The organism is Pseudomonas sp. FP2335, from assembly GCF_030687535.1.
Taxonomy (GTDB): Bacteria; Pseudomonadota; Gammaproteobacteria; order Pseudomonadales; family Pseudomonadaceae; genus Aquipseudomonas.
The window spans coordinates 1,227,724-1,343,066 of sequence record NZ_CP117437.1 but is presented as its reverse complement, the minus strand read 5'-3'; the positions used below and the strand labels follow the sequence as shown (position 1 = coordinate 1,343,066).

The window sequence follows — 115,343 nt, the reverse complement described above, 5'->3', positions numbered from 1 at the left end:
GCTTGCCAGCGTTCTCGGTCAGGTAAGCCGCAACGCCTTCTGGCGAAGCGTTCATGCCTTTGTCGCCTTTTTTCCAGTTGGCAGGGCAGACTTCGCCGTGCTCTTCGTGGAATTGCAGGGCGTCGACCAGGCGGATCAGTTCTTCCATGTTACGGCCCAGCGGCAGGTCGTTGATGATCTGGGAGCGCACAACGCCCTTGTCATCGATCAGGAACGCGCCACGGAAAGCCACGCCGCCTTCGGACTCAACGTCGTAGGCCTTGGCGATGTCGTGCTTCATGTCGGCAGCCATGGTGTATTTGACTTTGCCGATGCCGCCATCATTGATGGCAGTGTTGCGCCAGGCGTTGTGGGTGAAATGGGAGTCGATGGAAACGGCAACCACTTCAACGTTACGCGCCTTGAAATCGTCCATGCGGTGGTCCAGAGCGATCAGCTCCGACGGGCAGACGAAGGTGAAGTCCAGCGGGTAGAAGAACACCAGGCCGTATTTGCCTTTGATGGCTTCAGACAGTTTGAAACTGTCTACGATTTCGCCATTGCCGAGGACGGCAGGTACATCGAAATCCGGGGCTTGTTTGCCGACGAGTACGCTCATTGGGTATCTCCTGATGTGAGGGTGACGATTGAAGTAAAAGGACCGGCCCAGTCTGGCGCCTGTAGGCGACAACCCTGTGACGCAGTCACGCTTCGTGAAGACTGACCATCATACACTGAAAAAACCGTTCGTCAGCGCAGGGGCAATACGCGCAAATACCCTACGAATCTACTTTGACAATCATTCTCGTTAACATTAAGATCCATCGCACTCAAGCCTTAAACCCGCGACGGTTCTCCCTTATGTATGTGTGCCTCTGTACTGGCGTCACCGACGGACAAATCCGCGAAGCAATCTACGAAGGTTGCTGCAGCTACAAGGAAGTGCGTGAAACAACCGGCGTTGCCAGCCAGTGCGGTAAATGTGCTTGCCTGGCCAAGCAAGTGGTACGGGAAACCCTGACGCAGCTGCAGACAGCCCAGGCTGCGCTCCCCTATTCAGCAGAATTTACACACGCTTAAATCGGCGTGTTTTAAAGAACCGGACTTAGTGTCCGGTTTTTTTATGCCCGCAATTCAATAAGTTAGCGCTAAGACGCGGAACACAAACATTCTTATTCCGATTAATTTTCATTTATTATTCAATAACTTAGGTTTGACACTAAGGTTTTCGCCGCTCAAACTCCGGCCTATATACAGCTATTACAGGGCAGGACCCCAGTCATGAAAGGCGACATCTCAGTCATCCAGCAACTCAACAAAATCCTTGCCAATGAACTGGTCGCGATCAATCAGTACTTCCTGCATGCACGCATGTTTGACGATTGGGGCCTGGAAAAGCTGGGCAAGCGTGAATACAAAGAATCGATCAAAGCCATGAAGGACGCCGACGCGCTGATCAAGCGCATCCTGTTCCTCGAAGGCCTGCCGAACGTGCAGGACCTGGGCAAGCTGAGCATCGGCGAGCACACCCAGGAAATGATCAACAGCGACCTGAAATTCGAGCAAAAGAGCCACAGCGACCTCAAGGCCGCCATCGCTCACTGCGAAACCAAAGGCGACTTCGGCAGCCGTGAGCTGCTGGAAGATATTCTGGAAGACCAGGAAGAACACATCGACTGGCTGGAAACCCAACTGGGCCTGATCGACAAAGTCAGCCTGGAAAACTACCTGCAATCGCAGATGGGCGAATAAGCCCTCGGCACGCAGGTATAAAAAAGCCCCGCTCTCTCACGAGAAGCGGGGCTTTTCATTGCAAGCGAATCAAGCGTCAGTCTTGGCCGCCGCGTTTGCCGCCGCTTCCTTGATCAGCGCTTGCAGCGAACCATCAGCCGCCATCTCAACGATGATGTCGCTACCGCCGACCAACTCACCGGCAACCCACAGTTGTGGGAACGTAGGCCAGTTGGCGTACTTGGGCAGGTTGGCACGGATTTCAGGGTTCTGCAGGATGTCCACGTAAGCGAATTTCTCGCCGCACGCCATGATCGCCTGGGAAGCCTTCGCGGAGAAACCGCACTGAGGAGCGTTTGGCGCGCCCTTCATGTAAAGCAGAATGGTGTTGTTGGCAATCTGCTCTTTGATCGTTTCGATGATATCCATGGAACACCTCGGCTGGAACTTTGCGACTCACAGGTCGGCACGGTGGCGCATTGTAACGCAAAATTCCAGCGCAGTGCTCAGGCGGCTGCGACCTGAACCGGAACGCCGTTGAGCGCAGCGTTGCCCGACAACTCGTCCAAATGCCGCTCGTCGGTCAAGTCGTTCGCACTCGCCCCCGGCTGCCCACTGGCAATGCTCATCTGCACACCCGGACGGCCATGCCCCCAACCGTGGGGCAAGCTGACTACACCGGGCATCATATCCAGGCTGGCCAGTACTTCCACTTCGATCATGCCGATGCGCGAACTCACTCGCACGCGCTGACCATCGCTCAATTGCCGACTGGCCAGATCGTCCGGGTGCATCAACAACTGATGACGGGGCTTGCCCTTCACCAAGCGGTGATAGTTATGCATCCAGGAGTTGTTGCTGCGCACGTGGCGACGACCGATCAACAACAACTCATCCGCCACAGGCAGCGGCTGCGCGGCAAAGCGCGCCAGATCGGCAAGGATCACCGCCGGTGCCGCCTGCACTTTGCCATCCGCCGTTTTCAAGCGCGCAACCAGATTGGCCTTGAGCGGCCCCAAGTCGACGCCATGGGGATGTTCCGCCAGCATCGCCACCGACAACTTGTGGCTCGACGCATCACCGTAAACCCCGGCACGCAACCCGAAGTCGATCATCTGCGCCGGCGCCATGGTCGGCTTCAGCACTGCACCGGTCTGCGCGGCAAACGCCTCTGCCAGACCTACGAAGATCTCCCAGTCATGCAGCGCCCCCGCCGGCTTGGGCAAGATCGCACGGTTGAAGCGGGTGACGTTACGCACCGCGAACATATTGAAGGTGGTGTCGTAGTGATCGTTCTCCAGTGCCGATGTAGACGGCAGGATCAAGTCGGCATATCGCGTGGTCTCGTTGATATAGAGATCGATGCTGACCATGAACTCCAGCCCATCCAGCGCCTGTTCCAACTGGCGGCCGTTGGGTGTCGACAACACCGGATTGCCGGCCACCGTGACCAATGCGCGGATTTGCCCTTCGCCCTCGGTAAGCATTTCCTCAGCCAGGGCCGACACCGGCAACTCGCCGCCATATTCCGGACGCCCGGACACCCGGCTCTGCCAGCGATTGAAATGCCCACCGCCTGTCGACGCCACCAGATCCACCGCCGGCGTGGTGCACACGGCGCCACCGGCACGGTCCAGGTTGCCAGTGACCAGGTTGATCAGTTGCACCAGCCAATGACACAAAGTGCCGAACGCCTGGGTGGAGACGCCCATGCGCCCGTAACACACCGCCCTGTCCGCCGCCGCAAAGTCCCGCGCGAGCTGGCGAATCTGCGCGGCCGGCACTGCACATTGGCGACTCATGGCCTCGGCGGTAAACCCGACGATTGCCTGGCGCACATCGTCCAGGCCAGCGACCGGCAGGTGACTGTCGCGAGTCAGGTTTTCACTGAACAAGGTGTTGAGCACCCCAAATAACAACGCCGCATCTCCGCCGGGGCGCACGAACAGGTGCTGATCGGCCATCGCCGCTGTCTCACTGCGCCGTGGGTCGACCACCACCACTTTACCGCCACGGGCCTGGATGGCCTTGAGGCGCTTCTCTACATCGGGCACGGTCATGATGCTGCCGTTGGATGCCAATGGGTTGCCGCCGAGGATCAGCATGAAATCGGTGTGATCGATGTCCGGAATTGGCAGCAACAGGCCATGACCGTACATCAGGTGACTGGTGAGGTGGTGGGGCAACTGGTCCACCGAGGTCGCCGAGAAGCGGTTGCGCGTCTTCAACTGGCCCAGGAAGTAGTTGCTATGGGTCATCAACCCATAGTTATGCACGCTGGGGTTGCCCTGGTACACCGCCACCGCATTCTGGCCGTGCCGGGCCTGGATACCCGCCAGGCGCTCGGCTACAAGGGCGAAGGCGTCTTCCCACGGGATTGGCTGCCATTCGCTGCCCACCCGCAACATAGGCTGGTGCAGGCGGTCCGGGTCATTCTGGATGTCCTGCAGTGCCACCGCCTTGGGGCAGATATGCCCGCGGCTGAACGTATCCAGCGCATCACCCTTGATCGAGGTGATCGCCAGGCTGCCGTCGTCGGCCTCGGTGGTTTCCAGGGTCAGGCCGCAGATGGCTTCACACAGATGGCAGGCACGGTGGTGGAGAGTCTTGGTCATGGCCAGTCTCTTTATAGGGGCTTTGACTCAACTATGAGCCGCCACATGCAGGGGCGCCACCAACGTTCGCGGTGTGAATCGACGGGCATCAGGCCCGGCCATGGCTAAGAGTGAGCAAATGTTTCAGAAGCCCGCAAAGCATCGCTGAAACCGACGCAACCGGGCCCAAGCCCGCCGCCGCGCATTGCAAAAGGTTGCGGCGCCAGTGTACAAATGGCCCGCTGCCGTATGGAATTCGTCTTCAAAAGCGCTCTCGCGCCCTTCTTGAACACCCCTAAAAACGTAGCCCTATTGGTAAGACGCGACATTTAATGTCAATATCGCGCCTTCCCCTATTTCGTCGCCCCGTGCGGCTTTCGCCGCAGGTCTCGCCCGTTGTCACAATAAACAAGGCTTTGAGTATCTGCGGTCTGTTGCAAAAAGGTAGTTAATGATGAGCGCAAGGCACTTTCTCTCTCTGATGGATTGCACGCCCGAAGAGCTGGTCAGCGTGATCCGTCGAGGCATTGAGCTTAAAGACCTGCGTAACCGCGGCGTACTGTTCGAGCCTTTGAAAAACCGCGTTCTCGGGATGATCTTCGAGAAATCGTCGACCCGCACCCGCCTGTCCTTCGAAGCCGGCATGATCCAGCTGGGTGGCCAAGCCATCTTCCTGTCACCGCGCGACACCCAACTGGGCCGTGGCGAGCCGATCAGCGATTGCGCGATCGTCATGTCGCGCATGCTTGATGCGGTGATGATCCGTACCTTCGCCCATAGCACCCTCACCGAATTCGCCGCCAACTCCCGCGTGCCCGTGATCAACGGCCTGTCCGACGACCTGCACCCGTGCCAGTTGCTGGCCGACATGCAAACCTTCCTTGAGCATCGCGGTTCGATCCAGGGCAAGACCGTGGCCTGGATCGGCGACGGCAACAACATGTGCAACAGCTATATAGAAGCGGCGATCCAGTTCGACTTCCAACTGCGCGTTGCCTGCCCGGAAGGCTACGAGCCTGACGCACGCTTCCTCGCACAGGCAGGTGAGCGCGTCACCGTCGTTCGTGACCCACGGGATGCCGTGATCGGCGCTCACCTGGTCAGCACCGACGTCTGGACCTCCATGGGCCAGGAAGACGAAACCGCCAAGCGCCTCGCGCTGTTCGCGCCGTTCCAGGTCACCCGTGCCCTGCTCGACCTGGCCGCGCCGGACGTGTTGTTCATGCACTGCCTGCCAGCCCACCGTGGCGAAGAAATCAGCCTCGACCTGCTTGACGATTCGCGCTCCGTCGCCTGGGACCAGGCCGAAAACCGCCTGCACGCGCAGAAAGCCCTGCTCGAATTCCTCGTCCCGCCTTCGTACCATCACGCATGAGCCATCCACTCCTGCTGAACCTGCGCAATCTGGCATGCGGCTATCAAGATCAACGGGTGGTGCAGAACCTCAACCTGCACCTCAATGCCGGTGACATCGGCTGCCTGCTGGGCTCCTCGGGCTGCGGCAAGACCACCACCCTGCGGGCGATAGCCGGTTTCGAGCCGGTGCACGAAGGTGAAATCAGCCTGGCCGGCGAAGTGATCTCCAGCGCCGGTTTCACCCTGGCGCCGGAGAAACGTCGTATCGGTATGGTGTTCCAGGACTACGCACTGTTTCCCCACCTCAGCGTGGCGGACAACATCGCGTTCGGCATCCGCAAGCACCCGAAAAAAGACCACGTGGTCGCCGAACTGCTGGAACTGGTCAACCTGAAGAACCTCGGCAAACGCTTCCCCCACGAGCTGTCCGGCGGCCAGCAGCAACGCGTTGCCCTCGCCCGCGCACTGGCGCCGGAGCCGCAACTGCTGCTGCTCGACGAACCCTTCTCCAACCTCGACGGCGAACTGCGGCGCAAGCTCAGCCATGAGGTGCGTGACATCCTCAAGGTCCGGGGCACCAGTGCGATTCTGGTCACCCACGACCAGGAAGAAGCGTTCGCCGTGAGCGACCAGGTCGGTGTATTCAAGGAAGGCCGCCTGGAGCAATGGGATACCCCCTACAACCTCTATCACGAGCCGCAGACCCCGTACGTCGCCAGTTTTATCGGCCAGGGGTATTTTATCCGCGGCCAATTGAGCACGCCGGAGTCGGTCAGCACCGAACTGGGTGAACTGCGCGGCAATCGCGCCTACACCTGGCCAACGGGTGGCGCGGTGGATGTTCTGCTGCGTCCGGATGACCTCGTGTATGCGCCGGACAGCGCGTTGAAAGCGCGCATCGTCGGCAAGACGTTTCTCGGTGCGTCGACCTTGTACCGACTGCAACTGCCGACGGGCGCGCAGCTGGAGTCGATCTTCCCGAGCCATGCGGACCATCAGATCGGCGCGGATGTAGGGATTCGGGTGGCGGCGGAACATCTGGTGCTGTTCCAGGCTTCGGGCAGCGTTGCGGCGCAGATTCCCCAATCCGAATCAGGCGTAAGACGCTACAGCCCGGCCACCTGAAGACACCGGCTCAAAAAAAGTGGGAGCGGGCTTGCTCGCGAATGCGGCTTATCAGTGATGACTGTATCGACTGAAACTCTGCATTCGCGAGCAAGCCCGCTCCCACATTTTGATCCAGGTACACCCCAGCGTAGGTTTACGCCCGGCCAATCGGCGCGAATTTGGCCTGGGTGTGCTCCGCCAGCACCGCCGCCGACAGTTCCACTTCAAGCCCCCGCCTCCCCGCACTGACAAAAATCGTCGCAAACGGCTGCGCCGTTTCATCGATAAACGTGCGTAAACGCTTCTTCTGCCCCAACGGGCTGATCCCCCCCAGCAGGTACCCGGTAGAGCGCTGCGCTGCCGCCGGGTCGGCCATTTCGACTTTTTTCACCCCCGCCGCCTGCGCCAGGGCCTTCAGGTCCAGACTTCCGACGACCGGCACCACCGCCACCAACAATTCACCCTTCTCGCTGCTGGCCAGCAAGGTCTTGAACACCTGCGCCGGATCAAGTCCCAACTTTTCCGCGGCTTCCAGGCCATAGGAAGCGGCCTTGGGGTCATGTTCATAACTGTGGATGTGATGTTCGGCGCGAACTTTTTTCAACAGGTCCAATGCAGGGGTCATGCTGGCTCCAAGCGTGGCAAACAGATCGCCAATTCTAGGCCAACCCCACGTAAAACGCTCTACTGCGCGCACTTTGGCAAACACACACAACGTTACAAGCATGATCATTCACCAGCTCAATAGTTTGAAAGTGACCAATGGTTCACTTTCGACCTTTGACAGCAGTGATTCTTGTCTATATTTTTTCGTTTCCGAATACTGTAGGAATAGACCTGCAACATTCGAGCAGTAAGCCGTGTCCGGGATGGGGATCCTTGCCACGGTGAAAATCGCGCAACGCCCCGTTGAGGTCGTGCGCCAGACAAGAACAACAACTGAGGTTTTCCATGACAACTGCTCTTCAACAGCCTTCACTTTCGAGCCAATGCATGGCCGAATTCCTGGGCACTGCGCTTCTGATCTTCTTCGGTACAGGGTGTGTCGCTGCGCTCAAGGTCGCGGGTGCCAGCTTTGGTTTGTGGGAAATCAGCATTATCTGGGGGATCGGCGTCAGCATGGCGATCTATCTGAGCGCCGGTATTTCCGGGGCTCACCTCAACCCGGCGGTGAGTATCGCCCTGTGTATTTTCGCCGATTTCGAAAAGCGCAAACTGCCCTTCTACATCCTCGCCCAGATCGCCGGCGCCTTTTGCGCCGCGGCCTTGGTGTACACGCTCTACAGCAACCTGTTTTTCGATTACGAACAAACCCACCATATGGTGCGCGGCTCACAAGCCAGCCTGGAATTGGCCTCGGTGTTCTCCACCTACCCCCATGCGCTGCTGAGCACCGCCCAGGCGTTCCTGGTGGAAATGGTCATCACCGCGATCCTGATGGGCGTGATCATGGCCTTGACCGATGACAACAACGGCCTGCCACGCGGCCCGCTGGCCCCACTGCTGATCGGCCTGTTGATTGCGGTGATCGGCAGCGCCATGGGCCCACTGACCGGTTTCGCGATGAACCCGGCGCGGGATCTGGGGCCCAAGCTGATGACCTTTTTCGCTGGCTGGGGTGAAATAGCCTTCACCGGCGGCCGCGACATTCCTTATTTCCTGGTGCCGATTTTCGGCCCGATCGTGGGTGCATGCCTCGGCGCCGCGGCCTATCGCGGGCTGATTGCCCGCCATCTGCCGAGCGCCGCACCTGCTGCAGTTGAAGAAACACCTGACACGGCTGTCAACGGCAAGACCCGTATTTCCTGATAGCGCCAGCCTGGACCCACCTGCCCTTTTTGCGGCCCAGGCTGATTACCGATCTTCTTATTTTCCAAGGCATTCGACATGACCGACATTCAGAATAAGAACTACATCATCGCCCTTGACCAAGGCACCACCAGTTCGCGGGCGATCATCTTCGATCGTGACGCCAACGTGGTCTGCACCGCCCAGCGCGAATTCGCCCAGCACTACCCGCAAGCGGGCTGGGTCGAGCATGACCCGATGGAAATCTTCGCCACCCAGAGCGCGGTGATGGTCGAAGCCCTGGCCCAGGCTGGCCTGCACCATGATCAGGTCGCCGCGATCGGCATCACCAACCAGCGTGAAACCACCGTGGTGTGGGACAAGGTGACCGGCCGCCCGATCTACAACGCGATCGTCTGGCAATGCCGCCGCAGCACCGAGATCTGCCAGCAACTCAAGCGCGACGGCCACGAGCAGTACATCAGCGACACCACCGGCCTGGTCACCGACCCGTACTTCTCCGGCACCAAGCTCAAGTGGATCCTCGACAACGTCGAAGGCAGCCGCGAGCGCGCGCGCAACGGCGAACTGCTGTTCGGTACCGTCGACAGCTGGCTGATCTGGAAATTTACCGGCGGCAAGACCCACGTCACCGACTACACCAACGCCTCGCGCACCATGCTCTTCAACATCCACACCCTGGAGTGGGATGCGAAGATGCTGGAGATCCTCGACATTCCGCGGGAAATGCTGCCGGAAGTTAAGTCGTCGTCGGAAATCTACGGCCGCACCAAAAGCGGCATCGCCATCGGCGGTATCGCCGGTGACCAGCAAGCCGCACTGTTCGGCCAGATGTGCGTCGAAGCCGGCCAGGCCAAGAACACCTACGGCACGGGTTGCTTCCTGCTGATGAACACCGGCGACAAGGCGGTCAAATCCAAGCACGGCATGCTCACCACCATCGCTTGCGGTCCGCGTGGCGAAGTGGCCTACGCCCTCGAAGGCGCAGTCTTCAACGGCGGTTCCACCGTGCAGTGGCTGCGTGATGAGCTGAAAATCATCAATGACGCCCACGACACCGAATACTTCGCCGGCAAGGTCAAGGACAGCAACGGCGTGTATCTGGTGCCTGCGTTCACCGGCCTGGGCGCGCCGTACTGGGACCCGTACGCCCGTGGCGCACTGTTCGGCCTGACCCGTGGCGTACGCGTGGATCACATCATTCGTGCGGCCCTGGAGTCGATTGCCTACCAGACGCGCGATGTACTCGACGCCATGCAACAGGACTCGGGCGAACGCCTCAAGGCCCTGCGCGTGGACGGCGGCGCGGTTGCCAACAACTTCCTGATGCAATTCCAGGCCGACATCCTCGGTACCCAGGTCGAGCGCCCGCAAATGCGCGAAACCACCGCACTCGGTGCGGCCTACCTGGCTGGCTTGGCGTGTGGCTTCTGGGGCAGCCTGGACGAGTTGCGCGGCAAGGCGGTGATCGAGCGCGAATTCGAACCGCAATTGGAAGAAAAGGAAAAAGAAAAGCTCTACGCCGGCTGGCAAAAAGCGGTCAGCCGCACCCGTGACTGGGAGCCCCACGAAGGCGCTGAATAAGCCAACATCCGGTTGTAACTGGCAGGGAGCAGATTCCTGCGTCATCATGGGCCACTTTTGTATGGCAGCCCAAAGGACGCCCAATGAATCTGCCTCCCCGCCAACAACAAATCCTCGAACTGGTCCGCGAACGCGGCTACGTCAGCATCGAGGAAATGGCGCAGCTATTCGTCGTCACCCCGCAAACCATCCGCCGCGATATCAACCAGCTGGCGGACGCCAATCTGCTGCGCCGCTACCACGGCGGCGCGGCCTATGACTCCAGTGTCGAAAACACCGCATACGCCATGCGGGCCGACCAGATGCGCGACGAGAAACAGCGCATCGGCGAAGCCATCGCCGCGCAGATCCCCGATCACGCCTCGTTGTTCATCAATATCGGCACCACCACCGAATCCATCGCCCGTGCGCTGCTCAACCACAGCCACCTGAAAATCATCACCAACAACCTCAACGTCGCCAGCATGCTCAGCGCGAAGGACGACTTCGATGTGCTGCTGACCGGCGGTAATGTGCGCCGTGACGGTGGCGTGGTGGGTCAGGCCAGTGTGGATTTCATCAACCAGTTCAAGGTGGATTTCGCCTTGGTGGGCATCAGCGGCATCGATGAAGACGGCAGCCTGCTGGACTTTGACTATCAGGAAGTACGGGTTTCCCAGGCGATCATCGCCAATGCGCGTCAGGTGATCCTGGCGGCGGACTCCAGCAAATTCGGGCGCAATGCCATGATTCGCCTGGGGCCAATCAGCCTGGTGGATTGTTTGGTCACCGATCAGCAGCCGGTGCCGGCGTTGGTGCAATTGTTGAATGACCATAAGGTGCGGCTGGAAGTCGTTTAAAACCTTCGACTTCTCCGGCGCCTGCGCCGCCACCTTCGCGAGCAAGCCCGCTCCCACACTTGACCGAGTTCCAGCATAGGAATGCGGTCGAATGTGGGAGCGGGCTTGCTCGCGAAGGCGATCTATCCAACACCGACCTCCCCAAGCCTGCATCTGGCTCATGTTCACAATTTTTCCCTCTCCAGCCCGTCGATGAATTTTTTCAATCGAAGTCGGGTGGCTGTGGGCGCGTTTATCAGCTACCATTTTCGCAAATGAACATTAATGTTCGAATTCCAAGATAAAAATCGCGAGGCCAGCCGATGAACCCTTCCACCTTGCCTGCCCCACCGCTTGCCGAAGTCTATGACGTGGCCGTTATCGGCGGCGGGATCAATGGCGTCGGTATTGCAGCAGACGCAGCCGGGCGCGGTTTGTCGGTATTCCTTTGCGAAAAGGACGACCTGGCCAGCCACACCTCTTCCGCCAGCAGCAAGCTGATCCACGGCGGCCTGCGCTACCTCGAACATTACGAATTCCGCCTGGTGCGCGAAGCCCTCGCCGAACGTGAAGTGCTGCTGGCCAAGGCGCCGCATATCGTCAAGCAAATGCGCTTCGTGCTGCCGCACCGCCCACACCTGCGTCCGGCCTGGATGATTCGCGCGGGCCTGTTCCTCTACGATCACCTCGGCAAGCGTGAAAAGCTGGCAGGTTCGAAAAGCCTCAAGTTCGGCCCGGACAGCCCGCTGAAAAGCGAAATCACCAAAGGCTTCGAATACTCCGACTGCTGGGTCGATGACGCCCGCCTCGTAGTCCTCAACGCCATGGCCGCCCGCGAAAAAGGCGCGCACATCCACACCCAGACCCGTTGCATCAGCGCACACCGCAGCAACGGCATGTGGGAAATGAACATGGAACGCGCCGATGGCAGCCTGTTCTCGATCCGTGCCCGTGCACTGGTGAACGCAGCCGGCCCATGGGTCGCCAAGTTCATCAAGGATGACCTGAAGCTGGATTCGCCCTACGGCATCCGCCTGATCCAGGGCAGCCACCTGATCGTGCCGAAACTCTACGAAGGCGCCCACGCGCACATCCTGCAGAACGAAGACCAGCGCATCGTCTTCACCATTCCGTACCTCAACCACCTGACCATCATCGGCACCACCGACCGCGAATACACCGGCGACCCGGCTGCAGTTGCGATCACCGAAGGTGAAACCGACTACATGCTCAAGGTGGTCAACGCCCACTTCAAGCAACAGCTGAGCCGCGATGACATCGTCCACACCTACTCCGGTGTGCGCCCGCTGTGCAACGACGAGTCGGACAACCCGTCGGCCATCACCCGCGACTACACCCTGGCGTTGTCCGGCGGCACAGGCGAGGCGCCGATCCTGTCGGTGTTCGGTGGCAAGCTGACCACCTACCGCAAGCTCGCCGAATCGGCGATGGCGCAACTGGCCCCGTACTTCACCCAGATGCGTCCGAGCTGGACCGCCAAGGCCAGCCTGCCCGGCGGCGAAGACATGACCACGCCAGAAGCGCTGGCCGAAGCGATTCGCCAGAAGTTCGAATGGGTACCGAGCGAAATCGCACGTCGCTGGTCCACCACCTACGGCAGCCGCACCTGGCGCCTGCTGGAAGGCGTACAGTCGCTGGCCGACCTGGGCGAACACCTGGGTGGTGGCCTGTACACCCGCGAAGTCGACTACCTGTGCACCGAAGAATGGGCGACCCAATCCCAGGACGTATTGTGGCGTCGCACCAAGCTTGGCCTGTTCACCACACCGGAAGAACAAGCCAACGTGCAACGTTACCTGTCCAAGGTTGAGCACAATCGCGGCAAGATCGAAGCGGCCTGACCGCTCAGTCTCGCAAAAGCCCCTGTGCCGTGAGGTCCAGGGGCTTTTTTATGCCTGCCTTGCCATTCGGTTTTCCGAACGCCAACCCCATGGCTATTCGGTTTGCCGGACCAAACGTAAGAAAGTTCGCTACCAACAAAACTTAATCATCATATAAATCAACTGCTTAACCTTTAAGTACTGGTCTGGCACGACTCATGCTCTACACTCCATGACGATTGCCTGAGACGCCTCAGGAGCCGTTACGGGCATTCGCTGTACAAGAGAGCCGTCTAGCCGGCTTCATAAAAAAAACAAATGTCGAGGAAGTATTGATGCGCATCGTTCCCCATATCCTGGGCGCAGCTATCGCTGCTGCTCTGATCAGCACTCCAGTATTCGCCGCCGAACTCACCGGCACGCTGAAAAAAATCAACGACTCCGGCACCATCACCCTCGGGCACCGCGACAGTTCCATTCCGTTTTCCTACATCGCGGATGGTTCGGGCAAGCCAGTGGGCTACTCCCACGACATTCAGTTGGCCATCGTCGAAGCCCTGAAGAAAGACCTCAACAAACCCGATCTGCAGGCCAAATACAACCTGGTCACATCGCAGACCCGTATTCCATTGGTTCAGAACGGCACCGTCGATATCGAGTGCGGTTCCACCACCAACAACGCCGAACGCGCCCAGCAAGTTGACTTCACCATCAACATGTTTGAAATCGGCACCCGCCTGCTGGTCAAGAAAGACAAGGACGGCAAACCGTCCTACAGCGACTTTGCCGACCTGAAAGGCAAGAACGTCGTGACCACCGCCGGCACCACGTCCGAGCGCATCATCAAGGCGATGAACGCCGACAAGCAGATGGGCATGAACATCATCTCCGCCAAAGACCACGGCGAATCCTTCCAGATGCTGGAAAGCGGCCGTGCCGTAGCGTTCATGATGGACGACGCACTGCTGGCCGGTGAAGAAGCCAAGGCCAAGAAGCCGGACGACTGGGTCATCACCGGTACTCCGCAGTCTTTCGAAGCCTACGCGTGCATGGTGCGTAAAGACGACCCAGCCTTCAAAAAGGCCGTGGATGACGCCATCGTCGGCCTGTACAAGTCCGGCGAAATCAACAAGATCTACGCCAAGTGGTTCGAAAGCCCGATCCCACCAAAAGGCCTGAACCTCAACTTCCCGATGAGCGACAAGGTCAAGGAACTGATCAAGAACCCGACCGACAAGCCGGCTCCGGAAGTAAAGATCTAAAACCTGACTAACCTTATCTCCTGAGGGAGCCAACCCTCCCTCAGGCGTCTGTTACTACCTGCTGGCTTTTATTTGGAACACTCGACCTGGCGGTTTTCGAGCCGATCTTGTGTGCCTGGCGTTCACCGCCGGGCGGGAATGGATTTTCCCCAAGCGGGTGCTTGTACATCGATCGACTTCGAGGGGAGACCCTAATGAATTACAACTGGGACTGGGGCGTGTTCTTCAAGTCCACCGGCGTGGGCGGCGAGACTTATCTCGACTGGTACATCGCCGGCTTGGGCTGGACCATCGCCATCGCTGTCGTGGCATGGATTATCGCCTTGCTGCTGGGCTCCATTCTGGGGGTCATGCGCACCGTGCCAAACCGCATCGTATCGGGCATCGCGACCTGCTACGTGGAACTGTTTCGTAACGTGCCGCTGCTGGTGCAGCTGTTCATCTGGTACTTCCTGATCCCCGACCTGCTGCCGCAAAACCTGCAGGACTGGTACAAGCAAGACCTCAACCCGACCACCTCGGCCTACCTGAGCGTCGTGGTGTGCCTGGGCCTGTTCACCGCAGCGCGGGTGTGCGAGCAAGTGCGGACCGGTATCCAGGCGCTGCCACGCGGCCAGGAATCCGCCGCGCGCGCCATGGGCTTCAAGCTGCCGCAGATCTACTGGAACGTGCTGCTGCCCCAGGCCTACCGGATCATCATTCCACCGCTCACCTCGGAATTCCTCAACGTCTTCAAGAACTCCTCCGTGGCGTCCTTGATCGGCCTGATGGAACTGCTGGCGCAAACCAAGCAGACCGCCGAGTTCTCGGCCAACCTGTTTGAAGCCTTCACCCTGGCTACGCTGATCTACTTCACCCTGAACATGAGCCTGATGCTGCTCATGCGCATGGTCGAGAAGAAAGTCGCGGTGCCCGGCCTGATCTCCGTGGGGGGTAAATAATGGAACTCGATTTCAGCGGCATCATCCCCGCCATCCCTGGCCTGTGGAACGGCATGGTCATGACCTTGAAGTTGATGGTCATGGGCGTGGTCGGCGGCATCGCCCTTGGTACGGTCCTGGCGTTGATGCGCCTGTCGTCCAGCAAGCTGCTGTCGCGCCTGGCCGGCGCTTATGTGAACTACTTCCGTTCGATCCCGTTGCTGTTGGTGATCACCTGGTTCTACCTGGCGGTGCCGTTCGTGCTGCGCTGGATCACCGGCGAAGACACCCCGATCGGCGCGTTCACCTCCTGCGTCGTGGCCTTCATGATGTTCGAAGCCGCGTACTTCTGTGAAATCGTGCGGGCCGGCGTGCAGTCGATCCCCAAGGGTCAGATGGGTGCGGCGCAAGCGATGGGCATGACCTATGGCCAGACCATGCGCCTGATCATCCTGCCCCAGGCGTTCCGCAAGATGACCCCGTTGCTGCTGCAACAGTCGATCATCCTGTTCCAGGACACTTCGCTGGTCTACACCGTGGGCCTGGTGGACTTCCTCAACTCCGCCCGCTCCAACGGCGACATCATCGGCCGCTCCAATGAGTTCCTGATCTTCGCCGGTGTCGTCTACTTCATCATCAGCTTTTCCGCCTCGCTGCTGGTCAAGCGTCTGCAAAAAAGGTTTGCCGTATGATCTCTATCAAGAACATCAACAAGTGGTATGGCGACTTCCAGGTGCTGACCGATTGCAGCACCGAGGTTAAAAAAGGCGAAGTGATCGTGGTGTGCGGGCCATCCGGCTCGGGCAAATCCACCCTGATCAAGTGCGTCAACGCGCTGGAACCGTTCCAGAAGGGCGACATCATCGTGGACGGCACCTCCATCGCCGACCCGAAGACCGACCTGCCGAAGCTGCGTTCGCGAGTGGGCATGGTGTTCCAGCACTTCGAGCTGTTCCCGCACCTGACCATCACCGAAAACCTGACCATCGCGCAGATCAAGGTGCTGGGCCGCAGCAAGGAAGAAGCCACCAAGAAAGGCCTGCAGCTGCTTGAGCGCGTCGGCCTGTCGGCACACGCCCACAAGCACCCAGGCCAACTCTCCGGCGGCCAGCAGCAACGTGTGGCGATTGCCCGCGCGCTGGCCATGGACCCGATCGTCATGCTGTTCGACGAACCGACCTCGGCCCTCGACCCGGAAATGGTCAACGAAGTACTCGACGTGATGGTGCAACTGGCCCAGGAAGGCATGACCATGATGTGCGTGACCCACGAAATGGGCTTCGCCCGCAAAGTGGCCGACCGCGTGATCTTCATGGACGCCGGCAAGATCATCGAAGACTGCCAGAAAGAAGAGTTCTTCGGCGATATCAGCGCCCGCTCCGAACGCGCGCAGCACTTCCTTGAGAAAATCCTGCAACACTAAAACCAACGCCGCGCGGGCTTTTTGTAGTGAGCGGGCTTGCCCCGCGCTGGGGGGCGAAGCCGCCCTAACCCAGTCACCGTATTTCTCCAGATAGAACTAGGGTGCCTGGTTTTGGGGCGGCTTCGCCCCCCAGCGCGGGGCAAGCCCGCTCACTACAGAAGCCTGCTCGCACTGCTGGTTGACCCAAGGCATCTGTGATGAAATGCGACCCCAATCAATATCGCGCCGCGCCGCCATCACTTGCCGTGAAGCCTCGTCTGATTCGCCAACTGTTCCTGCCGCCACTGATCATCATCCTGATGGTCGGCCTGGGTTATATCGGCTTCTGGGTCAGTGACTACTACGGCATCCGCACCCTCAGCGACACCGGCGAGCGCCAGTTGGAGCTGCATGCCCGTACCGTCGAAAGCGAACTGAGCAAATACACCTACCTGCCCAGCCTCCTGGAGCTGGAGTCCAGCGTCTCCAAGCTGCTGGCCGACCCGAACCAGGAAACCCGCAAGACCGTCAACGATTACCTCGAAGGCCTGAACCGACGCAGTCGCAGCCGGGCCATCTATGTGATGGACACCACCGGCCGTGTGCTGGCCACCAGTAACTGGCGCGATGCCGACAGTTACCAGGGTGAAGACCTGTCCTTCCGCGCCTATTTCCAGAACGCCGTGCGTGGCCAGCCCGGGCGCTTCTACGGCATCGGCAGCACCAACGGCGAACCCGGCTACTACCTGGCCCACGGCCTGGAAGAGCACGGCAAGATCATCGGCGTGGCCGTGGTCAAGGTGCGCCTCGAAGCCCTCGAAGAACGCTGGCAACGCGCGCGGCTCGAAGCCTTCGTGAGCGACGAGAACGGCATCATCATTCTCTCCAGCGACCCGGCCCGCCGCCTCAAGGCCGTGCGTCCGTTGAGCGATGACACCAAGGACCGCCTGGCCCACAGCCTGCAATATTACTGGGCCACGCTCAACGAGCTGGAACCCCTGGCCCGCGAGCGCCTGAACGAAAGCGCCGAGAAGCTCACCTTCCCGGCCAACAGTGAAGTGGTCAACGACGAGCAGGAAGTCAGCTACCTGGCGCAGACCCGGCCGCTCAACGACACCCCGTGGAACTTCACCCTGCTCACCCCGCTCAACGACCTGCGCCGCGCCGCGATCAACCAGGGCATCCTGGTAGCCGTCGCCTTTGGCCTGGTGGCATTCCTGCTGATTGCCTGGAACGAGCGGCGCAAGGTCATCGCCACCCGCCTCGCCGCCCGCGAAGCCTTGCAGCAAGCCAATAGCCAGCTGGAACGAAGGATCGCCGAACGCACCGCCGACCTGCGCGCCAGCAACGAACGCCTCAAAGGCCAGATCCGCGAACGACGCCAGGCCGAAGAGACTTTGCGCCGCGCCCAGGATGAACTGGTGCAGGCCGGCAAACTGGCGGCCATCGGCCAGATGTCCACCAGCATCGCCCACGAACTGAACCAACCGTTGGCCGCGCTGCGCACCTTGTCCGGCAACACTGTGCGCTTCCTCGAACGCGGCGCCCTGGACACCGCCAGCGCCAACCTGCAAACCATCAACGAACTGATCGACCGCATGGGCCGCATCACCGCCAGCCTGCGATCGTTTGCCCGACGCGGCGACGATCAGGGCGAAGCCAGCCTGAACAAGGCGGTGGACGCCGCGTTCCAGGTGCTCGGCCCACGCCTGGACAGCCTGCCGCTGACCGTGCACCGCGATTTTGCCCACGCCCAATTGCAGATCGACCAGACACGCCTGGAGCAGATCCTGGTCAACCTGATCGGCAACGCCGTCGACGCCATGCAAGCCCAGCCGGCCCCCGAACTGTGGCTGGAAGGCAGCAGCAGCGAGGGCAAATACCGCCTGCATGTGCGTGACAACGGCCACGGCATCGACCCCGAGGCCCGCAAGCATCTGTTCGAACCGTTCTTCACCACCAAACCCGGCGAGCAAGGCCTGGGCCTGGGCTTGACCCTGTCCGCCAGCCTCGCCGCGGCCACCGGCGGCAATCTTGCCGTGGAGCATCCGGTGGGTGGTGGTACTGCCTTTGTCCTGTGCCTGCCGCTGGTGGGTGCTCAAACAGCTGAGTCGACATGAATACCAACCCCGCAGACCTCACCGTCCTGATTGTCGAAGACGATCCCCATGTACTGCTCGGCTGCCAGCAGGCCCTGTCGCTGGAAGACATTCCCAGCATCGGCGTGGGCAGTGCCGAAGAAGCGCTCAAGCGCATCGACGAGAACTTTGCCGGTATCGTCATCAGCGACATTCGCCTGCCGGGCATCGACGGCCTGGAGTTGCTCACGCGCCTCAAGGCCCTGGATAAAAGCCTGCCGGTGGTGCTGATCACCGGGCATGGCGACATCTCCATGGCCGTCGGTGCGATGCGCAACGGTGCCTACGATTTCATGGAGAAACCCTTCTCCCCGGAACGCCTGGTCGACGTCGCCCGCCGAGCCCTGGAGCAACGCGGGCTGGCGCGGGAAGTCTGGGCGTTGCGCCGCCAGTTGGCCGAGCGCGACTCCCTCGAAGGCCGCATCATCGGCCGCTCGCCGGCCATGCAGAACCTGCGCGAGCTGATCGCCAACGTTGCCGACACCTCGGCCAACGTGCTGATCGAAGGCGAGACCGGCACCGGCAAGGAACTGGTCGCCCGCTGCCTGCATGATTTCAGCCGCCGTCATGATCACCAGTTCGTCGCCCTCAACTGCGGCGGCCTGCCGGAGAACCTGTTCGAAAGCGAGATTTTCGGCCACGAGGCCAACGCGTTTACCGGCGCCGGCAAGCGCCGTATCGGCAAGATCGAACACGCCCACCAGGGCACGCTGTTCCTCGATGAAGTGGAAAGCATGCCGATCAACCTGCAAATCAAACTGCTGCGGGTGTTGCAGGAACGCACCCTCGAACGCCTGGGTTCAAACCAGAGCGTGGCAGTGGATTGCCGGGTGATCGCCGCGACCAAGTCCGACCTCGATGAACTGAGCCGCGCCAGCCAGTTCCGCAGCGACCTGTACTACCGCCTCAACGTGGTCACCCTGGAACTGCCGCCCCTGCGCGAACGTCGCGAAGACATCCTGCAATTGTTCGAACACTTCCTGCAGCAGTCGTCCCTGCGCTTCGACCGCGCGGTGCCGGAGCTGGACAACCAGACCCTGTCGAGCCTGATGAGCCACGACTGGCCGGGCAACGTGCGCGAACTGCGCAACGTCGCCGAACGCTTCGCCCTCGGCCTGCCCGCCTTCAAGAAAAGCGGCGTGGCCGGCAGCGGCCAGGGCCTGGCCTTTACCGAAGCGGTGGAAGCCTTCGAACGCAACCTGCTCAGCGACGCCCTGCAACGCAGTGGCGGCAACCTGACGCAAGCCAGCCAGGAACTGGGGATGGCCAAGACCACCCTGTTCGACAAGGTCAAAAAATACGGGTTGAGCCACTGATGGACCTGTTCCTCAAAGCCGCCCTTGGCGCGGCAGTCGTGTTGATCCTGGCCGCGCTGGCCAAGACCAGGAACTACTACATCGCCGGCCTGGTGCCGCTGTTCCCGACCTTTGCGCTGATCGCCCACTACATCGTCGGCAAAGGCCGCTCGGTGGAAGATTTGAAGACCACGATCCTGTTCGGGATGTGGTCGATCATTCCGTACTTTGTGTATTTGGCGACGTTGTATGTGATGGTGGATCGGTTGCGGCTTGAAGCCTCGTTGGCCGTCGCGGCAGTTGCCTGGCTGATGGCCGCGACTGTGCTGGTCACTGTCTGGGTACGCCTGCACACCTGACACAACTCGGTTAAAAATGTGGGAGCGGGCTTGCTCGCGAAAGCGGTGTGTCAGTCAAAGATATTCCAACTGAACCACCGCATTCGCGAGCAAGCCCGCTCCCACATTTGGATCAGTGACTGACAGAAAGATCAGCGCACGATCTTGTCGACCTGGATGCCCAGCTTTTTCAGGCGATACCAGAAGCTCCTCTCCGAAATCCCGATCCGCTGTGCCGCCGCAGCCTGCACCCCATGACTCTCCTGCAACGCCGCCAGGATGTAGGCCTTCTCCACCTCCGCGAGCGCTGCATCCAGATCCTGCGGCACCCCCGGCCCGTCACTGAGAATCGCCGTCACGTCGCCCTCGCTCGGCTTCGACGCAAACAGATACCCCGGCAGGTCGATGTCTTCGATCACCGGCGTGGCCGCCACAATCGTCGCGCGCTCCACGCAGTTTTGCAGTTCACGGATATTGCCCGGCCAGTGATACGCCGCCATCGCCTGCAACGCCTCCGGGCTGAAGCCGGTGATGCGCTTGCCGGCCGTGGCACTCAGGGTGTGGGCAAAGTGCCGGGCCAGGGGCGCGATGTCTTCCACGCGTTCGCGCAAGGCAGGCAAGGGAATCGGGAACACGTTGAGGCGGTAGTACAAGTCTTCGCGAAACTCCTTGTTGGCCACCGCCTCCAGCAGGTTCTTGTTGGTGGCGGCGATTACCCGCACGTCTACCTTGCGCTCTCGGGGGTCGCCTACCGGCTCGATCACCCGCTCCTGCAACGCGCGCAGGATCTTGGCCTGCAACGCCAGCGGCATGTCGCCCACTTCATCAAGAAACAGCGTGCCCTTATCGGCCTGCTGAAAGCGTCCGATCCGGTCCGACACCGCGCCGGTAAACGCGCCTTTGCGATGGCCGAACATTTCGCTTTCCAGCAGCCCCTCGGGGATCGCCGCGCAGTTGACCGCCACGAACGGCTTGTCGGCGCGGCTGCCATGCTTGTGGATAGCCCGCGCGACCATTTCCTTGCCAGTGCCGCTCTCGCCGGTGAGCAGGATCGTCGCGGTGCTGTCACGCACCGCGTCCACCGCCTGCAACACGCTACGAAACGCCGGGCTGTCGCCGACCAGGCTGTCGAACTGGGCGTGTTCATCCAGCTCGGCGCGCAGGCGCGCGTTGTCACGCAGGATGTCGCGAAACTGCAAGGCCTTGGCCACCGTGATGTCCAGCTCATCAATATCGAAGGGTTTGGCGATGTAGTCGTAGGCGCCGTTGCGCATCGATTGCACGGCGTTTTTCACGGTGCTGTAGGCCGTCATCACGATCACCGGCACCTGGGGATAACGCACCTTGATCTCGGCCAGCAGCGCCGGGCCGTCCATGCCGGGCATGCGCCAGTCGCTGATCACCAGGTCGATGTCTTCCTGCTCCAGCACCTTGAGCGCGTGCAGGCCGTTACCGGCAATGAAGACCTGGATGTCGTTCTGGCCCAGGGCCGATGCCAGCAGATCGCAGAGTTTGGGTTCGTCGTCGACCACCAGAATGCTATACGTCATGGTTGTCCTCGTCGTCTTGGTCAATCGCTGGAATATACAGGCTGAAGGTGGCGCCGGCATCGACCTCGCTGACGCATTCGATGCTGCCGTCGTGGCTTTCCATGATTGAGTAGACCTTGGCCAGCCCCAGGCCCGTGCCCGACGCCTTGGTGGTGACGAAAGGCGTGAAAATGCGCTCGATCATCTCGGGCGCAATGCCTTGGCCACTGTCGGCGATGCTGATTTGCGTGGTGCCGTCTCCAAGTGTGCGAATACCGACGGTCAACCGCCCACCTTCGGGCATCGCGTCGATGGCATTGAGGATCAGGTTGAGGCAGGCCTGCTTGAGCTGCTTGGCATCGGCATAAATCGTCGCGCCCGGCGCCTGATCATCGAGCTGCACATCGATCTTGTGGCTGGCCAGTTCCGGCGCGCAAAAGCCGAGGATTTCATCCACCAGCGGGCGGGCCGCCTGCAACACGCGCAACGGCGGGTTGGGTTTGGCGAAGTCGAGAAACTCGGTGATCAGTTCGTTGATCCGGCTGACTTCGCTGACCACATATTCCAGATGACGCTTGTCCGTTTCCGCCAGGTCAGCGCGCCGGTGCAGCAGTTGGGTCGCAGTCTTGATAATGCCCAACGGGTTGCGGATTTCGTGGGCCAGGCCCATGGCGACTTCACCCAGGGCATGCAGGCGATCACGCCGGCGCAGTTGCGCTTCCAGGTGATGCAACTCGCCCAGGCGCTCGGTCATGTGGTTGAAGGTGCTGCTCAACTGGGCCAGTTCGTCGCCACCGCTGACCGCCACGCGGTGTTGGTAGTTACCGCAGATCACCGCACTCACCCCCTCGGACAGGTCACGCAACGGCTGGGTCAGGCGCCGTGACACCAACACCCCGGCGCCCAGAGACAACGCCGAACTGACCAGGAAGATCAGCACGAACAGATTGCTCTGGTTCACCAGCCCCACCAGGCTGGTGTGGCGCAGCAGGCCGCTGAAGATAACGCCTTGCAGCTCACCGGCATCATTGAAGATCGGCCAGTACAAGCCACTGTAGTTGTTGGTGAATTGCTCGCTGGGCTGGCGCGTGCTGCGCATTGCCGCTTCGACGTCCCTGGGGATGCGCGAGGGATGATCCTGGAAACGCTGGGTCGAGAAAATCTCCGAGAAGCCCTTGGGGTTGGCCAGGTACAGGCGCAGGTCGAGGGAATGCACTTCGGCCACGCTGGTGAGGAAACTGCTGTCCAGATAGGTGGCCACCAGCAGCAGGTAATCGACGCCGTCCTTGTTGGTCTCGAACGTCGAGACCACGATGCCGGTATCGACACCCGACACACTCACGGTTTGCAGCACCGCATTGCCGGTCAGGTTGATCTGTTTGACGATGTCATCGGGCGCGGTGCTGAACATGATTTTGTGGTCGCTGACGCGAATCAGCGCCACCACGTCGATGTCCGTTGCGTCGGCAATATCCGCGGTCAGCCGGTCGTGTTTGGCGGCTTGCTTGCCCGACGGCGGACTGGCGTAGCGCAGGAACAGTTTGGCCATGCGCGCGTTGTCATGAACGATGTCGCCGATCTCGTCCTTGACGATACGGGTCGACTCTTGCAGCCAGATCCGCACGTTGCTGTCGAAAATCTGCGACAAGGTGGTGGCGGCCAACTCCGCCGCGATCATGGTGGGGATCACACTGACCAGCCAAAACGCCAACACCAGCTTGCGCTGGACGCTCCAGCGTGAAATGGCAAAGGGGCGGGCTTTCTGGCGGGTCTTGGTGATCATCAGGTTTCGCTTATCGCAGCAGCCATGGCAGGGTCGGAACGATCCGGTCGAATAAACAGTTTTACTAGCTTGAGCAGGCCGTTGACCAGCCGGTTGCGGTGCCGGAAAAACACGCTGTTGCCCTGGAACTCGCAGCCCAGGCGCAGCTTACTGGCATACCCGGCCTGTCCGCACTCGTAGACGGCAATCTTGTGTTCAATACAGTAGTCGACATTGGTCAGCCAACTGCGGAAGTACAGGTTGTAGTCACGGCTGAATTCAACGTCATGCCCGAAGAACTTGTCCACCAGGCGGTGCTCGTCCAGCAGGATCAGGTTGAACGCCACCAGGTGGTCATCCACCCAGTAAAGAACACACACCGCGCGCTCCCCAAGGCGTTCCAGCACACCGGTGAAGTAGCCAGCGGGCAGGCGCTCGAACTGCAAGTCGGCGCGGGTGAGCGTAGCTTCGTACAGGCGCATGATCTCGGGTAGCACATCGTCGATATTGCGTCGCCACTCGACCCGCGGCCCCGGTGCACGCAGTTTGCGGCGCAGGTCCTTGCGCGTGGATTTACCCAGGGAACCGAGGTAGGCGTCCACCGAGCCATAGGGCAGCGGCAACACGCCCGTGGGCAAGCTCGGCATGCTTTGGAAGCCGGCGGCGCGGCAGCTGTCGGACCAGTGCGGATCGTTGCTTGGCGCGTCCTTGACCGCTACGAGGCCGATGCCGAACTCATCGGCGTCCTGGCGTGCGGCGGCGAGCAGATGCTTGAGCAACAGCGGGCGGCGCGATTCAGGCACGCTGCTGGCGAAGCCGACGTCGCAGCGCTCGGCTACCGGGGAACCGAGGGCATACAAGCCCAACTGCAAAAGACCCGGCCACAGTCGGTCCAGGCGTTCGGTCAAACGCTTGCCGGCGCCCGACACCGTGGTGTCGAGGCGGTAATGGGTGATGAACGCGGCGGCCACGGCCACCAGCGTTCCATCTTCGTACACCGCGAGGTACCGCCATTGGAAATCCGCGATGGCGGCGCTTTCCACGGCGACGTAATAGTCCCAGTCCTCCAGAGCACCGGGAAAACAGTCATTCCAGGCACTGCGCTGGAGGGCCCGGATGCTGGGGAAGGCTTGGGCGGTAATCACATTTTTCCCTTATTGCTATGGCCAACACCATTCAACTGTGTGCAGCTTTTTGTGGGAGCGGGCTTGCCCGCGATAGCAGTGGATCAGTCAACACCGCCATCGCAGGCAAGCCAGCTCCCACATTGACCTGACCTGGCTTGAGCCTAGCGTGCTGGTCGACGAACTCGGCGCTCAGCTCGATCACCCGGCGGTATTGCAGGTCGACGGTGATCATGTGGTAGCAGTTGTCCAGCAGGATCTTGGTCACCGGCCCGCCCAGATGGCGCTCGACATAATCCGCGTTCCAGCGGCTGGTGATGTCGTCCTCGATGGAATGCAACACCAGCGCCGGCACGTTGATCTCGGGCATGCGTTTCTTGACCACTGCGTTCATCCGGTGCAACTCGCGCACGGTGATGCCCTCCATGGTCAACAAGCCCGCCTCGCTGCTCTCGCCCTCCTTCATCTGCCGCTCAACGATGGCCCGCAGGCGTTCGTTCTTGATGCCATAGGGCGGCTTCTCTTCGAAGCGGCAGATGTGCACGCCGAACGGGATTTTCATCAGCAACGGGGTAAGGAACGCCAGCTTGTTGATGCTCCAGCCGTCGTACCTCAAGGTGGTCGAATACATCAGCAACCCGCTCACTTGCCCCGGATGCTCGGCGGCCACGTACATCGACATCACCGCGCCCATGGACAAGCCACCGACGAACACCTGGGCGTGGCGTTGCTTGACCTGGGCGAAGGTCTTGCGCACGCCGTCGTACCAGTCCAGCCAGCCGGTGGCCTGCAAGTCGCTGTTATCGCCGCAATGCCCGGCCAGGGTGGGCACGTACACCGTGCAATTGCCCGCCTTGGCCAGGCCCTTGGCGACTTGGCGCAATTCCGTCGGCGTGCCGGTCAGGCCGTGGATCAACAAGATCCCGACCGGACCTGCACCGAGAACGAAACCGGCAGTACCTTCACCGAGGTCGATCTCAGGCGTATTCACCGTTTGGTCGCTCGCACCAGCAGTTGCTCCAGCAGCTTCAGGCCCAAGTCGATTTCCGGGTAGCTGATTTCCAGGGACGGCGCCAGGGTGATCACGTTTTTGTAGTAACCGCCCACGTCGAGGATCAGCCCGAGTTTCTGGCCGTCCACGATCATGTCGCCTTTCATGCCTTCTTCGACCATGTAGTCCAGGGTCGCCTTGTCCGGCGTGAAACCATCCGGGCCGCAGATCTCGCAGCGCAGGGCCAGGCCCAGGCCGTCGACGTCGCCGATGATCGGGAAGCGTTTCTGCAAGTCCTGCAGGCCTTCGAGGAAGTATTTGCCCTTGGCCATGACCATCGCGCCGTAGTCGACTTCGTTGGTCATCTTGAACATTTCCAGGCCTACCGCCGTGCCCAACGGGTTGGAGGCGAAGGTGGAGTGGGTCGAACCTGGCGGGAAGATCTTCGGGTTGATCAACTCTTCACGGGCCCAGATACCGCCCAGTGGGTTGAGGCCGTTGGTCAGCGCCTTGCCGAACACGATCACGTCCGGTTGCACGTCGAAGTGTTCGATCGACCACAGTTTGCCGGTGCGATAGAAGCCCATCTGAATCTCGTCGGAGACCATCAGGATGCCGTGCTGGTCCAGCACGTGCTTCAACTCACGGTAGAAGTTCATCGGCGGGATCACGTAGCCGCCGGTGCCCTGGATCGGCTCGACGTAAAACGCGGCGTATTCGCTGGAACCGACTTTCGGGTCCCACACGCCGTTGTATTCAGTCTCGAACAGGCGTGCGAATTGCTGCACGCAGTGGCTGCCGTATTCCTCCTTGGTCATGCCTTTAGGGCCACGGAAGTGATACGGGAACGGAATGAACTGCGCACGCTCGCCGAAGTGGCCGTAGCGGCGACGGTAGCGGTAGCTGGAGGTGATCGACGAGGCGCCGAGGGTACGCCCGTGGTAGCCGCCTTCGAAGGCGAACATCAGGCTCTTGCCGTTGGTGGCGTTACGCACCACTTTCAACGAGTCTTCGATGGACTGCGAACCGCCGACGTTGAAGTGCACACGACCGTCGAGGCCGAATTTCTTCTTGGCGTCGACCGCGATCATTTCCGACAGCTCGATCTTGCCCTTGTGCAGGTACTGGCTGGCGATTTGCGGCAGGGTGTCGATCTGCTGTTTCAGCGCGTTGTTCAGGCGCGGGTTGGCGTAGCCGAAGTTGACCGCCGAGTACCACATTTGCAGGTCGAGGTAGGCTTGGTCTTCGGTGTCCCACACGTAGGAGCCTTCGCAACGGCTGAAAATACGCGGCGGCTCGATGTAGTGGACGGTGTCGCCGTAGGAGCAATACTTGGCTTCTTTATCCAGAAGGATCTGGTCTTCGGCGGTAGCGATGCGGATATCAGACATGGTGGAAGAGTTCCTGGTTGTCGGCAGCAGTAAAGGAGGTGGCGTTGGCGGCGTTGCCCTGGGGCAGTCGGGCCAGCAAGGCGCTGACTTCGGCGAAGGTGTCGAAGCGCGCGTGGGGAATGTTGTGGGTGACGCAGTAGTCGGCGAGGCTGCCCTTGGCAAAGACGAAGTCGGCGGTGGAGGCCACGCACATGTCGGACTTGCCGTCGCCGATCACCAGCACGCGTTTGTTGCGCGGCGTGGATTTGCACTTGCAGTTGCCGGAGGCGGCGCGGCAGGCGTCGCTGGAATACGGGAAGTCGATGCGCCAGCTGTTCTGGTCGACCTGGCGCAGGCGGTTGGCGAGGATCGGCAACAAGGTCACGTAGTTGCGCGACAGGATGCGCGCGATGCCTTGTTCGATGCCGTCACTGACCACTTCGATGGACGCGCCCAGGCCGATGACCTGATCGACGAAGTCGGGGAAGTCCGGGTCAATCTCAACGCTGTCGAAGTACGCCAGCAGTTCCGTCGGGGTGGCCTTGATCAACGCCAGTTGGCGGCTCAGGCATTCGCGTGAACCGATATGCCCGTCCAGCCATTGCTGTTCGATGGTTTCCCACTCGGGCCCGGCGAAGCGTTGGAGGACGTTGTCGATAACATCGGTGGGGGTGATGGTCCCATCGAAGTCGCACACGATATGCCAGTCGATCATCTGTGTTTACCTTGGAAGAGCGCGCTGTATGCGCTTGCACCAGGGCTAGAGCAGGGACTGTGCCAACCGCACAAAGCCCAGCGGGGCTGGGGCTTTGCACGCTGCGTGATGGCATTTGTGTCAGCTGAGCTACAATTTTTGTAGCTTGCTACAAACAAGATCAGTGCTTGCGTCAGGGCGGCGCTTCGCGCGTTCATGCGCGCATATCCCCAGAAGGAAACGCTTCCATGCACAAGGTCAGTTCTGCTGTAGTCGCCGGTTTATTGGGGCTGTGGGGCTTTTGCAACGCGGCCCAGGCCGAGCCCATCACCGGCGAAGTCGGCGCGGGTCTTACCTATCAACCCCACGACCCGACCGGCAGCCGCTACGAAACCCGTCCCGTGCCCTACCTGGACCTGGACTGGGGCAATGTCAGCCTGAGCACCGAAGACGGCTTGAGCTGGAGCGCGCTGAAGACCCACGGGATCACCGCCGGCCCATACATCAATTACTTGCAGGGGCGCACCTCGAACGGCGAGCTGCAAGGCTTGCGCAACGTCTCGGACATGGCTGAAGCAGGCGGTTTCATCCAATACGCCCCGGCCGATTTCTGGCGCGTATACGCCCAACTGGGGCGGGCCGTTGGCGGCGGGCACGACCAAAGCGGCGTGCTGGGTAAAGTCGGCGGCGAACTGGGCTACCCGCTGGGCGGCGGCATTATCGGCAGCAGCAGCCTGATGGCGCACTTTGCCGACGCGCGCCAGACCCAGACCTTTTTCGGCGTCGACGCCAATGAGTCTGCGGCCTCGGGCTTTCGCCCGTACAACGCCAGCGGCGGCTTCCAGAATGTAACGCTGAGCCAGAGCTTCGAGTTTCCGCTGGCGCCCAACTGGTCCTTGCTGACCAGTGCCAGCTGGGTACACCTGGTGGGTTCGGCGGCAGACAGCAGCATCGTCAAGGAAACCGGGGATGTGAACCAAGGCCAGGTGCAGACGGCGATCAGCTACAAATTCAACTGATTCAACTGGAACAACATGTGGGAGCTGGCTTGCCTGCTCCCACATGGGCCTGCATTTCATAGCAGGTTGTTCAGTTTTCTTCGCCTTCGGCCAACAAGGCGATCCCGCCGATAATCACCGCCACGCCCACCCAGTGCAGCGCGCTGATATGCTCCCCCAGCCCCAGCCACGAACCGAGCAATACCACCACAAACACCAGTGAACTCAGCGGAAACGCCAGGGACAGGCTGCTGCGCCGCAGGATCAGCATCCACACGAAAAACGCGCCGATGTAGCAGGCAATCGCCGCCAGGATTGCGGGGTTGCGCGCCACCTCACCCAGCCACAGCCAGTTGAAGTCCATCTGCCCCAACTGGTCGCCGGCCACCTTGGTAAACAACTGTCCGGCGCTCTCGGTGCAGATCAGCAACGCCCACAACACCACCGTGCCAAAGCGCCCGTGTAGCCATGCGTGCGTACTCATACCTGCCCTCCTCCAATCGCCACCAACATCACGCCCAAGGTGATCACCCATGTCCCCGCCCAACGGCGACGGCTGACGGTCTCACCCAGCACCACTTTGCCCACCAGCACCACCCCGCAATACGCCAGCGCGGCGGCGGGGAACAGCAGGCTCAAGGGCGCACGGGACAAGGCTTCGAGCCAGACAAAAAACTCAATCGCATAGGCGCCGATCCCCGCCCACAACAACGGCGCATTGAATACCTGGCCCCAGAACGCGTTCAGGCGAAAGCCGCCTTCCAACTCGGGCAAACGGTCCAGGCCGAGCTTGAAACACAGCTGGCCGATCACATCCAGCACGATGGAAAACGCCACCAGTAACACCACGGTCAACGTCACGGGAACAACTCCTCAAACAGGTCGATCAGGGCCGCATTGGTGGCCGCATTGCGTTGCAGATCCTCGGGGCTCCAGCGCTCGGGTGGCGGCTGGTCGGACTTGGCTTCCCAGCGCTTGAACGCGTTGCTGAATGCAGGCTGGGCGAACTCGCCGCACACGTCGATGCCAATGATCCGCTTGCGCGCCGCCAAGGCGCGCAGGGCCTGGAGCAAGTGGCTCAGGCGCATGCCGCCCTGATCCCAATTGGTGGCGGCGTCTTCGCTGGCGAGCACGTCTTTGTCGATGGTGATCCAGATCGCCTCGGTGGGCAGGCTGTCGATCATCTGGTCGAGAAACTCAGCCCAGTCCAGCTCGGCCAAATTGCGCCAGTGCAGGTGGTTTTCCTGCTGCCGGTGCCCGGCGCCATCGCCGACCCGGCCCCAGACTTTCGAGGGTGGATGCTGCCAGGGAAACAGCTGCAATTGCCCGCGTTTGAGCGCCCCGAGGTTGCCACCGCGCAGTTGCGGGTTATGCAGGTCGTCGCTGCAGGGGCCGAGGGTGACGATGCGTTTGATCGCCGGCATTTTCAGCGCGCGATTGACCCACGAGCCACAGTGGCGCTTGGGCGCAAAGCGCACCCAGTCGGGGTGGTTATCGAAGTGGATCAGGCTGACAGGCTCTTTCAAGTCGGCGAGAAACGCCGGTGTGAGGTGGTGATAGTCGCCGGAGCCGACAAACAGGATGTCCGGCCGCGCATCCACCGGCCGGGGCCGCTGGGCCAGGCGTTGGGCGAAAGACTTCCAGGTTTTTTCGGTGGACCACAGGCGCAGCTTGGGGCCCAGGTCCAGCAGGTCGATGCGCGTGGCCTGACCGCTGGCCAGGCGCAGGGCAATCGGTGCCTGGCCGGTGAGGCTGTGGTCGAGATCAAGAATATTCAAGGCAGAGGTGCCCCCTTTATGGCTTCAGGGGGTCAATGCAAGGGCCGGGCCAGCGGGTCTCTTGTGAACAATGAGTAACCCATGTGGGAGCGGGCTTGTGTGGGAGCGGGCTTGCTCGCGAACGCGGTGGATCAGCAACAGGTTTAGTGACTGGCACTCCGCTTTCGCGAGCAAGCCCGCCCCCACATTTTTAGTTGCGGGATTCGTTGATGATCTGGCGAATCGCGCCGACAAACGCTTCAGCCGGTTGCCCACCGCTCACCGCGTACTGGTCGTTGAACACAATGGTCGGCACCGACGTCACGCCACGCGACACCCACAGTTCCTCTTGCTCACGCACCTCGGCGGCATATTCGTCAGACGCCAGAATCTCAGCCGCGCGCTTGAGGTCCAGCCCGACGCTTTCGGCGATGATCGCCAGGGTCGCGTGGTCGGAAGGGTCCTGGCCGTCGCTGAAGTACGCCTTGAACAGCGCTTCCTTGAGGTTGTACTGCAAACCTTCGAGGCCGGCCCAATGCAGCAGGCGGTGAGCATCAAAGGTGTTGTAGATGCGGCTCTGGCCGTCGGTGCGAAAGGCAAAGCCCAGCGCGGCGCCCAGGTCGCGGATGCGCTCGCGGTTGGCCTGGGATTGCTCGGCAGTGGAGCCGTATTTTTCGCTGATGTGCTCGACGATGTTTTGCCCTTCGGCGGGCATGTTGGGGTTCAGTTCGAACGGCTGGAAATGGATCTCGGCCTGCACGTCGGCGCCGAGCTGGTCGAGGGCTTCGGTCAGGCCGCGCAGGCCGATGATGCACCAGGGGCAGGACACGTCGCTGACGAAATCGATTTTCAGGGGAGTACTCATGGTGGGCAACCTCGTAGGCAAAAACGCGCCAGAAAGGTTGCACGATACACCAATGTCACAACACCTTCGAAGGCTCGCCCAGGTCAATCCGCGCCAGGTGTGCCGCGTCTTGGCGATGGGCTTGCAGGTACGGCAACACCGCCGTCAGCAGCGGCGCCTTGAACGCTTCCTGGAAACGGTGGGCCATGCCGGGAATCAACCTCAATTCGCTGCCCTGGATATGCGCCGCCAAGTGCACGCCGTGCATCACCGGCAACAGCGGGTCGGCGGTTCCGTGGACGACCAGGGTCGGCACGCGCAGTTGGTTGAGTAGCGGCACGCGGCTCGGTTCGGCAAGGATCGCCATGATCTGGCGCTTCACGCCATCGGGGTTGAACGCGCGGTCGTAGGACAGCGCCGCCTGGTGCAACAGGGCCTGGCGATCATCCTTCACATTCGGGCTGCCCAGTGCGGCGAGCAAGTCGGCCTGCTGCTCTAGCGCCACTTCACGGTTGGGCGCGCTGCGTCGCGACAACAATTGCACCAACGCCGCATTCGGCGCCGGCAGGCCTTCGGCGCCGGAGCTGGTCATGATCAGCGTGAGGCTTTCGACTCGCTGCGGCGCCATGGCCGCCAGGTGCTGGGCGATCATGCCGCCCATGCTCGCGCCCAGCACGTGGAATTGCTGGATCTGCAACGCGTCCATCAGGCCAATGGCGTCATCGGCCATATCGGTCAGTGTGTAAGGCGCCGCCACCGGCAGGCCGAGTTTGTAGCGCAGCACTTCGAAGGTCAGGTTGGCGCTGGCCGGGGCCTGGCGCCAGGAGGACAGGCCGACGTCACGGTTGTCGTAGCGGATCACCCGAAAACCCTGTTGGCACAGGGCGACGACCACTTCATCCGGCCAGTGGATCAACTGCCCGCCCAGGCCCATCACCAGCAACAAGGCCGGGTCGGACGCACGACCGATGCTCTGGTAGGCGATGCTTACCTGAGCCAGGTCGACCGATTGGGTCGGGACATTGACGTCACATCGAGAAGCCGCAAAAGACGGCAGGCCGAACAAGAAAGCGGCCAGTAAAAGCAACACGCGCATGAAAAACACCGAAACGCAGAACCCCAGTAGAGCGCGAGTCTGATGAAGTTTGTTCAAGCGCGCTGCCACAGTTGCGTGACAGTTTGATGAAGAGTGCCCAGCGGTCATAGTCGACAGGCCTTGCAACATGAGACAAACTCACGCTATTCCGATTCGTCACAAATTATCTTCATGGAGAGCCCGTGCTCGAAATCCGCCACCTCAAGACCCTGCACGCCCTGCGCGAAGCCGACAGCCTGGTGGAAGCCGCCGAACGTCTGCACCTGACGCAATCGGCGCTGTCCCACCAGTTCAAGGAGCTGGAAGAACGCCTGGGCATGCCGCTGTTCGTGCGCAAGACCAAGCCGCTGCGCTTCACCAGCGCCGGCCTGCGCCTGCTGCAATTGGCCGACGCCACCCTGCCGCTGCTGCGCGGCGCCGAGCGTGATATTGCGCGTTTGGCCGGTGGCACCGCCGGACGCTTGCACATGGCGATCGAATGCCACAGTTGCTTCCAGTGGCTGATGCCGACCATCGACCAGTTCCGCGACGCGTGGCCGGAGGTCGAGCTGGACCTGGCCTCCGGCTTTGCCTTCGCACCACTGCCGGCCTTGGCCCGTGGCGACCTGGATCTGGTGGTGACGTCCGACCCGCTGGAACTGCCAGGCATCACCTATGTACCGTTGTTCACCTACGAAGCCATGCTGGCGGTGGCGAACCAGCATGCGTTGGCGAGCAAATCCTATATCGTCCCCGAAGACCTGCTGACCGAAACCCTGATCACCTATCCGGTGGAGCGCGACCGCCTGGACATCTTCACCCGCTTCCTCGAACCCGCCGACGTCGAACCGGCCCAGGTGCGCACCTCGGAGCTGACGGTGATGATGATGCAACTGGTGGCCAGCGGCCGTGGTGTGTGCGGCATGCCCCATTGGGCGCTGCATGAATACAGCTCGCGCGGGTATGTGAAAGCCAAGCGCCTGGGCGAGAAAGGCTTGTTTGCGACGCTGTATGCGGGGATTCGTGCGGACATGCTGGATGCGCCGTATATGCGCGATTTCCTGCTGACGGCCAAGGACACGTCGTTTTCGACATTGGATGGGGTCAGCGCCGTCCGCTGATACTGAAAACTCTGATGATCAAAATGTGGGAGCGGGCTTGCTCGCGAATGCGGTGGTTCAGTCGAATTATCTGTACCTGACACACCGCTTTCGCGAGCAAGCCCGCTCCCACATTGGATAGGGTTTCCACAGTTGGATTTCAGTCGGTCTTCAGTTCGCGCCACATGTGGATTTTGTCGAAGTATTCGACGCCCACCCTCACCGCCAACGGTTCCAGGCCGTATTGGATGAAACCGCAACGCTGGTACAGCGCAAACGCCGCGTCATTGCCGGCGGTTACGGTCAGTTGGATCACCTTCAGGCGCGGCTGCCTGCGCGCCTCATCCAGTGCCGCCTCGACCAGTTGACGGCCCACACCCTGGCGCTGATGGCGGGCATTCACATACATGCCAAACAACGTCACCTTGTGCCACGCCTTCTCCCGAGGCTCGAACGCCAGGCCGACAATACCGACCAGTTCATCCCCTTCAAAAGCACCGAGCAATCGATCCAACGGGCTGTCCAGACGCTTCTCCCACCAGCTCAACGGCATCGCCGCACGCTCGGCCACGCTGGAGGTGAAGGCCTGGGGATAGACGCCATACGCCTCCAGCATCAATGCCCGATACGCCTGCGCGTCACGGGCGGCCAGCGTGCGGATGATCATGCGCTGCGGCGCTGCTCAAGCATCAGGCGCACGGCCAGGGCCGCCAGCACGAAGCCCATGAAGTAACGCTGCACCGCCAGCCAGGTCGGGTTGTTGATAAACCAACTGGCAATACTCGCGGCAAAAATCGCGATCAGCGCATTGACCATAAAACTCACGCTGATCTGGGTGAAACCGAGCATCAGGCTCTGGGTGAACACCGAACCGTGCTCCGGGGTGATGAATTGCGGAAACACCGAGAGGTAGAACACCGCGATCTTCGGGTTCAACGCGCTGGTGAGAAAGCCCATGGTCACCAACTTGCGCGGGGAGTCCGCCGGCAGTTGCTGGGCTTCGAAGGGCGAGCGCGCGCCGGGCTTGACCGCCTGCCAGGCCAACCACAGCAGGTACAGCGCGCCGGCCCATTTGAGCACTTCATACGCCATTGGCACGGCGAGAAACACCGCAGTCAAACCCGCCGCCGCAGCGAACAGGTGCACAAAGAAACCCGCGACCACCCCCAACAACGACACCAGGCCGGCCTTGCGCCCCTGGCAGATCGAACGGGAGATCAGGTAGATCATGTTCGGACCAGGGGTCAACACCATCAGCAGGCAGGCAGCGGCGAAAATCAGCAACTCGTTGAGTGGGATCACGGTTCAGTCCTTTGAGCCTGTGTGTCAGGCGGTGGTGGTCAGCGATGCGCGATAAAACGGCAGGATCAGGTCACGTGTCAAGGGTGCCAAAACCAGGCCGCCATCGCCGGCCGGGTCGATCCAACGCACTTCTTCAATTTCGGCGGCGGGGTTCACCGGCACGTCGATGCAAACCTTGTACAACTGCGCCTCGACGGTATAACCAGGCTCATTGGCGGCGGGTGCCGAAAAGTGCCCGAGGTATACGGCGGCGTTGGGGTCGATACGCAGGTTGAGTTCTTCGTGCAGTTCACGGGCCAGGGCTTCGGCAGGTTGCTCACCGGCGTCGATCTTGCCGCCCGGTTGCATGAACGCCTGAGTACCGCGCTTGCGCACCAGCAGGGTTTGGCCGTCGCTGCCGATCAGGAGGGCGGCGGCGATGCGGATGGTGGACGGCATGGGAGGGTTTCCTTGGGGCAAAGGGTGCAAGAATCACATGTGCGCATGAAACACAGCAATCAATGTGGGAGGGGCGGTGCGACGACTCGACCAGGCCCCTCGCGGATTTTTTACTGGAGTGCGCCTGAAGCGCCTGGGTCTTCCTTGATGAAGACGCTGTACTTGGCGCCTTCCATCGCCTCGAACGCAATCAGCTTGTCCACCAGCGGCAGGTTCAGCACCTTGCCGGCGTTGAGCAGCAGCATGCCGTTGTCGGCGTTGAGGTTGCGCGCCAGCACCATGCCGTCGGCCAGTTCGCGGGTGGTCAGCACTTTGATCGACGGATCACCGAGGGTCACATCGCTGAGGAACTTGGCGCAGGCCTGGGAGAACGCTTCCACCAGCTCCGGGTCATAGAGTCGCCCGGTGTATTTCTGGATGTACAACAGCGCCTCGCCACTGTTCATCTGCCGTTCAAGGATCAGGCCCTTCTGCAACTCGATGAAGTCCACCGCCAGTTTCAACAGGCGCGAGCCGAACGGGATCGCCTCGCCCTTGAGGTGGTCGGGAAACCCGCTGCCATCCCAGCGCTCCTGGTGGTGGCGAATGATCCGCGCCGCGTCCTTCATCGGTTCCAGGGTCATCAACAGCGATTCACTCTGGGTCGGATAGGCACGGTACTGTTCGCGGTCGGTGCTGTGCAGTTTGTCGGACGGGGCGACCAGCATGTTGTCGTTCCAGCTCAGCTTGCCGATGTTGTAGAGCGCGGCGGCCATGGTCAGGTCGCGGGTGCTGGCTTCGTCCATGCATTGGGACGCGCAGTACACGCGCACCAGTTCGATCAACGGGCGGTTGGTCTGCTTGTCCTTGGGCAGGCGCAGGTTGGCCAGCAGCGAGAACACTTCGGTGCCGGTCACATAGCTGCGCTTGAGTTCGTCGTAGGCCAGGTCGAGCATGTCGGCGGTTTGCTGCAACTCGCTGGTACGCGCGGCCACGCGTTTTTCCAGGGTGGCGTTGAGCGTCTTGAGCTGATCGTTCTGCTCCAGGGTCAGGCGCTCCAGGCGCTGATGTTCCAGGGCCTGCTGCAGGATCAGCTTGAGCTCGTCGTCATTCCAAGGTTTGCCGATATAACGGTGGATCTGCCCTTCGTTGATCGCCTTGATGATCGTCGGCAGGTCGGCGTAGCCGGTCAGCAGGATACGGCTGGTGGCCGGGTAAAGCTCGTGGACCTTGGCCAGCAGCGTGGCGCCGTCCATGTTCGGCATGCGCGCATCGCTCATCACCAGGTCGATGGGTTGCGCCGCCATGATCTCCAGCGCCTGGGCACCGCTGCCGGCGAGCACCACGTCATAGGGCTGGCCCCGCAGCAGGCGACGCAGGCTGTTGAGGATCGACTCTTCGTCGTCGACCAGCAAGATCGTAGGGTTCACAGCGAGTTGATCATCCATGGATACTGCGCCTTCAAATTAAACAGAATTGATCTAAATTGAACCATTGAGCCCGGAGGTACTGCGTCGTAGAAAAGCCTGGCCTATAAACGCCGGATGCCTCAGGGTAACAACCGGGGTTGATTTGACGCCAACTGGCCGTTGATTTCAAGGGAACTCGACTACGCTGTCAGAGCCGGTGTGCGCTTCGCTCAGCAGTGGAATCAGGGAAGGAATCGTTATGTTGTCGTACCTTACGCAGTTACGGAGCGCGTCATGAATCCGGGCTCAGGACGGGCAAACCGTCGCATTCTGATCGTCGATGACACCGCATCGATCCACCAGGACTTTCGCAAGATCCTCTGTGCCCATCCCGATGATGAACCGACCCTGGACGGCCTCGAAGAGGCGCTGTTCGGCACGGTCGCCCCGGTGCGCCAGGCGTTTGAGCTCGACTCCGCCTACCAGGGGCAAGAGGCCCTGGCCCTGGTGAACAAGGCCCTCGCGGCGAACGCCCCTTATGCCATGGTGTTTATCGACATGCGCATGCCGCCAGGCTGGGATGGCCTGCAAACCATCGAACAGCTGTGGAATGTCGACCCCAACTTGCAGATCGCACTGTGCACCGCGTACTCCGACTATTCCTTCGAAGCCATCGAGGCGCGGTTGAAGTACAACGACCAGCTACTGATCCTGAAAAAACCCTTCGACCACCTGGAAATCCGCCAGATGGCCAGCGCCCTGACCTGGAAATGGCAGCTCGCCCAAGATGTCGCGCTCAAGGTCATCGGCCTGGAACGCACCATTGAAGAACGTGTGCAGGAACTGCTGAAAGTCTCGCACCTGCTGCAATACGACGCGCTCACCGAGTTGCCCAACAGCACGCTGCTGGGTGACCGCCTGAGTCAGTCCATTGCCCTGAGCCGGCGGCATGACAAACAGTTGGCGGTGATGTTTGTCGGGCTCGACCGCTTCAAACGCATCAATAATGCGTTGGGCTACCCGGTCGGCGACGAGGTACTCCAGCAGGTCAGCCAGGGCCTGGTGGCGACGGTGCGCGATTCGGACTCGGTGTTCCGCTACGGCTCCGACGAGTTCGTCATCGTCCTCAACGACATCCAGCACCCCCAGCAAACCCAGCATGTGGCACATAAGATCCTCAAGGCCATCGGCGCCACCCGCCACGTCGCCGGGCACGACCTGAGCGTCACCGCCAGCCTGGGCATCAGCATTTACCCCAACGACAGCGGCAATGCCGTGGAGTTGATCAAGCACGCTGAAACCGCCATGCACACCAGCAAGGAGCGTGGCCCCAACGACTTCAGCTTCTATACCGAGGACATGAACCTGCGCGCCCAACGCCAGCAGAACATGGAAAGCGCGATTCGCCAGGCGCTGGACCGCGATGAGTTCGTGCTGCATTACCAGCCCAAGCTGGACCTCAAGTCCGGGCAGATCGTCGGGGCGGAGGCGCTGATCCGCTGGTATCAACCGCGCTCAGGCTGGGTCAACCCGGCCGAGTTCATTCCGGTGGCCGAAGACAGCGGCCTGATCGTGCGCGTGACCCTCTGGGTGTTGCAGCAAGCCTGTGAACAGACACAAGCCTGGCGGGCGATGGGCCTGGCGCCGTTGACCATCTCGGTGAATGTCTCGGCCATTGACCTGCGCCAGCGCGACTTTGTCGACAACCTGGCCGCCATCCTCAAGCAGACCGGCCTGCCACCCGCACAGCTGGAACTGGAAATCACCGAAAGCGTGTTGATGCAGAACGTCGAGGAAACCGTCACCCAGCTGGAATCCATCAAGGTCATGGGCGTGCGCCTGGCCCTGGATGATTTCGGCACCGGTTACTCCAGCCTGAGTTACCTGCGGCGCTTTCCCATCGATGTGTTGAAAATCGACCAATCCTTTGTGCGCGGCATGGGTACAAACAGCCAGGACGCGCAGTTGATCAGCGCTATCATCGGCATGGGCAAGAGCCTGGACCTGAACATCATTGCCGAAGGGGTGGAAACCTTCGAGCAACTGACCTTCCTGCGCAATCAGCACTGCGAGGAAGGTCAGGGATTCTTGTTCAGCAAGGCCGTGCCATCGAAGGATTTCACCCAGATGCTGCAAGTGGGTTCCGCGACGCTGATGCCCAACCAATAAACAGCCCTATGCTTGCAAGGAGTGCTCGCTTGAGCCAAACCCCAACCTACCGTCTCATGCTCCTGCTGTGGGTGAGCCTGCCGCTGGCGGCCGCGCCGCTGGACGAAGCGCTCAAGCCGTTGCCTGCGGTGCCGGCGCTGGACCCGGCCAAAGTCGAGCTGGGTCGTCGGCTGTTCAACGAAACGCGCTTGTCGGTCAACAACACGCTGTCCTGCGCCAGCTGCCACCGCCTGGAAATCGGCGGGGGCGACGACAAACCCTTCTCCCTGGGCTTTGATGGCAAGCCGGTGCAGATCAATACCCCGTCCGTGTTCAACGCCAGCCTGAACTTCAAGCAGTTCTGGAATGGCCGGGTAGACACGCTGGAAGCGCAGGTCGAACAGGTGGTCATCAGCCCGGTGGAAATGGGCAGCGACTGGAAGACCGTGGTGCAGAACCTCACCGACCTGCCCCTCTACCAAAAAGCCTTCAGCCAGGCGTACCCCGATGGCGTCACCGCCGCCAATGTGCAAAACGCCCTGGCCACCTACGAACGCACGCTGCTCACGCCCAACTCGCGCTTTGACCAGTACCTGCTGGGCAACACCGAGATCCTGACCCTGCAGGAAAAATACGGCTACCAGCGCTTCAAGGATTACGGTTGCATCGCCTGCCACCAGGGCGTGAACATCGGCGGCAACATGTTCCAGAAATTCGGCGTGATGGGCGACTACTTCAAGGCGCGCGGCAACCCGGTCGAAGCGGACCTGGGACGCTACCTGCTGACCAAGGACGAAGAAGACCGGCACGTGTTCAAGGTGCCGAGCCTGCGCAACGTCGCGATCACCGCGCCGTACTTCCACGACGCTTCGGCCAAGACCCTGGAGAACGCGGTGGACGTGATGTTCAAGTACCAGTTGGGGCGTAACCCGACCCAGGAAGACAAGGACCTGATTGTCCAGTTTCTCAAGACCCTTACCGGCGACTGGGCGGGCAAACCTCTATGACTCTGTCTTCGCGCCGTACCAGCCAGGTGCTGTTGACCCTGGTCACCCTGCTCCTGGCCTCGACGCTGGTGTTTCTGTACCTCAAGTCGACCCGCGACCAGACCGCCAGCTACACCGAGTCACGCGACCTGATCCGCCAGCTCCAGCAACTCAACGCGCAATGGGACAGCGAAGTGCTCAAGGCACGGATCGCCATCACCCACAACTACGACCCGCTGGTCACGCCGCTCACCGACATGACCCGCTTGTGGGCCAACCTGAACGATCGCGACACCTACCACAGCCCCCAAGACCTGCCGCGCTGGCAAGCCACCAAAGCGGCGTACCAGGCCGCGATCCAGGAAAAAGCCCGGCTGGTGGACCAGTTCAAGTCGCACAACGCAGTGCTGCGTAATTCCCTGGCGTTTTTGCCGACTGCCGAAGATGACATCCAGGCCCAGTTCAATCGCTATGACGATCAAGACCGCCTGCAACTGCAAAGCGTGGCAACCGACACCTATGACCTGTTGCTCAGCAGCCTGGAGTTCGCCCAGGTCACCAGCGATGATCGGGCCGCCGATATTCTGGTGGGCCTGGGCAAACTGGAGGTCAACAAGGAACGCCTGCCCACGGAGTTCCAGGCACCGGTCGAAATTCTCAGCAATCACATTTCGCTGATCCTGCGCGAGCAACCTGTGGTCAACAACCTGCTCGAACGGATCGCTAACGTGCCCGTGGCCGAGCGCCTGGATGACCTGACCACCCACCTCAATCAGGACCAGCAAGCCGCCGACCTCATCGACCACCAATACCACCGCTACCTGCTGATCTTCTCGACCTTGCTGGTGGTGGTGCTGCTCTACCTGGCCGTGCGCCTGCTGCGCAGCTTTGCCGAGATCAACCGGGTCAACCGCGCCTTGCAGGCGGCGAACGAAACCCTGGAACAACGGGTGGAAAGGCGCACCCAGCAGCTCAAGGATGCGCAAACCGAACTGCTCGACAGCGCGCGCCAGGCCGGTATGGCCGAGATCGCGACCAACGTGCTGCACAACGTCGGCAACGTGCTCAACAGCGTGAACATCTCCGCCGACCTGGTCACGCGCAAACTGCGCAGCAGCAAGGCGCTGGGCCTGGGCAAGGCGATGCAGTTGATCAACGAACACCAGGCAGACCTGGGCACCTTTCTCACCCAGGATGAAAAGGGCAAGCTGCTGCCCGGCTACCTGAACCAGTTGGTGGACGCCATCGCCCAGGAACAACACGGCATGGCCGAAGAACTGGCGCAACTGAGCAAAAGCGTCGACCACATCAAGGACATCGTCTCGACCCAGCAATCCTATGCCGGCGCATCCGCCCTGCTGGAGCCGGTGCACATCAGCGCCTTGATGGAGGACGCCCTGCGCATGAACGCCGGTGCCCTGAGCCGGCACCACGTCACGGTGGTCAAGGACTTTGCCCAGGTGCCGGAGATTCTCGCGGACAAACACCGCTTGCTGCTGATCATGGTCAACCTGATCAGCAACGCCAAATACGCCATGAGCAACCTCTCCAACCGCCCGCGGCAGATGACCCTCAGCGTGCAGCCGCTGGGCGACGGCAACCTGCAGATCAGCGTGAAGGACGACGGTGAAGGCATCCCGCCGGAAAACATGGCGCGGATCTTCACCCACGGCTTTACTACCCGCAAGGAAGGCCACGGCTTCGGCCTGCACAGCTGCGCCCTGGCGGCCGTAGAGATGAAAGGCCAGCTCAGCGCCCACAGCGACGGGCCTGGCCTGGGCGCGGTATTTACCTTGACGATTCCCCTAACCCTGGCCGGACATCCCGAATGAACCAACCGCCCAACCGGCGCATCCTGTTGATCGATGACACGCCGTCGATTCATGACGACTTCCGCAAGATCCTGATGCCCACCACCGAGTCGAACCAGGCGCTGGACGACATGGAGTCCGCCCTGTTTGGCGGTCCGGAAAAACCCCAGGCCCAGGCATTCGAGCTGCACTCGGCGTACGGCGGCGAAGAGGGCCTGGGGTTGCTGACCACCGCCATGGCCGAGCAACGCCCCTACGCCCTGGCCTTTGTCGACATGCGCATGCCCCAGGGCTGGGACGGCGCCAAGACCATCGAGGAGCTGTGGAAAGTCGCCCCCGACCTGCAAGTGGTGGTGTGTACCGCGTACTCCGACTACTCCTGGGAAGAACTGCTGGAACGTCTGCACGCCCATGATCGCTTGCTGATCCTGAAGAAACCCTTCGACAACATCGAAGTGCAGCAGATGGCCAACACCCTCTCCAACAAGTGGGACATGGCCCGCCGCGCCGCCCTGCAAACCTCGCACCTGGAGCTCTTGGTGGAGCAGCGCACGCAGGCGCTGCAAGTGGAAATCGAAGAACGCAAACACCTGGAAAGCCAGTTGGTGCAGTCGGAAAAACTCGCATCCCTGGGCCAACTGGCGGCGGGTGTGGCCCATGAAATCAATAACCCGGTGGGGTTTATCTCCTCCAACCTCAGCACCCTCGACGGCTACTTCGAGCAACTGCAACAGATGCTGGATGCCTATCGCCAGGCCGAAGCGCTGCTGCCCGCCGGCGAGCAGCGCGACCGGCTCATGGCACTGGCCAAGACCCTGGAACTGGATTTTCTGCGGGAAGACATTCCGATCCTGATCCGCGAATCCAAGGACGGTATCGGGCGCGTGGTACAGATCGTCAAGGACCTGAAGAACTTCTCACGGGTGGACACCGACCAGACCTGGCAGTGGGCCAACCTGCAACAAGGCATCGACTCCACGCTGAACATCGTCGCCAGCGAACTCAAGTACAAGGCCGATGTGGTGAAGCAATACTCACCCCTGCCGGAAATCGAATGCCTGGCTTCGCAGCTCAATCAAGTGGTGATGAACCTGGTGGTCAACGCGGCACAGGCCATGGGCCCGGAACGCGGCACCATCACTATCAGCAATGGCGTGGAAGGCGAAAACGTCTGGCTGGAAGTGGCCGACAACGGCTGTGGGATTGCCCCGGAGACGGTGCAGAAAATCTTCGATCCGTTCTTTACCACCAAACCAGTGGGCGAAGGCACGGGCTTGGGTTTGTCGCTGTCGTACGGCATCGTCAAGAAACATGGTGGCGATATTTCTGTCAGCAGCGAGCCGGGTAAGGGGACGAAATTTCGGGTGGTGATACCGATTCGGCAGACGGCGGCGTAGGGCACGCCGCCGAATATTGCTCACTCCTGGGCTTGTTTCGCACTCGACCCAAACGCCGCAAAACGCTTGTTGAACCCGGCGATCCGGCCTTCGGCCTGGGTTTTACGCTGCTGGCCGGTATAGATCGGGTGCGAGGCGCTGGACACGTCCAGCGGGATGTAGGGGTAGGTGTTGCCGTCGCTGTGTTTGTGGGTACGGTCGCTGTCGGCGGTGGAGCCGATCAGGAAGAACACGTCGGCGGCCGTGTCGTGGAACAGTACAGTGCGGTAGTCGGGGTGGATTCCAGCTTTCATGGGGCCTCCGGGGCGTCTGGGTGCATTTCAAGTGTTATACAGTAACGCAAATCATGCAGCCAAACGAGAACCGATTGCAATAAGAATAGGCCTGCCACTTCTATGCAGAATAAACCCTTAGGTTGTCTGGGGTTTCGTTACGGGCGCAGAATGGCGGATCGACCTTAGAGTCCGAACCAAGGGAACCGTATGAGCCTGTCCTTGCTAAGCCGTTACGCCTTCTTTGCCGTGTGCGTCATTTTTACCCTCGCCAGCCTCCCGTTTATCCAGCATGAATGGCTGTGGCCCATCACCGTGGTCACCGGCGTCCTCAGCCTGATCGGCATTTTCGACCTGCTGCAAAGCCCCCACGCGGTGCGCCGCAATTATCCGATCCTGGGCAATATCCGTTATCTGGTCGAAGCCATCCGCCCGGAAATCCGCCAATACCTGCTCGAATCCGACAGCGACGCCCTACCCTTCTCCCGGGCCCAGCGTTCACTGGTGTACTCGCGCGCCAAGAACGAAACCGCTGACAAACCCTTCGGCACCCTGATCGACGTGTACCAGTCGGGCTTCGAATTTATCGGCCACTCCATGCGCCCTGCGCCGCTGAGCGACCCCAGCGCGTTTCGCGTGATGGTCGGGGGGCCGCAATGCACGCAGCCGTATTCGGCGTCGGTGTTCAATATCTCGGCGATGAGTTTTGGTTCGTTGAGCGCCAACGCAATCCGCGCGTTGAATCAAGGCGCCAAGCTCGGCAACTTCGCCCACGACACCGGCGAAGGCAGCATCAGCCCCTATCACCGCGAAAACGGCGGCGACCTGACCTGGGAACTGGGCAGCGGCTACTTCGGCTGCCGCACCAGCGATGGCCGCTTCGACCCGGAACGCTTCGCCGTGCAGGCGCAGAACCCGCAAGTGCGCATGATCGAAATCAAGATGAGCCAGGGCGCCAAACCCGGCCACGGCGGCATCCTGCCCAAGCACAAGGTCACCCAGGAAATCGCCGAGACCCGCGGCATCCAGATGGGCGAAGACTGCATCTCGCCGTCGCGCCACAGTGCGTTTTCCACGCCTATCGAATTGATGCAGTTCATCGCCCAACTGCGTGAACTGTCGGGCGGCAAGCCGGTGGGCTTCAAGTTCTGCCTGGGCCACCCGTGGGAATTCATGGGCATTGCCAAGGCCATGCTCGAAACCGGCATCCTCCCGGACTTTATCGTGGTCGACGGCAAGGAAGGCGGCACCGGCGCCGCGCCGGTGGAGTTCACCGACCACATCGGCGTGCCGCTGCGTGAAGGCCTGCTGTTTGTGCATAACACCCTGGTGGGCCTGAACCTGCGCGACAAGATCAAGCTCGGCGCCAGCGGCAAGATCGTCAGCGCGTTCGACATCGCCAGCGTCCTGGCCATCGGCGCCGACTGGGCCAACTCGGCACGCGGCTTTATGTTTGCCATCGGCTGCATCCAGTCGCAGTCGTGCCACACCAATAAATGCCCGACCGGTGTCGCCACGCAAGACCCGCTGCGCCAACGCGCACTGGTAGTGCCGGACAAGGCCCAGCGCGTGTTCAACTTCCACCGCAACACCCTCAAGGCGCTGGCCGAAATGCTCGCCGCCGCGGGCCTGGATCATCCGTCGCAACTGTCGGCCAAGCACCTCGTGCGACGCATGTCGGCGACCGAGATCAAGCTGTTCTCGCAACTGCATGTGTTCCTCAAGCCCGGCGAACTGCTCACTGGCGAAGTGAACGGCGAGTTCTATTCGCGCATGTGGCAGATGGCGCGGGCGGACAGTTTTGAACCCCATGAAGTGGTTGCCGCCTGAGGACGCACATTGTGTTGAAAGTCATCGCCGAAGATTTCATCAAACCCGAACACGTGGAAACAGTCCGTGGGTGGTACGCCGAACTGGTGGAAAAAACCCGTCAGGAACCGCTGTGCATCGCCTACGATCTGTTCATCGATCAAAAGGACCCCGGGCACTTTGTCTTTATCGAGCAATGGCCTGACCAGGCCGCGCTCGACATCCATTGCCAGACCGAACACTTCACCCGGCTGGTGCCACAGATCAATGCGTATCAGGCCAAGCCGTGCCGAGTGTTGTTGATGGACGCGTTTTAAACCCACACCTGCCCCCTGCTGAACCGGACCACCGACGGCATCGTTGAAACAAGGAGATTCACATGCCGTTACTGGACTTTTCTGCCATCGCGGAACAACTGCCCGCCCCTTGGAAATCCACGCGCCTGGGCCAGGTCGGCCCGGCGCGGATCAAGGTCTTGCGCATGGATCAGCAGGCGTATGAGCAAGAGACTCACGACTACAACGAAGGGTTGCTGGTGATCGATGGCTGCTTGCGACTGGCGATTACCGGCGAGGAAGTCGAGGTCGGGCCAGGCCAGATGTACCTGGTGGACGCCTATGTCGCTCATGGGGTACTGGAAGGAAGCCACGGTACGCTGGTGATTATTGACCTGTAGCTCAGTCCCTATGTCCAATCACCTCTGGCGGCGTTTGAAGATCCCCATCAACAGGCGCCACCGGCGTACTCAAGCCCGCGACGTACGGCAATATTGAGACATTCAGTAATACCCGACCTTTGCAATTGCTTACAAATACCGCCAACCTGCCCGCCCGACGTGCGGCGCATGACATTGCCCACGTCCACCTGTCCTTATTAAACCTATTGTTCAAGAGCCCGTAGCCATGCCTAACGGACGCGACCCGCGCATCGATTTCTTTCGGGGCCTGGCGTTGATCTTCATTTTCTGGGATCACGTCCCCCACAATCCTCTCGGCCAGATCACCCTGCGCAACTTCGGCTTCAGCGATGCCGCAGAAGTGTTTGTATTCCTCGCCGGTTTTGCCGCCGTGCTCGCCTACGGCAAGATCATGCAGCGCGACGGCTACTGGATGGCTTGCCTGAAGATCCTGCGCCGGGCGTGGGTGCTGTATGTGGTGCATATCTTCCTGCTGGCCCTGTTGATGGGCATCGTGTTTTTCGCCAACAGCCATGTGGAAACCCGCGACCTGGTCTCGGAGATGGGCCTGACGCACTTCGTCACGCACCCGCAACAAGCCCTCACCGATGAACTGCTGCTGCGCTTCAAACCCAACCTGATGGACCCGTTGCCGTTGTACATCGTGCTGCTGGCCGGCCTGCCGCTGGTGTTGCCGATACTGGTGCGCAAGCCCTCCGTGGTGGTCGCCGTATCGCTGACGATCTACCTGCTGGCACCGTGGATGGGCTGGAACCTACGGGCGATTGCCGATGGCGTGTGGTACTTCAACCCGGTCACCTGGCAACTGTTGTTTGTGCTCGGTGGCGCGGCGGCGATACACAGCCAGCGACCAAGACCCGTCGAGACGCGCCCACTGTTGCGTCAGCCGCTGTTCGTCAGCGCGGCGCTCTACGTATTGCTCGCGGGGATACTCACCCTGTCGTGGCGCTGGCCCGAGGTGCACGATGCGTGGATGCCGTCACGCCTGAGTGACCTGCTCTACCCCATCAGCAAGACCGATCTGTCGCCGCTGCGCCTGGTGCACTTCCTGGCGTTGGCCTATGTCACGGCCAAGCTGCTGCCCGGCGCAGGCTGGACGCAAAACCGCCTGGCGGGCGAGGTCTGCCGCATGGGCCGCTACTCCCTGGAAGTGTTTTGCCTGGGGGTGGTGCTGGCGCCCTTGGCGGACATGGTCAACGCCATGGCCAACGATGCGCTGGCCGTGCAACTGGCCACGGCCATCGTCGGCGCGTTGCTGATGGCGGGGCTGGCCGCGTGGTTGGAATTCAACAAGCGCCTGGATCAACGCAAAGTCGCGCTACATAGCTAGCGCCCGGCACCCATAGGTGGGTGCTTCCATTTGCCTTCCACTCAACCCGTGAAAGGAAATGGCCCATGCCTACCCACCAACTGCTCAACGGCTTGTCGGGCAACCTGCAATCCAGCGAATCCTGGGCTCGCCAACAAGCTCTGGAGCTGATCCGCGAAACCCTGGCGCGAACGATGGGCAGCCTGACGCTGGCGCAACAGCGCGACTACGTCAGGCTGCAACGCGAAGCCCACCAGGCCCTGAAAGCGGTGGACCGCGAAAACACCGCGATCATCCAGGCCTTCAAGACCCAAGGGCTGGCCCAACTGAGCAGCAGGCTAGGCGGCCTGGACCCGCAAGCCATCCACCTGCACACCCGCTACCTGCAAGAGCTGCAACCACCGCTGCCGTGGGAACCCAGGTCCAGCCAGCCGCTGTCACGCCAGCGTCGCTTTCGCCGCGCCTACGATGAATGGAAATACCGCGCCCACGTCTCCACGCTGTCGCTGTGGGATGCGGCCTGCCTCAATTTTGACTTCGCCACCGCTGAGCGTCAGGCATCAGGGCACAGTTTTGTCGACGCGTCCTACCTCAGCGGCGCCGAAGGCCTGAAGCTGAGCGTCAGCGAGTTCATCACGATTGCCCGTGAACTGGACTTCGGCGGCCAGTTGGCGCAGCGCCTGCAACGGGCACTGGGCCCCGGCGGCGATCTGTACGCCACGCTGCAGGCCAGCGCCAAGGCCTGCCTGCGTTTCGAAGCCCTGGAGGCCTATCGCAATCGCGCCATCACCGGCGTGACCCGCGAGCACTATGACAGCCTGAGCGCCGCCATCGACGGTAGCGGCCCGGCATTGAAATTCGACACCCTGGGCATGAGCACCGGCATCACCGTGTTGCCCGCCGTCCCCTTCGTACCGTCAGGGCAAACCGTCCCGGTGCCCCTGCTGGTGATTCATGTGGGCAGTCGCGCGGTGCTGTCGTATTTCCCGTTCCGCCCCGGCGGTGCCCTGCGCTACCACACCGATACCCGTCAGGCGGCGGATGACTTCCTGCAACAGCTCAAGGACAGCCACGCCCAGGGCGACCTGGGCTGGTTCGCCCGGCAACTGCCGATGACCGAAATGCACGGGTTCAAGCGATTGCTCAAGGAGGCATCACGCCCCGTGGGCCTGAGCCCGACCGCCGGGTTCCTGTACGACACGTTTCACTGTCTGTTCCCACCGCACACCCTCGATAGCCTGCGCTTTACACCAGACCCCAAACATGGCCGCGAAGAAACCCTGGTACAGGCCTGCACATACCGCGAAGTGCAACGCTATCAAGCCAACCTGTCGACCCTCGCCACCCGTCGCTCGGAACGCGACCTGCAGGCCTTGATTGACGGCGCGGCCGCCATCGCCCAGGAAGTCCTCGAACTGTTGCTCACCCCCGTGCCCGGCGGTGTAACGGGCCTGAACCGGGTCATGCAGGTGGCAGTGTTCGGCAGCCTGGCCTACAGCATGATCGTGGGGATCAACGAAGCCGCGAGGGGGGAAGCCAATGAATTCGCGTCGGCCCTGGCCGACACCGCCGACCTGGCCATCAATGGCCTGTTGATCACCACCGCCGGCCGCGTGCATCGCCAGCGTATCGAGAGTTTGCTGCACCGGCTGGGCAACCCGCGAAAAATGCTCAAGGCCGACGGTACGCATGTGCTCTGGAAGCCGGACATCGGCCCCTACGCAATTCTCGACCAGCACCTGCTCGACGGCCAGGTCGCCAACCCCCAAGGCGTCTTCCCGGTCCACGGCAAGCAGTACGCCTGGCTGCAACAAAACGGCCAGCGCCGTGTGGTGGAGGTCAGTTACGACGCCAAGCTGATGCGCTTCGTGCTCAAGCAGGAAAACGACAGGCAGTTTGCCCCACCGATTCTGTTCAACCCCGCGCAACAGGCCTGGACCCTGGACCTGCACAACGCCCATACCCTCTCGGACATCCAACTGGCCGAGCGCATGCTGCCCAACGGCTCCACCGCCGTACCCCGGGTCGACATGGAAACAATGCTGCGCAGCACCGCCACCGACCGCGCAACCCTCGATAGTGTATGGAGTGGCCAGCCCGCACCGATCAACCTCACCGAAGGCGTAAGGCGCCTGCAGGCCGACCAGATCATCGAGCAGTTGATCAAGGACTTCCACCTTCGCGGCCACATGCCGCCCCACGCCGACGCTGCCGTATTGAGCCTGTTGACCCAGGTGCCCGGCTGGCCTGCCGACGTCAGCATCAACGTGCACGACCGGCAAGGCACCCTGCTCGAAAGCTATGCCGCCAACGACAACGGGCTTTCCCACACCATCGACCTGATGCGCCGCGATGATGGCACCTACGGCCTGCTGGCGGACCCCGCGACCAGCGTGCCCACCCGCGAGCAACTGTTCGAACTGATCCTCACCCAACAACCAGCCCATTCACGCTTGGGCAAGGAAGGCAGCCCGCACCTGACGCTGGCCCAGCGCATTGCCCGGGTGCGCCTGCAAATCAGCCAACTGGCACAGGCACACCGCATGACGCTTTTCGAGGCCATGACGCGCTATGACGGCTATGCCCGCGCTGAGTTGGCCGCCGATGAAAGCGCCCGGCAATTCTTGCCGATCAAGGTCGCTCCGCCCTTGGTGGAAGTGACCCCCGTGCTGAAAAAACTGCGCCGGCTCTACCCACCCCTGACCTCGGCCAACCTGCAACAGTTACTGCTGATCACGCCCTTGAGCAGCCGCGAGCAAGCGCAATTCCTGCACGATGCAAGCCTGCCCGCCTCGGTGCGGGAACACCTTGAACACCATCGCACCGCCCTGCGTATCGACGCCGTGATAGACGGCCTCTACCATCGCCGCGCCTTCAACCCCGACACCGACCAATGGGCCCGCGAGTTCACCGCGAGCCTGTTGCTCAATACCTTCGAGCGCCACTTCGTGGTCACCGACATGAGCCGCGGCACACCGTCCAATCGCTACGTTTCAAGCGGGCCCGACGACACCACTGTCGAGCTGTTGCACTACGGCCAGGGCCGCTACGAGGCCTACGACATGCGCAACGCCGGGCCGATTCCGGTGACACCCGGGGTCGACAGTTTCTACCTGGCCGTCGCCTCGGTGCTGCAACCGGGTGAACACCTGCAACTGGGGATGAAGAGCGCCAGTGATGCCCAGGGCCTGCGCAAAACCCTCGGTGATCTCATGAGCGCCCAGCGCAGCCCTGGAGGCCAGGTCAGCCTGCTGGATCAGTCCCTGGGCCAATACGAACAACGCGTCGTGCTGCCCCATGACCTCAAGCCCGACGCTGAAGGCATCTACGAATGGAACGGCCAGCAACTGCTGCCGCTCTATGGCTCGCTGTACCCGATTTTTTTCGACAAACGCCTGCGCAAATGGCGGCTCAGGCATCCGGAAAAAGTCGGGGTCGATACCCCCCGCCTGGAGCACAACCGCCGGGGCGCCTGGCGATTGTCGAATGAAAACCCGATGACATGGGATGACCACCGTCTGTTCTACCGCCTGGGGGCGAGCAACTTTCATGTCGACCAGGCCACCGCTGCGCGGATCATGCGCGTCACCGACACCCCAGCGCGGGCCTTGCGCGAAGTGCACAGCGCCGGCCTGCCGCCGCCACCGTTGCTGCAAGACACCAGCAAGCGGTTTCGCATCGAGCGGGAAATCCTGCAGTTCATCAATGCCATGACCGTCTACTCGGCCACCCGCAATGCGCGGCCGTCCCTGCAATTGCTGCTGGTCACCAGCTTACCGGCGTGGCCCGCCAGCCATGCGCTGCAGATCGTGGATGAGCAGGGTCAGGTAATCCGTCGCTATCCGGCCAGAAGCTCACCCGAAGCCAAGGCCATCCGCCTCACCGAAGCCGAAAGCCGTGGTCTGGAACCGCTGAATAACATTGCGCTGAACGATGACGTCAGCCGTGCGCTGCTGGGTACCTTGCCCGCCACCCAGGAGGAGCGTCTGTTCAAGCTGTCCAAACGCATCGCCGACCACGCGTGGCGCGAACGCGCGCAATTGTTCGACATCCTCTACGCCCAGAGCGAGCATGCCACGACACTGATCGAACGGCGCCTGCACGCCCACTTCCCGCACCTGCCTACCAGCGCGATCACCGCGATACTTGAACAAGCCACGCCCAAGGAACTCAAGCACTTGCAACAGCAGGACCAGGTCGGCCTGCGCCTGGCGGAACAGGCGCGGCTCACCGCCGACGATATGCGCCTTAACCGGGCGTACGAAGGCCTGTTCCTGGACACCCTGGCCAACCCCGACAGTGACAGGATCATCCTGCACGTGCTCAAGGATTTGCCCGGCTGGCCCCTGAGCCTGCGCGTGGACGTACGCCAAGCCAGCCTCTCCGGCCCGTTGCTAGGCAGTGGCGGGCATGCCAGCGCTGTCGACCGCCGCACGCTGGTCAAGATCGATGGCACCTACCAGGCCTATGGCCGCGAGGGACAACTGCTCAACGACCCCAGCGACAGCAGTGGCCTGATCAATAGCGTGGCCTCGCTGCTGACCGACACCGAACGCAGCAACCTGGGCCTGGACGACAGCGGTGACACAGCGCCGCTGCGCGAACGCATCGCCGACTTGGCCCTGGGCCAGCGCGTGGCAATCAAATCGCTGCTGGGCCTGGCGCATATCCCGCCGTGGTTGCAACCGCCGATGCCGGTGCACAGCACATTCCTGGCCTACCCGTTTTCCCTGCGCAGCCTCTGGCCTTTCAGCGGCCGCCAGCCAGTGGACCTGGTCAGCAAGGTCAAGGAACTCTACCCCAGCTTCAGCACGGCGGCGGCCAACGAATTGATTGACGGCCTGGGCATCAGCGAACCGGCGGCGCTGATTGAGCTGGAGCGGCGCAAAGCCGAGTACCAGACCCTGGAGTTCGAGCTCAACCGCTGGATCGAAACGCCCCAGGCCATCGACGACCCCGAGACCGACCCGCTGGGTTGGAACTATGGCCTACGCCGCAGCCTGGCCGAACGAATATTGCGCGCCTGGCGCCGGGAAACCCGCTCGGCCTATGAAAATGAATCAGGCCTTTTCGACACGCACCAACTGGTGTTGCGCCTGGACGGCAACGACCTGCCCGACCCGGCCTTCATCCTGAGCAACCGCGCATTCGAACACATTGAATACCTCAGGATCGACGGTGACATGCTCCCCACCATCGGGAACGCATTCCTCAGCAAGTTCACCGGCCTTACCCACCTGAAACTCGATTGCCTGCTCGGTGAACTTCCCCCCGCACTCGCCCAGATGACCCAACTGCAACAGTTGGATCTGAGCGACAACATGATTGCACTGACGGTTGAGTCCCGCCAGCACCTGGCCGGGCTCACACGCCTGGACGGGCTGTTCCTGGATGGCAACCCCCTGGGCCTGACGCCCGATGTCAGCCGGATGACCCGCCTGCGGGTGCTGTCTCTGCGCCAGACCAACATCGACCAGTGGCCCATCGGGGCCGAGAGCCGCAGCAGCCTGCGTAGCCTGCTGCTTCAGGAAAACCGCATCACCACTATTCCCGACGCGGTGTTTTCAGATGTGCGCATGGGCCCCACCAACCGCAACACCATCCTGCATGACAATCCATTGAGCGATGCCACGCTCGACAGGCTACGCAACTACCGCAACCGAACCGGCATCGTGCTGGGCGGCGCGCTGCCGGGCGTCCTGCATCAACAGGCGCAGGCCATTGACGTCAACCGATGGCTGACCGGCGTGCCCAGCGCCCAACACGCGCAACGTCAAACCCTGTGGCAACAGTTGCGCCAGCATGAAGATGCCAATCCGGACGACACCTTCCGGGTCCTGCGGGACCTCACGCAGTCGTATGCTTATCGGCGCAACCAGGCCACCCAGCAAGCACTCACCCGCCGTGTGTGGAACCTGCTCGACGCCATGGGCCAATCCACCGACCTGCGCAACCGGGTATTTCTCAATACCTACGTGGCCGGCACCTGCGGCGACGGCGCCATACTGGCGTTTATCAATATGGAAATTGAGCACCTGGTGCACCAGGCACGCAACCAGGCCGGCAGTGAGCAGGCCGACCGCCAATTGCTGGGCCTGGCCAGGAGCCTGTTCTACCTGCGTCGGGTGGACCAGTTGGCCGAGGCGCATATCGAGCGCCTGCGTGCAGCGGGGGTGGACCCGGACGATGCCGAGATCAAGCTCTACTACCGGCTCAAGTTGCGCGATGCGTTCGACCTGCCGATCAGACGTGAAGAGATGCTCTACGCGGTCGAAGAATGGGTGAGCGAAGACGACGTGATCCAGGCCCGGCAAACCCTGGAGGCACTCGGTCGGACCCAGGCGGCGCAGGAGTCGTTATTGATGGAGGACTTCTGGATCGAGTACCTGGCCCGCAGCTACCCGGAGCCCTTCTCGACCATCGACAATGTGGTGCGCCACCAGCTCAATGCGCTGAACCAGGAGATCAGCGACCGGCGTTCGGACGCGTACCTGGACCGACGCCAATCCCTGGTGGAGCTGGAAATTGCCGAGCGCAATCGCCTGGTGCGCCAGTTGACCGAAGCGGCGCAACTGGCACAAAAGGCGCACTGAAGCTTACGCCGAGCGCGGGGCGGCTTGGACGTTGGCGACCGGCTGCAACTTGAACACGTAGAACAGCACGGTCAGCAACACCAGAAACGCCGGCCCCACGTACAGCGCCACGCGGGTATCCGGGAAGTACGCCATCAGGCCCACCACCAGTACCAGGAAAGCCAGGGCCAGGTACGAACTGACCGGGTACAGCCACATGCGGTACTTGAGCCCTGCCTGCTCGGCCGGGCTCAGGCCTTTGCGGAACTTGAGCTGGGCCAGCAGGATCATCAGCCAGGTCCAGATCGCGCCGAAGGTGGCGATGGAGGTCACCCACACGAACACCTGGTCCGGCACCAGGTAGTTGAGCAACACGCCCAGCAGCAAGGCAAAGATCGACAACAGCAAGGCCTTGCGCGGCACACCGTTGCTGGAAGTCGTGCCGAACGTGGCCGGTGCCTGGCCGTTCTGCGCCAGGCTGTAGAGCATGCGCCCGGTACTGAAGATGCCGCCGTTGCAGGAGGACAGCGCGGCGGTGATCACCACAAAGTTGATGATGCCCGCCGCGGTCTTGATGCCCAACCGCTCGAACGTCATCACGAACGGGCTGCCCTGGGTACCGATTTCATTCCACGGGTAGATCGACAGGATCACGAACAATGCACCGACGTAGAACAGCAGGATGCGCCAGAACACCGAGCCGATGGCGCTGGGAATCGTCTTCTGCGGGTTGCGGGCTTCGCCGGCGGTGAGGCCGATCATCTCTACGCCCAGGTAGGCGAACATCACCATTTGCAGGGACATCAGCACGCCCTGCACGCCGTTGGGCATGAAGCCGCCGTGGGCCCACAGGTTGGAAATGCCCAGCGCCACGCCGTCGTTGCCAAAGCCGAAGGCGATGATGCCAACACCGCCGATCACCATGGCGATGATCGTGACGATCTTGATCAGGGCGAACCAGAACTCGAATTCACCGAACGCCTTCACGGCGATCAGGTTGATCGTGCCCATGCTGATCAAGGCGGCCAGGGCCCAGATCCAGCGTGGCGTGTCAGGGAACCACACACCCATGTACACCGCCACGGCGGTGATCTCGGCAACGCACGTCACCAGCCACAGGAACCAGTAGTTCCAACCTGTGAGAAAGCCCGCCAGCGGACCGAGATAATCTTGCGCGTAACGGCTGAACGAGCCGGCGACGGGGTTGTGCACGGCCATCTCGCCGAGGGCGCGCATGATCACCAGGATCGCCAGGCCGCCGATGATGTACGACAGCATGATCGCCGGGCCGGCCATTTCAATGGCCTTGGCCGAGCCTAGGAACAGGCCGACGCCGATGCAGGCACCGAGGGCCATCAGGCGAATGTGTCGTTCACCGAGTTCGCGTTTGAGCGGGCCGCCTTGAGCGGTCTCGCCATGGGGCAGTGGGTTGCCGACGGGCATAGGGGTACAACCTCATCTTGTTATTGGAGTGCCCGCCGTGGAGCGATCGCAGCGGGGCGTGCAGTATAAAAAGCCAGGGTTAGGGTCTTTCACTATAAAAACCGCTCAATTTAGTTAAAGAACCCGCAAAAATGTAACTTTACAGGAGCATATAACCTACCCGCAGCGACCAAACGTCGCAGCGCTCGCACAGAAACTTCCGACAAACAAAGCACAATTCCCTCACAACAAGCCCCCAGCGACTAAGCTTCCAGCAAGTCCGATCAATCTGCGTGCAGGATCAATCGACTATGGGCGCACTGTGGCAAACCGACTCGACCAAGGCTGCGAAAGTACACGGCAGTTCGGACCCAGCGCCTTCATCAAAAACCAGACCCAGGCCGCGCTACGCTTGGCGTTTGTTCTGGCTGATCGTACTGATGGGCTTGATTGCCCTGGGCGTGGCCGCCACCAAGGAGATGCGTACCTCGCGCCTGCAAGCCCAGGAACTCAGCCGCCTGGCGCGCAACCTCACCTATCAGGTCGAGCCCGGCGCCAGCGATGCCATCGACTACCCGGGTGCCGGGCCATTCGACCGGCGCCTGGGCTACAGCGACCTCGACACCTTCCTGCCGCGCCTGCTCAAGCGCGGCTACGTGATCCAGGCGCAGTCGCGTTTTTCCCCGGCGTTGATGGACTACAGCGCCAAGGGCCTGTTCGTGCCCTACGCGGAAAAAATCCAGGCAGGGCTGTCGATCACCGACTGTCGCGGCGCGCCGCTGTACACCTACAACTACCCGCAACAGCTCTACGCCAGCTTTGCCGCGATCCCACCGCTGGTGACCAACAGCCTGCTGTTTATCGAAAACCGTGACCTGCTCGACCCCGCCCAACCCCTGGCCAACCCCGCCGTGGACTGGCCGCGTTTCGCCAAGGCCGCGTGGTCGCAAGTCGCCAAGCTGCTGCACCTGCCGGGCCAAAGTGCCGGCGGCAGTACATTGGCGACCCAACTGGAAAAATACCGCCACTCGCCGGATGGCCTGACGGTGTCCGGCGGCGAAAAACTGCGGCAGATGTTTTCCGCCGCCGTACGCGCCTACCACGATGGGCCCGAGACCCTGGCGGCGCGGCAGAACATCCTGCGCGACTACCTCAACAGCGTGCCGCTGTCGGCGGTGCCGGGACACGGTGAAGTGCACGGCATGGCCGAGGGTTTGCGGGTGTGGTACGGCGCCGACTTCAACCAGGTCAACCAGGCGCTGTGGGGCCCGGTGAATGCCGAGCAAGGCCTGGCGCTGCGCGAGGTGCTGTCATTGATCATCGCCCAGCGTCGGCCATCTCATTACTTGACCAAGGGCCGTGACGAACTGGCGCAACTCACCGATAGCCACCTGCGCCTGCTGGCCCAGAGCGGCGTGATCGAACCCGCGCTGCTCAAAGCGGCACTGGCAAGCAAGGTCAGCTACCGCGACTGGGTGCAACAACCCACGGTACAACCGATCGAAACAGACAAGGGCATCAGCGTGGCGCGCAGCCGCCTCGCCGCCCTGCTCGACCGGCCGCTGTACGACCTGGACCGCCTGGACCTCTCGGCCACCAGCACCCTGCAAGCGCAATTGCAGGGCCAGGTCAGCGGCTACCTCAAGCACCTCGCCGACCCCGAGTTCGCACGCCAGATCGGTCTGCTCGGCGAGCGCTTGCTGACCGCCACCAGCACCGCCCAGGTGCGCTACAGCTTCACCCTGTTCGAACTGACCCCGGACGGCTCGCGGGTGCGCGTACAAACCGACAACACCGACCAACCCTTCGACATCAACGAAGGCAGCAAGCTGGAGCTGGGTTCCACCGCCAAGCTGCGGGTGCTCACCACCTACCTGCAAATCATCAGCGAGTTGCACGCCAAATACGCGGCCCAGGCCCCGGCCGAGCTGAAAAAAGCCAATGTGGATGAACAGGACCGCCTGAGCCGCTGGGCCGTCGACTACCTGATCCAGGCGCCGGACAAATCCCTCGCCCGGATGCTCGACGCCGCCCTCGACCGCACCTACTCGGCCAACCCCGGCGAGCGCTTCTTCACCGGCGGCGGCCTGCACACCTTCCATAACTTCCGCAGCCAGGACAACGGCCGCACCCCGACCCTGCGCGACGCCCTGCGCGAGTCGATCAACCTGCCGTTCATTCGCCTGATGCGCGATGTGGTGCGCTACGTCACCTATTCCGGCGAGAACAACAGCGCCGAGTTGCTCAAGGACGACAACGACCCGCGCCGCCAGGAATACCTCGCCGGTTTCGCCGACCGCGAAGGCACCACCTTCCTGCTCAAGTTCTGGAAGAAGTATCAGAAGAAGGACACCCAGGCGCGCCTCGACACCTTCCTCGACAGCCTGCACCCCACGCCGATCCGCCTGGCTGCCGTGCATCGCTACCTGCTGCCCAACGCCAGCCAGGAGAGCTTCAACCTGTTCGTGCGCTCACATATGTCGGGCGTCCAGAGCCCGCTCAAACTCACCGACGAACGCCTGGAAAAGCTCTACCAAGACTACGGCCCCGGCGCCTACGACCTGCCCGACCAAGGCTATATCGCCAAGGTCCATCCGCTGGACCTGTGGCTGCTGGGCTACCTGCTCAACCATCCCGACGCGACCTTCAGCGACGCCGTCAAGGCCAGCCAGTTCGAACGCCAGGAGGTCTACAGTTGGCTGTTCAAGAGCCGCCACCAAAGCGCGCGGGATAGCCGCATCCGCACCATGCTGGAGATCGAGGCGTTCCTGGATATTCATCAGCGCTGGAAAGCCGTGGGGTATCCCTTCGACCACCTGGTGCCGTCGCTGGCCACCGCCATCGGCAGCTCCGGCGACCGCCCGGCGGCGTTGGCGGAACTGATGGGCATCATCCTCAATGACGGCGTGCGCCCCAGAGTGCTACGCATCGACACCCTGCACTTCGCCGCCGGGACACCGTACGAAACCCAGGTGGTCAACGACCCGGCGCCCGGCAGGCAGGTGATCCCGGTGGAAGTGGCCAGGGCGTTGCGCGGCGCCTTGTCCCAGGTGGTGGACGCCGGCACCGCCAAGCGTGTCGCCGGCAGTTTCAAGCTGGCCGACGGCACGCCGCTGGCCATGGGCGGCAAGACCGGCACCGGCGACAACCGTATCGAGGCGATTGGTGCCGGTGGGCGCATCCTCAGTTCCAAATCCATCAACCGCACCGCGACCTTTGTGTTCTACCTGGGCGAGCACCACTTCGGCACGCTGACCGCGTTTGTGCCCGGCCAGTCCGCCGAGCACTTCACCTTCACGTCGGCGTTGCCGGTGCAGGTACTCAAGGGCATGGCGCCGATCCTGTTGCCGTATCTGCAACCTGACGGCCATACCCAGTGCGTGCCCTCAGTCGACGCTGAAAAACAGCTGGCGAGCCAAGGCTAGCCCGATCTGCGCACGCCGGATCTCGAGGGTTTGCTGCACTCGCCCGGTCTGCCCGGTGCGCATGCGCGCGAAGGCCTCGGCTTCGACTGCGGCCTGTGCCTGGCGGCCCAGGCGTTCCTGTTCCGGACTCTTGAGGTGAGCAGCGGTGAAGTGATCATCCGGGCCTTCACTGCGCCCGTAGTGAAAGTGCGCGAAGCACAACGGCTTGCCGGTGTGGACATCATTCACGGCATACACCTGCAAAAAATCATCGCCCTTGAGCTTTACCCGGGCGCCTTGGCGATGAACGCGCACTTCGTTGTGGCTATGCAAAAAAGCCACGTCGGTTTGGGTCAGCGTTTTATTGCGCGTGGCGCGCAAGCGTGCGCTCAGCCCTGCCGCTTCAAGCTTTGCCACCGCTGCCCGCAAGCTCGCCTCGGCCGTCCGCGCATTGGCCTGCTGCACCGCCGCCAGCCGCGCGTTGTCCAGGCCGCGCAGTTTTCGGCCAATGGCCTCGGCCGCCCATGAACGGCTGCGGGCCTGAGCGTCCAGTAGTTCTTGCAGGGATGCCGCGTCATTGGCCTTGTCGACCATCGCTTCAACATGAGCGATGGCTTTATCGGTTTCTCCCAGCAACAGGTTGGCCTTTTTCAACAGGCTATTGAGTTCGGGATCGGGCCGCGCGGGTGGTGTGACGTTTTCCAGGTCCCAGACGCCGTCCTCGGCCTCGGTGAATGAACCGATGACGCTGCCGGCCGCATCCAGCATCTGAGCGGTATCTACGCCTGTGGGTTCTGGGCTCATACGCGCTACATACAGGTCGTGATTGCGGGTGCGGATGATCTTGTTGCGCCGTTTGCCCGAGGTTTCAGATGGGGCTTTGAACACCTCTTGCGCCTGCGGCTGCAGCAACCCCGCCAGTTGTTGTTCCACGTTACGGTGCAGGGTGGCCAACAACTCTTGAAGCTGCTGCAGGTACGCGAGGTTGAACCTGTCCGGCTCCATGGCACGCCAGAATTCAATGCGATCATCGGTCTGCGCAAACACATGGTCGATGCTGTCGAGCAATTCAACGCGTTCAGCCTCGCTGCTGTGCACCTGCGACAACTCGGCTAGGGAGCGGCTGGCCCAGCGGGCACGGTCGACTGTGGTGCTCATGTTCTCGAAAAGATCATCTTCGAAGGGCAGGCCCGGCACGTCGATGGCCAGGCCCCATAACGTGGTGAGCTGCAAGGACTGCAGGTCGAGGACCGACGGGCGCACCGGCATCAATGCTGCCAGCGCCCGGGCCTTGTCGCGGCCGAGTCGGGGCACTTGGCGAAGCTCGTCGAGGTAGCGCTGTTCCAGGATGCGCCAACGAATCACCTTGTCGTGGATGACTGCCAGCTCACGCAGGCCCTGGTTCAGTTCGGCATGGGTCTGTTCGTCGCCGGCCTCCAGCAATGGTCGCAATTGCAGGTTGCGCAGATGCATGCGTGTGCGGCTGTCGGCATCCAACAACTGTATCGTCAGAATGATCGACTCCAGTATCTGGCTCAGTTCCTCTTCGTAGCGCGGCCGCGGCCCGTGGTCGCGCAAGCGCCTGAGCAGTTGCAACTCGTCCTGGCAAAGCTCCAGTTTTTCTTCCAAGGCCTTGAAGTAGCGGGCCTGGGCCTGAGTGCGCTGTTGCTCGGTGACTTCATCGGCGGGCTTGTTGGCCAACGTGCGGGCGAGTTCCATGGCGCCCTGGGCGCGAGCGCGTTTCTGTGTGGCCTGACGGTATTGGTTTTCAAGAACCTGGCGGTTGTCGACAGGCTCGATAGCGCCATCTCCGGCGCCACCGAGCAGGCGCAATTGCAGGTCAACCTCCCAGCGCCCTTGCCCCACGGCTTTGAGCCACGGCCCCCGGTGCATGCCATCCGCACTGATCACCCGCACGCGTCCATGTTCCATGCGCACGCGGAATTTATGCCCTTGCACCAGTGCATGCCAACGCGGTGGGGTGCGGTGTGTGTCGCGCACCAGTCCTTGCCAGGGCCCGCTGGTTTCAGCGCCTTCCAAGGCCACGGGCCAGGGCGCTGGAAAGCTGTGCAGGCTGAACCGTTGCAGGCGTGCCCACATCTCTGGCGTGAGGGTGTCGCGGGCATTGGCCCAGCCCGACGGCGCGAGGAACTGCGCAGGGGGCGCGATCCGTACAGGCGGCAGGGGCGTCGGTTCCGCAAGGGCCAACGGCGCAAATACCGGGTGCTCTACCTCCAGGTGGCGCCGCGCGTCATGGGGTGTGGCCTGGTGCGCCACGACCACCATCAGGTTGGCCAGCAGATCGATCAGTGCGGCATTTTTGGCCTGCTCGTCGGTGCCCTGCAAGGCGACGATGTCCTGCCGGGCGCTGTCGACCAACTGCACCAGCCACCCCACCAGCATCAGCGGCCCGGTGAGCAGGGGTTGCAGGGTGCCGAACAACAACCAGCCGACCTGCTTGAGGCTGGCCCAGCGCTGTTCGGCGTTCGACACCGTCTGACGCTCAGCCAGGCTTGCCAAGGCTTGAGCCATGGCCGTGAACAGGTGATCAGTGGGGTCGCCGACAAGCACTGACTTGCTCAGCTGTGCCGGTGCCGGTTGTTCATAACGCGTGAACTCATCGCCCTGCAGAAAATGCTGAGTGCGCGGCTCGTCAAACCCACCATTGGCGTAGACCGCCTGACGCTGGGGCGCCAGCCAGGTCAGCACGCTGTCTTGCAGCGCACCGGGTTGCCGGATCGCCTCGAACAAGGCATTCAGCGATGGGAACTCCTGTAGCGGCGGCTCGAACAAAGGCCGATAGAGCAAGTGGGGGCCGGCCTCGCCTTGCCGAGGGCCAATGATGAACATATTGGCCACTTCATCCGCCGTCGCCCCAGCGACGGCCTTGAACGCCAAGGGCCAGAATGCGTCGGACGTCGCACTGGGTTGCAGCGCAGCCCGCAAGCGGCGAAAACCTGCCTGGGTCAGCCCATGCTCACCCTTGATTTGCCATTCCAGGGCCTGCATCGGCAGCTGCACGCGCAATTGCACGCTGAACAATTGACGTCGATTGGGGTTACCAATCAATTGCTGTTTGAGCAATGCCGGATACCGCTGTCCGATGTCGGCCTCGGTCACGCAACGCTGGAGCAGCTCATAGCTCAACCAGGCGGGCGCAGGCTCGCCCTTGAGGCGAATCGCTTTGACGGTGTGGGCAAAGCCCACCAGGTTCTCGAGGGCCCACTCCGTCAGGCTGACGTGGAAGCGCTCCACCTGCCCGGCGATAAAACCTCCCGGCACCGGCACTGCGGCGGCAATCACCCGCTCAAAGGTCAAGCGAATATCGGCGGGGCTCAGCGCCGTGGCGCGTGCGTCCTTTCGCAAACAGGCTTGCAAGCGCTCGTTGGCATAGCCCTGCAACGAGGGGATACCGTCGAGAAAATGCCGCGCACCGCTGTGCTGGCGGGCGAGCACCAATGCTTGCAGCAATTGCGCGTAGGCGATGCACTGATCGGGCGTGGCATGGACCAGCCATAACGGCAGTTGCTCGCGCAACGTCTGCTGACGCGGACTGAGGGCCGCTACAAACCAGCGGCGGCTGTCGGTGATCATGCCCAGTAGCGCCTGATAATCCTCGACGGAGCGCGGCACCCGCGGGTCAAGCAACGCAATCTCTTGCAACTGCAACGCCAGGTAACTGGCCGCCAGCGCGTCGAAGGGATCGCCCTGCACCTCGACGGCGAACCATTGCCCGCCCGCGCCTGCAAGCAACGGGCTGGCGTAGGCCGGCAACAGCGCTGGCAGGCTGTCCGGAGTGTCCAGGCGCTGCACACCGCAGGCCGGGCTGAACAAGAACGTCTGCGTGGCAGTTTGCAGCAGGAGCAGCGCCAGCATCTGCACCGACGCCCCGCGGCGCAGGTGCAGCGTTTGTACCCTCAGTGCCGGGCCATGGGCCGACCACTCCCGATTGGGACGGCGGCCATGCAACGCCGACCTGGGAAAGACCCGGGCGAAGCACTCCGCGCTCATGCCCGGCGGCGGGGGCGAGTCGTAGAGCAACGCCAGCAACTCATCGGCCAGGTGGCCCCAACGCGTCATGTGCAACGGCAGCGGCTCGTTCCACCACGCTTGCAGACGCCGTGAAAAAAACCCCAGCAGGCGCGCCCCGCAGCGGTTGATCAGGCCTTCCAGCTCCGCCAGGCTTGGGCCGCCCGGCGCATAGGTTTCCCGGACTCGCTGCACCACATGCTGGTAGCCCTCGGCCAACAACGTGGGCCGCGCGGCTGCCAGACGCGCCATCACCAAGTCGGGCAAGGAACGATACGGGCCGTCGGGTGTGGCCAGGTAAATCAAACGCGCAGAATAATTGCGTCCCGCACAGTACTGGTCCAGGTAGGCCTGGGCACAGTCTGCGGCGACGGTTGTCAACGAGGGAGGGTCGTCGAACAGGTTCAGCACCTGTTCGATATGCACCTGGCGCATGGCCGCCGGGGGTGTCGAAGTGAGAGTCATCGGGGTTTCTCTATCGAGGGTAAACGCCAGACCCTACTCGCGCGCGCACTGCGACTCGCACTACACAAATACCGCCCCGTCGCCTGTCGCTCAAGCCGTTAATACCCAAACAACGACTTGCTCTCCAGGTATTCTTCAAACCCCCACTCACCCCATTCCCGGCCATTACCCGACTGCTTGTAGCCGCCAAACGGCGCGGCCTGGTCGGCCCGGGCACCATTGAGATGGACCATGCCGGTGCGCAGTTGCCGCGCAACCCTGCGGCTGCGTTCGAGGCTGGTCGAAGTGACGTAACCTGACAAGCCATAAGGGCTGTCGTTCGCGATGGCTATCGCCTCGGCTTCGCTGTCGTACGGCATGATCGCCAGGACCGGGCCGAAGATTTCTTCACGCGCCACGAGCATGTCCGGGGTGACGTCGGCAAATACCGTAGGTTGCACGTAGTACCCGCGCTCAATCCCCCGTGGTCGTCCCAGCCCTCCGGCGATCAATCGCGAACCCTCGGCGATGGCCTGAACGATCATGGCCTGAACCCGCTCAAACTGCAGGGCGTTCGCCACAGGGCCGATGGCGCAGGTCGGCTGGCTGTCGTCGAAACACACCTGCGCCAGCACTTCCTGGACGATATCAATCACGGCCTGTTGCTGCGCGCGCGGTACTAGCAGGCGCGTCGGCGCATTGCACGACTGGCCACTGTTACGGATGCACGCCTGTAACCCGTGACGCACCGCGCTAGGCAGATAGGCGTCGTCGAGCAGAATATTCGCGGATTTGCCGCCCAGCTCCTGGGACACACGCTTGACTGTATCGGCCGCCGCCTTGGCCACTGCGATGCCGGCGCGGGTCGAGCCGGTAAACGACACCATATCCACCTCGGCATGGCTGGCCAGCGCAGCGCCAACCACCGGCCCACTACCGTTGACCAGGTTGAACACCCCCTTCGGCACCCCGGCCTCATGCAGGATTTGCGCGACGATATGGGCCGACAACGGCGCACACTCACTTGGCTTGAGTACGACGGTGCAGCCCACCGCCAGGGCGGGTGCGAGCTTGCAGGTGAGTTGATTGAGTGGCCAGTTCCAGGGGGTGATCAGGGCGCACACGCCGATAGGCTCACGCACCACTAGCGTCTGGCCCACGCGGCGTTCGAAGCGATAATCGCGTAGCACTTCCAGCGCCTGCACCAGATGGCCCAGGCCTGCCGGCACATGCGCACTGCGGGCCAGGGACAGCGGCGCGCCCATTTCCAGGTGAACCGCTTCGACCAGCGCTTCGCTGTGGAGTTTGTAGGCCTGGATAATGCGTTGCAGCAGGTCGACACGCGCCTCAAGCGAACTTGCTGCGAACCCGGCAAACGCTTGCCTGGCCGCGCCGACTGCGCGGTCCACATCGTGGCTGTCGCCAAGGCTGATGCGCGCAACCACCTGCTCGGTGGACGGATTTACCACGGGCTCAATGGCCGTGCCGTGAGGCTTGACCCAGGCACCGTCAATGTAGAACTCAAACAGATCCGACATACCTTGGACTCCCTTCAGGCGACGTGTTTCAGGGCACTGGCCAGGGTGTCGAACACCTGGGCGATCTCCTGCGGGCTGATCACCAGCGGCGGCGAAATCACAATGGTGTCGCCCGAGCCGCGTACCAGCACGCCGTTGTCGAAGCACCACTGCGCAACCTCGCTGCCACGCGCACCGGGGAAACCAGGGCGCGGCTCGAGTTCGACCGCGCAGAGCAAACCGATCGCGCGTACGTCCAGCACCGGGCCGATGCCCTGCAGCGCGAGTGCGGTCGACTGCCACAGCCCACTCACCGCGCTGACGTGCTGGTTGATGCCCAGTTCACGATGCACCTCGAGGGTGGCCAACCCGGCCGCACACGCCAGTGGATGGGCTGAATAGGTGTAGCCGTGCATCAGTTCGATGACATTCTGCGGCCCGGCCATGAACGCTTCATACACCGCTCCACTGACCAGCACGCCGCCCATGGGCACGGCGCCGTTGGTCAGGCCCTTGGCGGTGGTGATCAGGTCCGGCAGTACGCCGAAGGCTTGCGCGGCAAAGGGAGCGCCGACGCGACCAAAGCCCGTGATGACCTCGTCGAAAATCAACAGCACGCCGTGCCGTGTGCAAATCTCGCGCAAGCGTTGCAGGTAGCCTTGGGGCGGCGGATAAACCCCACCGGAGCCGGTCACCGGCTCGACAATCACCGCGGCCACGGTGCTCGGGTCCTGGATGTCCAGCAGTTGTGTCAGCGCATCAGCGTAACTGGCGCCCTGCTGCGGCTGCCCGACGCTGAAACGCATGCCCGCGTCATACGGCAATGGCAGGTGCGAGACCTCCCCCAGCAGTGGGCCAAAGTCACGTTTCTGGCGGCCGATACCGGATACCGACAGCCCACCGAAACCCATGCCATGGTAGCCCTTGGCACGCCCGATAAACTTGGTACGGCGGCAATCACCACGCGCCTGGTGATACGCCCGCGCGATCTTCAGCGCGGTATCCACCGCTTCAGAGCCGGAGTTGGTGAAGAACACCTGCTCCATACCAGCGGGGCTGACGTCGATCAAGCGCTCGGCCATTTCCAGGGCCTGGGGGTGGCTCATCTTGAACGACGAGACAAAGTCCAGGCGCCCCGCCGCTTCGCGAATGGCTTCGACGATTTTCGGCTGGCCATGCCCGGCATTCACGCACCATAGCCCCGCCATTGCGTCGAGTACGCGGCGCCCATCGGTGGTGGTGTAGTGCATACCCTCGGCGCTGGCGAACATCATCGGTTGTTGCTGGAACTGGCGCATCGGCGTAAATGGCGCCCAGAACGCGCCCCGCGCGGAAACTGAAGGGTTGGAAAGATCGGTCATGGCGACTCCTGCAAAGCGATGGTTGGATGGCCGGTCAGCGTCGGGCGCTGCAATGGGCCTGCGTTTACGTTGACGCTGCGGTCCACGTACAAGGTGCCGTGTTCGAGACGGCAGGTGACCCGATCACAAAACGCCGTCTCGACAAACTGCCAGGTCATGCTCAACACCCCGTCTTCGGTCCAGCGCGCCTGCGCCACCACCGGGGTGAGTTGCGGCTGGTATTGGTGATGCAGATAGTGGCCGGTCATGCTGGTCTGGGTTTCGATGCCGGCGCTCAGCCCGGCACGGATGCAATGGGTGCCACGGGGGTCGGTGAGGTAAAAGTCACAATGCTCGGGCCCGAACTCCAGGCGCACTTGGCTGACTTGGTCTTCGTTGGCCTGCATGACAAACGTACCGCTGAATTGAGCCTGGCGCGGCGAGCTCGCGGCGCCAGACATGATCGGCCGCTGTTGACGCGCCAGCAGCGCCGCCAGCCCGGCATCCAACGAGCCTTCGCTGGGTACGTCCAGCGCGGGCAAAAGATGCTCCCAGAGCAAGCTGTGCAAGCGCCGCTCGCCCAGGGCAAGCCCCGCGGTAAACGCAATCACAGTGTTATGGCGAGGTAACACAATGCACTGCTGGCCAAACACGCCGGAGGCGTAATACCCACCGTGCAGGGTCATCCACCACTGGAAGCCGTAGCCTTCGCGGCGCGTGACAGAGGCGTCGCTGGACTCGTCGCGGCTCAGGTAGCGCTTGCCATCGAAGGCGCCCATCCATACATCATCGACGTGCCCACGGGTCGCTTGGGCCACCCATTCCCGGGACAACAATTGCTGCCCCTGCCAATGGCCGTGTTGCAAGTGCAATACGCCGAACTTGAGCAAGTCTTCGGTGCGGCAACTGAGGCCATTGCCACCGGTGTTGAAACCGTCAGGTGCCAGGTCCCACTCGATGGGGCCCATGCCCATGGGTTGGAAAATACGTGCGTTGCACAGCTCGAACGCCGTCTGACCACTGACCACGCTGACAATCGCCGAGAGCATGAAGCTCGACGCACTGCTATAGATAAACCGGTGCCCTGGCGGGTCTTCGACCGGCTCGTTGAGGAACAACCGCACCCAACTGTCACTGCGCCCACGCCAGGCGCCACCCGAGATGCCCTGGCGATGGCCGGTGCGCATTGTCAGCAAATCCCGCACGGTCATGGCCGCCAGGTTGGCGCTGATGGATGCCGGGCAATCGGCGGCAAAAAAATCCACCACCTTGGCATCCAACGACAGCGCGCCGTCATCCACCAGCAGCCCGACGGCCATGGACACCCAGCTTTTGGTCGCCGAATGCTGGACGTGCAGGCGTGCGGCGCAATAAGGCGCCCAAAACGCTTCAGCTACCACCGCGCCATCGCGGTACAGCATAAAGCTGTGCAACTCCAGGTCCGCAGCGTTCACCGCTTCGATGAAATCACTTACGCCACGCGCCGATACGCGTTGTTGACTGGGCGATGCCCGCCGCAACGGCAAACTCGTCATCTGATCTATCCCCTCATTTCCACTGCTTGTGCGTGCAACAGGCTGTGCCTGTTGCACGCCATTCCCGCTACCAGAGCGCCACGGTGTAGCCCAGGATCACTCTGTTTTCGTTGGTGTCACGGGCGAAGTTGCTCGTGGCGCTGGCGTTCTGCCAACGCAGCGAGACATCCTTGAACGTGCCGCTCTGCACCACATAGCCGAGGCTCACGTCCCTCTCCCATTCGCGTCCTTCGCCGTTAAAGCCAATGACCTTGGCGTTGTCACCCTTGGCATACCGCGTCGAGAACAGCAGGCCCGGAATGCCCAGCGAGGCGAAGTCATAGTCATAGCGGGCATGCCACACGCGCTCGCCGGTCTGGGAGAAGTTGGCCAGTTGATACTCGGTGAACAGGTAGGTGTTGGTGCCGTCCACATAGGTGAACGGCGTCGAACCGTACTGTTCCTGGTAACCGCCGCTGAGGTTGTGGCCGTAGAGGCCATAGCCGATGCGCGTGCTCAACGCCCGGTTGTCCACCTTGCCGGCCAGGGCCGCAGCGTCTTCACTGGCGCTGAAGTAGCGGACATCGGTCTTGAACGTGCCCGGGCCCCACTTGAAGCTGTTTTTCAAGCCCAGGTAATGCTGTTGGTACAGGCTTTCCAGTTGCGCGAACTGGTAGGTCACGACGGTCGTTGGCGTGAGTGCGTACTCGCCACCGGCGTAGCGAAATTCATCGCTTTTCGCGCTGCTTTTGTAAGCGCCGTACTGGCTGGTAAGCCCCATATCTTCGTAATGGGTTGAGTCGCGCTGCTTGACCTGGTCCAGTTGGCCGGCGGTCAGTGTCAGCTTGTCGATGTCCTTGGAGGTCAGTGCAGTACCGCTGAAGCTCTGCGGGAACAGGCGGCTCAGGTTCGGCTGCAGCGTCGGCAGGTCAGGCACCATGTAACCCACGCGCAACTCGCTTTTGCCCAGGCGCGCCTTGCCGGTGAGGCCCAGTTTTGAGTAGTTGTCATGGGCTCGGCGGGCGTAGCTGGGGGAGCCTGGCTCGGCCGTGCTGGAGCGTGCCAGCAGCCCGGTACCGGAGTTGTCAGGGCTGGAATCGAGCTTGATACCCAACATACCCACAGCGTCCAGGCCAAAGCCCACGGTACCGTCGGTAAAGCCCGACTCGAGCTTGAGGATAAAACCCTGCGCCCACTCGGCACGCTTGTTCTGCCCGCTGGACTCGCGGTAGTCGCGGTTGAAGTAGTAGTTCTTCAACTCCAGCGCCGCTTTGCTGTCGGCGACGAAGTCGGCCTGGGCAAACAAGGGCATGAAACCGGCGCCCATGACGCTGGCACTGGCGACAACTTTGTTGATGCGGTTATTCATGTGTAGGTTCCTGGCAGACAGGTTGAATGGGGTTGTTTTTGTTTTCTTCAGCCATGGCTTCGCCCGCTTCGCAAATCGTCGATTTGCGAAGGGTTGGGTTTCAATGCCGTGGCCTGGGGTGCAGCAGTACCTAAATCACACTGGCACGGAGGCGGTAACTGCCGTCCGCACGTTTCTCCAAGGGGCTGGCCGCGGCGAGTAGCCGACGGGTGTAAGGGTGTTGTGGGGCGTCGAAAATCGTGTCACGCGGGCCCATTTCGACCACTTCGCCCTGGTTCATCACCGCGACACGGTGGGCGATGCGTTCCACCGCCGAGAGATCGTGGGAAATGAACAGGCAGGCAAAGCCGTATTGGCGCTGCAAGCGCTCGAACAGTTCGAGGATCTGCTTCTGGATGGTCATGTCCAGTGCCGAGATCGGCTCGTCGGCAATCACCAGTTTGGGCCGGCGCACCAACGCCCGGCCAATCGCCACGCGCTGGCGCTGGCCACCGGAGAGCTGATGGGCAAAGCGCTCGCGAAACTGTTCGGGCAAGCCCACATCAACCAGCGTGTCGGTGACCCGCTGACGCTTTTGCGCGGCCGTCAGGGCTGGTTCATGGCGCAGCGGCTCGGCGAGGATCTGCCCGACGGTCATGCGCGGGTCGAGGGACGAATACGGATCCTGGAAGATCATCTGGCATTGCAGGCGATGTGCCCGGTTGGCGGCTTTGAGGATGTCCACTCCCTGGAACAGGATCGCCCCGGCACACGGGTTGACCAACCCGACGACCGCGCGCCCGAGGGTGGTCTTGCCCGAACCGCTGCCACCAACCAGGGCCAGGGTCTCGCCCGGCGCGATACTCAGGTTCACCGAGTGCACCACGCGCTTGGGCACGCTGCGCCCCCAGAAACTGCGCGGCCCCGGGTGTTCGATACACACATCCCGGACCTGCAACAACGCGCTGTCGGCCGCCGGCACTGGCACCAGTTCCCCGCGCCGTGGCAGCGCTTCAAGCAGTTGCCGGGTGTATTCGGCCTTGGGGGCAAAGAGGATGTCTTCGATACGACCCTGCTCTACTGCCTTGCCCGAGCGCATCACCACGACTTTGTGGGCGTAACGCGCCACCAGGGACAGGTCGTGACTGATAAACAGAATCGCGGTGCCCTGCTCGCGGGTCAGTTCCAGCATCAACTCGATCACGTCCAGTTGCGCCAGGCAATCCAGGGCCGTGGTGGGTTCGTCGGCAATCAGCAGTGCCGGGCGCAGCAGCATCACCGAGGCCAGCATGATCCGTTGGCGCATGCCACCGGAGAACTGGTGCGGATAGGATGCCAGGCACTTTTCGGCGTCCTTGATGCCGATGCGTTGCAGCATGGCGATGCAGCGCTCATGGATCGTCGCCGCATCCAGCGTGGTATGCAGTTTGAGTGCCTCGCTCATCTGCCGGCCGATGGTCAGCGCGGGGTTGAGCGAGACCATCGGTTCCTGGAACACCATGCCGATGCGTGCACCCCGCACTTCACGCATGGCCTTGGCATTGCTGCTGTCCAGCGCCTGCCCCTGGAAGATGATGCGCCCACCGCACACCTGCATCGGTGCTGGCAGCAAGCCAATGGCAGCTCGCGCGGCCATGGTCTTGCCGCTGCCCGACTCGCCCACCAGTGCGACGATTTCGCCGGGGGCCATGGTGAAGCTGAAGTCATCAACGGCCAGCGGACCGTCCACGCCGACGCGAATCTGTAGATTTTCAACGGCCAGTAAAGGCACTGGAACGCTCATGCTCATTTCCTCATGCGCGGGTCGAGACGATCACGCAAGGCATCGCCGAACAGATTGATAGCCAGCAGCGTCAGGCTGATAAAGATGCCCGGGAAGATCCCCAGCCAAGGCGCCGTCGAGATATAAGTGCGGCTTGCCGAGAGCATGCTGCCCCAGGTCGCGGCCGGCGGTGGAACCCCAAGGCCGAGGAAACTCAGCGCACTCTCCGAGAGCAACGCCCAGCCAAACATGCTGGTGGCCAACACACACAGCGGCGCCAGACAGTTGGGGGTGATGTGACGGAACATGGTGTACAGCTCGGAGTTGCCGATCACCCGCGAAGCCTCGATGAACTCCAACTCACGCAGCGACAGCACGCTGCCACGTACCACCCGCACCACCGAAGGGGTGTAGGCGATACCCAGGGCGAGCACGATGCCGTACTGGCTGGCGCCGACAATGGCCATGATGCCCAGGGCCATAAGGATGCCGGGGAATGCCAGCAACGCATCGTTGAGCATCATCAGCAGCCGGTCGGTCCAGCCGCGCAGGTAACCGGCGAGCATGCCGATCAGCGTGCCGCAGATCACCGCCACGCTGACCGAGAGCAGGCTGATCCACAGGCTGGTGCGCGCACCGATGATCAGCCGGCTGAACACATCGCGGCCAAATTCGTCGGTGCCCAGCCAATGCAAGGCGCTCGGTGCGTGCAGGCGTGAGAGCAGGTCCAATTTGAGCGGGTCGTAAGGTGTCCACACCACGCCGAGCAATGCCAGCAACACCAGTGCCGCGAGCAGGCTGCCGCCGATCAGGGCGTTCAGCGGCGGGTAACGCCGGCGCCGCCGAGGCGTGATCGCCGCCACGGGGGGCAAGGCAGGAGTCTTGAGGTTCATAGCTTCACCCTTGGATCGAACAGCGGATACAGCAGATCCACCAGCAGGTTGACCAACACGTAGATACAGGTGACCAGCAGCAGGCAACCCTGCAACACCGGGTAGTCGCGGGAGAAAATCGCATCGACCATCAACCGGCCGATACCTGGCAGGGTGAACACCGTTTCCAGCACCGCAATGCCGCCGAGCAAGTTGCCAAGGATCAGGCCAATCAAGGTCCAGGTCGGCGCAAACGCGTTGCGCAAGGCGTGCCTGCACAGCACCGCACCTTCCGACAACCCCTTGGCCCTGGCATGGGCGATGTACTCCAGGCGCAGCACCTCAATGGTGCTGGCCCGTGCCATCCGGGCAATGGCCCCGAATTCCACCAGCGTCAGGGTGACGATCGGCAGCACCACATAGGTCAGCGCTTTCATCGGGTCAGTGGCAAAGCCGACGTACCCGATCACCGGCAACCAGCCCAATTGAATACCGAAGACATACAGCAGCAACAACCCCAACCAGAAGCTGGGTACCGACAGCAACAACGTTGCCGTGGCCACCAGGCCCAGGTCCATCGCACTGTTTTGCTTCCAGGCGGCGAGCAAGCCCACCGGGACTGCGAGCACAGTCGCCAGCAATACCGCCACCAGCACCACGGTCGCACTCACGCTGAAGCGCTCGAGCAGCAACTCCAGCACCGGCTGGCGGCTGCTGATGGATACACCGAGGTCACCACTGAGTACCGATTTAATCCAGATCAGGTACTGGGTCACCACCGAGTGATCAAGCCCCAGGCTGCTGCGCATATCGGCAAGACTTTGCGGGTCGGCCATGTCGCCCAGCATCAGTAACGCCGGGTCGCCGGGGATCAGACGGATCAAGGCAAACACAATCACCGAGATCAGCAACAGGGTCGGCACCGCCATGCCGAGCCTATGCAATATGAATCGAAACATAGCGCTACGCCTTACTTGGAAGTGTCGAGCAGCGTCACGCCCCACAGGCGCGGCTTGGCAACAGGCCAGGAACGATACCCTTCGACGCGCTTGCCCATGGCGCCGATGGCAGTGCCGTTGTAGATAACCACCATGGGCACATCCTTGAGCATCAGCGTGTGCAGCCTGTCGAACAATGACCGGCGTTTGGCTGGGTCAACTTCACGCTGGGCCTCGCGCAATATGGCCAGGGCTTCGGGGTTGTCCCAGACCTTGCGCGGCTCCTTGTCCTTGTCGCCGATCACCGATTCGTAGCTTTGCGCCGCATCGAAACGTCCCGAGTAGGAGAACGACATCATCTGGTAGCTACCCGTCTGGTAACGCTCCAACTGCGTGCCCCACTCCAGGGTTTCCATCTCGATGTTCAACCCTGCCGCTTGGGTCATGGCCTGGCTGAGCAAACCCATGTCAAACATCTGCGGATAGCGCTTGTTGACCAGCATTCGGATCTTTTCACCGCCGTAGCCGGCTTCCTTCAACAGGCGCCGGGCCTCGTCGAGGTTATAGGTATAACCCTTGTGTGCGGTGGCGTCGTAGTACGGGCTCGCCGTGGGAATGATTGAATTGTTGACCACCGACAAACCATCGGACAACGCCGCAACCATCTGCGCGTAATCCAGCGACAATGCCACTGCACGACGGATGCGCACGTCCTTGAGCAACGGGTCGCGAGTCTGGAACAACAGCCCGCTGATGGTCATGATCGGGCTGACCTGGATCTGCAGGTTCTTGACCTGCTTGAGTTGCGCGGCATCCATTGCGGTCACGTCGGGCAGCAGGTCCACGCCACCCGACAGCAGCGCCGCCTTGGCCGAGGCCGAATCGGGGATGACCTCGAACCGCACCGTGTCGACAAACGCCTGCTTGTTGCCGGTGTAACCGTCCGCCTTGTCTTCGGCACGCGGGGTGTATTGCTTGAAGCGATCCAGTTCGACGTATTGGCCCTTCTGCCATCTGCCCAGCGTGAACGGCCCTGTGCCAATCGGTGCGCGCCAACTGCCATCCGCGGCCAGGGAGTCTGGATGCAGGATGCCGCTGCCCGCACAATCCGGGCGCGCCATGGCAGCCAGGAACAAGCCATTGGCCTGATCCAGGGTGAATACCACGGTCTTCGGGTCGGGGCTGGCGATATCAACGATCTTGGCCGCACCGCGCCCATCGAACTCTGCCAGGCAACGCCACTGAGTCTTGGGGGCCAGGTAGCGCTGCCAAGTCCATTGCACATCCTTGGCCGTCAATAGCTGGCCGTTGTGGAAGTGCACGCCGTCACGCAGGGTAAAGGTGTAGCGCAGGCCATCCGCCGAAACGTCAACCGCGCTCGCCAGCATCGGGGCGATGCTGGTGTCTTCACGGTACGCCACCAACCCTTCGACGATATGCATCATCACCGCGTCGGTGTTGTCATCGCGGTTGACGCCTGGGTCGGTGCTACGGATATCACCGTTGAGCCCAACGCTGATGACCTTGTCCTGTGCAACGGCTATGGAAAAGGTGCACGCCGACATTACGACAGCCAATGCCGTCTTTACGTAACTATTCACGGGAGAAAGACTCCTTGAAGGAATGTTCCGGTCAGTGGCGGGAGCCAAGGCAGGACCGGCATCAGAATGAGTGAATCCTTGGTTATTTTTATACGGTCTGTTCTGAGTGCATCACCTGCGGTGTATCAGCCCAGGCTGCGCTTGTGGCGCAACACCTTGGCGAAAAAATCCTGGGCAGCCGGCATCGCCTTGACGCCCTGGTGCGCGACGTTGGGCAGCAGGTCGAAGTGCACCTGCACACCGGCGGCCTCGAAGCTGGCCTTCAAGGTAGCCAGGCGTTCCGGTCGCGTGCGCCCGGCAGCGTTGGCACCGGCCATGAAGTGTTTGCCGCCTTCACGGTGGGTGATTTCCCAGGTTTCGAGGTCTGAATCCCCCACCACCATATGCACGGGCAATCGCTGCAAGGCTGGCAGGTTCAACGGTTTGCCAAAGCGCGTGGCAAAGTCCCGCACACCGACCCACCAGTCCTGATCGGCATCGAGCAGGGTCACCGAACCGGGCGCGCCGATGGACGCCGCCCAGAGTTTTTCGGGGTGCAGATAGCAGAAGCGATGGGTGAATTGCCCACCACCGGAATAGCCGAACAGTGCAAAGGTATCGAAGCTGCGACCGTAGCGTTTGCCAACGCTGGCGATCATGTCGAGTAGTACTTGGTCGTAACGGATATCGCCCTCGACCATCTGCTTGTAGCCATCACCATTGCCGTCGCCCAGCACACCGACCGGGAACAGCGGCGACAGGATCACACAATCGTTCCAGCGGCCAAACTCCGCGAAGCCATTGCGGTAAACCTCCATCGCACGGGTGGAGCCGTGCAGCGAGACCACCAGATCTACCGGCCGGGTGGTGTCCTCGATGGCTTCAGGCACGTAGAGGGTGTAGGCAAACCGGCTGTCTTCATGGTGGGAGTACACCGTGGTTGCGCCGAGGTGATACACGTTTTTTGCCGCACGCAATGCTGCGTATTCAGGGCTGATATCTGGATTGCTCATTTGGAAAGTTCGCCGAGTCAGTTCGGACTTGAGTATTGGCAGAGCGCAATAAAAAGAAAAACTAATTTAACTTTATGCAGGGTAAACAAAACCTTTACGATGCAATCGCACCCATGAGCACGGGCCTCTCCATGAGCAACATTCGTTTCTTCAAGACGTTTATCGCCGTCGCCGAATACGGCAGTTTTGCCGCCGCCGCCGACCGTGTGGCCCTCACCAACGCCGCTGTCGGCCAGCAAATGCGAGCCCTCGAAGAAGAGATGCGCCGACCGCTGTTCGACCGTAGCCAGCGGCAGATCAAGCTGAGCCGCGATGGCGTGTTGTTGCTGCCCAAGGCCAAGCGCCTGTTGGCGGACTATGAGCAAATGATTGCCGAGGCCCCCGATGGCATGGCCATGGAGGGTGAAGTGTCCATCGGCGGCATTACCTCCGGCATGGGCCTGCTCGCCAATTGCCTGGTGCAACTGAAAAAGCTGCACCCTCGCATATCGGTCAACCTGATGACCGCCCGCTCCGACGAAGTGGTCAATCTGGTACACGCCGCCAAGCTTGACGCGGCCTTACTGATCGAGACGACACGGCAGAACTTCGATGGATTGAGCTGGACCCTGCTCTACAACGAGCCCATCGTCATGCTCGCCAATGCTGCGCAAACCGCCGGCATCAACGACGCTGTGGAATTGCTCAGGACCCAGCCGTTCATTCGCTATGACCGTTCCACTGCCGTAGGCCGCAAGGTGCAGTCGATCATCAAGAGTGAATCGGTCGAACCGTTGGAAATCCTCGAACTGAACTCAATCATCGGCATCGCCGACCTGGTACGCCAGCAAGTCGGAGTGGCCATCGTGCCGCTGCTGAAAAATTTCGACTGGCACAAAGACCCAAGCCTGCGGGTACTGCCATTGCCGGGAGACTTGGCGGTGCGCCGAGTGGGGATCTTGGAGCAAGGCACCAAAAGTGCAATTACCGGGGAAATTCGCAAGTTGCTGATGTCGGCCGTGGCAAAGTAATCCTGCCCTTGGCGCAGTTCATCAGTGCCGACCATTGGAAAAGTCCGTGATAACCTGATTCGCCAGATCGACGGCGCCTACACCCCCGGCATGATCGACCCGACGCTGACGTTCCTGGAAAAAAACGCTACACAATCACCGACGCCGGTCGTCTCTTCTCTAGCGAGCCTGCAGTGGCGCTGGAGCCCGCAAAAAATCGTTCGTGTCGCAGCGCTGCTCAATCGCACCGCTCAAACCATTGCCGACGGGAAAGCCCCATGAAGACTCAAGTAATCCACCGCGTTAGCCACGAAATCAAACGCCGTCGCCTGCAGGTGCTGCGGGTGGTCGACATCACCCCGCGCATGCGCCGCATCACCCTGGGCGGGCCTGAGCTGGCAGGGTTTGTCAGCCTGGGCAGCGACGACCATATCAAGCTGCTGTTCCCGCAGAACGCCGCCGAACAGGCCGCGCTGGAGAGCCCGAGTTTCAACATCAAGGGCGACGGCCCGCAACCGGCCATGCGCGACTACACGCCGCGCCGTTTCGACCTGAGCATGGGCGAGTTGGACATCGACTTCGTGCTGCACGGCGACGGCCCCGCGTCGACCTGGGCCGATCAGGCGCAAGTCGGCCAATACCTGTACATCGGCGGGCCACGGGGCTCGATGATCGTGCCGGACATCTTCGACAGCTATCTGCTGATCGGCGACGAAACCGCCCTGCCCGCGATTGCGCGACGCCTGGACGAATTGCCGGCCGGGCGCACGGTGCTGGCGGTGATTGAGATTGCCGATGCGGCGGAAAAGCAGACGCTGAACAGCGCGGCCGATGTAGAGGTGATCTGGGTGATTCGTGGCCAGGATGACCTGGTGGAAACCGTGCGCAAGCTGACACTGCCGAGTGGTTCGCTGTACTGCTTCGTGGCGACGGAAACCAAACTGTCGCGCCAGGTGCGGCGCGTGTTGTTGGATACGCACAAGGTCAACGAGGAATTCCTCAAGGCCGTCGGCTACTGGCGTGCCGAAGGCAGCGAAGAAGACTAAGACCGGACTCGGGCAAAGCTCCCACAGTTGGAGCTTTGCCCGCTTCAGGTGCGGGGGGATTTCAGCAGCTTGTCCAGCCCCACCACCGCCAACGCAACCGCAACAAACCCCGCCAGAATCCCTCCGGCATTCACAAATACTTGTGGATAACCGAGCGTGTCCACATCGATGAACGGGTACTGATACTGCCCAAGCAAATGCCCACGCAGCAGCACATAACCAAAGTAGATCAAGGGGTAGATCACCCACGCGCCGATGTGCTTGAGCCGCAACGTGCCCTTGGGCACACAGCGCCACCAATAGATGCAAAACAGCACCGGCATCACATCGTGCAGCAACTCGTCGGCAACCCATTGAAAGCCTTCCGGCTGCCACAGGTGCCGCAGCAGAAGGCTGTACGCCAGGCCCACCACGACGATGCTCACGGCGATGCCACTGCTGATCCTTGGCGCGAGGAAAAACCGCTTCGCCGCCGAATCGCGCCTGACCAGCGCATAGCTCAACACCACCACCGCCAAGGTGTTGGTCAGTACCGTGAAGAAACTGAAGAAGTTGATCAACCCGCCCAACAGGCTGGCGCCGCTGGACCAGCGCGAATAGAAGATCAGGTATTGCTGGATTGCCAGCCCCGCCCAGCCGGCCAGCGCCGCTGCGGCCACAAAGCGCTTCACCGGCTCAATCCAACGGGCGTTTGGTGCGCATCAGCTTGACGTACAACCCTTCGACTTTTTCCCGCGCCCATGGGGTCTTGCGCAGGAAGGTCAGGCTCGACTTGATGCTCGGATCACTCTTGAAGCAGCGAATATCAATGCGTTCGGCCAGGCCGGACCATTCGTAGTGTTCCACCAGGGTGGTGAGGACGTGTTGCAGGGTCACACCGTGGAGGGGGTCGTTGCTTGTCGCGGTCATGCCAGGCCTATGAAAAAAGTGCTCACGAAGGTGCACACCTTAGCACTGCACCTGCCAGTTATAAAAAGTTCCCGTTCCCAGCGAAAAAGAGATGTTATATTGTAACTATAGTTATCAAATCTTTTCGCCGTTTTGCCAAGGAATGTCCGATGTCCCTCTCTTCTCTGTGGCGCTTGACCCCGCTTGCCGCCGCCCTGTTGATCTGCTCCCAAGCCCAGGCCCTTGAGCTGCAACCCCAAGTCATCACCGGCAACCCGCTGGGCAGCGAGCAACTCGCTTCGCCGACCACTGTGCTGGAAGGCGATGACCTGACCCTGCAACAAAAAGGCAGCCTCGGCGAAACCCTCAACAAGCAGCCAGGCGTGTCGTCCTCATACTTCGGCCCAGGTGCCAGCCGGCCGATCATCCGTGGCCAGGACGGCGACCGTATCCGCATCCTGCGCAACGGCGTCGGCGCACTGGATGCGTCGTCGTTGTCCTACGACCACGCGGTGCCGCTGGACCCGATCAATGTCGACCGCATTGAAATCGTGCGCGGCCCGGCGGCCTTGCTGTACGGCGGCAGCGCCATCGGCGGCGTGGTGAATACCTTCGACAACCGCATTCCCACCGAAGCCATCGAAGGCATCCACGGTGCCGGTGAATTGCGCTACGGCGGCGCCGACACCACCCGCAGCAGCGCGGGCAAGCTGGAAGCCGGCAACGGCACGTTCGCCTTGCACCTGGATGCCAACGCACGGGAATTCAACGACCTCAAGATCCCGGGCCAGGCCCGCAGCCGCCATGCACCCGAGACCGACGATGGCCCCGGCAAAAACGGGCGCCTGGGCAACAGCGACGGGCGCCAGGACGGCGGCGCCGTAGGCGGTTCCTACACCTGGGACGACGGTTACGCCGGGCTGTCCTACAGCAATTACGACGCTAACTACGGCTCCCCCGCCGAGCAGGACGTGCGTATCCGCATGAAGCAGGATCACTACGCCTTCGCCTCCGAAATCCGTAACCTGCAAGGGCCGTTTACCTCGGTCAAAGTCGACGCGGGCTACACCGATTACGAACACCGCGAGATCGAAGGCGGCGAAACCGGCACGATCTTCAAGAACAAGGGTTATGAAGCCCGCGTCGAAGCACGTCACCAACCGATCGGCCCGTTCAACGGCGTGGTCGGCGCCCAAGTGACGCGCAACGAATTTTCGGCCCTGGGTGAAGAAGCCTTCGTACCGCAGACCGATACCAGTGCCGGCGCGCTGTTTATCCTCGAAGAGATGCAGGCCACCGAACGCCTCAAGCTCAGCCTCGGCGGGCGCCTGGAACACACCAGTGTCGACCCGGACGCCAAGGGCAACGCCCGCTTTGCCGGCGCCGACAAATCCAATGATTTCACCGCCGGCAGCCTGTCCTCGGGCGCGGTCTATACCCTCACGCCGATCTGGTCGCTGGCCGCGACCCTGGGCTACACCGAGCGCGCCCCGACCTTCTACGAGCTGTACGCCAACGGCGCCCACGTCGCCACCGGCACCTACGAGTTGGGCGACGCCAACCTGAAGAAAGAGAAAGCCGTGTCCAGCGACCTGGCCCTGCGCTTTGACAATGGTACCCACAAGGGCAGCTTCGGCGTGTTCTACAGCCACTTCTCCAATTACATCGGCTTGTTGGGCAGTGGTCGTACGCTGAACGATGAAGGCGAAGAAGACGCGGATGGCATCCCCGAGTACAAATACTCCGGCGTACGCGCCCGTTTCGCAGGCTTTGAGGCCCAGGATCACTGGAAACTCGGCGAAGGCGCCTACGGCAAGTTCGCACTGGAGCTGTCGGGCGACTACACCCGCGCCACCAACCTCGACACCGGCGAAGCCTTGCCACGCATCGCCCCGCTGCGCTTGAACAGCGGCTTGCTGTGGGAACTGGAGCGTTGGCAAGCGCGCATCGACGTGGAACACGCCGCCGGCCAGGGCCGTGTGCCGGACAACGAAAGCGGCACTGATGGCTACACCACCCTGGGCGCGAGCGCGGGTTACCGCTTCAACGTCGGTGGCAGCGAGTGGCTGGCGTTTGTGAACGGTGAAAACCTCACCAACCAGACCGTGCGCTATGCCAGCTCGATCCTGCGGGACATCGCGCCGGCGCCGGGGCGTAGTGTGCAGTTCGGCGTTCGTACGACGTTCTAAGCGACACCGTAGATCCCCTGTGGGAGCGGGCTTGCTCGCGAATGCGGTGGATCAGTCACAGCTGCATTGACTGACACACCGCATTCGCGAGCAAGCCCGCTCCCACATTGGTTTTGCAGCGACGATTCGTCACTGTTACCAATTCAGAAATGATGCATATCGCGATTCGCCCTTTCTCTCCAAGACAACTCCCTTTATCCTTCCCGGCAACAACCTGAAACGTTTCATTTCCCTGGTCGACCCCATCTTGCCGAAGCCTCCTGCTCGTAAAGACAGCGCTGTCTTACACCCCCCTGCGCCTGGGAATAAATCGCCCGCCTGTGGATAACCCTGCTTATCCACAGAAAAACCGACTATCGCTGAACCAAGCCCGCGCTGAATCGTCATCTACAGTGAAGCACGGGGTTACATAATTCCAACGTAACGGAGAAACACACTATGAGCACTGATGGTGCTTCAAGTCCGAGCCGCTTGCTGCCCAAGCTGCTAGGCGTCTTGCTGCTGATCATGGGCCTGGCCTTGCTGGCCGGCGGCGTCAAGCTGAGTATGCTCGGCGGGTCGCTGTACTACTTGCTGGCCGGTATCGGCGTCGGCCTGACCGGCATCCTGCTGCTGGCCAACCGCCGCGCCGCGCTGGGCCTGTACGCACTGGTGCTGTTCGCCAGCACCGTATGGGCCCTGTGGGAAGTCGGCCTGGACTGGTGGCAATTGGTGCCGCGCCTGGCACTGCTGTTTGCCTTGGGCATCGTCATGCTGCTGCCGTGGGTCCGTCGCCCGCTGCTGAACGGCCAACCGGCGCCACTGGGCACCGGCGCGCTGAGCGTGGCCGTGGTGCTGGCGGGTGCTACTGCCCTGGCCAGCCAATTCACCAACCCGGGTGAACTGGTCAAAGGCCAGCTGGACCGCGACGCCGTGCCTGGCATGACCAACACCGCACCGCCCCAGCCCGATGGCGACTGGAATTCCTACGGCCGCTCGGCCTTTGGTGACCGTTACTCGCCACTGGCGCAGATCACCCCGCAGAACGTCAGCAAGCTGGTTCCGGCGTGGACCTACCGCACCGGCGACCTGCCTGGCCCGAACGATCCAGGCGAGACCACCGCGGAAAACACCCCGCTGAAAGTCAACGGCATGCTCTACGTGTGCACCCCACACAGCCAAGTAATTGCCCTGGACCCGGACACCGGCAAGGAAATCTGGCGCTTCGATCCGAAGATCAGCAGCATGGGCGCCGAGAACTTCAAAGGCTGGGCCCACATGACCTGCCGTGGCGTGTCGTATCACGATGACGCCGTCTACGCCTCCGAACAGAGCCCGACCGGCAGCGCCAGCCCGGCCGCCGCGCCGAATGCCTGCCCGAAACGCATTTTCGTGCCGACTGCCGACACCCGTCTGATCGCTCTGAACGCCGACACCGGCAAGATGTGCGAAGACTTCGGTGACAAAGGCCAGGTCGACCTGCGCGCCAACATCGGTGGCTTCGCCCCCGGCGGTTACTACTCCACTTCGCCACCGGCCGTGACCAAAAACCTGGTGGTGATCGGCGGCCACGTCACCGACAACGTCTCCACCGACGAACCCAGCGGCGTGATCCGTGCGTTCGACGTGCACACCGGCAAGCTGGTGTGGAACTGGGACAGCGGCAACCCGGACGACACCACCCCGTTGGCCGAAGGCAAGACCTACACCCGTAACTCGCCGAACATGTGGTCCATGTTCTCGGTGGATGAAAAACTCGGCCTGCTCTACCTGCCGATGGGCAACCAGATGCCCGACCAATACGGCGGCGACCGTACCGACGAATCGGAAAAATACAGCGCCGGCCTGACCGCTCTGGACATCGATAGCGGTCACGTGAAATGGCACTTCCAGTTCACGCACCATGACCTCTGGGACATGGACGTGGGCGGCCAACCTTCGCTGGTCGACATCAAGACCGCTGACGGCGTCAAGCAAGCGGTGATGGCGTCGACCAAGCAAGGCAGCATCTACGTGCTGGACCGTGCGACCGGCCAACCTGTGGTGCCGATCAACGAAGTCCCTGTACCGCAAGGCGCAGTGGCCGGTGATCGCACCTCGCCGACCCAACCCAAGTCCGACCTGAACTTCATGCCGCCGCCGTTGAAAGAGCGCGACATGTGGGGCGTGACCCCGTTCGACCAACTGCTGTGCCGGATTGATTTCAAATCCATGCGCTACGACGGTCCGTTCACTCCGCCATCGCTGCAAGGTTCGATCGTTTACCCAGGTAACTTCGGCGTGTTCGACTGGGGTGGCATTTCTGTCGACCCAGTACGCCAACTGGCCTTCGTCAACCCAAGCTACATGGCGTTCAAGTCCAAGCTGATCCCGGCCGCCGACATCGCCAAGCAAGGCCCGCGCGTCAGCGAAACCGAAGGCGTGCAGCCGAACAAAGGCGCGCCGTACGGCGTGATCCTCGAAGCGCTGCTGTCGCCACTGGGCCTGCCGTGCCAGGCGCCGGCCTGGGGTTATGTGGCTGCGGTCGACCTGACCACCCACAAAACCATCTGGATGCACAAGAACGGCACCGTGCGTGATAGCGCGCCGGTACCAATCCCGCTGACCATGGGCGTGCCAAGCCTGGGCGGGACGTTCACCACCGCCGGTGGCGTCGCGTTCCTCAGCGGCACCCTGGACCAGTACCTGCGTGCCTATGACGTGAAAAACGGCAAGCAACTGTGGGAAGGCCGCCTGCCAGCAGGCGCGCAAACCACACCGATGACCTACACCGGCAAGGACGGCAAGCAGTACGTGCTGGTCGTGGCGGGCGGTCATGGTTCCCTGGGTACCAAGCAGGGTGACTATGTGATGGCGTTCAAACTGCCCGATTAAGCTTTACCGGCAGTAAAAAAGGCGGCGACCTGTTGAGGGTCGCCGCCTTTTTTCATGTTCATTGACACAAAACCAACTGTGGGAACGGGCTTGTGTGGGAGCAGGCTTGCTCCCACATTTTTTGACGGTGTTGTCTGCAAGCTCAGTGCTCGATCACTTCACCGCGCATCGGCGCCAACCGCGCTATCAGGCGATTCTGCACCGGCACCGAAATCCCTTGCTTGTCCATCGCCGCGATCAAATCCTCGACCAACGCATTGAAGTCACTGCGGCTCACATTCTGCCCCTTGTGACTCTCCGCCATGCTGTCCCCGGTATACACGCACGGTCCGCCCGCCTCTGCGCAAAACTGCTCGATCAGCTTATTACGCAAACGCTGGATGTCGATCCGCCGGAAGCGCTCGACGATGCGCTCATCACGGGCGATGTTGAGCAGCATGCCCTCGACGATCCGCGTGATGCCGGGCATGGCGCCAAGGTCACGGTACAGGCTGTCATCCTTCGGCGGTTGCTGGGCGCAGGCGCCGAGCAGCAGGACCAGGCATAGCGGTAGCCAGCGCATCAAAAACTCCCTTGCACAGACAGATAAGTGCCGTTCTGGTTATCCAGCGTGGCGATTTCGCCGAGGCGTGCGTAGGCCAATACAAACGACACATGCTTGTTCGGGAAGTAGCCGACAAACACATCCGCCCAGTCGCTTTCACCGGCAAACGACAGGTTGTCAGGCTTTTCGCGGTATTCCACGCCCACCGCCCAGCGCGGGTTGAACAGCAGCGCCACCGAGCCTTCCTTGAGCAGGCTGCGGCTGTCACGGCGGTCGCCGCCAAAACCGAGCAAGCCGGTTTCATTGGCGCGGCTGTAGCGCAGGCTGCCGTTGACCAGCACGTTGTAGCCAAAGGCTGCACCCATGAACAAACGGCTGGCGGCCAGGTAGCCTTCGACGTCGCTGTCGCGCTTGGCACCGACCAAGTTGGGAATGTCGAAGTTAGTCTGGTGCTTGTATTCCAGGCCCAGGGACACCTGGGGCAGGTTGTCGTAGATCACATCGCCAAACAGCCGCACCTTGAGGCCCAGTACGTCCTGGCCGAGGTTGTCTTCGGACAGGTCCAGCTTGTGCACCAGGGTGCCCAGGTCGAAACGCTGGCGGGCGAAAGACAGCTCGACGCGGTTGTCATAGGCCAGCGCCAGCCCGGCCACGTCGAGCCGGTAGTCCGGCAGGTTGACCGTGGTGGCGAACGCCGTGGCGCCCCACTCGTGCTGTTCGCCGTAACCGGCCAGCACCGCCCACGGCGTGATCCCGCCGCCCGCCGTGCCTTCAATGCTGCTGGCGCCGCCGGTGGCAATCAGGCGGCCGTTGTCGGCCAGCGCCGTTTGCAGGGTCAGGGCGCCGAGGCAGCCGATCAGAACGGAACAACGCACGCGCATGTCACTCAATGAACCAGGGAAGTTTGCGCACTGAGGGGCAGCGCCACCCAGGCTTCGAAAGCATCGGCGCTCAACGGCCGGCTGATCAGATAACCCTGGGCCGTGTCGCATTGCCAGCGCTCCAGCAAGCGTAGGCTATGGGCGTACTCGACGCCCTCGGCGACAACCTTGAGGCCCAGGTTGTGGCTCATCTCGATGGTGGAACGCACGATCACCGCGTCTTCACTGGTTTCATCAAGGTTGCGCACAAAGGATTGGTCGATCTTCAACTCTTGCACCGGCAGGCGCTTGAGGTGCGCCAGCGACGAATAGCCGGTGCCGAAGTCATCCACCGACAGGCTGATGCCACAGTCGCGCAGCAGGTGCAGGACTTTCAGGGCTTTTTCCGGCTCGCGCATCACCGCGCTTTCGGTGATCTCGAACAGCAGTTGTTCGGCCGGCAAGCCATAACGGCGCAGCAGCGCCGAGACGCGATGGGCCAGGTCATCACCGAGCAGATCATCCGCCGAGATGTTCAGCGACAGTTGCAGGGACAGGCCGCGCCGGTTCCATTCACACAGTTGGCGGATGCCCTCCTCGATCACCCAATGGGTCAGCAACTGGATGCTGCCCGAGCGTTCGGCCAGGGGGATGAATTCCGCCGGCGAAACCATGCCGAACTGCGGATGCTGCCAGCGCAACAGGGCTTCGGCCTGGCGTACGTGGCCTTGGCGGATGTCGAGTTTGGGTTGGTAGTGCAAGAGCAACTGGCCCTGGCTGGGCGCGTGGCGCAGGTCGCGGATCAGGGTGACCTGGCGACGGTGAACAAGGTCGCGACCGTGTTCGTAGATCTGCAGGCGGCCGGGCATTTGCGCGGCGTCCTTCATCGCAATCGCCGCACGCTCGAGCAAGGTGTCGGCGCTTTCACCATCGTCCGGGTAGGCCGCAATGCCAAGGCGGCAATCCAGCGCCAGGTCGTGGCCGTTGATGCGGCGTGGGCGCAGCAGCAACTGTTGCAGCTTGTCGGCCAGGCCCACCGCTTCGTCGCTGCCGGCGCCTTCGAGCAGCAGCAGGAATTCGTCGGCGATCAAATGCGCCAGGGTATCGCCGGGGCGCAACGCGCCTTGCAGGCTGCGGCTCACGTCCAGCAACAACTGGTCGACTGCCTCAGGCCCGGCGGTTTCGCTGGCAGCGCGCAGGTTGTCGATGCCCAGGTAGATCAGCGCCATCGGCCGGTGCGTGGCAATGGCATTGCCCAGGCGTTCCATGGCCAATGCGCGGTTGGGCAAGCCGGTGAGGCGATCATGCAAGGCGTTGTGCGCCAGTTGCAGCTCGCGCTCGGCGATGCCGCTTTGCATCGAGTTGAACACGCTGGCCAAGCGCCCCAGTTCATCACTGCGCGCCAGCACCACGGGCGTCTGGTAATCGCCCTGGCCGATGCGTTCGGCGGCGAGCGCCAGGGCCTGCACCGGGCGCGAGACACCGCGTGCCAGCAGCAAGGCACCGATCAACGAGGCAATCAACGCGATCAAGGCAATCCCGAGAATTTTTTCGTCGAGCGGCGCAAACGCCTGCATCGCCGCATCCAAGGGGCTCTGCAACAGGGCCAGGACCTGGCCGTCGGCGTCGCTGGCCAACACCAGCGACTGGCTGAGAAAACTGTGTTCCAGGTGTTCGGTGGTGGCCACACCGTGATGCGTACCCTGCGCCAGCATCAGGTTGACGATACTGTCGCGCAGTACCTGGGGCTGGGTGCTGACCAACTCGCCCGGCTGCTGGCGGTCGAGGCTCAGGAACGACACTTCCAGGTTGCTCAACGAGCGCAGCTCTTCGGCGAACGCGCTGTCCATGCGCAGGCCCATCACTACCCGCGCAATCGGCAGCGGCGCGAGCACCGGCGCTTCCACCAGCAGGTGCGGCATGCCTTGCAGCGGCACCATCAGCATGGTCTGGCGATTGCGCCGCGCATCGCGCAGCGCCTGGTCATAACGAAAGGTCGAGCCTTCGGGCACCTCGTCGAGGGTGCTGGCGAGGACTTTGCCGTCCATGCCCAACAGGATCATGTCGCTGGCGTTGATGCGCTTGCCGTGGTTGAACAGTACCGAGCGCATGGTGGCCGAATCGCCACTGGCCACCGCATCGCGAAAACCGAAGTCGGACGCCAGCAACTGCACACCGTCGGCCAGGCGCCGGCCGCGCACGTCGAGCAAGCGTTCGAAGACCCGCGCACCGACTTCCAATTGCGCCTTGGCCTGGCCGCGCACCGCCTCGCTGGTCGCGGCCTTGACGCTGAAATACAGCGCACCGACCACCACCAGCAACAGCAGGATCAGCACACTGGCGACACGCGCCTGGAAGCTACTGCGCAGTTTCATGGGCGGCTCGATTGAAGGCATCGCCAAACGCAGTCGGTGTGGGCGCTGGCGGCAGGTCGGCCGACGGCGGTTCAAGCTTGAGTTGCACGGCGTGGCTCAGGCCCGCGGCAGGCAGGCTCAGGGTGCCGCCGTCCTGCGGCTGCATGTCGAGCAATTGCGGGTGCCACAGGGTGACGTGGTAGGCACCGGCCGGCAGGTTGTCCAGGCGCACGCGGCCCTGGGCATCGCTGACGCCGAAGCGGGGGTCGTCGGTGACATAGATGTAGCCGAGCATCCAATCGTGGATATTGCAGCCGAGCACCACCACCCCGGGCTTGTCGAACAGCAACGGTTCGGTGGGCGTGCCTTCGTACAGGCGCAGTTCAAAGCGCTTGGCCGCGGAGAACGAATAGACCTGATGGCGGATGTTGTCGCTGTTGGGGAAGCGCACCTGGGTGCCGGTGTGCACCGCCAGCACATGGGGCGCGAACTTCTGGCCGCGTTGATCCATATCGGCCTTGAGCGTGCCGACGGGCGCACCGACCGGACCTTGCAAGGTGATCACGGCATCGCTGACCGGCGTCTGATCGGCCTGGCGCACCTGTACGTCCAGTGTCGCGGCACCGGCGTCGGTGTGGGCGGACAACAATACGGCCGCCAGGGAAAACTGTAGGAAAATCCGGTTCATCAAGGGTCCGCACGGCAGTGAAAAAAAGCGGCCTGCCTTGGCACATACGAGGGTTATGGCGCAGATGATGCCGCAAACAAGGCCAATTGCCATCATTGTTTCAGCGCAAAGCTTGACCGCCGGTCGGCAAAAAACTATGCAATCGGTCAGGACATGTAGAGGTCATCGGCGCAGCACGAAAAATCTGTAGCCGCTGCAACCGGGGTTTTCTAGAGCGGCACCCGCTCGCGGCGCATCCACATCTCGAACGCCATGGCATTCAATGGCCGGCTGATCAGGTAACCCTGGGCGGTGTCGCACTTCCACTGCTTGAGCAGCTTCAGGCTCGGCGCAAACTCCACGCCTTCGGCCACCACCTTGAGCCCCAGGTTGTGGCTCATCTCGATGGTGGAACGCACGATTACCCCGTCGCCGCTGGCGCTGTCGAGGTTGCGCACAAAGGACTGGTCTATCTTCAACTCCTGCACCGGCAAGCGCTGCAATTGCGCGAGGGACGAATAGCCGGTGCCGTAGTCGTCCACCGACAGACTGATACCGCAACCGCGCAGTTGCTCCAACACGTTCAGTGCCTGTTGCGGGTTGTGCATGATCGCGCTTTCGGTGATCTCGAAGATCAGTTGCTCGGCCGCCACCGCGTAGTGCATCAGCAACGCGGTGACACGAATCGCCAGGTCATCATCGGCCAGGTCATCCACCGAAATATTCACCGACAGTTGGATATGCAGCCCGCGCTGCCCCCACTCGGCAATCTGGCGGATCGCTTCTTCGATCACCCACAGAGTCAGGCTGGCCATGCTGCCGGTGCGCTCGGCCAGGGGAATGAACTCGGCCGGCGACACCTGGCCCAGGGTCGGATGTTGCCAGCGCAGCAAGGCTTCGGCCTGGCGCACATAGCCCTGGCTGAGGTCGAGCTTGGGCTGGTAGCACAGGAACAGTTCGCCTTCGACCACCGCACGGCGCAGGTCGCGGATCAGGGTGATCTGGCGCTGGTGGGCCAACTCGCGGTGCTGCTGATAGATCTGCAAATGCCCGGGCAAGGTGGCCGCGTCGTGCCGGGCAATCGCGGCGCGGCTGATCAACTCTTCCACCTGCTGGCCGTCCCCGGGGTAGGCGGCGATGCCGATACTGACCTCGTGGCGCACTTCGTCATGGCCGATGCGCTGGGGTTCGGTGAGCAGCGCGTAGAGGCGGTCGGCGCGGGCGACGGCGCGGTCGATCTCGGTGTTTTCCAGCAGCACCAGGAATTCACTGCCAGCGATACGGGCGGCAGTGTCGCTGGCGAGCAGGCTCATGGACAGGCAACGGCTGGCTTCGCGGAGCATTTCCTCGACGCCCTGGGCGCCGAAACCCTCGTTGATCAGGCGGTAGTTTTCGATCCCCACATACAGCAACACCACTGGCCGACGCGCACTGATCGCGCTGCCCAGGCGCTCCATCGCCAGCGCACGGTTGGGCAGGCCGGTAAGAGAGTCATGCAGGGCGTTGTGCGCCAGTTGCCGCTCGCGCACGGCGATGCCGCTTTGCATGGCATTGAACGCCCGGGCCAACAGGCCGAATTCATCGTGGCTGCGCACACGCACCGGGGTGCGGTAATCGCCGGCACCGATACGGTCAGCGGCCTCCACCAACGCATTCAGCGGGCGCGATACCCGCCGCGCCAGGAACAACGCGCCGGCCAGCGACACCACCAGCACCGCCAGGGCTATCCCGAGGAACTGCCGGTCCAGCGGCGCAAAGGATTCCAGGGCGTGGTCCAGTGGGCTTTGCAGCAGCACCCGCACCTCATCGCTCTCGCCGGTATTGGCCAGCGACAGCACCTGACTGAGCATGCGCTGGCCGTGGAAGCGTTCGATGTAGGCCTCGGAGGTGGCCGGCACCCGGCGCAGCGTGGCGAGAATATCGGCGCGGACCGTGTCGGGCTGGGTGCTGAACAACGGGCCGGTGCGACCGTCCTGCCTGGCGAGGAACGACACTTCCAGGTTGCTCATGGAACGCAGTTCGTTGGCGAACTGGGCGTCCATCGCAAAGCCCATGACGACGCGCGCCACCGGCTGCGGGTTCAAGACGTCCTTTTGCACCAGCAGGTAGGGATGCCCGTCCATGGCCACGATCAACATTTGCAGACCGCTGCGCCGCGCATGGCGCAAGGCTGCGTCCTGGGGGAACAGCATGCCAGGGGTGAACAGCGGCAAGGTGCTGACCGTGACCCTACCGTCCAGGCCCAATACAAACACTTCGCTGGAACCGATACCGGTGCCGTGCCGGTACAACGCGGCCAGGATGGCTGCGGTCTTGCCTTCGCTCACGGCTTGCTTGAAAGGTTCGTCGGCGGTCAGCCAATCCAGGCCGTATTGCAGGCGGCGACCGCGCAGGTCGAGCAGGCGCTCGAACACCTGGCTGCCGGTTTCCAGCTGGACCTCGGCCTGGTTCTCGACGGCCCGGGTGGTTGCGGCCTTGACGGCAAAGTAAGTGGCGGCGACGACCACCAACAGCAATAACGCGAGCACCCCGGCGATACGGGTCTGGAACGTATGGCGCCACCTCATTGCAGTGCCCTCTGGCAGCAACTGTGTCTTTCTGCCACTACGTCCCTGTGTCATACGCATCCCTGGCAACTGCTGACCTGGCGTCAAAAAAACATCCATTTCAATTGGATATTCGGTTTAAGCAGGTTAGCTGGGACCTGGGATATGTACACCCAATAGAACAGGGAAAATCACTGCCAATTTATTGGCGACACTGGCTTGACCGAACGTCCACCTCCCCCGCATTCGACACCTTGTAGTGAGCGGGCTTGCCCCGCGCTGGGTGGCGCAGCCGCCCCAAATGGTCCGCCGCGGTGTTTCAGCAAGATCGAGGTGTCAGGGTTTAGGGCGGCTTTGCCACCCAGCGCGGACAAGCCCGCTCACTACAGGTGCGGGCGCGCATGAGGTCACAGGGTGCGGGCGCGCATGAAGTCGCCCCAGCGCCGTACCAAGTAGTTGTGCTCGTCCATCACCGAGTTCCACACCGCGATATGCCCCATGCGCTGCTCGTAGGAGCCGCCATCGCGCACTTCACCGATGTCGATCAGCGGCAGGCCATCGCTGCCGAGCAATTCTTCCCGGGCCGGTTGGCCGGCGTACCAGTAATCCCACTCGGCGCTGCTCAGGTGATCGCGACTGCGGGCCGGGTTGCCGATGTAGTAACCCTGGCGCGCCATCACTGCGCCGGGCCAGCCGGACAGCCACCAATTGAGGTAGGCGTAGGCCGCATCCAGCACCGGGCCCCGGGCATGCCGTGACAACGACAGGCCGCCGAACCAGGCGCGATAGCCCTCGCGCGGTACCGCCAGGCGGTATTTCACCCCAGCGCGGTGCAGGCGCATCAGGGTCGGTGACCATAGGCTCTGGATGTCGATACTTGGGCTGAGCATCAGTTGGGCAGCCTCTTCGTCGTCCGACCAGAACGCGGCGAAGTGGCCTTCCTTCTGTTTGCGCACCAGGATAGTGGCGAGCACGTCGATCTCTTCGATGCTCATGTTGCCGATGTCCTTGAACTGTGCCAGACCCGCGCCCTGCACCGCCAATGCCGCGTCCAGTGCGCCGATGGCCGCGTCGCTTTGCAGCGCGGTGCGTGCGCTCCAGGCCGGGTCGAGCAGCCAGCCCCAGCTTTCGTTGCGGTGGCAAAAGCCTTCGGGCAGCCGTTCGGGGCGGTAGGCGAAACTGTCGGCGTTGTGGGTCAGGGGCAGCATGCTGATGCGTTCGGTGACGGTGCTGCCGAGGCTGCCGTCGTGCTGCACGAACAGGCGCTCACTGGGCACGCTGCCGCTGCCGAGGCGGTCATCCGGCGACAGCCGGCCGCGCTTGGGCAGGTCGTTGATTTCGTGCCACAGCGCGATGCGCCGCGTGTCGATGGGCTGGATCGCCCGCGCCGGCCACACGAAGTCGACGTTGTGGAACCACTGGTCGTACAGGTCGTAGCTGTCGGGCTGCATCACCGCAATGCGCTGGGCCTGTTCGACGTCGTGCACCTGATAGACCAGGCGAATACCCAGTTCCTGCTCGGCGCGCACGCGCAGGCATTCCAGTAAGGTCACGGAGGTGCCGAGCACCCGCAAGGTGATCATTGGGCGAACCGCCGTGAGAACACTTCAAAGGAACGGCGCAGCAGCGCCGGGTCGAGGCCGCGCAGGATAAATACCAGGCGCGACTGGCGTTCGTCGCCCGGCCAGGCAGGCAAATGCACCGGGGCATGCAGGCAGTGCTGCACGCCATGAATGACGATGGGGGCGTGGCTGGCGTTCACGTTGAGCAGTCCTTTGACCCGGAGGATTCGTTCGCCATGGCATCTTAACAGCATCGACAGCCACACCCCGAAACCGACCCAATCCAACGGCTGCTCGAAGGTCAGGCAGCACACCTGCGCGGCGCCGTGGGTGGCGCTGACGGGTTGGTGCAGTTGCCAGCGGCCGACCTCCACGGCGGGCTCGGCACTGCGCAGGCCTTCGCCGAGCAGCAATTGGTCGCCGCTGTGGATCTCGTGGGTGTTGAGGATGGGCGTGCCGGCATTCAGCGCCTGCAAGTGCGCGCGCAGTGGGCCACTATCACCGGCCACATCGGTCTTGCTCAGCAGCAAGCGATCCGCCGCCGCGACCTGGGCCAGCCATTCCGGGTGCAGGCGCTCTTGCAGCGTGGCGTGGCTGGCGTCGACCAAGGTGATCACCAGGCCGATATGAAAACGCCCGCGCAGTTGCACGTCATTGTTCAAAGTGGCCAGGATCGGCGCTGGATCGGCCAGGCCGGTGGTCTCCAGGATCACCCGCTTGAACGCCGGGATTTCACCACGCTCGCGGCGTTGCAGCAGGCCCAGCAGCGCGTCTTTCAACTCGCCGCGAATCGAACAGCACACGCAGCCGCTGGGCAGCAGCACCGTGTCCGGCGCGACTGCTTCGACCAGCAGATGGTCGATGCCGACATCGCCGAATTCATTGATCAGCAGCGCGGTGTCGCCAAGGCTTTCACCTTGCAGCAGGCGCTTGAGCAAGGTGGTCTTGCCGCTGCCGAGGAAACCGGTGATGACGTTCAGCGCGATACTCATGGTCGTTTCCCTCGCCACAGCGGGCGGGTTCAGTGTTCAAGATGGTCGAGCAATTTTGGATCGAGCGGGTCCAGCGCACGGCCGAGCATGGTTTCGGCGGCCTGCCACAGTTGATCCAGGCCGCTGGCCAGTTCCTGCTTGCCCGTGGCGCCGAGCAACAGGTACGAGGCGCCCTGGAAGTCTTCGACCTTGAGCCGGAACACCGCCAGCACCTGGTTAATCGCCGCGATCCGGCGCAGGCGCTCGCGGCGCCTGGGCAACTCGTCGCCCAGGGGGTCGCTCCAGTGCAGGTCTTCGCCGAGCAGCCCGCAGAGTCCGCACATGGCTACACCTCGCTCATGGCATGACGTCGCCGGAGTTCGGGCCGAGGGTCTGGCCGACAAACAGGTTGCCGCCCGGCTCGCTGGCCAGCAGCACCGCGGTGGGCGCGACTTCGTCGGCCAGGCCGAAGCGGCCCAGGGGCAGTTCCTTGGCCTTGGCGCGCTTCCAGTCGTCGCTGATGCCGCCCACCAGCGGCGTTTCAATCGGGCCAGGGGCGATGGCGTTGACCAACACGTTGTCCTTGGCCACTTCCAGCGCCAGGGACTTGGTAAAGCCGATCACCCCGGCCTTGGCGGCCGCATAGTGGGTCAGCTCGGCACCGCCCTTGATGCCCAGTTGCGAGGCGACGTTGATGATCCGCCCCCAACGCTGCGCGAGCATGTGCGGCAAGGCACGCTGGCTGGCGACAAACACGCTGGTAAGGTCGACGCGCAGCATGTCGTTCCACATCTCGATGGTCAGGTCGACACAACGCGCCTGGGTGAGCATGCCGGCGTTGTTGACCAGGATGTCGATGCCGCCAAACTGTTCGACGCACTTGTCGACGCTGGCCTGGGCACCGTCGACGGTGCCGACGTCGGCCAGGCATTCGACCACTTCGGCGCCGAGGTTGCGGCAGGTGATCGCGGTTTCGGCGAGGCTCGCCGCGTTGCGGTCGGCCAGCACCAGGCGCGCGCCTTCGACGGCATAGGCGCGGGCGATGGCAGCACCGATGCCGCTGCCGGCGCCGGTGATCACGGCACGGCGGTTAATGAGTTGCTGCATATACTAATCCCCTTAAGCTCACACAGATCCCGTGTGGGAGCGGGCTTGCTCGCGAATGCGGTGTGTCAGTCACAGTTGATTTATCTGAACCACCGCTTTCGCGAGCAAGCCCGCTCCCACATTTGGACCCAGTACATTCAGTCTGGCCAGCGTACGGTCAGGCCGCCGTCGATGACGATGCTTTGCCCGGTCAGGTAGCTCGACGCCTCACTGGTCAAGAACTGCACCAGCGACGCCACTTCATCCGCCCGCCCTACCCGCCCCAGCGGGATCGCCCGCGCGGCTTTCGCCAGGCCTTCGGGCCCCAGGGAGTTCTTCGCGTCCAACGACTGCGGCGTCTCGATCAACCCCGGAATCACCGCATTGCAACGAATGCCCTGGGCTGCCAACTCCACCGCCAGCGAGCGGCACAGCCCCGGCACGCCGGCCTTGGCTGCGGCGTAATGGCTGTGTTCCTGCCAGCCGTACACGCCGCCGGCAATCGACGAAATCGCCACCAGCGCGCCGCCTTCGCCCATGTGCCGGGCTGCGGCGCGGAAAGTGCGCATCACCCCCGTCAGGTCGACATTGAGCATCTCGTCCCACAGCGCATCGGTCATTTCCAGCAGCGGTGCGCGGCGCAGCAAACCCGCGTTGGCCACCGCGTAATCGAGGCGACCGAAGTGCTCCACGGCTTGCGCGGCCAGAGCGTCGACCGAGGCGGTATCGCCCACGTCCAGCGGCAACATCAGGCACTCGCCGCCGGCTTGTTGCACCAGGGCTACGGTGGTTTGCGGGTCATGGGGGTCGGCCGGGTAATACCCGCCGACCACCGCCACACCGACCCGCGCATAGGCCACGGCGAGGGCTTGGCCGATGCCGCTGGCGGCACCGGTAATCAAGGCAACTTTACGGTTCATCAAAAACTCCTTACTGAACGGTTTCCGGACGCACATGGCGCGCGGCAAACATCAACACACCGGACAGGAAGCACGGCACCGCACCGAACCACAGCGCGGCGGTCTGCCAGTCGCTGCCGGCGGCCAGCACTTGGGTCGCGCCGAAACCTGCGACCACGGCACCAATCGGGCCCATGGCATGGATGATCGCGCCGCCGGTGGCGCGGATGCTGGTGGGGAAACTCTCGCTGATAAAAAACAGTGCCGCCGAGTACGGGCCGATCAGGAAGAACAGGCCCAGGCTGTACAGCCCGACCACCATCGCCATGTTGCTCGGGCCGAACAGCATGCCGGCGAACGACAGCCCGCCGAGCATCCAGCCCAGGCCGATGACGTTGCGACGGCCGATCTTGTCGCCCATCCAACCGTGGCTGAGGTAACCGCAGTAACCCACCAGGTTCGAGAGCACGAGGATGATCAGCGAGTTTTCGAACGAGATGTGGTGCACGCTGACAATCACCGACGTACCCAGCACGCTGAACACCTGGATCGCGGCCCAGTTGAGCAACAGCGCGGCACCGATCACCAGGGTGGCACGACGGGCCGGGCCACGGAACGCGGCCTTGAGGCCGGCCTTGCCGTGTTCGTCGTAGTCCACGCCGTAGGTGACGGCGACGTTTTGCGCTTCAGTCACCGCGCCGCTTTTGCGCAGTTGGCTGATGCGTTCGTGGATCTGGAACTGCGGGCTCTCCTTGAGCTTGCGCGCCATGATCGCGATGACGATGGCCGGGATCGCGGCAAAGATAAAGCAACCCTGCCAGCCGATGATCGGCAGCAACAGTGCGGTCAAACCGGCGGCGATCAACGCACCGACCGGCCAGCCGCCTTGCACCAGGCTGTAGATGAAGCCACGGCGCTTGGTCAGGCGCGGATCTTCCGAGGCGCCGTACAGCTCGCTCAGGTAGGTGGCGTTGACGGTTTCCTCGGCATAGCCCAGGCCGCCCAACGAACGGATCAGTATCAGCGGCGACTTGCCCCACGCACCACCGATCGCAGTCAGCGCCGAACACAGCGCGGAACCCGCCACGGTGAAGATAATGCCTTTGCGCCGGCCCAACTTGTCGACCACCGGCCCAATAGCAAACGCCACCACCGCCGTGCCCACCGCGACCCAGGTCGCGATTTGCGCTTGCTCCACTTCCCCCCAGCCGAAGTGCCGGCCGATTTCCGGCAGCAAGGTGCCGAAGAGGATGAAGTCATACACCGCAAACACCCAGGCGAAAAACGCGATCCAGGTCGCGAAACGCACTTCCTTGGAGGTCAGTTGCCGGGGTTTCCAGCCAGTCAGGTCAAGCTTGTTATAGATGGACATGGGTCGCGCCTCAGGGGGTCAGGTACGGGGTTGGCGGCGGATGAAGTCGTCGGCGATTTCGTCAAAGGTGACGAAGCGCACGCCGGCATGGCTCTGGATGTGTTCGATCAGGCGTTCGAGCATCAGCAGCACTTGCGGGCGGCCGGACACGTCGGGGTGGATGGTCATGGTGAACACCGCGTGTTCGTGTTCGCGGTAGACCCAGTCGAACTGGTCGCGCCACATTTCTTCGAGGTGACGCGGGTTGACGAAGCCGTGGCTGTTGGGGGCTTTCTTGATGAACATCATCGGCGGCAGGTCGTCGAGGTACCAGTTGGCCGGGATCTCCACCAGGTCGGTTTCCTCGCCGCGCACCAGGGGCTTCATCCAGGTGTCGGGGTGCTGGCTGTAGTCGATCTTGGTCCAGCTGTCGCCCTTGCGCACGTAGTAGGGATGGAAGTCGTTGTGCATCAGGCTGTGGTCGTACTTGATGCCTTTTTTCAGCAGCAGCTCGTTGGTGACCTTGCTGAACTCCCACCACGGGGCGACGTAGCCAGTGGGGCGTTTGCCGGTGACTTGGGTGATCAGTTCGATGGATTTATCGAGGACGATTTCTTCCTGCTCGGCAGTCATGGCGATGGGGTTTTCGTGGCTGTAGCCGTGCACGCCGATTTCGTGGCCGGCGTCGGCCACGGCCTTCATCTGCTCGGGGAAGGTTTCCATCGAGTGACCGGGGATAAACCAGGTGGTGCGCAGGCCGTAGCGTTCGAACAGTTTGAGCAGGCGTGGCGCGCCGATTTCTCCGGCGAACAGGCCACGGGAAATGTCGTCCGGCGAGTCTTCACCGCCGTAGGAACCGAGCCAGCCGGCGACGGCGTCAACGTCGACGCCAAATGCACAAAGGATGTCTTTAGCCATGGTGTGTCTCCTTAAATAGTCAGTACGGATTCGACGGACAACGCCGCGCGCAACACGCGCGCGTCTTCCCCCGTCGGGGCGCTGAGCAGCAGCCCGGTGGGCAGGCCCAGGGCATCGCGGCCGCTGGGCAGGGTCACGCCGGGCATGTCCAGGAAACTGCCGGGCATGGTCAGGCGCAGGGTGGCGAGGTTGGTTTGGATGAACAGGTCGTCGTCGGCTTCCAGCGGTGCCAGGGGCGGCGCGACGTGGGCGACGGTCGGGGTGATCAGGAGGGCGCCGTCGAGGTCGTCGGCCAGTTGCTGTTGCAGGCGACGGCGGGCTTCGGTCAGGTGCAGCAATTGGCTGGCGGGCAAGCCGCGGGCAGCTTCGAGGCGGCGCCGTACGCGGGGGTCGAGGTGCGCGGCGTCGGGGCTGTCGAGCAACGCTTCGTGCAGGGCGAAGGCTTCGAAGGAGCCCAGCCAGCCGTGATCCCGGATCAGCTGCAAGGTGGCCTGGAACGCCTGGCATTCACGTTCTTCGATCAGCGCACCGGCGGCTTTGAGTCGCTGCACGGCGTGCAGCAGGTTGTTGCGCACCGCGGGTTCGGCGTCCTGTTGCGCCAGCACCAGGCGCAGGCCCTTGAGGCTGCGGGCGCTGTGGGTCTGGCGGCGGCCGTGGAGCAGATCGTCGATGGCCAGCGCATCGCGCACGCTGCGGGTCAGTGGCCCGAGGCTGTCGAGGGTGCGTGACAACGGGAATACGCCGTCGCGACTGTAGCGTCGGCTGCTGCTGCGGTAGCCCACCAGGCCATTCAACGCGGCGGGAATGCGGATCGAACCGGCGGTGTCGGTGCCCATGGCAATCGGCACGATCCCGGCCGCGACGGCGACCGCCGAACCCGATGACGAACCGCCGGGAATGCGGGCTTGATCGCTGCTGCTCGGGTTGTGCGGCGTACCGAAATGCGGGTTGAGGCCCAGCCCGGAATAGGCCAGTTCGCTGAGGTTGGTCTTGCCCACGCTGACCATCCCGGCGCGGCACAACAGGCCGACACAGGGCGCATCAAGCGCGGCGGCGGGAGCGTTGCGCCGGTAGGCGGCACCGGCGGTGGTGACGCTGCCGGCCACGTCGAACAGGTCTTTCCAGGCCAATGGCACGCCGTCGAACACGCTCAATGGCTGACCGGCCCGCCACCGTGCGGCAGAGGCTTGGGCTTCACGCCGGGCACGCTCGGCGCTCACCGAGATAAATACGCTGGGGGCCATGTTCGCGTGCAACAGTGCTTGCTCGAGCACCTGCACCGGGTCGTTGCGACCGCTGGCGAAATCCTCGGCCATGGACGTGGCGTCTGACATCAAGATGACCCTCCAAAACGTACATATTAATAAAATGTACATTTTACAAAGGCAGCTTTCGTGCCAGTCTGCGTCCGGGACGCATCGTGCAAGTAGGGAATTTCGCCCAGAGCTGCGGGATAGATGCTTTCGCTTGGCGGAAAAAAATCTTGCGGGAACGCCGAATAGCGCCTTCAATGAAATAATGTATCTTTTATTAATAAGTACATTTTGGTGCAGAAAAGTAACATCCCTACATTCAAGGCCCCAAAAAAGTGCCATCGCCGTGGCGCAGGGTGACAGGCGCAAGTTATGAGAGAATCCCCGGCCACCGTCCTACATGCCCCAGGGAAAGCAATGAAAGCAGCGTCCGCCTCGGCCTCTCGTTACGCGATGATTCACCAGGTGTTGCGTGACGCGATCGTCAACGGCACGGCCCGCCATGGCCTGGTGTTACTGGAAGCGCCGCTGGCCGAACTGTTCGGCACCAGCCGCGTGCCGGTGCGCAAGGCATTGGACCTGCTGCATGACGAAGGCTTGATCTGCCGCTTCAACGGCCGGGGTTATCTGATCAACCCCGAGGGCCTGGCGCTGGAGCCGTTGCGCCTGCCCTTGAGCCATGCGCACCTGGGCCTGAACGGTGAAGATGAGCTGGTGGACACGCGGCCGCTGGGCGAACGCATCGTCGAGGAAATCGGCGCGGCGTTGTCCACCTGCATTGCCTTCGGCCATTACCGCCTGGACGAACAAGCCGCGGCTGACCATTACGGCGTCAGCCGTGCGGTGGTACGTGAGGCACTGATGCGTTTGCGCGACCGTGGCCTGGTGGAAAAAGAGCCTTACTCCCAGTGGCTGGCCGGGCCGTTGACCGCGCGGGAAGTCACCGAAGACTACGAACTGCGCGCGTGCCTGGAGCCCGAAGCCTTGCGCCAAAGCGCACCGGGGCTGGATCGCGAGACACTGGAAGCGATGTTGCAGCGGGTGCTGGAAGCGCAGGAAAGCCCGCAATGCAGCCTGCAAGCCATCGAACAGATCGAAGAGGATCTGCATCAACGCTGCCTGGCCGGCTTGCAGAACCGCAAGATCGCCGCACTGATCCGCCAGGGGCAGAGCCCGATGATCATCAGCCGGATTTTTTACCGGTTGCTGGGCATCGGCGCGGACCCGGCGATGTTGGCCGAACATCGGTTGATTCTGGAGTTGTTGTTGCATGGCGCGTTTGATGCGGCGGCGCTCAACCTGCGCGAGCATCTTCAGCGCGCCAGGCAGCGGATGTTGCAGCGCCTCAAGGTGTTGTCGGTGCTACCAGAGCAACCCCTGCCCTCCTACCTGCACAAAATCAGCTGACTAAACGCAATTTAAAATGTGGGAGCTGGCTTGCCTGCTCCCACAGGGCAGAAATACTGTGCAATATGTTGCTATCTCGCCCCCACCATTGAAACCACCGCAACCCCGCCCCATCTAACCTGCATACTTAATGACGCAGGTGCCCCATGAGCGACCAGCAAGAATTCCCCGAATACGATCTAAACGACTACGCCGATCCCGAAAACGCGCAATCCCCTTCGTCCAACACCGGCCTGGCGCTGCCTGGGCAGAACCTGCCGGACAAGGTCTATATCATCCCGATCCACAACCGCCCGTTCTTCCCGGCGCAAGTGCTGCCGGTGATTGTCAACGAAGAGCCGTGGGCCGAGACCCTGGAGTTGGTGAGCAAATCCGACCACCACAACCTCGCCCTGTTCTTCATGGACACGCCGCCGGAAGACCCGCGCCATTTCGACACCTCCAGCCTGCCGCTGTACGGCACCCTGGTGAAGGTGCACCACGCCAGCCGTGAGAACGGCAAGCTGCAATTTGTCGCCCAGGGCCTGACCCGTGTGCGCATCAAGACCTGGCTCAAGCACCATCGTCCGCCGTACCTGGTGGAAGTGGAGTACCCGCACCAGCCGTCCGAGCCGACCGACGAGGTCAAGGCCTACGGCATGGCGCTGATCAATGCGATCAAGGAACTGCTGCCGCTCAACCCGCTGTACAGCGAAGAGTTGAAGAACTACCTCAACCGCTTCAGCCCCAACGACCCGTCGCCGCTTACCGACTTCGCCGCCGCGCTGACTTCGGCCACCGGTAACGAGTTGCAGGAAGTGCTGGACTGCGTGCCCATGCTCAAGCGCATGGAGAAAGTGTTGCCGATGCTACGCAAAGAGGTGGAAGTCGCACGCCTGCAAAAGGAAATTTCCGCCGAGGTGAACCGCAATATCGGTGAGCACCAGCGCGAGTTTTTCCTCAAGGAACAACTCAAGGTCATCCAGCAGGAGTTGGGTTTGACCAAGGACGATCGCAGCGCCGACGTCGAACAATTCGAGCAACGCCTAGAAGGCAAGGTGCTGCCGCCCCAGGCGCAGAAACGCATCGATGAAGAACTGAACAAACTGTCGATCCTGGAAACCGGCTCGCCGGAATACGCGGTCACGCGCAACTACCTGGACTGGGCCACTGCGGTGCCGTGGGGCGTATACGGCAAGGACAAGCTCGACCTGAAACACGCACGCAAGGTGCTGGACAAACACCATGCGGGCCTGGATGACATCAAGAGCCGCATCCTCGAATTCCTCGCGGTGGGTGCCTATAAAGGTGAAGTCGCCGGCTCCATCGTGCTGTTGGTAGGCCCGCCGGGTGTGGGCAAGACCAGCGTGGGTAAATCCATCGCCGAATCCCTGGGGCGGCCGTTCTACCGCTTCAGCGTCGGCGGCATGCGCGACGAAGCCGAGATCAAGGGCCACCGCCGCACCTACATCGGCGCCCTGCCCGGCAAGCTGGTGCAGGCACTCAAGGATGTGGAGGTGATGAACCCGGTGATCATGCTCGACGAGATCGACAAGATGGGCCAGAGCTTCCAGGGCGACCCGGCGTCGGCCTTGCTGGAAACGCTCGACCCGGAACAGAACATCGAATTTCTCGACCACTACCTGGACCTGCGCCTGGACCTGTCCAAAGTGCTGTTCGTGTGCACCGCCAACACCCTCGACTCGATCCCCGGCCCGCTGCTGGACCGCATGGAAGTGATTCGCCTGTCGGGCTATATCACCGAAGAAAAGGTCGCCATCGCCAAGCGCCACCTGTGGCCCAAACAGCTGGAAAAAGCCGGCGTGGCGAAAAACAGCCTGACCATCAGCGACGGCGCCCTGCGCGCCTTGATCGACGGTTACGCCCGCGAAGCCGGGGTGCGCCAGTTGGAGAAACAGCTGGGCAAACTGGTGCGTAAGGCGGTGGTCAAGCTGCTGGATGAGCCGGACTCGGTGATCAAGATCGGCACCAAGGACCTGGAACGCTCCCTGGGGATACCGGTGTTCCGCAATGAGCAGGTACTGTCCGGCACCGGGGTGATCACTGGCCTGGCCTGGACCAGCATGGGCGGCGCCACATTGCCGATCGAGGCGACGCGCATCCATACGCTCAATCGCGGCTTCAAGCTCACCGGGCAGTTGGGTGAAGTGATGAAGGAGTCCGCCGAAATCGCCTACAGCTACATCAGCTCGAACCTGAAGTCGTTTGGCGGTGATCCGAATTTCTTCGACGAAGCCTTCGTGCACTTGCACGTGCCGGAAGGCGCCACGCCAAAAGACGGCCCGAGCGCCGGCGTGACCATGGCCAGTGCATTGCTGTCGCTGGCGCGCAACCAGCCGCCGAAAAAAGGCGTGGCCATGACTGGCGAGCTGACGTTGACCGGGCACGTACTGCCGATTGGCGGCGTGCGTGAGAAGGTGATTGCGGCTCGGCGCCAGAAGATTCATGAACTGATTTTGCCGGAGCCGAACCGTGGCAGCTTTGAGGAGTTGCCGGAGTACCTCAAGGAAGGCATGACGGTGCACTTCGCCAAGCGCTTCGCTGACGTCGCCAAAGTACTCTTCCAATAACACGGTAGTGAGCGGGCTTGCCCGCGCTGGGCGGCGCAGCCGCCCCAAACCCAGGCACCTCGGTCTTGCTGGAACACCGCAGCGGCCTGGTTGGGGCGGCTTCGCCACCCGGCGCGGGGCAAGCCCGCTCACTACAATGGTTTATGTCACTTTCGCCTTGTCACACCTTGTCTCATCTTCGGTTATGCTCGCCCTTCGTCGTCAATCAACGGAGGCTTCATGACTGCTGCCCGCCTGCTTCTCCCCTTGAGCCTTGCTCTGCTGGCCGCCTGCGCCAGTGCTCCCAAGCAAAACGTCAGCGTGGACAAGCAAAGCGCCTGCCCGCTCCAGCTCAAGACCGGGCAGAACCTGATCCTGACCCTGCCGAGCAACCCCACCACCGGCTACCGCTGGGCCATCCAGGACTCCGCCGGCGGCGTGCTCCGCGCGTTGAGCCCCGAGGTCTACAGCAGCAGTGAATCCGGGGTGATCGGCGGCGGCGGGCAATCCACCTGGCGCTTCCAGGCCTTCGCCGCGGGCCAGGGCCGTTTGCGCCTGACCTCCCAGCAACCCTGGGAACCCGAAGCCGAACCCGCCGAGACCTTCGACTGCGCCATCACGGTGAACTGATATGCCATGGCTGATTCTTGCGTTGATGGGCGCCGGCACCTTTATCTACGGCCTGAGCACCCACGCGACGTTGTTGTGCCTGCTGGTCAAACCGCTGCCGGTATTGGCGCTGCTGGGCTGGCTGCATGATGCGCCGCCCACCGACTATCGACGCTGGATCAGCCTGGGGCTGATTTTCTCCCTGGTGGGCGATGTGCTGCTCGCGTGGCCGGGCGACTTGTTTATCTTCGGCCTCGGCGCGTTTTTGTTCGCGCACCTGGCGTATCTCAAAGCGTACTTGAGCGACTGCCGCCGCTTGGCGCTGTTGCCGTTGGTATTGGCCCTGGGCGTGGGGGCTGTGCTGCTGAGCATCCTGATCTCACACGGCCTCGGCGACTTGCTGATCCCCGTGGTGGTTTACGCAACGGTGATCAGCGCCATGCTCTGGCGAGCGTTGGCACGCCTGGGCAGCGACGTGCCCAAGCGCTCGGCGTTACTGGCAGCGGCGGGCGCGGTATCGTTTGTGTTTTCCGACACGCTGATCGGCATCAACCGCTTTGTGGTGGCGTTTGAGGCGGCGCCGTATGTGTTGATCGTCTCGTACTGGCTGGGCCAGTGGGGGATCACCGCGTCGGCGTTCGACCGAGTACCTCACAACTTGTCGAGCGTGAACCGATAACTTTCGATGGCATAGGCCAACTGAAATTCGACGGCCTTTTTAAGCGCGGCCTTTTCCGCCTCTTTCTTGGCGTTCTTGACAGGGTCCTTGTCGGGCACGCCGTAGTCGAGGCGACGCAATTCCAGGTACAGGATCTTCATGGCGTCGGACAAGATGTCGGCGGCATTGGAAATAATCCGCAGGTTGTCGCGTACGGGCAGCAACGCGCTTTTGGCAATTTCGTCATCCGCCTGTTTTCTCAGATCGAGAAATTCAGTGGCGTCGATTTTCTTGTCCTTGTTGATCTTTGCCAGCAGCGCTTTCAACTTCTTGTCAGTGACGGTCAGTTTCAGGCTCATGATTGCATCCTCAGGGAATATCAGACTCCCCCGAACTTAGGCCCTCGCAAATAAGCCGTCTACTGTCAGAATTAACAGGTCGCCCGCCTTGCCTGACTAACGGTCCGATCAACCATGCATCCCGCTGTCAACTTGGCTAAAATGCCGGCCTTCCCCCCATCAATGCCGGAACAACCGTGAGCAAACAACCCGATCGCCTATTCGCCCAGCCCCTGACCCAGGTGCCGGACTTCGCCTTTAACGAGGATGTGGTGCGGGTGTTCCCGGACATGATCAAGCGCTCGGTGCCGGGTTACCCGACCATCGTCGAAAACCTCGGCGTGCTCGCGGCGCAGTTTGCCCAGCCCAATAGCGTGCTCTACGACCTCGGTTCATCCCTCGGCGCGGTGACCCAGGCCCTGCGCCGGCATGTGCGTACCGACGGCTGCCGGGTGATCGCGGTGGATAACTCGGCGGCGATGGTCGAGCGTTGCCGCGAGTACCTCAATGGCCAGGACTCGATGTTCCAGGAGTTGCTGCCGGTCGAGGTGGTCGAAGGCGATATTCTCGCGCTGCAATTTCAACCGGCCTCGGTGGTGGCGCTGAACTTCACCCTGCAGTTCATCGCCCCCGAAGAACGCCTGGCGCTGCTCTCGCGCATCCGCCAGTCGCTGCTGCCGGGTGGGGCGCTGATCCTGTCGGAAAAGCTGCGCTTCAACGATGTTGAAGAACATGAACTGCTCACCGACCTGCATATCGCGTTCAAACGCGCCAACGGCTACAGCGAACTGGAAATCGCCCAGAAGCGCAGCGCCATCGAAAACGTCATGAAGCCCGACAGCCTCGAAGAACACCGCGAACGCCTGCTGGCGGCCGGTTTCTCGAAAGTCGTGCCGTGGTTCCAGTGTCTTAACTTTGCCTCGTTGATTGCCTTGCCATGATTGATCTGTCCCCCCTCGCCCGCCATCTGGTCGGCACTCCCCTGGCTGTGTGGGCCCAGGGCCTGCAAGCGCAACTCGATAGCAAGATGGAAAAGGGTCATGGCGACCTGGAGCGTTGGCAGAGTGCGTTGGACGCCTTGCCAAAGATCCAGCCAAGCGAGGTGGACTTGCTCAATGGCCTGACCCTCGACACCGATTGCGACGACGAAACCCGCGCACAAATGCGCACCGCGTTGATGGGCCTGAGCCCGTGGCGCAAAGGCCCGTTCAACCTGTTCGGCGTGCATGTGGACACCGAATGGCGTTCAGACTGGAAGTGGTCGCGGGTGGCCCCGCATTTGAACCTCAAGGGCAAGCGAATCCTTGATGTGGGCTGCGGCAATGGCTACTACATGTGGCGCATGCTCGGCGCCGGGGCGGACAGTGTGATTGGCGTCGACCCGAACTGGCTGTTCTTCTGCCAGTTCCAGGCGGTGCAGCGTTACCTGTCGGAACCGAAGGCCTGGCACCTGCCGTTCCCGTTCGAAGACCTGCCGGCGAACCTGGAAGGCTTCGACACGGTGTTTTCCATGGGCGTGTTCTATCACCGGCGTTCACCGATCGAGCATCTGTTGGCGCTGAAAGACACCCTGGTCAAGGGCGGCGAACTGGTCCTGGAAACCCTGGTGGTGGAAGGCGATCAGCAACAAGTACTGGTGCCGGAAGACCGCTACGCGCAGATGCGCAACGTGTGGTTCCTGCCCTCGGTACCGGCGCTGATGCTGTGGCTGCGGCGCGCCGGGTTCAGTGATGTGCGCTGTGTGGACGTGAGCGTGACCACGGTGGAGGAACAGCGGGGGACGGAGTGGATGAAGTATCAGTCGCTGAGCGACTTCCTTGATCCCGAGGATCACAGCAAGACCATCGAAGGGCTGCCGGCGCCGATGCGGGCCGTCATCATCGCTCGCAAGTAAGCGTGCGGTTTCACTGAATAAATAGAGATCAAAACTGTGGGAGCTGGCTTGCCTGCTCCCACATTGGTCTGCGGTGTTAGTTGGATTGTGGTTTGGCCCTTCGGGCCTTGAAGAATTCGCTGAGGACGGTACCGCACTCCTCGGCCAACACCCCGCCTTCAAACAGCACTTTGTGATTGAGAAACCCCTGGGTAAAAAACTGCCCCTGGCTCTGCACAATCCCCGCCTTCGGCTCCAGCGCGCCGTACACCACCCGCGCCACCCGCGAATGCACGATCAAACCGGCGCACATGCTGCACGGTTCCAACGTCACGTACAGCGTGCTGCCCACCAGCCGATAGTTGCTGATGGCCTGCGCGGCATTGCGGATAGCGACCATTTCGGCGTGGGCGCTGGGGTCGTTGCCGCTGATCGGGCAATTGAAGCCACGGCCGATGATTTCGCCGTCCTGGACCAGCACCGCGCCTACCGGCACTTCACCCAAGGCTGCGCCCTGGGCAGCGAGGGCCAGGGCTTCGCGCATGAAGTCCTGGTCGCGGCTGCGGTCGATGATCGCGGTGGGGCGGAACTGGCGCATCACGCCACCTCGATGGCGGCCATCAGGCCGGTTTCCATGTGATCGATCACGTGGCAATGAAACATCCATACCCCCGGGTTATCTGCCACCAGCGCCACGCGGGCGCGTTCGTTCTTGCCCAACAGGTAAGTGTCGGTGAAGTACGGGATCACCTTGTGGCGGTTCGAGGCGATCACCTTGAAGCTCATGCCGTGCAGGTGGATCGGGTGCTGGTACTGGGTCATGTTCTTCAATTCGAAGATGTAGCTCTTGCCCTTCTCCAGCTTGGCGATGGGCCGGTCGGCGCAGGTCTTGTCAGTGATGTCCCAGGCCTGACCGTTGATTTGCCACAGGCTGGGCGGCCGACCATCGTCGACGGAAACGGTGCCGACCCACTCGAAATTGAAGTTGAGTTTCTCGGCGTTGGCCAGGTCCGGCTCGGCAATCGGGTTGGCGGGCAACGCCGCTGGCCAGTCCGTCGGCGCATCGCTGTTGGCGACCGAGCGGAACGTGCCCAGGCGCACCGGGCCGTTGCGGATCGACAACTCTTCGCCGGCCGGCGGTGCCTTGATCGCCAGGCAGATGCGCATGCCCGGGCCCAGCCAGTATTCCTTGCCCAGCGGGCGCGGCTCGATAGGGTTGCCGTCCAGCGCGTAGATCTGCGCTTCGACGTCAGGGATGTTGATGCGATAAGTCAGGGTGTTGTCGAGGTTGAGCAAGCGCACGCGGGTGATCTGCCCGGCGGGCAAGTCGATCACCGCCTGGGACACGCCGTTGATCGTCGATAACCGCCCGGCAGTACCGCCACGCGCGGCCTCACGGGGTACGCTGAAAGCGACGAAGGCGCCCTCTTCGTCCACGTGCCAGCTTTTCAGGCTCAAGGTGCGTTCGTGTTTGAACCCGGTGGGCTCGCGCTCTTCAATGATCAGCGGGCCGACCAGGCCACGGCCGAGTTCTTCGCTGCTGTTCACATGGGGGTGATACCAGTAGCTGCCGGCGTCGGGCACACGGAATTTGTAGTCGAAGTACTCACCAGGCAAGACCGGCAACTGGGAGACGTAGGGCACGCCGTCCATTTCCAGCGGCAGGCGGATGCCGTGCCAATGAATGGTGGTGGCGACCGGCAGGTGGTTGATAAAGCGCACCCGCAGCCATTCGCCCTGGCGTACGCGCAACTCGGTGCCCGGCGCCGACGGGCCGAACGCCCAGGCCTCGGTCTTGTGGCCCGGCACCAGTTCCACGTCCAACGGCGCGGCGATCAGCTCGTAATCGTGGCCCGCTTCGGCCTCGGCGACCTTTCCCAGCCAGTAGCGGTAGGCGCCACCAGCACCGACGCCCACTACGGCCAGGCCTGCGAGACCACCCAGGATTTGTCGACGGGAAAAGGATCGGGACACAACAACCTCACGTATCGGCCGCGGGCACAGGGCCTGCAAAGGGCTGATACGATACACCTGCATCGGCTAAACAGTAAGGCTTCGCATTGCCGCATGGCTGAATTCTGGACACGCCAAAGATCAACTGTGGGTGTGGGCTTGTGTGGGAGCGGGCTTGCTCGCGAAAGCGGTGGGTCAGCCACAGATGTATCAACTGACAGACCGCATTCGCGAGCAAGCCCGCTCCCACATTTTTTTGATCTTCAGTGGTTTTTAGACTGTGTTGGTTCAGGCCTTGGCGGCAGCCAGGATCAGGGCCTTCATCTCGGCCACGGCACCTTTGAAGCCGACGAACAACGCATGCGCCACCAGCGCATGGCCGATGTTCAGCTCGTTGATACCCTTGATCGCCGCCACGGCTTCAACGTTGTGGTAGTGCAGGCCGTGGCCGGCATTGACGATCAAACCTTCGCGCAGGCCAACGGCAACACCGTCGATGATGCGCTGCAGTTCGTCAGCCACTTCGGTCGGCGTGGTGGCATCGGCATAACGGCCGGTGTGCAGCTCGATGGCCGGCGCACCGACGCGGCGCGAGGCTTCGATCTGGCGCTCGTCGGCATCGATGAACAACGAGACTTCGCTGCCGATCTGCGACAGACGATCCACCGCCGCCTTGATCCGCGCCTCCTGGCCGGCAACGTCGAGGCCGCCTTCGGTGGTGAGTTCCTGGCGCGTTTCCGGGACCAGGCAGATGTGCGCCGGGCGGATGCGTTCGGCGAACGCCATCATTTCTTCGGTGACGCCCATTTCAAAGTTCATGCGGGTTTGCAGCACATCCTTGAGCAGCAACACGTCGCGCTCCTGGATATGGCGACGGTCTTCGCGCAGGTGCACGGTGATGCCGTCGGCGCCCGCTTCTTCGGCGTCCAGCGCAGCCTTGACCGGGTCAGGGTAACGGGTGCCCCGGGCCTGGCGCAGGGTAGCGACGTGGTCGATGTTGACGCCAAGAAGAATGCGATTGCTGGTGGTCACGGAAGCGCTCCTGAAAAGGGAAAGAAACGCCGCACAGCATACACGGGGTTGTCAGGGCTTTCGAAACAACTCGCGACTGACCAGCGGCCGGCCGCCCAGATGCACGGCCAACGCTTGGCGCATCAGACGCTTGGCGGCGGACAAGGCACCGGGGGCGCTCCAGTCGGCTTCGCTCATGGCCAGCAACTCGGTGCCCTGGAACAGGCCGGGTTGCAGCAGGTAGACGCGCTCCAGGCCGGCGTCGACTTGCAGGCGGTACATGCCGTCGGCCGCGATGGGCTCGCCGTGCAGGTCGTTGGCCAGTTCGAAGCCGTAGCCGAGGTCGTCGAGCAGGCGCCATTCGAACGCACGCAGCAAAGGCTCCAGGGGGCGGCCTTCGGCGAGGGCGAGCAAAGTGGCGGCGTAGTGATCGAAGACAGCCGGATGGGGGTCTTCGGCAGGGAGCAGGCGAATCAGCAATTCGTTGAGGTAAAGGCCGCTGAACAGCGCTTCGCCATTGAGCCAGGCAGAGGTGCCGACGCTTTCCAAGCGGCCAACGTTTTTCAGCTCGCCCTTGCCGCGAAACTCCACGTCCAACGCCACGAACGGCCTTGCCTGCGTGCCCGCCTTGCCCCGCGCGCTGCGCAACACTGCACGCAGGCGGCCTTGGGGCGTGAGGAAGTCCACCAGAGCGCTGGTCTCGCGGTAGGCGCGGCTGTGCAGGACGTAGGCGGGTTGGCTGAGGGATTGGGACATGGGGTCTCACTGCTGGAATGCATTGTTGAAAACTACACAAACCGAATGTGGGAGCGGGCTTGCTCGCGAATGCGGTGTGCCAGTCGACTTATCAGTGACTGATCCACCGCATTCGCGAGCAAGCCCGCTCCCACATTTTTAGTCCTGCGGTGTTCTTACAGGTCGCCGTAGCCCAGGGAGCGCAGTGCGCGTTCGTCGTCGGACCAGCCGCCTTTCACCTTCACCCACAGGTTGAGCATGATCTTGGAATCGAACAGCAATTCCATGTCCTTGCGCGCTTCGGTACCGATGCGCTTGATGCGCTCGCCCTTGTCGCCAATGATGATTTTCTTCTGGCCATCACGCTCGACGAGAATCAGCGCATGGATGTGCAAGGTCTTGCCCTGCTGCTTGAACTCTTCGATTTCGACGGTGATCTGGTACGGCAGTTCGGCGCCCATCTGGCGCATGATTTTCTCGCGCACCAGCTCGGCGGCCAGGAAGCGGCTGCTGCGGTCGGTGATCTGGTCTTCCGGGAAGAAGTGCTCGTTCTCCGGCAGGTGCTCGGCGATCACGCGCTCCAGGGCTTCCAGGTTGTGACCGTGCTGGGCCGAGATCGGGATGATCTGGGCATTCGGCAGTTGTTCCTGCAACCAGCTCAGGTGCGGCATCAGCTCGGCTTTGTCTTCGATGCGGTCGGTCTTGTTCAGCGCGACGATCAACGGGCCGGTGACGTACTGCACACGTTCGAGGACCATCTGGTCTTCGTCGGTCCACTTGGTGCGGTCAACCACGAAGATCACCACGTCGACGTCTTTCAACGCCGCCGAAGCGGTCTTGTTCATGTAGCGGTTGAGGGCTTTCTCGCCGCCTTTGTGCATGCCCGGGGTATCGACATAGACCGCTTGCACGGTGCCTTCGGTCTTGATGCCCAGCATGTTGTGGCGGGTGGTCTGCGGCTTGCGCGAGGTGATCGCGAGCTTCTGGCCGAGGATATGGTTCAGCAGCGTGGACTTGCCCACGTTCGGGCGGCCGACGATGGCAACATAGCCACAGCGTGTTGCGGTTGAATCAGTCATGGCCATTCTCCACGCCCAGGGCAATCAGTGCTGCAGCGGCCGCTACCTGTTCGGCAATACGACGGCTCACACCCTGACCTCGGCTTTTTTCGTTCAGTAAGGTGATTTCACATTCCACGAAAAACACGCGGCAATGGGGCTCACCCTGGATGTCCACCACTTCATAGCGTGGCAGTTCGCAACCGCGCGATTGCAGGAATTCCTGCAGGCGGGTCTTGGGATCTTTGTTGGTGTCGACCAGCGTCAGGCTCTCGATCTCGGAGGTCAGCCAGGCGGTGACGCGCTCCTTGGCCGCTTCCATGCCGGCGTCGAGATAGATCGCACCGATCAGCGCTTCAAGAGCGTCGGCCAGGATCGACTCACGGCGGAAACCGCCGCTCTTCAACTCGCCGGAGCCCAGGCGCAGGTACTCGCCCAGGCCGAAACCGCGGGCCAGCACGGCCAGGGTCTCGCCCTTCACCAGGCGCGCACGCAGGCGCGACAACTGGCCTTCACGGGCTTGGGGGAAACGCTCGAACAGCGCTTCACCGGCGACGAAATTGAGGATGGCATCACCGAGGAATTCCAGGCGTTCGTTGTTACGCCCTGCAAAGCTGCGGTGTGTGAGGGCAAGGACCATCAATTCCTGGTCCTTGAAGGTGTAGCCGAGCTGGCGCTCGAGACGTGCTAGAGAAACGGTCACGGTTTACCCATATCTGTGTGGTGGCACCGGCGGCCATCGACGATTGACGCAGTGTTCAAATTCAAATCCTGGTTGGTGCTGCATGAGGCCGGACATTTGTCCAAGCCCCAGAAAAGCATTCGGCGCTGTGTTCACAGCGCCGCCTGTATTACTTGATCAGCCCGACTCGCGAGAAGTTCGGCAGGTGGCTGAGTTTGGACTCCGGCCAGCTCATCCAGACCGCGAAGGCCTTGCCGACGATGTTCTCGTCGGGAACCATGCCCAGCATGTCCTTGGGAATGTTGGGATCGTTCCAATAACGGCTGTCATTGGAGTTGTCACGGTTGTCGCCCATCATGAAGTAGTGCCCGGCCGGCACTTTCCACTCGCCATCAGGCTGGCGGTAGCGCGACATTTCCTTGCGGATCTGGTGTTCCACCGCGCCGAGTTTCTCTTGGTACAGCTCGGCGCTGCCCAGGGAGTTCGGCTCGGAGCCGATCAGCTTTTCAGCCACCGACTCACCGTTGATGAACAGGCGCTTGTCGCCGGTGTAGCGGATCACGTCGCCCGGCAGGCCGATCACACGCTTGATGTAGTTGACGTTCGGGTCGCTCGGGAAGCGGAACACCATCACATCGCCGCGCTGCGGGTCGCCGACTTCAATGACCTTCTTGTCGATCACCGGCAGGCGGATGCCGTAGGCAAACTTGTTCACCAGGATGAAGTCGCCAACATCCAGGGTAGGCTTCATCGACCCCGAAGGGATCTGGAACGGCTCCACCAGGAACGAGCGCAGCACCAGCACGATGAACAGTACCGGGAAGAACGACTTGCCGTATTCAACCAGCAAAGGCTCTTTGTTCAGCTTCTCGACCACCACCGCATCGGGCTGGCTGACGCTGCCCTGATAGGATGCGATAGCCGCCCGCCGACGCGGGGCGAAGAACACCAGATCGAGCAATGCCAGAAGACCACAGACGGCAACGGCGATGACCAGCAACAGCGGGAAATTTAGTGACATAGGACCTAACTATCCAACCTGAGCACCGCAAGGAAGGCTTCTTGTGGAATTTCCACGTTGCCCACTTGCTTCATGCGTTTTTTACCGGCCTTTTGCTTCTCAAGCAGCTTGCGCTTACGGCTTACGTCACCGCCGTAGCATTTGGCCAGTACGTTCTTTCTGAGAGCCTTGACGGAGGTCCGCGCAATGATCTGCCCGCCAATGGCGGCCTGGATCGCGACGTCGAACATCTGGCGCGGAATCAGTTCTTTCATCTTCTCGGTCAACTGGCGACCTTTGTAGTGCGCGTTGTCCTTGTGCACGATGAGTGCCAGGGCATCGACCTTGTCGCCGTTGATCAGCACATCCAGTTTCACCAGATTAGCCGATTGATAACGATCGAAATGGTAATCCAGCGAAGCATAGCCGCGACTGGTGGATTTGAGACGGTCGAAGAAGTCCAGGACCACTTCGTTCATCGGCAAATCATAGGTCACTTGGACCTGGGTACCGAGGAACAGCATGTCGTGCTGCACGCCACGCTTTTCGATACACAGGGTGATGACGTTGCCCAGGTGTTCCTGCGGCACCAGGATATTGGCGCGCACAATCGGCTCGCGCATGTCTTCGATGGAAGACAAGTCTGGGAGCTTGGACGGGTTGTCGACGTAAATCGTTTCACCGGTTTTCAGCGCCAGCTCAAAAATAACCGTTGGCGCGGTGGTGATCAGGTCCAGGTCGTATTCGCGCTCCAGGCGCTCCTGGATGATCTCCATGTGCAGCATGCCCAGGAACCCGCAACGGAAGCCGAAGCCCAGGGCGTCGGAGCTTTCCGGGGTGTACTGCAACGACGAGTCGTTGAGGGTCAGCTTTTGCAGGGCTTCGCGGAAATCTTCGAAGTCATCGGAGCTGACCGGGAACAGGCCGGCGTAAACCTGCGGCTGGATGCGCTTGAAGCCGGGCAGCACGTCAACGTCCGGCGTCGAGCTCAAGGTCAGGGTGTCACCCACCGGGGCCCCGTGAATGTCCTTGATACCGGCAATGATGAAGCCTACTTCACCGGCTTTCAGATCGGTGGTCGCCGTGTGCTTGGGGTTGAACACACCAACGCTGTCCACCAGGTGGATCTTGCCGGTGGATTTGACCAGGATCTTGTCGCCCTTCTTCACGCGGCCGTGGCGCACGCGGACCAGGGACACAACGCCCAGGTAGTTGTCGAACCAGGAGTCGATGATCAACGCTTGCAGCGGATCCTCGTAGTTGCCGGTCGGCGCGGGAATGGTCTTGACCAGGCGCTCGAGCACTTCGTCGACGCCCAGGCCGGTCTTGGCGCTGCACTCGACGGCGTCGGTGGCGTCAATGCCGATGATTTTTTCGATTTCTTCCTTGACGCGGTCCGGATCGGCCTGTGGCAGGTCGATCTTGTTCAGCACCGGCATCACTTCCAGGCCTTGCTCGATCGCGGTGTAGCAGTTGGCAACGGACTGGGCTTCAACGCCCTGGCCGGCGTCCACCACCAGCAAGGCGCCTTCGCAGGCGGCCAGCGAGCGGCTGACTTCGTAGGTGAAGTCAACGTGGCCGGGGGTGTCAATGAAGTTGAGCTGGTACTTGATACCGTCTTTTGCGGTGTAGTACAGGGTAACGCTATGGGCCTTGATGGTGATGCCGCGTTCACGCTCGAGGTCCATGGAGTCCAGGACCTGGGCTTCCATTTCACGCTCGGCAAGGCCACCGCACATTTGGATGAACCGGTCGGCCAGCGTCGACTTGCCATGGTCAATGTGGGCGATGATGGAGAAATTGCGGATATGACTCAAATCACTCACGGATCAACACTCAAAAAGGCTGCAGGCAGATTGCCCGCTGAAAAATAGCCGGGAATTGTACCTGATGCTCAGGCCAGACGTCATCTTTGCTGACCAGAACAAAAATGCCCCGATCTCTCGACCGGGGCATGTTTTGATCATAAGCGTTCTATCAACCGGCCCGGCGCAATAGCCAGAACCCGGCCAGGGCGCAGATACCAGTGGGCACCAGCACCGCAAACAGCGGCGAGAAACCGAACACCAGGCTCGAAGGGCCGAGCAGGTCCTGGGCGATGCGGAAGGTAAAGCCCACCAGCACGCCGGTAAAGACGCGCTGGCCAAGGGTCACGGAGCGCAGCGGGCCGAAGATGAACGAGATCGCCATCAACACCAGCGCGGCAGTGACCACCGGCTGCAGCACCTTGACCCAGAATGCCAGCCAGTAGCGGCCGTTGTTCAGGCCTTGGTCCTTCAAGTAGTGGATGTAACCCCAAAGCCCGGAGATCGGCAGGCTTTCGGGGATCATGACCACGGTATTGAGCAGTTCCGGCTTGAGGGCGATGTCCCACTCCTCGGCCGGCACATTGATCACTTCAGTACTGGCCTTGGTACCTTGCCCTGCATTGCGGAAATGCGTGGTGGTGACATCGCTCAGCTGCCATTTCTCGGCGTTGTACTGCGCGCGCTTGGCAAAGCTCGACATCAGCAGATGGCGTTCCTTGTCAAAGGTATAACGTGTCACACCAATCAACAGGCCACCGGGCTGCACCGCGTTGATGTGGATGAACTCGTCACCCTGGCGGTGCCACAGGCCATGCTTGGAGCTTTGTGCGTCGCCCGACCCCTGGGCCAGGGCGCGGTTGGCCTGGGCCGTGGTTTCAGCCGGCGGCGCAACGTATTCACCGATCAGCACGCTGCACAGCATCAGCAGCAGCATCGGCTTCATCACCGCCCAGACAATACGACCGATGGACACCCCGGCGGCACGCATGATGGTCAGTTCGCTGTTGCTGGCCAGGCTGCCCAGGCCGATCAGGCAACCGATCAGCGCGGCCATCGGCATCATGTCGTAGAGGCGGCGCGGCGCGGTGAGGGCCACGTAGCTCATCACGTCCCATACGGTATAGGTGTCGCTGACGTTGCCGACTTCATCGATAAAGGCGAACAACGACGCCAACCCAAGGATGATGCCCAATACCGCCAGGATGGCGATCAGTACGCTGCTACCAATGTAGCGATCGAGCTTAGCCACGAGCCAACTCCTTCTGGCCACGACGGCTCAACATTTTCAGACGGATAGGTTCCCAGTAGAGCAGCGCCAGGCCGATCACCAGGAAGATCCCATGCACCCACCACAGGCCCAGGGTCGGCGACAGCTTGCCCTTCTCCAGGGAACCACGGGCGGAAATCAGGATGGTCAGGTACGCCATGTACAGCAGGATCGCCGGCAACAGCTTGAGGAATCGGCCCTGGCGCGGGTTGACGCGCGACAGCGGCACTGCCATCAAGGTCACGATAAACACCAGCAGCGGCAGGGAGATGCGCCATTGCAGCTCGGCAATGGAACGCAGTTCCTTGCTGCCGAGCAGTTCCGTGGTGGGGATGGCGTCACGGTCGGTAACTTCGTCGCTGACGTCCGGACGGGCCAGCAGCACGCCGTAGGTGTCGTACTTGATCGCACGGTAATCGGCCATGCCGGGGCTGCCGTCATAGCGATAGCCGTTTTCCAGGATCAGATAGCGGCTGCCATCGGGGCGCACTTCCTGGCGGCCTGAGTCGGCCACCAGCACGGAAATACCGCGGTCTTTCTTGTCCTGGCCCAGGCGCTTCTCGGAGATGAATACGCCGCCGAGGTTGGCACGGTTTTCGGTCATGGTTTCGGTGTAGGTCACGCGGGTGCCGTCGCTGAGTGCCTGGAAGCGGCCCGGTTCGAGGGTGTCGAACTCGGTCATCGCGTCC

At 62.0% G+C, this 115,343-nt stretch carries 94 protein-coding genes and 1 pseudogene (2 of these 95 only partly in view); 38 read left to right on the top strand and 57 right to left on the bottom strand.

Annotated features, from left to right (window positions below):
• Nucleotides 1-598: the 5' portion of a peroxiredoxin gene (locus tag PSH81_RS05815; RefSeq protein WP_003172097.1), read on the bottom strand. The gene continues 5 nt to the left of window position 1, outside the view; 598 of the gene's 603 nt are visible here — the first part of the coding sequence; it begins with the start codon at nt 596-598; its stop codon lies off the left edge, out of view.
• A gap of 242 nt (nt 599-840) precedes the next feature.
• Here PSH81_RS05815 and PSH81_RS05810 point away from each other — a divergent pair, with 242 nt between their 5' ends.
• Nucleotides 841-1,059 carry a bacterioferritin-associated ferredoxin gene (locus PSH81_RS05810; protein WP_010564137.1) on the top strand — a complete coding sequence of 73 codons (219 nt, stop codon included), beginning with the start codon at nt 841-843 and terminating at the stop codon, nt 1,057-1,059.
• A 201-nt stretch (nt 1,060-1,260) separates the two neighbouring features.
• Nucleotides 1,261-1,731: a bacterioferritin gene (bfr, locus tag PSH81_RS05805; protein WP_192297307.1), complete on the top strand. Its 471-nt coding sequence runs from the start codon at nt 1,261-1,263 to the stop codon at nt 1,729-1,731.
• 69 nt (nt 1,732-1,800) lie between these two features.
• Here bfr and grxD read toward each other — a convergent pair whose 3' ends face one another.
• A complete protein-coding gene (grxD, locus tag PSH81_RS05800; protein WP_065906770.1) occupies nt 1,801-2,139 on the bottom strand; it encodes a Grx4 family monothiol glutaredoxin in 339 nt (112 codons plus the stop codon).
• 77 nt (nt 2,140-2,216) lie between these two features.
• On the bottom strand, nt 2,217-4,325 hold the full coding sequence (locus tag PSH81_RS05795) for a molybdopterin oxidoreductase family protein (protein WP_226455947.1): 2,109 nt from the start codon (nt 4,323-4,325) through the stop codon (nt 2,217-2,219).
• A 433-nt stretch (nt 4,326-4,758) separates the two neighbouring features.
• Between PSH81_RS05795 and argF the strand changes: the two genes are divergently transcribed.
• A complete protein-coding gene (gene argF, locus PSH81_RS05790) occupies nt 4,759-5,679 on the top strand; it encodes an ornithine carbamoyltransferase (RefSeq protein WP_192297309.1) in 921 nt (306 codons plus the stop codon).
• Nucleotides 5,676-6,785, top strand: a complete 1,110-nt coding sequence (locus tag PSH81_RS05785; RefSeq protein WP_226455948.1) for an ABC transporter ATP-binding protein — start codon at nt 5,676-5,678, stop codon at nt 6,783-6,785. The genes argF and PSH81_RS05785 overlap by 4 nt, the downstream gene beginning before the upstream one ends.
• A gap of 136 nt (nt 6,786-6,921) precedes the next feature.
• Here PSH81_RS05785 and ybaK read toward each other — a convergent pair whose 3' ends face one another.
• Nucleotides 6,922-7,392, bottom strand: coding sequence for a Cys-tRNA(Pro) deacylase (gene ybaK, locus PSH81_RS05780; protein WP_226455949.1), 471 nt, complete (start codon nt 7,390-7,392; stop codon nt 6,922-6,924).
• Between the two features lie 326 nt (nt 7,393-7,718).
• Here ybaK and PSH81_RS05775 point away from each other — a divergent pair, with 326 nt between their 5' ends.
• The 11 genes from PSH81_RS05775 (at nt 7,719) to PSH81_RS05725 (ending at nt 20,195) form a co-directional block, all read left to right on the top strand.
• Entirely contained in the window at nt 7,719-8,576 is an 858-nt protein-coding gene (locus PSH81_RS05775; RefSeq protein ID WP_192297312.1) for an MIP/aquaporin family protein, read from the top strand.
• Nucleotides 8,577-8,654: 78 nt separating this feature from the next.
• Nucleotides 8,655-10,160 (top strand): glycerol kinase GlpK, encoded by a 1,506-nt coding sequence (gene glpK, locus PSH81_RS05770; RefSeq protein WP_226455950.1) that lies wholly within the window; start codon nt 8,655-8,657, stop codon nt 10,158-10,160.
• Nucleotides 10,161-10,243: 83 nt separating this feature from the next.
• Complete coding sequence (locus PSH81_RS05765; RefSeq protein WP_226455951.1) at nt 10,244-10,999, top strand: DeoR/GlpR family transcriptional regulator; 756 nt, start codon at nt 10,244-10,246, stop codon at nt 10,997-10,999.
• Between the two features lie 302 nt (nt 11,000-11,301).
• Entirely contained in the window at nt 11,302-12,840 is a 1,539-nt protein-coding gene (gene glpD, locus PSH81_RS05760; protein WP_226455952.1) for a glycerol-3-phosphate dehydrogenase, read from the top strand.
• A gap of 314 nt (nt 12,841-13,154) precedes the next feature.
• Nucleotides 13,155-14,081 carry a glutamate/aspartate ABC transporter substrate-binding protein gene (locus PSH81_RS05755; protein WP_192297316.1) on the top strand — a complete coding sequence of 309 codons (927 nt, stop codon included), beginning with the start codon at nt 13,155-13,157 and terminating at the stop codon, nt 14,079-14,081.
• Nucleotides 14,082-14,275: 194 nt separating this feature from the next.
• Nucleotides 14,276-15,022, top strand: a complete 747-nt coding sequence (locus PSH81_RS05750; RefSeq protein WP_192297317.1) for an amino acid ABC transporter permease — start codon at nt 14,276-14,278, stop codon at nt 15,020-15,022.
• Nucleotides 15,022-15,693: an ABC transporter permease subunit gene (locus tag PSH81_RS05745; protein WP_192297318.1), complete on the top strand. Its 672-nt coding sequence runs from the start codon at nt 15,022-15,024 to the stop codon at nt 15,691-15,693. Before PSH81_RS05750 ends, PSH81_RS05745 begins: the two co-directional genes overlap by 1 nt.
• The gene (locus tag PSH81_RS05740) at nt 15,690-16,424 is read left to right on the top strand and encodes an amino acid ABC transporter ATP-binding protein (protein ID WP_305392148.1); all 735 of its coding nucleotides are present in this window, start codon (nt 15,690-15,692) and stop codon (nt 16,422-16,424) included. Before PSH81_RS05745 ends, PSH81_RS05740 begins: the two co-directional genes overlap by 4 nt.
• A 197-nt stretch (nt 16,425-16,621) precedes the next feature.
• Complete coding sequence (locus PSH81_RS05735; protein ID WP_305392147.1) at nt 16,622-18,523, top strand: ATP-binding protein; 1,902 nt, start codon at nt 16,622-16,624, stop codon at nt 18,521-18,523.
• Between the two features lie 53 nt (nt 18,524-18,576).
• Nucleotides 18,577-19,857 (top strand): sigma-54 dependent transcriptional regulator, encoded by a 1,281-nt coding sequence (locus PSH81_RS05730; protein WP_305392753.1) that lies wholly within the window; start codon nt 18,577-18,579, stop codon nt 19,855-19,857.
• Nucleotides 19,857-20,195 (top strand): GlpM family protein, encoded by a 339-nt coding sequence (locus PSH81_RS05725; RefSeq protein WP_226455955.1) that lies wholly within the window; start codon nt 19,857-19,859, stop codon nt 20,193-20,195. The genes PSH81_RS05730 and PSH81_RS05725 overlap by 1 nt, the downstream gene beginning before the upstream one ends.
• Nucleotides 20,196-20,326: 131 nt before the next feature.
• Here PSH81_RS05725 and PSH81_RS05720 read toward each other — a convergent pair whose 3' ends face one another.
• From PSH81_RS05720 to PSH81_RS05695, 6 genes are read right to left on the bottom strand one after another with little or no spacing between them, the layout of a single operon-like run.
• Complete coding sequence (locus tag PSH81_RS05720) at nt 20,327-21,724, bottom strand: sigma-54 dependent transcriptional regulator (RefSeq protein WP_305392146.1); 1,398 nt, start codon at nt 21,722-21,724, stop codon at nt 20,327-20,329.
• Nucleotides 21,714-23,486: an ATP-binding protein gene (locus PSH81_RS05715; protein WP_226455957.1), complete on the bottom strand. Its 1,773-nt coding sequence runs from the start codon at nt 23,484-23,486 to the stop codon at nt 21,714-21,716. Before PSH81_RS05715 ends, PSH81_RS05720 begins: the two co-directional genes overlap by 11 nt.
• Nucleotides 23,486-24,610, bottom strand: a complete 1,125-nt coding sequence (locus tag PSH81_RS05710) for a GNAT family N-acetyltransferase (protein ID WP_226455958.1) — start codon at nt 24,608-24,610, stop codon at nt 23,486-23,488. Before PSH81_RS05710 ends, PSH81_RS05715 begins: the two co-directional genes overlap by 1 nt.
• Before the next feature lie 31 nt (nt 24,611-24,641).
• Nucleotides 24,642-25,580, bottom strand: coding sequence for a carboxylesterase (locus PSH81_RS05705; protein ID WP_305392145.1), 939 nt, complete (start codon nt 25,578-25,580; stop codon nt 24,642-24,644).
• The gene (locus PSH81_RS05700; protein ID WP_192297331.1) at nt 25,577-26,971 is read right to left on the bottom strand and encodes an aspartate aminotransferase family protein; all 1,395 of its coding nucleotides are present in this window, start codon (nt 26,969-26,971) and stop codon (nt 25,577-25,579) included. The genes PSH81_RS05705 and PSH81_RS05700 overlap by 4 nt, the downstream gene beginning before the upstream one ends.
• Nucleotides 26,964-27,665 (bottom strand): MtnX-like HAD-IB family phosphatase, encoded by a 702-nt coding sequence (locus tag PSH81_RS05695; RefSeq protein WP_192297332.1) that lies wholly within the window; start codon nt 27,663-27,665, stop codon nt 26,964-26,966. The genes PSH81_RS05700 and PSH81_RS05695 overlap by 8 nt, the downstream gene beginning before the upstream one ends.
• A 227-nt stretch (nt 27,666-27,892) precedes the next feature.
• Here PSH81_RS05695 and PSH81_RS05690 point away from each other — a divergent pair, with 227 nt between their 5' ends.
• Nucleotides 27,893-28,663, top strand: coding sequence for a MipA/OmpV family protein (locus PSH81_RS05690; RefSeq protein ID WP_226455960.1), 771 nt, complete (start codon nt 27,893-27,895; stop codon nt 28,661-28,663).
• A gap of 70 nt (nt 28,664-28,733) precedes the next feature.
• Here PSH81_RS05690 and PSH81_RS05685 read toward each other — a convergent pair whose 3' ends face one another.
• From PSH81_RS05685 to PSH81_RS05665, 5 genes are all read right to left on the bottom strand, one after another.
• Nucleotides 28,734-29,126, bottom strand: a complete 393-nt coding sequence (locus tag PSH81_RS05685) for an EamA family transporter (RefSeq protein WP_192297334.1) — start codon at nt 29,124-29,126, stop codon at nt 28,734-28,736.
• Nucleotides 29,123-29,503: a transporter gene (locus PSH81_RS05680; RefSeq protein ID WP_192297335.1), complete on the bottom strand. Its 381-nt coding sequence runs from the start codon at nt 29,501-29,503 to the stop codon at nt 29,123-29,125. The genes PSH81_RS05685 and PSH81_RS05680 overlap by 4 nt, the downstream gene beginning before the upstream one ends.
• On the bottom strand, nt 29,500-30,420 hold the full coding sequence (locus PSH81_RS05675; RefSeq protein WP_305392144.1) for an arginase family protein: 921 nt from the start codon (nt 30,418-30,420) through the stop codon (nt 29,500-29,502). The genes PSH81_RS05680 and PSH81_RS05675 overlap by 4 nt, the downstream gene beginning before the upstream one ends.
• A 190-nt stretch (nt 30,421-30,610) precedes the next feature.
• A complete protein-coding gene (locus tag PSH81_RS05670; protein ID WP_305392143.1) occupies nt 30,611-31,264 on the bottom strand; it encodes a DsbA family oxidoreductase in 654 nt (217 codons plus the stop codon).
• Between the two features lie 55 nt (nt 31,265-31,319).
• Nucleotides 31,320-32,339, bottom strand: a complete 1,020-nt coding sequence (locus tag PSH81_RS05665; protein ID WP_226455962.1) for an alpha/beta fold hydrolase — start codon at nt 32,337-32,339, stop codon at nt 31,320-31,322.
• Between the two features lie 182 nt (nt 32,340-32,521).
• On the opposite strand from PSH81_RS05665, the gene metR reads away from it, so the two are divergent.
• Nucleotides 32,522-33,439 carry a transcriptional regulator MetR gene (gene metR, locus PSH81_RS05660; protein ID WP_192297340.1) on the top strand — a complete coding sequence of 306 codons (918 nt, stop codon included), beginning with the start codon at nt 32,522-32,524 and terminating at the stop codon, nt 33,437-33,439.
• 139 nt (nt 33,440-33,578) lie between these two features.
• Here metR and PSH81_RS05655 read toward each other — a convergent pair whose 3' ends face one another.
• The 4 genes from PSH81_RS05655 to PSH81_RS05640 form a co-directional block, all read right to left on the bottom strand.
• Entirely contained in the window at nt 33,579-34,085 is a 507-nt protein-coding gene (locus PSH81_RS05655; RefSeq protein ID WP_305392142.1) for a GNAT family N-acetyltransferase, read from the bottom strand.
• Entirely contained in the window at nt 34,082-34,720 is a 639-nt protein-coding gene (locus PSH81_RS05650) for a LysE family translocator (RefSeq protein ID WP_192297344.1), read from the bottom strand. Before PSH81_RS05650 ends, PSH81_RS05655 begins: the two co-directional genes overlap by 4 nt.
• 24 nt (nt 34,721-34,744) lie before the next feature.
• Nucleotides 34,745-35,158: an NUDIX domain-containing protein gene (locus tag PSH81_RS05645; RefSeq protein ID WP_192297346.1), complete on the bottom strand. Its 414-nt coding sequence runs from the start codon at nt 35,156-35,158 to the stop codon at nt 34,745-34,747.
• Between the two features lie 110 nt (nt 35,159-35,268).
• Nucleotides 35,269-36,585: an HD domain-containing phosphohydrolase gene (locus tag PSH81_RS05640; protein ID WP_192297348.1), complete on the bottom strand. Its 1,317-nt coding sequence runs from the start codon at nt 36,583-36,585 to the stop codon at nt 35,269-35,271.
• A 255-nt stretch (nt 36,586-36,840) separates the two neighbouring features.
• Between PSH81_RS05640 and PSH81_RS05635 the strand changes: the two genes are divergently transcribed.
• Genes PSH81_RS05635 through PSH81_RS05620 form a run of 4 tightly spaced genes read left to right on the top strand, consistent with a single transcriptional unit; the run spans nt 36,841 to nt 42,888 of the window.
• On the top strand, nt 36,841-38,715 hold the full coding sequence (locus tag PSH81_RS05635) for a bifunctional diguanylate cyclase/phosphodiesterase (protein WP_305392141.1): 1,875 nt from the start codon (nt 36,841-36,843) through the stop codon (nt 38,713-38,715).
• Nucleotides 38,716-38,771: 56 nt separating this feature from the next.
• Nucleotides 38,772-39,701 carry a cytochrome-c peroxidase gene (locus PSH81_RS05630; protein ID WP_225595308.1) on the top strand — a complete coding sequence of 310 codons (930 nt, stop codon included), beginning with the start codon at nt 38,772-38,774 and terminating at the stop codon, nt 39,699-39,701.
• A complete protein-coding gene (locus PSH81_RS05625; protein WP_305392140.1) occupies nt 39,698-41,512 on the top strand; it encodes a DAHL domain-containing protein in 1,815 nt (604 codons plus the stop codon). The genes PSH81_RS05630 and PSH81_RS05625 overlap by 4 nt, the downstream gene beginning before the upstream one ends.
• Nucleotides 41,509-42,888, top strand: a complete 1,380-nt coding sequence (locus tag PSH81_RS05620; protein ID WP_305392139.1) for an ATP-binding protein — start codon at nt 41,509-41,511, stop codon at nt 42,886-42,888. The genes PSH81_RS05625 and PSH81_RS05620 overlap by 4 nt, the downstream gene beginning before the upstream one ends.
• Nucleotides 42,889-42,908: 20 nt before the next feature.
• Here the strand turns inward: PSH81_RS05620 and PSH81_RS05615 are convergent, their stop codons facing one another.
• Nucleotides 42,909-43,181, bottom strand: coding sequence for a type B 50S ribosomal protein L31 (locus PSH81_RS05615; protein WP_226455967.1), 273 nt, complete (start codon nt 43,179-43,181; stop codon nt 42,909-42,911).
• Nucleotides 43,182-43,370: 189 nt separating this feature from the next.
• Between PSH81_RS05615 and PSH81_RS05610 the strand changes: the two genes are divergently transcribed.
• From PSH81_RS05610 to PSH81_RS05590, 5 genes are all read left to right on the top strand, one after another.
• Nucleotides 43,371-44,990: an FMN-binding glutamate synthase family protein gene (locus tag PSH81_RS05610; protein WP_226455968.1), complete on the top strand. Its 1,620-nt coding sequence runs from the start codon at nt 43,371-43,373 to the stop codon at nt 44,988-44,990.
• Nucleotides 44,991-45,001: 11 nt separating this feature from the next.
• Complete coding sequence (locus PSH81_RS05605) at nt 45,002-45,286, top strand: putative quinol monooxygenase (protein ID WP_192297362.1); 285 nt, start codon at nt 45,002-45,004, stop codon at nt 45,284-45,286.
• A 62-nt stretch (nt 45,287-45,348) separates the two neighbouring features.
• Nucleotides 45,349-45,645, top strand: a complete 297-nt coding sequence (locus PSH81_RS05600; RefSeq protein ID WP_226455969.1) for a cupin domain-containing protein — start codon at nt 45,349-45,351, stop codon at nt 45,643-45,645.
• 226 nt (nt 45,646-45,871) lie between these two features.
• Nucleotides 45,872-46,996, top strand: a complete 1,125-nt coding sequence (locus PSH81_RS05595) for an OpgC family protein (protein ID WP_305392138.1) — start codon at nt 45,872-45,874, stop codon at nt 46,994-46,996.
• Nucleotides 46,997-47,061: 65 nt separating this feature from the next.
• Nucleotides 47,062-53,568 (top strand): NEL-type E3 ubiquitin ligase domain-containing protein, encoded by a 6,507-nt coding sequence (locus tag PSH81_RS05590; RefSeq protein WP_305392137.1) that lies wholly within the window; start codon nt 47,062-47,064, stop codon nt 53,566-53,568.
• Between the two features lie 3 nt (nt 53,569-53,571).
• Here the strand turns inward: PSH81_RS05590 and PSH81_RS05585 are convergent, their stop codons facing one another.
• Nucleotides 53,572-54,990 carry an amino acid permease gene (locus tag PSH81_RS05585; protein ID WP_226455972.1) on the bottom strand — a complete coding sequence of 473 codons (1,419 nt, stop codon included), beginning with the start codon at nt 54,988-54,990 and terminating at the stop codon, nt 53,572-53,574.
• A 290-nt stretch (nt 54,991-55,280) separates the two neighbouring features.
• On the opposite strand from PSH81_RS05585, the gene PSH81_RS05580 reads away from it, so the two are divergent.
• Nucleotides 55,281-58,394, top strand: coding sequence for a transglycosylase domain-containing protein (locus tag PSH81_RS05580; protein ID WP_305392136.1), 3,114 nt, complete (start codon nt 55,281-55,283; stop codon nt 58,392-58,394).
• Here the strand turns inward: PSH81_RS05580 and PSH81_RS05575 are convergent.
• The 10 genes from PSH81_RS05575 to PSH81_RS05530 form a co-directional block, all read right to left on the bottom strand.
• Nucleotides 58,356-62,867, bottom strand: coding sequence for a hypothetical protein (locus PSH81_RS05575; protein WP_305392135.1), 4,512 nt, complete (start codon nt 62,865-62,867; stop codon nt 58,356-58,358). The two genes, PSH81_RS05580 and PSH81_RS05575, sit on opposite strands and share 39 nt — an antisense overlap.
• Nucleotides 62,868-62,965: 98 nt before the next feature.
• The gene (locus PSH81_RS05570; protein WP_305392134.1) at nt 62,966-64,384 is read right to left on the bottom strand and encodes an aldehyde dehydrogenase family protein; all 1,419 of its coding nucleotides are present in this window, start codon (nt 64,382-64,384) and stop codon (nt 62,966-62,968) included.
• Between the two features lie 14 nt (nt 64,385-64,398).
• Nucleotides 64,399-65,724: an aminotransferase class III-fold pyridoxal phosphate-dependent enzyme gene (locus PSH81_RS05565; RefSeq protein WP_192297377.1), complete on the bottom strand. Its 1,326-nt coding sequence runs from the start codon at nt 65,722-65,724 to the stop codon at nt 64,399-64,401.
• Nucleotides 65,721-67,238: a serine hydrolase gene (locus PSH81_RS05560; protein WP_305392133.1), complete on the bottom strand. Its 1,518-nt coding sequence runs from the start codon at nt 67,236-67,238 to the stop codon at nt 65,721-65,723. The genes PSH81_RS05565 and PSH81_RS05560 overlap by 4 nt, the downstream gene beginning before the upstream one ends.
• Nucleotides 67,239-67,305: 67 nt before the next feature.
• Nucleotides 67,306-68,586, bottom strand: a complete 1,281-nt coding sequence (locus PSH81_RS05555; protein ID WP_192297381.1) for an OprD family porin — start codon at nt 68,584-68,586, stop codon at nt 67,306-67,308.
• 130 nt (nt 68,587-68,716) lie between these two features.
• A complete protein-coding gene (locus tag PSH81_RS05550) occupies nt 68,717-70,348 on the bottom strand; it encodes an ABC transporter ATP-binding protein (protein ID WP_192297383.1) in 1,632 nt (543 codons plus the stop codon).
• A gap of 2 nt (nt 70,349-70,350) precedes the next feature.
• Nucleotides 70,351-71,220, bottom strand: a complete 870-nt coding sequence (locus tag PSH81_RS05545; RefSeq protein WP_192297384.1) for an ABC transporter permease — start codon at nt 71,218-71,220, stop codon at nt 70,351-70,353.
• The gene (locus PSH81_RS05540) at nt 71,217-72,158 is read right to left on the bottom strand and encodes an ABC transporter permease (protein WP_192297386.1); all 942 of its coding nucleotides are present in this window, start codon (nt 72,156-72,158) and stop codon (nt 71,217-71,219) included. Before PSH81_RS05540 ends, PSH81_RS05545 begins: the two co-directional genes overlap by 4 nt.
• An 11-nt stretch (nt 72,159-72,169) precedes the next feature.
• Complete coding sequence (locus tag PSH81_RS05535; protein WP_192297388.1) at nt 72,170-73,738, bottom strand: ABC transporter substrate-binding protein; 1,569 nt, start codon at nt 73,736-73,738, stop codon at nt 72,170-72,172.
• A 125-nt stretch (nt 73,739-73,863) separates the two neighbouring features.
• Nucleotides 73,864-74,730 (bottom strand): alpha/beta hydrolase, encoded by an 867-nt coding sequence (locus PSH81_RS05530; protein ID WP_226455979.1) that lies wholly within the window; start codon nt 74,728-74,730, stop codon nt 73,864-73,866.
• A gap of 131 nt (nt 74,731-74,861) precedes the next feature.
• Between PSH81_RS05530 and PSH81_RS05525 the strand changes: the two genes are divergently transcribed.
• The 3 genes and pseudogenes from PSH81_RS05525 to PSH81_RS05515 all read left to right on the top strand — a co-directional run bounded on the left by PSH81_RS05525 (nt 74,862) and on the right by PSH81_RS05515 (nt 76,765).
• Entirely contained in the window at nt 74,862-75,740 is an 879-nt protein-coding gene (locus tag PSH81_RS05525) for a LysR family transcriptional regulator (RefSeq protein ID WP_226455980.1), read from the top strand.
• A gap of 51 nt (nt 75,741-75,791) precedes the next feature.
• Nucleotides 75,792-76,001 (top strand): annotated as a pseudogene (locus PSH81_RS05520) (PadR family transcriptional regulator); the annotation flags it as partial.
• Nucleotides 75,998-76,765, top strand: coding sequence for a siderophore-interacting protein (locus PSH81_RS05515; protein WP_305392132.1), 768 nt, complete (start codon nt 75,998-76,000; stop codon nt 76,763-76,765). The pseudogene PSH81_RS05520 and the gene PSH81_RS05515, both read left to right, overlap by 4 nt.
• Before the next feature lie 44 nt (nt 76,766-76,809).
• Here PSH81_RS05515 and PSH81_RS05510 read toward each other — a convergent pair whose 3' ends face one another.
• Nucleotides 76,810-77,436 carry a Pr6Pr family membrane protein gene (locus PSH81_RS05510; RefSeq protein WP_305392131.1) on the bottom strand — a complete coding sequence of 209 codons (627 nt, stop codon included), beginning with the start codon at nt 77,434-77,436 and terminating at the stop codon, nt 76,810-76,812.
• 4 nt (nt 77,437-77,440) lie between these two features.
• On the bottom strand, nt 77,441-77,674 hold the full coding sequence (locus PSH81_RS05505) for a VF530 family DNA-binding protein (RefSeq protein WP_003188882.1): 234 nt from the start codon (nt 77,672-77,674) through the stop codon (nt 77,441-77,443).
• A 149-nt stretch (nt 77,675-77,823) separates the two neighbouring features.
• Here PSH81_RS05505 and PSH81_RS05500 point away from each other — a divergent pair, with 149 nt between their 5' ends.
• Both PSH81_RS05500 and PSH81_RS05495 read left to right on the top strand, forming a co-directional pair.
• Nucleotides 77,824-79,842, top strand: coding sequence for a TonB-dependent receptor (locus PSH81_RS05500; protein WP_305392130.1), 2,019 nt, complete (start codon nt 77,824-77,826; stop codon nt 79,840-79,842).
• A gap of 438 nt (nt 79,843-80,280) precedes the next feature.
• Nucleotides 80,281-82,695 carry a glucose/quinate/shikimate family membrane-bound PQQ-dependent dehydrogenase gene (locus PSH81_RS05495; protein WP_192297400.1) on the top strand — a complete coding sequence of 805 codons (2,415 nt, stop codon included), beginning with the start codon at nt 80,281-80,283 and terminating at the stop codon, nt 82,693-82,695.
• Between the two features lie 142 nt (nt 82,696-82,837).
• Here the strand turns inward: PSH81_RS05495 and PSH81_RS05490 are convergent, their stop codons facing one another.
• The 13 genes from PSH81_RS05490 to PSH81_RS05430 form a co-directional block, all read right to left on the bottom strand.
• Entirely contained in the window at nt 82,838-83,257 is a 420-nt protein-coding gene (locus tag PSH81_RS05490) for a group 1 truncated hemoglobin (RefSeq protein ID WP_192297402.1), read from the bottom strand.
• Complete coding sequence (locus PSH81_RS05485; protein WP_305392129.1) at nt 83,257-84,120, bottom strand: DUF3034 family protein; 864 nt, start codon at nt 84,118-84,120, stop codon at nt 83,257-83,259. The genes PSH81_RS05490 and PSH81_RS05485 overlap by 1 nt, the downstream gene beginning before the upstream one ends.
• Before the next feature lie 5 nt (nt 84,121-84,125).
• Nucleotides 84,126-86,474 (bottom strand): EAL domain-containing protein, encoded by a 2,349-nt coding sequence (locus PSH81_RS05480; protein ID WP_226455985.1) that lies wholly within the window; start codon nt 86,472-86,474, stop codon nt 84,126-84,128.
• Complete coding sequence (locus PSH81_RS05475) at nt 86,458-87,141, bottom strand: methylamine utilization protein (protein WP_226455986.1); 684 nt, start codon at nt 87,139-87,141, stop codon at nt 86,458-86,460. The genes PSH81_RS05480 and PSH81_RS05475 overlap by 17 nt, the downstream gene beginning before the upstream one ends.
• Nucleotides 87,142-87,350: 209 nt before the next feature.
• Nucleotides 87,351-89,687 carry a bifunctional diguanylate cyclase/phosphodiesterase gene (locus PSH81_RS05470; protein ID WP_305392128.1) on the bottom strand — a complete coding sequence of 779 codons (2,337 nt, stop codon included), beginning with the start codon at nt 89,685-89,687 and terminating at the stop codon, nt 87,351-87,353.
• Nucleotides 89,688-90,073: 386 nt separating this feature from the next.
• Nucleotides 90,074-91,249, bottom strand: a complete 1,176-nt coding sequence (locus tag PSH81_RS05465) for a PotD/PotF family extracellular solute-binding protein (RefSeq protein ID WP_226457811.1) — start codon at nt 91,247-91,249, stop codon at nt 90,074-90,076.
• Nucleotides 91,246-92,220 carry a GTP-binding protein gene (locus PSH81_RS05460; protein ID WP_305392127.1) on the bottom strand — a complete coding sequence of 325 codons (975 nt, stop codon included), beginning with the start codon at nt 92,218-92,220 and terminating at the stop codon, nt 91,246-91,248. Before PSH81_RS05460 ends, PSH81_RS05465 begins: the two co-directional genes overlap by 4 nt.
• A gap of 29 nt (nt 92,221-92,249) precedes the next feature.
• The gene (locus tag PSH81_RS05455) at nt 92,250-92,543 is read right to left on the bottom strand and encodes a hypothetical protein (protein ID WP_192297415.1); all 294 of its coding nucleotides are present in this window, start codon (nt 92,541-92,543) and stop codon (nt 92,250-92,252) included.
• 13 nt (nt 92,544-92,556) lie between these two features.
• Entirely contained in the window at nt 92,557-93,306 is a 750-nt protein-coding gene (locus PSH81_RS05450; protein WP_305392126.1) for an SDR family NAD(P)-dependent oxidoreductase, read from the bottom strand.
• A 137-nt stretch (nt 93,307-93,443) separates the two neighbouring features.
• Complete coding sequence (locus PSH81_RS05445; protein ID WP_305392125.1) at nt 93,444-94,205, bottom strand: SDR family NAD(P)-dependent oxidoreductase; 762 nt, start codon at nt 94,203-94,205, stop codon at nt 93,444-93,446.
• Between the two features lie 10 nt (nt 94,206-94,215).
• Complete coding sequence (locus PSH81_RS05440; RefSeq protein ID WP_226457815.1) at nt 94,216-95,556, bottom strand: MFS transporter; 1,341 nt, start codon at nt 95,554-95,556, stop codon at nt 94,216-94,218.
• A gap of 18 nt (nt 95,557-95,574) precedes the next feature.
• Complete coding sequence (locus PSH81_RS05435) at nt 95,575-96,453, bottom strand: polysaccharide deacetylase (protein WP_003234086.1); 879 nt, start codon at nt 96,451-96,453, stop codon at nt 95,575-95,577.
• A gap of 11 nt (nt 96,454-96,464) precedes the next feature.
• Nucleotides 96,465-97,787: an amidase gene (locus PSH81_RS05430; protein WP_305392124.1), complete on the bottom strand. Its 1,323-nt coding sequence runs from the start codon at nt 97,785-97,787 to the stop codon at nt 96,465-96,467.
• Between the two features lie 336 nt (nt 97,788-98,123).
• Between PSH81_RS05430 and PSH81_RS05425 the strand changes: the two genes are divergently transcribed.
• The 4 genes from PSH81_RS05425 to PSH81_RS05410 all read left to right on the top strand — a co-directional run bounded on the left by PSH81_RS05425 (nt 98,124) and on the right by PSH81_RS05410 (nt 102,950).
• Entirely contained in the window at nt 98,124-99,113 is a 990-nt protein-coding gene (locus PSH81_RS05425; RefSeq protein WP_192297425.1) for a GntR family transcriptional regulator, read from the top strand.
• 146 nt (nt 99,114-99,259) lie between these two features.
• Nucleotides 99,260-101,683, top strand: a complete 2,424-nt coding sequence (gene lon, locus PSH81_RS05420; RefSeq protein WP_226457818.1) for an endopeptidase La — start codon at nt 99,260-99,262, stop codon at nt 101,681-101,683.
• A gap of 219 nt (nt 101,684-101,902) precedes the next feature.
• A complete protein-coding gene (locus PSH81_RS05415) occupies nt 101,903-102,292 on the top strand; it encodes a protease inhibitor I42 family protein (protein ID WP_226457802.1) in 390 nt (129 codons plus the stop codon).
• Between the two features lies 1 nt (nt 102,293).
• The gene (locus PSH81_RS05410; RefSeq protein ID WP_192297430.1) at nt 102,294-102,950 is read left to right on the top strand and encodes a lysoplasmalogenase; all 657 of its coding nucleotides are present in this window, start codon (nt 102,294-102,296) and stop codon (nt 102,948-102,950) included.
• On the opposite strand, the gene PSH81_RS05405 is transcribed toward PSH81_RS05410, so the two are convergent.
• Nucleotides 102,923-103,288 (bottom strand): hypothetical protein, encoded by a 366-nt coding sequence (locus tag PSH81_RS05405; RefSeq protein WP_226457803.1) that lies wholly within the window; start codon nt 103,286-103,288, stop codon nt 102,923-102,925. The two genes, PSH81_RS05410 and PSH81_RS05405, sit on opposite strands and share 28 nt — an antisense overlap.
• 176 nt (nt 103,289-103,464) lie before the next feature.
• Here PSH81_RS05405 and cmoA point away from each other — a divergent pair, with 176 nt between their 5' ends.
• Together cmoA and cmoB are read left to right on the top strand one after the other, a co-directional pair.
• On the top strand, nt 103,465-104,208 hold the full coding sequence (gene cmoA, locus PSH81_RS05400; protein ID WP_192297433.1) for a carboxy-S-adenosyl-L-methionine synthase CmoA: 744 nt from the start codon (nt 103,465-103,467) through the stop codon (nt 104,206-104,208).
• Nucleotides 104,205-105,161: a tRNA 5-methoxyuridine(34)/uridine 5-oxyacetic acid(34) synthase CmoB gene (gene cmoB, locus PSH81_RS05395; protein WP_305392123.1), complete on the top strand. Its 957-nt coding sequence runs from the start codon at nt 104,205-104,207 to the stop codon at nt 105,159-105,161. Before cmoA ends, cmoB begins: the two co-directional genes overlap by 4 nt.
• Nucleotides 105,162-105,237: 76 nt before the next feature.
• Here the strand turns inward: cmoB and tadA are convergent, their stop codons facing one another.
• The 10 genes from tadA to lptF form a co-directional block, all read right to left on the bottom strand.
• Nucleotides 105,238-105,738 carry a tRNA adenosine(34) deaminase TadA gene (gene tadA, locus PSH81_RS05390; RefSeq protein ID WP_226457805.1) on the bottom strand — a complete coding sequence of 167 codons (501 nt, stop codon included), beginning with the start codon at nt 105,736-105,738 and terminating at the stop codon, nt 105,238-105,240.
• Nucleotides 105,738-107,114 (bottom strand): multicopper oxidase family protein, encoded by a 1,377-nt coding sequence (locus tag PSH81_RS05385; RefSeq protein ID WP_192297439.1) that lies wholly within the window; start codon nt 107,112-107,114, stop codon nt 105,738-105,740. The genes tadA and PSH81_RS05385 overlap by 1 nt, the downstream gene beginning before the upstream one ends.
• A gap of 267 nt (nt 107,115-107,381) precedes the next feature.
• The gene (gene pdxJ, locus PSH81_RS05380; RefSeq protein WP_135287580.1) at nt 107,382-108,125 is read right to left on the bottom strand and encodes a pyridoxine 5'-phosphate synthase; all 744 of its coding nucleotides are present in this window, start codon (nt 108,123-108,125) and stop codon (nt 107,382-107,384) included.
• Between the two features lie 51 nt (nt 108,126-108,176).
• A complete protein-coding gene (gene recO / locus PSH81_RS05375; protein WP_305392122.1) occupies nt 108,177-108,860 on the bottom strand; it encodes a DNA repair protein RecO in 684 nt (227 codons plus the stop codon).
• Between the two features lie 155 nt (nt 108,861-109,015).
• On the bottom strand, nt 109,016-109,918 hold the full coding sequence (era, locus tag PSH81_RS05370; RefSeq protein WP_038851274.1) for a GTPase Era: 903 nt from the start codon (nt 109,916-109,918) through the stop codon (nt 109,016-109,018).
• On the bottom strand, nt 109,911-110,600 hold the full coding sequence (rnc, locus tag PSH81_RS05365) for a ribonuclease III (RefSeq protein ID WP_012722401.1): 690 nt from the start codon (nt 110,598-110,600) through the stop codon (nt 109,911-109,913). Before rnc ends, era begins: the two co-directional genes overlap by 8 nt.
• A gap of 148 nt (nt 110,601-110,748) precedes the next feature.
• Complete coding sequence (gene lepB, locus PSH81_RS05360; protein ID WP_192297441.1) at nt 110,749-111,600, bottom strand: signal peptidase I; 852 nt, start codon at nt 111,598-111,600, stop codon at nt 110,749-110,751.
• A gap of 5 nt (nt 111,601-111,605) precedes the next feature.
• Nucleotides 111,606-113,405 (bottom strand): translation elongation factor 4, encoded by a 1,800-nt coding sequence (gene lepA / locus PSH81_RS05355; RefSeq protein ID WP_003210439.1) that lies wholly within the window; start codon nt 113,403-113,405, stop codon nt 111,606-111,608.
• 151 nt (nt 113,406-113,556) lie between these two features.
• Complete coding sequence (gene lptG / locus PSH81_RS05350; RefSeq protein ID WP_226457807.1) at nt 113,557-114,636, bottom strand: LPS export ABC transporter permease LptG; 1,080 nt, start codon at nt 114,634-114,636, stop codon at nt 113,557-113,559.
• Nucleotides 114,629-115,343, bottom strand: the 3' portion of a protein-coding gene (gene lptF, locus PSH81_RS05345; RefSeq protein WP_226457808.1) for an LPS export ABC transporter permease LptF. It continues 404 nt past the right edge of the window; 715 of the gene's 1,119 nt are visible here — the last part of the coding sequence; its start codon lies beyond the right edge, outside the window — the gene reads right to left on this strand; its stop codon occupies nt 114,629-114,631. The genes lptG and lptF overlap by 8 nt, the downstream gene beginning before the upstream one ends.

Coding starts and splice junctions, on each gene's coding strand:
- PSH81_RS05810 (WP_010564137.1), top strand. CDS start 841: ATGTATGTGTGCCTCTGTACTGGCGTCACCGACGGACAAATCCGCGAA.
- bfr (WP_192297307.1), top strand. CDS start 1,261: ATGAAAGGCGACATCTCAGTCATCCAGCAACTCAACAAAATCCTTGCC.
- grxD (WP_065906770.1), bottom strand. CDS start 2,139: ATGGATATCATCGAAACGATCAAAGAGCAGATTGCCAACAACACCATT.
- PSH81_RS05795 (WP_226455947.1), bottom strand. CDS start 4,325: ATGACCAAGACTCTCCACCACCGTGCCTGCCATCTGTGTGAAGCCATC.
- argF (WP_192297309.1), top strand. CDS start 4,759: ATGAGCGCAAGGCACTTTCTCTCTCTGATGGATTGCACGCCCGAAGAG.
- PSH81_RS05785 (WP_226455948.1), top strand. CDS start 5,676: ATGAGCCATCCACTCCTGCTGAACCTGCGCAATCTGGCATGCGGCTAT.
- ybaK (WP_226455949.1), bottom strand. CDS start 7,392: ATGACCCCTGCATTGGACCTGTTGAAAAAAGTTCGCGCCGAACATCAC.
- PSH81_RS05775 (WP_192297312.1), top strand. CDS start 7,719: ATGACAACTGCTCTTCAACAGCCTTCACTTTCGAGCCAATGCATGGCC.
- glpK (WP_226455950.1), top strand. CDS start 8,655: ATGACCGACATTCAGAATAAGAACTACATCATCGCCCTTGACCAAGGC.
- PSH81_RS05765 (WP_226455951.1), top strand. CDS start 10,244: ATGAATCTGCCTCCCCGCCAACAACAAATCCTCGAACTGGTCCGCGAA.
- glpD (WP_226455952.1), top strand. CDS start 11,302: ATGAACCCTTCCACCTTGCCTGCCCCACCGCTTGCCGAAGTCTATGAC.
- PSH81_RS05755 (WP_192297316.1), top strand. CDS start 13,155: ATGCGCATCGTTCCCCATATCCTGGGCGCAGCTATCGCTGCTGCTCTG.
- PSH81_RS05750 (WP_192297317.1), top strand. CDS start 14,276: ATGAATTACAACTGGGACTGGGGCGTGTTCTTCAAGTCCACCGGCGTG.
- PSH81_RS05745 (WP_192297318.1), top strand. CDS start 15,022: ATGGAACTCGATTTCAGCGGCATCATCCCCGCCATCCCTGGCCTGTGG.
- PSH81_RS05740 (WP_305392148.1), top strand. CDS start 15,690: ATGATCTCTATCAAGAACATCAACAAGTGGTATGGCGACTTCCAGGTG.
- PSH81_RS05735 (WP_305392147.1), top strand. CDS start 16,622: ATGAAATGCGACCCCAATCAATATCGCGCCGCGCCGCCATCACTTGCC.
- PSH81_RS05725 (WP_226455955.1), top strand. CDS start 19,857: ATGGACCTGTTCCTCAAAGCCGCCCTTGGCGCGGCAGTCGTGTTGATC.
- PSH81_RS05720 (WP_305392146.1), bottom strand. CDS start 21,724: ATGACGTATAGCATTCTGGTGGTCGACGACGAACCCAAACTCTGCGAT.
- PSH81_RS05715 (WP_226455957.1), bottom strand. CDS start 23,486: ATGATCACCAAGACCCGCCAGAAAGCCCGCCCCTTTGCCATTTCACGC.
- PSH81_RS05700 (WP_192297331.1), bottom strand. CDS start 26,971: ATGTCTGATATCCGCATCGCTACCGCCGAAGACCAGATCCTTCTGGAT.
- PSH81_RS05695 (WP_192297332.1), bottom strand. CDS start 27,665: ATGATCGACTGGCATATCGTGTGCGACTTCGATGGGACCATCACCCCC.
- PSH81_RS05690 (WP_226455960.1), top strand. CDS start 27,893: ATGCACAAGGTCAGTTCTGCTGTAGTCGCCGGTTTATTGGGGCTGTGG.
- PSH81_RS05685 (WP_192297334.1), bottom strand. CDS start 29,126: ATGAGTACGCACGCATGGCTACACGGGCGCTTTGGCACGGTGGTGTTG.
- PSH81_RS05670 (WP_305392143.1), bottom strand. CDS start 31,264: ATGAGTACTCCCCTGAAAATCGATTTCGTCAGCGACGTGTCCTGCCCC.
- PSH81_RS05665 (WP_226455962.1), bottom strand. CDS start 32,339: ATGCGCGTGTTGCTTTTACTGGCCGCTTTCTTGTTCGGCCTGCCGTCT.
- PSH81_RS05655 (WP_305392142.1), bottom strand. CDS start 34,085: ATGATCATCCGCACGCTGGCCGCCCGTGACGCGCAGGCGTATCGGGCA.
- PSH81_RS05645 (WP_192297346.1), bottom strand. CDS start 35,158: ATGCCGTCCACCATCCGCATCGCCGCCGCCCTCCTGATCGGCAGCGAC.
- PSH81_RS05640 (WP_192297348.1), bottom strand. CDS start 36,585: ATGGATGATCAACTCGCTGTGAACCCTACGATCTTGCTGGTCGACGAC.
- PSH81_RS05635 (WP_305392141.1), top strand. CDS start 36,841: ATGAATCCGGGCTCAGGACGGGCAAACCGTCGCATTCTGATCGTCGAT.
- PSH81_RS05630 (WP_225595308.1), top strand. CDS start 38,772: ATGCTCCTGCTGTGGGTGAGCCTGCCGCTGGCGGCCGCGCCGCTGGAC.
- PSH81_RS05625 (WP_305392140.1), top strand. CDS start 39,698: ATGACTCTGTCTTCGCGCCGTACCAGCCAGGTGCTGTTGACCCTGGTC.
- PSH81_RS05620 (WP_305392139.1), top strand. CDS start 41,509: ATGAACCAACCGCCCAACCGGCGCATCCTGTTGATCGATGACACGCCG.
- PSH81_RS05615 (WP_226455967.1), bottom strand. CDS start 43,181: ATGAAAGCTGGAATCCACCCCGACTACCGCACTGTACTGTTCCACGAC.
- PSH81_RS05610 (WP_226455968.1), top strand. CDS start 43,371: ATGAGCCTGTCCTTGCTAAGCCGTTACGCCTTCTTTGCCGTGTGCGTC.
- PSH81_RS05600 (WP_226455969.1), top strand. CDS start 45,349: ATGCCGTTACTGGACTTTTCTGCCATCGCGGAACAACTGCCCGCCCCT.
- PSH81_RS05595 (WP_305392138.1), top strand. CDS start 45,872: ATGCCTAACGGACGCGACCCGCGCATCGATTTCTTTCGGGGCCTGGCG.
- PSH81_RS05590 (WP_305392137.1), top strand. CDS start 47,062: ATGCCTACCCACCAACTGCTCAACGGCTTGTCGGGCAACCTGCAATCC.
- PSH81_RS05585 (WP_226455972.1), bottom strand. CDS start 54,990: ATGCCCGTCGGCAACCCACTGCCCCATGGCGAGACCGCTCAAGGCGGC.
- PSH81_RS05580 (WP_305392136.1), top strand. CDS start 55,281: ATGGGCGCACTGTGGCAAACCGACTCGACCAAGGCTGCGAAAGTACAC.
- PSH81_RS05575 (WP_305392135.1), bottom strand. CDS start 62,867: ATGACTCTCACTTCGACACCCCCGGCGGCCATGCGCCAGGTGCATATC.
- PSH81_RS05570 (WP_305392134.1), bottom strand. CDS start 64,384: ATGTCGGATCTGTTTGAGTTCTACATTGACGGTGCCTGGGTCAAGCCT.
- PSH81_RS05565 (WP_192297377.1), bottom strand. CDS start 65,724: ATGACCGATCTTTCCAACCCTTCAGTTTCCGCGCGGGGCGCGTTCTGG.
- PSH81_RS05560 (WP_305392133.1), bottom strand. CDS start 67,238: ATGACGAGTTTGCCGTTGCGGCGGGCATCGCCCAGTCAACAACGCGTA.
- PSH81_RS05555 (WP_192297381.1), bottom strand. CDS start 68,586: ATGAATAACCGCATCAACAAAGTTGTCGCCAGTGCCAGCGTCATGGGC.
- PSH81_RS05550 (WP_192297383.1), bottom strand. CDS start 70,348: ATGAGCGTTCCAGTGCCTTTACTGGCCGTTGAAAATCTACAGATTCGC.
- PSH81_RS05545 (WP_192297384.1), bottom strand. CDS start 71,220: ATGAACCTCAAGACTCCTGCCTTGCCCCCCGTGGCGGCGATCACGCCT.
- PSH81_RS05540 (WP_192297386.1), bottom strand. CDS start 72,158: ATGTTTCGATTCATATTGCATAGGCTCGGCATGGCGGTGCCGACCCTG.
- PSH81_RS05530 (WP_226455979.1), bottom strand. CDS start 74,730: ATGAGCAATCCAGATATCAGCCCTGAATACGCAGCATTGCGTGCGGCA.
- PSH81_RS05525 (WP_226455980.1), top strand. CDS start 74,862: ATGAGCAACATTCGTTTCTTCAAGACGTTTATCGCCGTCGCCGAATAC.
- PSH81_RS05515 (WP_305392132.1), top strand. CDS start 75,998: ATGAAGACTCAAGTAATCCACCGCGTTAGCCACGAAATCAAACGCCGT.
- PSH81_RS05505 (WP_003188882.1), bottom strand. CDS start 77,674: ATGACCGCGACAAGCAACGACCCCCTCCACGGTGTGACCCTGCAACAC.
- PSH81_RS05500 (WP_305392130.1), top strand. CDS start 77,824: ATGTCCCTCTCTTCTCTGTGGCGCTTGACCCCGCTTGCCGCCGCCCTG.
- PSH81_RS05495 (WP_192297400.1), top strand. CDS start 80,281: ATGAGCACTGATGGTGCTTCAAGTCCGAGCCGCTTGCTGCCCAAGCTG.
- PSH81_RS05490 (WP_192297402.1), bottom strand. CDS start 83,257: ATGCGCTGGCTACCGCTATGCCTGGTCCTGCTGCTCGGCGCCTGCGCC.
- PSH81_RS05485 (WP_305392129.1), bottom strand. CDS start 84,120: ATGCGCGTGCGTTGTTCCGTTCTGATCGGCTGCCTCGGCGCCCTGACC.
- PSH81_RS05480 (WP_226455985.1), bottom strand. CDS start 86,474: ATGAAACTGCGCAGTAGCTTCCAGGCGCGTGTCGCCAGTGTGCTGATC.
- PSH81_RS05475 (WP_226455986.1), bottom strand. CDS start 87,141: ATGAACCGGATTTTCCTACAGTTTTCCCTGGCGGCCGTATTGTTGTCC.
- PSH81_RS05470 (WP_305392128.1), bottom strand. CDS start 89,687: ATGAGGTGGCGCCATACGTTCCAGACCCGTATCGCCGGGGTGCTCGCG.
- PSH81_RS05465 (WP_226457811.1), bottom strand. CDS start 91,249: ATGATCACCTTGCGGGTGCTCGGCACCTCCGTGACCTTACTGGAATGC.
- PSH81_RS05460 (WP_305392127.1), bottom strand. CDS start 92,220: ATGAGTATCGCGCTGAACGTCATCACCGGTTTCCTCGGCAGCGGCAAG.
- PSH81_RS05455 (WP_192297415.1), bottom strand. CDS start 92,543: ATGTGCGGACTCTGCGGGCTGCTCGGCGAAGACCTGCACTGGAGCGAC.
- PSH81_RS05450 (WP_305392126.1), bottom strand. CDS start 93,306: ATGCAGCAACTCATTAACCGCCGTGCCGTGATCACCGGCGCCGGCAGC.
- PSH81_RS05445 (WP_305392125.1), bottom strand. CDS start 94,205: ATGAACCGTAAAGTTGCCTTGATTACCGGTGCCGCCAGCGGCATCGGC.
- PSH81_RS05440 (WP_226457815.1), bottom strand. CDS start 95,556: ATGTCCATCTATAACAAGCTTGACCTGACTGGCTGGAAACCCCGGCAA.
- PSH81_RS05435 (WP_003234086.1), bottom strand. CDS start 96,453: ATGGCTAAAGACATCCTTTGTGCATTTGGCGTCGACGTTGACGCCGTC.
- PSH81_RS05430 (WP_305392124.1), bottom strand. CDS start 97,787: ATGTCAGACGCCACGTCCATGGCCGAGGATTTCGCCAGCGGTCGCAAC.
- PSH81_RS05425 (WP_192297425.1), top strand. CDS start 98,124: ATGAAAGCAGCGTCCGCCTCGGCCTCTCGTTACGCGATGATTCACCAG.
- lon (WP_226457818.1), top strand. CDS start 99,260: ATGAGCGACCAGCAAGAATTCCCCGAATACGATCTAAACGACTACGCC.
- PSH81_RS05415 (WP_226457802.1), top strand. CDS start 101,903: ATGACTGCTGCCCGCCTGCTTCTCCCCTTGAGCCTTGCTCTGCTGGCC.
- PSH81_RS05410 (WP_192297430.1), top strand. CDS start 102,294: ATGCCATGGCTGATTCTTGCGTTGATGGGCGCCGGCACCTTTATCTAC.
- PSH81_RS05405 (WP_226457803.1), bottom strand. CDS start 103,288: ATGAGCCTGAAACTGACCGTCACTGACAAGAAGTTGAAAGCGCTGCTG.
- cmoB (WP_305392123.1), top strand. CDS start 104,205: ATGATTGATCTGTCCCCCCTCGCCCGCCATCTGGTCGGCACTCCCCTG.
- tadA (WP_226457805.1), bottom strand. CDS start 105,738: ATGCGCCAGTTCCGCCCCACCGCGATCATCGACCGCAGCCGCGACCAG.
- recO (WP_305392122.1), bottom strand. CDS start 108,860: ATGTCCCAATCCCTCAGCCAACCCGCCTACGTCCTGCACAGCCGCGCC.
- era (WP_038851274.1), bottom strand. CDS start 109,918: ATGACTGATTCAACCGCAACACGCTGTGGCTATGTTGCCATCGTCGGC.
- lepB (WP_192297441.1), bottom strand. CDS start 111,600: ATGTCACTAAATTTCCCGCTGTTGCTGGTCATCGCCGTTGCCGTCTGT.